Origin of the sequence: Kaistia soli DSM 19436 (assembly GCF_900129325.1) — a bacterium.
Lineage (GTDB): Bacteria > Pseudomonadota > Alphaproteobacteria > Rhizobiales > Kaistiaceae > Kaistia > Kaistia soli.
In genome coordinates, this window is the sequence record NZ_FQUP01000001.1 from 1627271 (window position 1) to 1742613 (window position 115343).

A 115343-nucleotide genomic window follows, 5' to 3' on the forward strand; every position below is an offset into this window, starting at 1 on the left:
ATCATGGTCGTAGACAAGGTTCTGAACACGATCGTTCCCGGCCGCGCTCAGCGTGAGCAGAAAAAGGCCGACGAGCGTAAGCTTGATCTGGAGCTCAACGAGACGTTCCCGACCAGCGATCCGCTCGCTTCGACGCAGCCGGGGGCTGGGGTGACTGGCGCGGAAGTGAAGCCTTCGCAGCTTTCCCCATCGCAAATCGCATCCGGCCGCAAATAGCGACATCGTCGTCATCAAGAAAAATGCCCGGGCTGGTCCCGGGCATTTGCGTCGTCTGGCAATGGCCATCAGCGGCTTGCGATTTCGTCGCGGCCTTCGCCAAAATCCTCATCGTCGAAGTCGATCGTCGCGTGCCGCTCGCCGCCGGGGTCCGGCAAAGGCTGAGAATCTTGGTTCTCGTCGGCGACATCTTCCGCCTGCTGCTGGCGGATGTTCTCGTCATCGTTCGAAAAGCCGCCCTGCTGGCGCTCATCGGTATTCGCATAGGGCTTGGGGTCGTGTTCGATCATGCGACGTCCTCCGTCCTGATGGCGTGACGGAGGCAAACGTCACCTCGCTGGAACGGTTCCGTAGTCCGCTGGGCTCACGGCATCGCGAAGATGGGTTTCAGCGCTTCGTATGTGGCGCGATATCGGGCGTAGCCCCGATCATAGACGTCCCGGTTGGCGTCGATCGGCGTGATCAGATCGCCTTGGCGGGCAAGGGCACTGACGCCTGCCCAGTCGGTTGCAAGGCCGCTGCCGATCGCAGCGACCCACGCGGCGCCGACTGACGAGCCATAGGGGTTCTCGAGCAGGCGCACCGGCAGGCCGACAATGTCGGCGACGATCTGCATCCAGATCCGGCTCTTGGTGCCGCCATCCGAGGCGAACACTCGTGCGGGCTGATGACCCATCTCCTGCAGCACATCTAGATGGTGTCGGAACCCATAGGCGATAGCTTCGAGCAGCGAACGCCAGATATGACCGCGGCCATGGCTGAGGCTGAGGCCGGTGAAGGTGCCGCGCGCCAGCGGATCATGGATCGGCGTCTTTTCGCCGAGGAAATAGGGCAGGCAGAGTACCCCGTCACTGCCGGCCGGAACGCTGGCGGCGAGCGCGTCGAGGGCGACATGCGGACGCTCCTCGCCATTGGTTGTTCCGATGAGACCGGCGAGCCAATTGAGCGCCGAGCCCGAGGCCGCCATGCAGCCGTTCGGCGCATAGACGCCGGGCACGAGGTGATAATCAAGATAGAGACGCGGATCGGGTGTTGCCGTTGCCGCGGCGACGACAATATCGCCGGCGCCTCCGAATTTGAGCAGAACGTCACCGGGCTCAGCGATGCCGGCGGCGAGCGCCGAGGCGATGTGGTCGGCGGCGCCGCCGAAGACGGGCAGTCCTTCGGGGAGCCCGGTCAAGGCCGCGGCTTCAGCCGATACGGTGCCCATCCGCTCATGCGTCACCGTTCGGTCAGGAACGGCGCTGCGGGGAATGCCAGCAAGGCTCACGAGATCGTCGGCGATGCGGTGATCGGCGAGGTCGGTGAACCCGGCCTCAAGCGCCCAGTTCTGCTCGACGGCGCGGCGGCCGGTCAGGCGGAAGTTGATATAGTCATAGGAACCGAACACCGTGGCGATGCGGGCGAACACATCGGCCTCATGCCGCGCGATCCACCGCAGTTTGGCCGCGACCAGTTGCTGGTTCACACCATTGCCAGCGCGCGCCAGGAACGCGGCCTCATCGAGTTCGGCCTTCAGGGCGTCGACTTCGGCGCTGACGCGGCCGTCGCTCTGCTGGATGCTCGGGCGAAGCACCGCGCCGTCCACGTCGAGCAGCACCACGGCCGGCAGCATGCCCGTTACGCAGAGGCCGGCGAGGCTGGCTGGACCGCCCGGCAATGCCGCGACGATCTCCCGGAGAATGGCGACGCAATTCGCCCACCACTCGGCCGGATCCTCCTCTGCCCAGCCCGGAAAGGGCGAAGAGAGGGTTACCGGCTTTGAGGCGACATGCAGGATCTCGCCCGGCGGCCGCACCGCGATGCCGATGGTCGAGGTCGTGCCGATATCGAGGCCGATGACGGTGTCCGGGCGGGCCGAGGTCATGATGCGGGTCAGACGATCGCGTCGACGACGTCCATGAAGCGCTTGACGCGATCCGCGTCGACGGCGTTCCAGGTGTCGCCATCGACCTTGAAATGCGTGCCGACAATGACGCCGTCGGCATAGGTCATGACCTCGCGGACATTCTCCAGTCGAACGCCGGTGTTGGCGAAGATCGGGACATTCTTGACGGCTTCGGAGACGGCGCGAAGATCGGACGTCTCGGCCGGCTGGCCGGTGATCGGGCCGGAAACGAGGATTGCGTCGGCGAGCGATGAAAAGACGGCGCTCTTGGCGCGCAGCGCGATCGGCCGATGATCGAGGCTCGCGGCGAATTCTGCATTGATGTTGAAGAGCAGCTTCAGGTCCGGACGGCCAAGGTCGCGGCGAAGACGCAGCGCCTCGGCGGCATTCGGCTGCCAGAGGCCCATATCCGAGGCGAACAGCCCCGTGAAGATCTCGCGCGCGAAGGAGGCGCCGGTCGCGCAGGCAATCGCCACCGAGGCCGAGGGATCCCAGAGATAGTTGACGCCGAAGGGTACCTTCATCATCGGCTTCAGGGCCTGGATGACGGCGGTCATCGCCGCGATCGTTGCCGAGCTTGCCTTGAAGACATAGGGCCGGTCGTTCTCGTTGCCGAACATCACCGAATGGATACCGCCAGCCTGCAGTTTCTCGAGATCGCTTGCGGCGTTCTCGATCAGCTTCTCGACGCCGCCATCGGCATCATAGAGCGGCGTGCCGGGCAGGGCGCCGATATGGACCATGCCGACCACGACCTTGCGACGTGCGCCGAAGAAATCAAAAACCATTCCGTTAATCCCCTTGGCGGGGGCCGATCCTGCCGGCCGCCGCTTCATGTCAGAACTGAAAAAACTATCCTGCGATGCGCTCGGCGACGGCACCGGCCACGATCACCTGGACCTCCGCCGCCTCGAGCGCCCTTGCCAGGTGGTTCGGGGGCGGCGCGTCGGTGACAAGCACGTCCGCGCCCGCGATGTCGCAGACGCGCGCCAGCGAACGATGGTCGAATTTCGAGGAATCGCAGAGAATGACGATCTGGTCGGCGCGAGCGATGAAGGCGCGCTTCACCTCGCTGTCCTCGACCGAATAGTCAAAAAAGCCGGCTTCGATCAGGCCTGATACACCTATGAAGACGCGGTCGAGGTTGTAATTGGCGAGTTCGCCGACGGCGCGCGAGCCGACCACAGACTGTTCGGGATTGCGGACCTCGCCGCCGAGCACATAGACCGGGCTCTTGGATGCAGAGAGAACCATGGCGGCGCGCAGGCTGTTGGTAAAGACGCGAAGGTCAGCCCGCTCCACGATCGCCTCGGCGAGCGTCAGGGTCGATGTGCCAACATCAAGGCCGATAGTCTCGCTGGGCCCGATCAGCGATGCGGCGGCATGGGCGATCGCCGTCTTCTCGCGGGCATTGCGATGACGCCGACGCTTGAAGGCCGGCTCCTCCAGATCGAACACCTCGCGCGGGCTGGTGGCGGCCGAAACGGCGCCGCCATGGGTGCGTGCGAGCAGACCGCGCTCCTCCAGGACGACCAGATCGCGACGGATCGTCATCTCGGAGACGTTGAGATTGGACGCAATCTGCGACACGGAGACGAAACCGTCCATCTCGACCACATCAAGGATCAGCGACTGGCGCGCACCAGCCGGCATGCGTCCAAAACCGACGGCTGGGTCATAGCTGGGGAGGTCGTCCGTATGCATTCCAGGGCGCCCTTAGAATCTGCCGCGGCGAGGTAGTTGCCACGTTCAGACTGTAACAGGTTCGAACATAACCGAACATGAACCGGAAGTTCGGCGTTGTAAAGTGTTCGGTTTTGCGCTTCCTTAGCGCCTTCAAAATCCGAGCCGTGAGGAGCTGACAAGGTATGGCGGGCATATTCGACTTGACGGGCCGCAAGGCCCTTGTCACCGGTGGCGCCAAGGGTATCGGCGCTGCGATTGTCCGCGCCCTCGACCGGGCCGGCGCGACGGTCGCGATCGCCGACCTCGACGTGATGGCAGCGCAGACGGTCATCGCCGAGCTCAGCAATGGCGGCTTCGCGGTTGAGATCGACGTCACCAAGCGCGCCTCGGTCGAGCATGCGATGGGCCAGGCGATCGAAGGCCTCGGCGGCCTCGATATCCTCTGCGCCAATGCGGGCGTCTCGACCATGCGTCCGGCAGTGGATATCACCGACGAGGAATGGGACTTCAATTTCGACGTCAACGCCCGCGGCGTCTTCCTCACAAACCAGATCGCGACGCGCTATTTCCTTGCCGAGAAGAAGCCGGCGGTGATCGTGAATACCGCTTCGCTGGCCGCCAAGGTCGGCGCCCCGCTGCTCGCCCATTACTCGGCCTCGAAGTTTGCCGTTTTCGGCTGGACGCAGGCGCTGGCGCGCGAACTCGCTCCGAAGGGCATCCGCGTCAACTGCGTCTGCCCCGGCTTCGTGAAGACCTCGATGCAGGAGCGCGAGATCGTATGGGAAGCCGAGCTGCGCGGCATGACGCCGGAGGCCGTGCGGGCGGAATATGTGTCGCTGACGCCACTCGGCCGCATCGAAGAGCCCGAGGATGTGGCCGACGTCGTGGTTTTCCTTGCATCTGACGCGTCACGGTTCATGACCGGGCAGGGCATCAACATCACCGGCGGCTTCCGTATGGATTAACGCCGGCGACGTGGGCGCCCGCCCGTCGTCGCAACAGGCGCTGGTTCAATGCAGAAATGGACTGAGTTCGGATCTGTCTGGCGACGCCGGACTGCCACGACTGGCGGGGCCGTACTGATCGGCCTCGTTGCACTCGCATTCGCTGCGTCTGCCGATGCGGCGCAGGAAGCCTTTCACTGGATCCTCGACCGATTTCCGCTCGCGCCGCTTCTGCTGACGCCAGCGGCCTATGGTTTGATCGTCTGGACGACGCGGCGCTTCGCGCCGGAAGCGCGCGGCTCCGGCATCCCGCAGGTCATCGCTGGATCGCACAACGCTGCATCCGAAGCAAATGCGCGGCTGACGTCGCTGAGGACGGCCGCCTTCAAGTTCGTTTTGACCGTCCTCGCGCTCTTTGCCGGCGGCTCCGTCGGGCGCGAGGGACCGACCGTCCAGATCAGCGCCGCAATCATGGAAGCGACGCATCGCCTGTTCCGTGTGCCGCTGACGGCTGCAGTCACCATCGCCGGCGGCGCGGCGGGCGTCTCGGCAGCCTTCAACACGCCGCTTGCAGGCGTCGCATTCGCGATCGAGGAACTCGCTTCGGCCTATGAGCAGCGCCTCGCGCTTCTCGTGATGGCGGCCGTCATGATCTCAGGCCTCGTCAGCCTCGGGATCGCCGGCGACTATCTCTATTTCGGCGCAGTCCATGATGCGCTGACGATCAAGGCCGCCATCATGATCGCCCCGGTCGCGGGCGTTCTCGGCGGCCTGTCGGGCGGCGTGTTCTCCCGGATCATGCTCTGGTTTACGGCGAGCGACTGGAGCCCGGTCGCGAAGCTCCGCCAGCGCCCGATTCTGTGGGCCGTGCTGGCGGGTCTCATCATCGCGCTGATCGGCGTCTTCGGAGCGGGCCTCACCTGGGGGACTGGCTATGGCGTCTCTCGCAACATCATCGAGGGTGGCACCGAGCCGCTCTGGTTCGGCCCGGCCAAGATGGCGACCACGCTGTTGACGGCGCTTTCCGGCATTCCCGGCGGCATCTTCGCGCCCTCGCTCGCCGCCGGAACGGGACTGGGGCAGATGCTTTCGGCGATCTTCCCCGACCAGCCGGTTGGGGCTGTCGTCCTTTTGGGGATGATCGCCTATTTCGTCGGCGTCGTGCGGGCGCCGCTGACAGCCGTGCTCATCGTTTCCGAGATGACCGACAGCCACAAGCTGATCCTCCCGCTCTTTGCGGCTGCGATCATCGCTGATGGAGTCTCGGCCCTGATCTGCAAGGAGCGGCTCTATCACGGCCTCTCGCGCGGCTTCCGCGACAAGCCGGAGGCGCCGCCCACAACGGCCGCGTGACACGTCGTCAGGCTTGCCTTCGTGCTTTCCAGCCCGTCCTATGCTGCGACCTAGAATGGTGAGCGGAGGAAGCGATGACGAGGGTCGTGATCATCGGCGGCAGCGGGCATGTCGGCACCTATCTGGTGCCGCGGCTGGTCGAGGCCGGCTATCATGTTGTGAATGTCAGCCGCGGACAGCGGCAGCCCTATACGCCGCACCATGCCTGGGCGGCGGTCGAGCAGGTCGTGATCGACCGCGAATCGGCCGAAGGCGACGACACGTTCGGCGGCGCCATCTTCGATCTGAAGCCCGACATCCTCATCGACATGACCTGCTTCACGCTGGCGAGCGCGAAGGAGATCGTCGAGGCCGTGAAGGGAGAGGTCGAGCATTTCCTGCACACTGGAACGATCTGGGTGCATGGCCCGAGTGTCACCGTTCCGACGACGGAGATGCAGCCGCGCCGGCCTTTCGGCGACTACGGCATCCAGAAGGCCGCCATCGAGGCGTATCTGCTGCACGAAGCGCGGCGCAACGGCTTTCCAGCTACGATCGTCCATCCCGGCCATATCGTCGGCCGCGGCTGGGAACCGCTCAATCCAGAAGGCCATTTCGACCCGGCTGTCTTCACCCGCCTCGCCAAGGGCGAGGAAGTCCTCATTCCCAATTTCGGCATGGAGACGGTCCACCATGTTCACGCCGACGACGTGGCGCAGATGTTCATGCGCGCGATCGCCAGGCGGAGTTCCGCCATCGGCGAGGCTTTCCATACCGTTTCGCCGGCCGCAGTGACGCTACGCGGCTATGCCGAGGCGATGGCCGCCTGGTTCGGTCGGGAGCCGAACCTTGCCTTGCTGCCCTGGCCGGAATGGAAGACTCGGCAGAGCGATCGCGACGCCCAGGCGACATGGGACCATATCGCCCACAGCCCGAACTGCTCGATCGAGAAGGCGAGAACGATGCTGGGCTATGAGCCGCGATACACTTCACTCGAGGCCGTGCAGGAATCAGTTGCCTGGCTGATCGATAAGGGCGTCGTCGGCCTCGGCTGACGGGAGCCGCGGGGGTGGCGGTGTTCGAAGCGATCTCAGGCTGGTTCGAGCGCGTCGATCCCGGAACTCATCGCCGGGTCAAGGGCCTTCGGCTTGTGACGGCCTTCGGCCTCGCCGCCATGATGGGGACGTTGCATGCAGTCGCTTCAGGCGTCGCGAATGGCGGCACGCTCAGCTTTCTGGCGGGCGGCTTCGCACTCTGGGCGAGCGTTTCGGAAGCGCGAATCCAGCGGCGCGACTCGACCCGCGATCTGCTGCTGCTCTGCCTCGCTGCCGGTATCGGCGCCGTCGTCATGCTGTCCTTTGCCGCCGAGCTCACGGGACCCGGCCGGCCCGGCTCCGAGATCATTCTGGCATCCGGAGCCTTCTGCGTCGGCTATCTCAAGCGCTTCGGCGTGCTTGGCGCCGGTATCGGCTCGCAGATCTTTATCGGCCAGTTGCTCGCCTATGGTGCGGGACTGACGCATGCGGATTTCGGCACGGTCGTTGTTGCCGTGGCGATCGCTGCCGTCGCCGCGGTGGTCCCGCGCCTTCTGAGCGGTCCGGCCGAGCATCCGGCCGCCGCGCAAGAAGCGCCCGCCATCGCCAGGGGGCCGCTCAGATCACCGGCGGAACTCGTAATGGGATGTCAGGCCGCCGTGGCGACGCTTGTCATCGTCGCACTTGATGACCGGTTCGGTCTTGAGGAAGCGAGCTGGGCGATCACCGCTTGCACCTATGTCATCGCCAGCACGACCTCTGGCACGCTCGATCGTGTCCGACGGCGCATCTTCGGGACTTTGATCGGCGTGCCCCTTGGCATCGCCTGCCTCCCGCTCGCCATCGACGCCCCGCTTCTCGTCTGGTCCGCTGCCGCGATCGCGATGATCATCTATGCCATGGCGCTGCCAAATCGCTACGACGTCGCGTGCGGCGCCTATGCGTTCACGCTCGTCGTCACGCTCGCCGCGGCCGGCGAGCATTCGACATGGCTTTTCGCCGCACGCATCTGGGAGACGGTGGTGGGGGGCGGGCTCGGACTTGCCGCAGCGCTCATTCTCCTGCCGCTGCATGCGCCCAAGTCGCCCGGTTAGAGCGTTTCCGAGCGAAGTGGGCACCGGTTCACGTGAAGGAAACGCGACAAGACAATTGATCTAGGCAACTCGCCCTTTTGCATTCGGCCGGAATTCCGTCAGGAAATACAGAAGTCCGACGGCCGGGAAGGCGATGCCGGCGGCGACGATCGCCGGCCACCCGCCCCATTCATGCAGCGGACTGGCCACCGCCGAGCCGAGCGCGCCGCCGATGAAGAAGGTGGCGATGTAGAGGCCGTTGAGGCGATTGCGGATCTCGGGAGCCAGCATGTAGAGCGCGCGCTGACCGAAGACGGTGTTCGCCTGGATGAAGAAATCGAGCAGAATCGCCGCCACGACCATCAGCGCGATAGACAACAGATGGCCCGCAAGCCCCGCAAGGGCGAAGGCCGTGATGGTGAGGACGATGGCGGCGCCGGTTCCGGCTCGCGTATAGCCGCGATCGGCAAGACGGCCGGCGATCGGTGCAGAGAGGGCGCCGGCTGCGCCCGCGAGCGCGAAGAGGGCGATCTGCGACTGCGAATAATTGAAATCGGCGCCGTGCAGCTCAAGCGGCACGGCCGTCCAGAACAGGCTGAAATCGGCGAACAGGAAGAACTGATAGATGCCGCGCCGCCGCAGCAGCGGCGTCGTCCTCCAGATCGTGTAGAGCGAGGCAAGCAGCGCGCCATAGCTCTGTCCGCCATCCGGCCGTCGCCGTGGCAGGAAGCGCATCAGCAGGGCGCAGAGCAGGATCATCGCTGCGGCCGAAACGCCGAAAACGCCGCGCCAGCCGATGTAATCGGACAGGAATCCGGCGATCGGACGGGCCAGCAGGATGCCGACCATCAGGCCGCTCATCACATTGCCGACGGTACGGCCGCGCGATGCCTGATCGGTCATGCTGGCCGCCATCGGCACCAGCATCTGGATGACGCTGGAGGAAAAGCCGATGAACAGCGCTGCCGCCAGGAAGGGCAGGGCGCTCGGTGCGAACGCCGTCAGCACCAGCGCCACTGCGGTCACCGCGACCGCGATGGTGATCAGGCGCTTGTTCTCGATGATGTCGCCAAGCGGCACCAGGAGGACAAGCCCGAAGCCATAGCCGATCTGCGTCAGCGTCACGACCAGGCTCGCAACATGCGGCGACAGGCCGACATCCGGCCCGATCAGCGCGATCAGCGGCTGCGCGTAATAGAGATTGGCCGCGATCGCGCCGCATGAGAACGCGAGCAGGAAGGTGATGGCGGGTGTGATCGTCGGCTGCGGAGCCGCTGCGGCTGGAGAGCTTGACGTCATGAGGACTGCCTTGGGACGCGGCGCGAGGCGCCGGCGGGGCAGAAGACATGCCAGTTTTCGCCGCGAAATCCAACAGCGCGCTGATCGCCTACCGCAGGCTGTCCCTTCACTATCCGGCGATCACCTTGCCATGTTTCAGCACGGTCCGGCCGCCGGAGACCCCGGCGACTGCCTCCGGCACCGAGCCTGCGGGAATGAGCACGAGATCGGCGCGGCAGCCGGGGGCGAGGCCATAGCCTTCGAGACCGAGAACGGTCGCAGGAATGGTCGTCACCATGGCGAAGGCGTGGGCGACGTCTTCGTCGGCGTTGAAGTCCTGCCGGTAGCCGATGATCATCGCGCGCTGCAGGAGATCGCCATTGCCATAGGGCGACCAGGCATCACGGATATTATCGGAGCCCGCGAAGACGGTGACGCCCGCCGCCTTGAGGCGCTTTACCGGCGGCATCGAAACCGGGCCCGGGCCGTTGGTCATGATCGCGACGCCGGCCGATGCCAGCGCTTGGGCGGTGCGGCCGAACTCGACATCGTCGATGGAGCCAAGCGCAAAGGCATGGCTGACGGCGACCTTGCCTTCGAGGCCGGCGGCCTTGGTGCGGCCCGCGATCTGGCGCAGTTCGAATGCACCGAGGGGACCCGGATCATGTAGGTGGATATCGAGGCCGACACCGTGTTTCTCGGCGATGGAGAAGATCGCATCGAGATGCCCGGTGACGTCATTGTCGATGCCGGCCGGATCGAGCCCGCCGACGAGGTCGGCGCCTTCCTCCAGCGCCGCATCGAGAAGAGCGGCCGTGCCCGAATCAGTGATCACGCCGCTCTGCGGGAAGGCGACGATCTGGATGTCGACGAGATGCGCGTAGCGCTCCTTCAGCACCATCAGCGCATGAAGCCCCTTGAGACCGATCTCCGTGTCGATATCGACATGGCTGCGAATCGAACCGGTGCCGAAGGCGGCGATCTGTTCGATCAGCCGGCCGCCGCGTTCCTCGACCGGAAGCGCTACGGTGCGGCGCAGCTGCTTTTCGGCGGCAATGCGCAACGCGACCGTGTTGCCAGGAATATGCGGGATGAAGGGCAGGCCGAGCAGCGTCTTGTCGAGATGGATATGGCCCTCGACGAAGGAGGGCGAGACGAGCTTGCCGGCAGCCTCGATGCGGCGTGCGCCTTGGGGCAATTCGCCTGCCGGCGTAACGGCCGAGATGGTCGCCCCGCTGATCGCGACGTCGACAAGGCTTCCGTCCGGTGCTGTCGCGCCGGCGATGACGAGATCGGCTTGCATGGGGCTTCCGTCAGGCGATGAGGTTGACACGGCGCGCGGCGACGACGCGGTAGAGCGGGTCGCCATAGATTTTCTCCTCCTCGCGGGCCGAGAAGACCAGGCTGATGTCGTGCTCGTCGTCTGAGGCGATCGCCGCGGCGGCGATCTCGTCCCAGGACGGCGCGGGCAACCGGCGCCAGGCTTCGACCTCTTCAGCCGAGGGCAGTGACGGGAAGCCGATCTTCGGGACCAGCGAGGCGATGATCTGCCAGAAGTGTCGGATGATGCGCGGGCGATCGGCGGCGGGCAGGTGAGGCGAGACCAGGCGCACCCAGTGCGTCCCGGTCACCGCATGCAGCGCAGAGAAATCCATCGTCGCCGCGAACAGCGCCAGCGACGTCGACGCCATGCGGGCGAGGCAATCGGAGCGGATCTCCAGCAGGTCGACCACCGGCGCGAAGCCGGGCGCTTCGCCTGCCGCACGGATCGTATGCCAGAGCAGATCGGTCTCGGGCTCGAGCGCGTGCATGTCGGGAATGGCCGAAGCCGCTGCGAGAACGGCGCCCGGATCGTCGGTCGAGGGCGCGGCGCCGGTGGCCTGCGGCATCTTCAGATAGGTGGCGCACCAATAGCCGATGGCCGTGCCGACTTCGTTCGGGTCCATACGCAGCACGCCATAGGCGAGGCGCATCAGGCAATGCAGGGCGCTCGCCCCGATGCCGGGGATCAGCGTCGGCACGTAAGCGTGGATCGCGTCGTCGATACCGAGACGGCGGACTTCGGCCATCATCAGATCGCGGTAGTCGGCCTCGCGGCTGCGGTCGCCGAGATGATCGAGCCAGTTTTCCCTGGCGATCGGCGCGACGCGCGGCGGCATCGGCACCAGACCCTTCACGCGGCGATACATCGCGAGCCATTCCGCGAGGCGTGCGTCGTCAGAGCCGAGCCGGTTCATCGCGACCAGGATCATCGGCACATGGTTGGCGAGCAGATAGGGAAACTCCACGCTGTCGGCGCGAGCGTCGGCGAGGAGGTCGTCGAGCCTGTCATGCGGCAGGGCGGAAGCAAGGGTCACGATATCTCTCCTAACCTTGGACGGGAGCGGCGCGGCCGGTGTCGTCGGCGCGGAAATGCTCTTCGTCATAAGCCATCAGATCGGCATAGTGCGCATCGGCATCGGCCAGGAACAGGCCCCGCGTCAGCGCCGCGACCATGCGCGGCACGCCATATTTGAGCCCAGTGATGCCGTTGCAGATCGGGCCGAGGCTGGGCACCGCGCCATTGTTGAAGACATGGATATGCGCGAGCCATGGCGCCATGCCGGGTTCCTTCTCGGTGAACTCGAAATCGCTGCCGAGATAGGGATAGCGCGAAAGTGCGGCGTCCTCCTCGCCGGCCGGCGGCGTGAAGCGATCGGCCCAAAGCGCGATCTCATCCGCGAACGGCGCCAGTTCAGGTCGCAGTGACAGGTCGATGTCGTAACCTGTGCCGAGCAAGAGGTGATCGAATTCGAACGTCCCGCGCGGCGTATCGAGCTGGACGCGGCCGTTCTCCATGCGCGCCGCGAGCGGCGGGCAGCCGAGCTCGGTGCGGAAGTTCGGGAAGGCATGCGCGGCACGGTACATCTCCTGCGTCGGCGGCACCTTCAATTCGAAGAAGCGGCGCATGAAGCGCCAGCGGCGTTCCGCGTCAAGATCAGCAAAATGGCCGAGGAAGCCCGGGAAATTGCTCCAGGCGAGCACTTCCGTCTTCGGCAGCTCGCTGGCCCGCGCGAACAGCGAAACCGCGTTGGCGCCATTGCGCAGCGCCGCCACCGCCCAGTCAAAGGCCGAGGAGGCGGCGCCGACGACGCCGATATCGAGGCCCTGGAGACCCGTCGTATCGACCGTCTCGCCGCTATGCGTCCAGCGTTCGCGCGGCAGCGTCTTCACGAAATCCGGGACGGCTAGGCCGCCTGCACCTTCGATGCCGGTCGCCAACACCAGCTTGCGCGCATAAAGCCTGCTGCTGCCCGCGGCGGTCTCGATGTCGAGCGCTAGGTAGTCCTCGACCGGACTGATAGCCTTCAGCACCGTGCCATTGCGCACATCGAGCGCGGCCATGCGGCGATACCAGGTGAGATAGGCCATCCAATCCGCACGGTCGATCTTGCCGACTGCCTGCCAGGCATCCTCCCCGTGAATAGCATCATGCCATGCGCGATAGGTGAGGCTCGGCACGCCGAGATCGGGCCCCGAGAGATGCTTCGGCGAACGCAACGTGTCCATGCGGGCGCAGGAGAGCCACGGCCCCTCGCGACCTTCGGCGCTTCGGTCGATCAGCACGACATCGCCAATGCCCTGCCGCTTCAGCCCGAAGCCGATGGAAAGGCCGGAAAGCCCTGCGCCCACGATGACGACGTTGTGCAATGGCGCGCCGTCAGGCCCGCTGCGCCGTGGCAGCCAGGGGCGAGGCGAAGCCTCGATTCGCTCAAGGTCGCGGGCAATCAACTGTTCGAGTTCATCGAGACGTGAAGAGGCACTCATGCGTCGATCCGCGCGAGGCGGCTCCGGATATCGAGGGCAGTGAAGGGATGGTTGCCGATCTCGTGGTCGGCGTAAAGGCGGTTGATGCCCGCCGATTGGTCGACACTCGGGCTTGATGCGCAATTAGGCAGAAGCCACAATGGCCCGAACGCTGCAGGCGCTTCTCCGCAGGAAAATCTGCGGGGCGGAACCGAGCCACGCGCATCCGATGCTACCGGGACGCGAAGATTCGAACAGGGTCGATAACTTTGGATGAACATGGATAGCGAAGGTGCTTCGTTAGTGTTCGAAGCGCCGTTATTCGGGACTTGTTCGGACCTGATGTGCATTTGTGTGAGATTCGGAAATAAATGACGTTTCTTGAGCGCGATTTTGTTTGATGTATACTCCGTTTCCGCTCCCTTGTCACAACGGAAGAGAGTCACGACAATGATCAAGACATCTGCACTCAAGCTCGGTGTTGCCGCGTTCGCGCTGGCTTCAGCCGTGGCGACGGCGGGGGCGGCCGACAAGCCGCTGGCCGGGACGACCCTGACCATCGCGTCCCAGAACGACCAGTTCGCGTCGGTCATCGCCAAGCTGGCGCCCGAGTTCGAGGAGAAGACCGGCGCCACGGTCAAGGTTGACATCCTCGATTACGGCTCGCTTTTGACCAAGACCCAGGCGGATTTCGTCGGTCACACCAAGTCCTACGATCTCATCACGATGGATATCGTCTGGGCGGGGCAATACGCTGAGAATGGCTATACGGTTGATCTCAATGATCTGATGAAGCGCGATGCCGCAGAGCTTCAGATCGACGATATCTATCCCGCGACGCTGAAATATATCGGCCAGTACAATGGCAAGCAGGTCGCGTTCCCCTTTGCCGGCTATGCGGCAGTCCTCGCCTATCGCAAGGATCTGCTCGACGCCGCCGGCCTCAAGGTTCCGGAAACGGCCGAGGACTTCGTCGCGACGGCGCTCAAGCTCACCGATCCCTCGAAGAAGATTTACGGCTTCGTCGCCAACGGCCAGAAGGGCCCGGCGGTGGCGCAGGACTGGCTGCAGTACAACGCGCAGCTCGGCGGCTCGGTGCTCGACGCCAGCGGCAAGCCAGCGCTCAATTCGGACGCCAACATCGCCAGCCTCAAGGTCTACAAGGAGCTGTTCGACAAGGCGGCGCCTCCCGGCGCGGTCGACTATGATTGGGGCGGCCGCGAGGAGAGCTTCCGCCAGGGTCTCGCTGCGATGATGGAAACATGGTCGGTCGGCGCGCCCGGCTATTACGATCCGACAATGTCGAAGGTCGTCGATACGGTCGGCATCACCTACACGCCGGTCGCCAAGGGAATGGAACCCAAATACGGCCTCGGCGGCTGGGGCATGGCCATCAATGCCGATATCGACAAAGAGAAGCAGGAAGCCGCCTGGACCTTCATCAAGTGGCTGACCAGCCCTGAGGTCCAGAAGGAAATGAACATGAACGGCGCCGGCAGCTATATCCGCAAGTCGACGCTGGCCGATCCGGACCTCAACAAGAAGTATCCCTTCCTGCCGATCATCGCCAAGTCGTTTGACAATGCCGATGGCGATTATCGTCCGCGGATTCCGCAGTATCCGGAGATCCAGGATCTGCTCGGAACGGCTGTGAACGCAGTTCTCGTCGGCGGCGTCGATCCGAAGACCGCGCTCGACGATGCGCAGGCTCAGGCGGTGAAGCTGTTCTGATCGCGTCTTGGTCATGATCGTCCCGCTGCCTTAGCGGGACCCCAGCTGCGGCTTCCAACGGCCGCAGCTTCCTTTCCGGACCTTCGAGGAAACGCTTCGTGTCGATCGCTACGACCGCCATCCCGTCGCCCCGGCAGCCAAGCCGTCGGAAGTCGCTGCGTTTCGACGATCGGCGCCAGCTATTCCTGCTCGCCCTTGCCTTGCCGGCGGTCGTCTACATCGCTGCCGTCGCGATCTGGCCGCTGGTCCAGGGCATCGGATATTCGTTCTTCGACTACAACCTGCTGCGACGCGGCGGTGCCAAGACCTTTGTCGGGCTCGACAACTACGTCCAGGTCCTGACCGACGGCACCGGCCAGCGCGCGCTCATCAACACCTTCGTGTTCACGATCGGCGCCGTGTTCTTCGAGTTCATCCTCGGGCTCGGGCTTGCGATGCTGCTGTGGCGCGATGGTCGCTTCAACCGCATCTGTCTCGCCTTCCTGCTGATTCCCGTAACGATCACGCCGCTGGTCGTAGGCCTGATCTTCCGTGCGCTTCTCGCGGTCGACTACGGCTATATCGGCTATTATCTCGCCGAATGGGGCATCACCTCGCCCCGCGGTCTGCTGGCTGGCACGACCACGGCGCTGCCGACGCTGATCTTCATCGATATCTGGGAATGGACGCCGCTGGTGGCGCTGATCCTGCTCGCGGGCCTCAAGGCGCTGCCGGGCGACATTCTCGAAGCCGCCTTCGCCGACGGCGCGACGTCATGGCAGCGATTCCGCCTCGTCATTCTGCCGCTGCTGCTGCCGACCGTGTTCCTGGCGCTGGTGCTGCGGATGATGGACGCCTTCCGCGTCTTCGATTCGATTTTCGTCACCACCGGCGGCGGTCCGGGTGACGCCACGACCTCGCTGATGGTCTATGGCGTCAAGCAGGGCCTGCAATTCTTCAACATCGGCTATGCGTCGGCGATCGCCAACATCTCGATCCTGTGCATCGCCCTGATGGCGGCGGCCTTCACTCTTCTGATCCGCCGCGCCGACGTGAAGGCCAATGAACAATGACCACGATGACCACCACCGCGACCCTGCCGCGGCTCGCCGCGCCCGCCCGCCGCGTGACAGCTCTGCAGAAGCGCATCCGCATCGAGCGGACCGCGCTCGTGCTCATCATAGCCGTCTACATGATCCCCGTGCTCTGGCTCGTCGCGACCGCTTACAAGCCGCCGAAAGACATGTTCTCTTCGCCGCCGAGCTTCCTGTTCGAGCCGACGCTGCATAATTTCCGACGCGTCTTTGAGGTTTTCGACGTCTGGTCGCTGCTGCAGTCGAGCATCATCATCTCGCTCGGCTCGGCGGTGCTCTCGCTGCTGCTCGGCGTCCCGGCCGGCTATGCGCTTGCCCGGGCGCGGTCGCGTTATGCGATCTGGGTCGCCTATCTCTTCCTCGCCATCCGCACCGTGCCGATCATCGCGACGCTGCTGCCGTTCTACCTGATGATGCGCGACATCGGCCTGCTCGGAACGTGGTGGGCGGTCATCCTGATCAACACGACGCTCAACTGCGCCTTCGTGACGTGGATGATGTTCTCCTATTTCCGCTCGCTGCCACGCGACATGGAAGAAGCGGCGCTCACCGACGGCTGCACGCTGTTTGGCGCGTTCTATCGCGTCGCGCTGCCGACCGTGGTTCCGGGCATCATCGCCTCGGCGCTATTCTGCGTGATGTTTTCGTGGAACGACTTCCTGGTCGCGATGTTCCTGACCAATTCGGATTCAAAGCCGCTCTCGGTCGCGCTTTTGGCTGCCTTCGGCACCAAGGACATCACCTGGGGCACGCTCGGCGCACTCGCGCATTTCTCGACGGTGCCGATCATGCTGATGGCGCTGTTCATGAACCGCTATTTCGTACAGGGCCTGACAAAGGGCGTGCATTGAGGCCGTAGACGGCCGCGCTTCTGTCGCGGCCGCTTAAGGCTTTGCCTTGTCCGGGTTTCATGCCGTCTTGACGTTGCCGCGTGGCACTGGCTGATCGGCCCGCGCCTTTGCGGGCTGAATCTGCGGCCTTGTGGACCTGGTCGTCCGCTCGGCGTAGGCGAGCGATAGCATGAAGGCTGCGAAGACAGCGACGATGGCGAGTGAGGCGATGAGGTTGATGACAGGCACGGTTCGGTCTCCCCGATTGCGATGGGGAGATCGTTGCGTCACCGTCATCCGGTCGCTTTGACCCGGATCAAACCGGCTGGGGATTTCCCGTAGCGCCGAGCGTCAATCCGGTCTCGCGGTGGTAGGCGGCACCGAAGCTCGCGACCTTGGAGTCCTGCCAGGAAGGGGCGAGGAAGGTGATGCCTTGCGGCAGCCCGTCGGGCCTGAAGCCGTTCGGTACGGCCATGCCGCACATGCCCATCAGGTTGACGAAGTTCGTATAGATCCCGAGCTGCGCGTTGAGGCGGATCGGATCTGCGAGGATCTCGGCCTTGGTATAGATTGTCGGCGTCGTCGGCACGACCAAGACGTCGATCTCGTCCCAAGAGGCTCTGGTGTCGCGCTTCAGCGCGGCTACCTTATGGATCGCCGCGAAGACGTCCTTGGCGGTATGATCGCTGCTGGTGTCGAGGATCGACAGCGTGACCGGATGAATGTGGTCGCGATATTTGGCGACGACATTATCCATCGAGATCGCGCGCTCGGCGATGAACGGGCCGCCATAGAGCAGCTTCTGTGTTTCCTCGAACGGCGTGAAGTCGACCTCGACCTTCGTGCCGCCCATCGCTTCGAGCCGCGCGACCGCCGCCGCGAAGAGCTTTGCGGCTTCCTCGTCGCCGAAGAACCTCAGCGCCGCGCAGGCGGGGACGCCGAAGCGGAATTGCAACGGGATCGGGCCGATGCCGAGATTGACCGTATCCGCTTCAGGCTTCGAAAATTCGTAGCTCGCATCATAGCCGCCCATGCGGCGTCCGACCGTCACCGCGTCCTCGGTCGTCAGCGCGAAGACGGTCATCGTCTCGGCCGATTTGAGGCTGCCGCCGCCGGAGACGGAGGAATTGGAGATGAAGCCTGGCGTGGGCTTGAGGCCGACGATGTTGTTGAAGGCGGCGGGCACACGGCCGGAGCCGGCGGCGTCGTTGGCGACGGAGAAGGACACGAGGCTGGCCGCGACTGAAACGCCCGAGCCCGACGACGAGCCGCCGGAGATATAGTCCTCGCCGAAGACCGACGAGCAGGCGCCATAGGGCGTGCGCACGCCGACAAGGCCCACGCCGAACTGATCCATATTGACCTTGCCGAGGCAGAGCGCGCCCGACTCGATCAGTCGGTTGATCGCCTGGCCGGTCGTCTCCGGCACATAAGTCATCTCCGGCAGCGCATTGGTCGTCGGCATGCCCGGGACGTCATTGCAGTCCTTGACCGAATAGGGAATCCCCCAGAGCGGATCGTCGGTCGGGCCGGTTGCTTCGAGGGCGGCTGCCTGCTGCAGCAGCGCTTCGCGCGTGGCGAGGTGGATCCAGACATGGTCGTCGCCGCGCGCGGCGATGCGGTCATAGAGCGCGTCGATGACGGCGGTCGGCTTCAGCGCACCGCTGCGATAGAGGCGGGCGAGCGTCTTGATGTCGAGCGAGCCCGTGGCGGGCGACCAGGCGGCAGTCATCGGGAATCCAATCGGGTCAAAGCGTGATGGCGGCGATCGGCGCGGTCGTTCCGAAGAGGCCGGTGCCGAAGCGGGTGATGTTGAGGACGGCGGTCTTGGCGCCCGGCAGGTCGGTCGCCGTGCCGTCTTCCAGCAGCAGGCATTCGAAGCCGCCATCATTGGCGGCCCGCATTGTCGCGTGCACGGCGCCTTCGGTGCGAAGGCCGGCAATCACGAGATTGGCGATCCCTTGCCGCTGCAGCAGGAAGGCAAGATCTGAGCCGAGAAAGATGTTGTCGCCGGCATGGTCGATGACCGGCTCCCCGTCCTTGGGGGCGAGCGTCTCGACGATGGCCCATCCTTCCGCGCCTCGCGCAAGGATGCGATCGACCGGACGTACAGCATTGCGCAAGGCAGCGGCGCGCGGCAGGCCGACAATAGGATCGAAGCCGCGCCTCCCATGCAATACAGTGCCGCCGGCAGCGCGCCACGCGGCAAGCAAAGGCGCAACGGCAGCGACGACTGGCTCCGCACCGATTTCGGAAACCGGTTCGGCCTGGAAGTCGATCAGGAACAGCGCCGTATCGGCCATCGACCACGCGCCGGTGAAGGGCCAGGCGTAGGGCTCGGATGCAACGGGCGAGTAGGTGGTCATGCGGCTGCTCCCGCCTTGGAGGCTCCGGCGATCAGCGCGATCAGGGCCTCGGATGACGACACCGCGCCCCAGCGGCCGCCATAAGCCGCGAGCAGATCGACCATGCCCTGGTGATTTGCCGTCTCGACGGCCGCCGTGCCATCGACCACCAGCACGCAGTCATAGCCAAGATCCGCACCGTCGCGGATCGTCGATTGCACGCAGCAATCGGAGGTGACGCCGCAGACGATCAGCGCCTCGATGCCGCGCGCGCGCAGGATCTGGTCGAATTCGGTGGCATGAAATGAGCTCTTCCCCGGCTTGTCGACGACGATCTCGCCAGGAAGGGGATAGAGCTCGGCGATGATGTCGTGGCCGGGGTCGCCGCGCGTCAGGGCGCGACCCTGGTTGCTCTCATCGCCAATGCCGACGCCGTGCAGCCGGCTGCGCCAGCGCTTCACCGGATTGAGGTCCGAGAGGTCGGGGCGATGACCTTCGCGGGTGTGGATGATGGTCATGCCCGCGACGCGGGCTGCCTCTAGCAATTCGGCGATCGGACTGATGGGCTTCCGTGTGTTTTCGATGCTCTGGCCGAGCCGGTCGATCCAGCCGCCCGGACCGCAGAAATCGGTCTGCATGTCGATGACAACAAGGGCGGTTCGGTCGAGATCGAGCGGGCCGGTGACCGGCCAGGTGACATCGCTGTGCATCGGATCCTTCTGAACGGTTGGTGTCAGTGCGTGATGGCGAGTTCGGTGGCGGCGTCGAAAACATGGATGCGCGCCGGTTCGACCGTCAGCCCGATGCGGGCGCCGCCCTTGATGCCGAGCGTCCCGTCGAGAACGGCGCGAAGCCGGGTGCGGGCGCTGGTCATCTCGTCGCCGCTCTCGTCCTCGATGCCGCTGGCGACGACCGCGCCGGCGTCGAGGTCGACATGGACGAGCAGGCTGGCGCCGAGATCCTCGACAAAGGCGACGGTGCCACAGATGCGCCCGGGCGCGCTTGGCTCGTCCGGTGCGACTTGGAACGCCTCAGGCCGGATGCCGGCGATCACCGGCTTGCCTTGGTGGTCGGTGAGGGCAGGGCGCGCGGCGAGGGCCGGCGCGTCGAGCGGGATGGTCAATTCACCGAGCAGCAGCGCGGGGCTGCCGCCGCTTGTGCCGATCTGGCCGGCGAGCATGTTCATCGGCGGCGAGCCGATGAAGCCGGCGACGAACAGGTTGGCGGGGGCGTCGTAAAGCTTGCGCGGTTCAGCGAGCTGCTGCAGCACGCCCTTGTTCATGACGGCGACCCGGTCGCCCATCGTCATCGCTTCGACCTGGTCATGCGTCACATAGATCGTCGTGACGCCGGTCATCTTCTGCAGTCGGGCGATCTCGGCGCGCATCTGGCCGCGCAGGCGTGCGTCGAGATTGGAAAGCGGCTCGTCCATCAGATACGCCTTGGGCGAGCGCACCAGCGCCCGGCCCATCGCGACGCGCTGCCGCTGGCCTCCGGACAGCTTGCCGGGCTTGCGGGCAAGATAGTCGCCGAGCTCGAGCAATTGGGCGGTCTCGGCCACCTTGCGGTCGATCTCGGCCTTGTCGGTACCGCGCACCTTCAGCCCGAAAGCGATGTTCTCGGCAACGGTCAGGTGCGGATAGAGCGCGTAGGACTGGAACACCATCGCGATGTTGCGATCTCGCGGCGCAAGGTCGTTGGCAATGACGCCGTCGATGAGCAGCTCGCCATCGGAAATCTCTTCGAGGCCGGCGATCATTCTGAGCGCCGTCGACTTGCCGCAGCCCGACGGGCCGACGAGCACGAGGAACTCGCCATCGGCGATGGTCAACTCGAGCGCGTTCACGGCCAGCTGGCCGTCGTCGTAACGCTTGGTAACGCGATCGAATACGATCTCAGCCATGGGATCCTTGCCCTCCGTCAATTCACAAAATGCCACATCGGCCGACGTCGTGTCAAAGTCCCAAAATGCTGGATTATCTACCAGATTTCGTGGGCTTGATCGTCAGTCAGCGGCGATTATGTTCGAATTTGTGCGGATTTGACGGCGGTTGCCAGCTGGGCGACGAGGGCTTCGGAGGTCTCCTCGCGGACGGTCTGGCGAGCAAAGCCGAGTGTCACCGCCCCGGACGCAGCTAGGCGACTGGGCGCGCGGCAGGAGGCGTGGATCTCGCGAGCCCCCGTCGCCAAAAGGATCTCGGTAGCATTTTCGGGTCGCACACCCGAGCCGGGCATGACTGAAATTCGCCCATCTGCCTGTTTGACAAGCGCAGCAACGGTGGCAAGGGCCTGGTCGACCTTCATCGCTCCGCCCGACGTCAGGATACGCTCGAAGCCAAGTTCGATGGCGCTTTCGAGCGCTTCGGCCGGATCGGGCACAAGGTCGAATGCGCGGTGCAAGGTCATGCCCAGCCCCTGCGAATGGGTGGTCAACCGGCTGAGCGCCTCGTTGTCGAGGCGGCCGCGCGGCTCCGAGGCACCCAGTACGACACCGGCAAGCCCCGCCGCCCTCACAGCGTCGATGTCGCGGCGCATCTGGTCAAGGTCGCCGGGGGAGAGGACGAAGTCGCCCTCGCGGGGCCGGATCATCGCGTAAACGGGCAGAGGCGTCTTCGCCGCCAGCGCGATGAGGCCCGGGGAAGGCGTCAGCCCGCCGAGCGCTAGCGCGCTGCACAGCTCGATGCGGTCAGCACCGCCGGCGATGGCCGCCGCCAGACCTTCGGCGCTGTCGACACAAATTTCGAGCGTGACAGTCATTCCGTGTCCGCTGCCTCAGCAGCCAGCATGGCCGCGCCGATCAATCCGCTTGCGCCGCGCGTCAGGCCTGGGACCACGAGCGGCCGCTCGTAGCGGGCGAGAACCTTGCTGCGCAGCGACTGGTCGATGCGCGCAAGGAGCGCCACATCCGAGGACAGTCCTCCCCCGCAGGGGATGAGCGAAGGGCCGAGCGTGTTGACGATCATCGAGAGCGGGCCGGTGATCAGCTCGACAAACACATCGATGGTCGCCGTGGCGTCCGTGTCGCCTGCGTGCCAGGCGCTCGTGATTTGGTGGCTGCTTAGCTGCCGGCCGGCGAGGGCTGCATGGATGCGCTCCATGCCGCGCGCCGAGCCATAGGTGTCGACACAGCCGAGCTGGCCGCAGCCGCAGGCGACGAGCGGAATGCCACGTGCTTGGACGGCGTCGGCGAGGACGGGACCATGTCCCCATTCGCCCGTCACGCCATGGGCGCCGCGTACCAGGCGCCCGTTGACGACCAGGCCGCCGCCGACACCTGTGCCGAAGATAGCCGCAAAGACGACCGGCAGGCCGCGGCCGGCACCGACAATGGCCTCGGCGAGCGCAAAGCAATCGGCATCATTGCCGACAGTTACCGTGACTCCGAGATGCTCGGCCAGTTCGGCGGCGATGCGGTGACCCGTGATGGCCGGTATATTGGCGGCGTTGGCGATACCCGTGGCAGGATCGACCGTGCCGGCGATCGAAATGCCGATCCGGTCCGCGCCGCCGGAAGCGTCGACGAGCGAAGCAAGGGCATCCGCGAAGTCCCGCCAGCTGGTATGCGGTGTCGGCAGGGTCGAGCGGGCGGCGATCGAGCCGTCAGGCGCGACGCGCGCGATCTCGATCTTGCTGCCGCCGATATCGAAGGCCGCCGTCCGGATCGCCGCTGCCTGCTGCGTCGCCGCTGCCGTCATGGTGCCTCGCCGAGTGCAGGAAAGCTCTGCCGCACGCCGCCGATATAGACGCCGCGCACGCCAAGATCGTCGGCGAGATGCACGAAATCGGCTCTCGCGCCGGGCGCGATGCGACCATGCGTGCGATCGATGCCCAGGAACATCGCCGGATAGAGCGACGCCATGCGCAATGCCTCGTCGCGCGGAGTGCCAACCGTGTCGATCATGAAGCGGAGCGCGGTGATCATGTCGAGATCGGAGCCGGCCAACGTGCCATCGTCAAGGGTCAGCTTGCCGCCGCCGCGCGTGATCGTGCGGCCATTCAGCGTGATCGAGGGGAGGTCGGAGCCGACCGTCGACATCGCGTCGGTGACGAGATAGAGGCGCGCCGGGGCAGCCTTGGCGCGCAGCGCCGTGTCGATGGCGCCGGGATGGACATGAAAACCGTCAGCGATCAGCCCACACCAGACGTCGCCCGCTTCCAGCGCCGCGCCGACGAGGCCGGGGCCGCGATGGCCGAGCTGGCTCATGGCGTTGAAGAGATGCGTGATTCCGCGCGCCCCGGCCGAAAAGGCGGCGCGCCCCATCTCGTAGGAGGCATCGCTGTGGCCGATCGAGACCGTGATGCCGGCGGCTGCAAGACGTGCGATCTGGGCCGGCGGAACGGTCTCAGCCGCGACCGTCGTGATCACGTGCTCGATGCCGGTCGCGACGAGCCGTTCGAGATCGGCTGCCTCCATCGGCCTGATCAGCTTCGGATCATGCGCGCCCTTGCGCGCGATCGAGAGGTGCGGACCCTCGATATGCATGCCGAGGCAACCCGGAACGCCGGCCGAGATCGCGTCGCGGACCGCAGCGATCGCAGCGTCCGTGACATCAGGCGTGTCGGTGATGAGCGTCGGCAAGAGCGACGTCGTGCCGAAGCGGGCATGAGCGGCGCAGATCGTGCGCACGCCCTCGACGGTCGTCACCTCATTGAGCAGCGCACCGCCGCCGCCATTCACTTGGAGATCGACGAAGCCCGGCGCCAAAAGTCCGCCATCGAGTTCGATCCGTTCCGCACGTTCGGGCAGGTGTCCGGGCTCGGCGAGGCCGACCACATGGCCGTCCGCGACCAGCACCGCGACATCGCCGAGCCGGCGCGTCCCGTCAAAGACCTCGGCGCCGTAATAGGCCGTCAGCCTCGTCATGATTGTCTTCCTCTGTCGATAGCGCGCTTCAGACGGTCTCGGTGACCTTCTTCAGGTGCCGTGGCTGATCGGGATTGTAGCCGCGCGCGACGGCGACCGCCTCGACGAATCGATAGAAGGAGAGGCCGATCGAGATCGGGTCGGTGAGGGCGTGGCCCGTCGGCGCGATCGGCAGGCGCGGGCCGGCAATTTCGGCGGCCGTCGCAGTGAAGATTTGGGCGCCGCGCGCATGCAGCGCGTCCGCCATCGCGATGAGGCTCGGCGCCGCCGCGTCATCCGGGATGAAGGCGAGCAGCGGGAAGAATTCATCCACCAGCGAGACCGGGCCATGCTGCAGCTCGGCGCCGGAATAAGCTTCGGCATGCAGGATGGCGGTTTCCTTGAGCTTCAGCGCCGCCTCGAGCGCGATGGCGAAGCCAGGCCCGCGGCCGATCGTGTAGAGCGATTTCGCGGCCACCACGGTATCGAAGGCGGGGCTCCAGTCGGCTTCCAGCGCCTTTTCGAGCGTGTCGGGCAGGCGGTCGAGCGCGGCCTTCAACCCGGCATCATCGCGCCAGGCCGCGATGACGGCGAGCGCACCCACGACGGCTGTCATGAACGACTTTGTCGCGGCGACGCTCCGTTCGGGGCCGGCGCGCAGCGGGATGAACACGTCCGCCCGGGTCGCCAGCGGCGCATCCTCGACATTCACCAGCGACAGCGTCGTCGCGCCGGCTGCCTTCACGGCATCCATCAGGGCGAGGATGTCTGGGCTCTTGCCAGATTGTGAGACGGCGAGCGCGGCGGCACCGGAAAGTCGCAGCGGCGCGGCATAGATCGAGGCGATCGAGGGGCCGAGGGAGGCCACCGGCGTTCCGGCCGTGATTTCGCAGGCATATTTGAAGAAGGTCGCCGCATGGTCCGACGAGCCGCGCGCGACGGTAACGACGACCTTGGGATCGAGCGCCTTCAACCGTGCGCCCGCCTCGGCGATCGCGTCGCGGGATTCGCTCAGCAAGCGGCGGACGGCGGCCGGCGCCTCGTCGATCTCGGCGCGCATCAAAGTGGTGCTCATCGTCTCATCCTTCCATGGTCGGGCCGGCTGCTTCAAAGCCGTCAGCTTGTGAGGCGAGGCTCAGCTCGGCGACGAAGTCGCAAGCATCGCCGCGATAATGCGAGCGCGTGAATTCGATCACGCTGCCGTCAGGCAAATAGGCGATGCGCTCGATGGCGACCGCAGCAGCGCCCGGCATGACGCCGAGCAGCGCAGCCTCAGCTGCGCCGAGCGAAATGGCGGCGAGGCGTTGCACAGCGCGCACAGGATGCATGCCGGCGGCCGCCAGCGCGTCATAGAGCGATGCGTCGACCCGCAACGGATCGGGAATGGCGCTGGCCGGCACGACCGCCGCCTCGATGGCGACCGGATCGCCGTCGACGAGACGAAGTCGCGAGAGGCGTGTCACGCGCGCTCCGGTCGGGAGACCAAGGATCGTCGCTTCCTCGGCGCTTGGCCGGTCTGTCGAGCGGTCAAGCCAGCGGGTACCAGGCACGCGTCCACTCGAGCGCATGTCCTCGGTGAATGAGGTGAGGCGAGAGAGCGGCTGCTCGATCCGATCCGCGCTCCTTGAAACGAATGTGCCCGAGCCGTGGCGCTGGCGCAGAACGCCCTCGTCGACGAGCCCGCGCAGAGCCTTGCGGACGGTGACCCTGGAGACGCCGAGATTGGTTGCGAGATCCCGCTCTGCCGGCAGGGCATCGTTCGGCCGCAGCCGCCCGTCGGCAATGCCGGAGCGGATCATCGATTGAAGGCGTAGATAAAGCGGCCCGTCATCAGCTTCGGAAAGACTGCCCGCCTTGAAAAGCGAGGCGGTCATGACGAGGACACCGCGACATGCGGCTCGTCGCCGAAATCACCGGAAATGGGAAATGAGATTCGGCTCGCTGACATGATGCACTTCAGAGCCGGCCATGCGCGCCGACAACGACGATAATACCAAAATAACGCCACTCGTCGAGAGGCGTCGTGTTCGGGGGGTGACGAACGCTCCGATCTTTGCAGAATGGAGACGGCGACCGGCGGGAGGACGACGGCGCGCTTTTGGCGGCATTGATCGCGGCCACACCGTTCAGTTCTGGAGAGACGCGCGCCGACGCGGTCTCGCTTGTGAGGATCCATGACCGCCAAGCCGCTCCGCGTTTTCGTCGCCGGTCTCGGACAGATGGGCCAGAGCCATGCGCTCGCCTATCATGCCGAGCCCGACTTTGAGATTGTTGGCCTCTACAACCGCTCGCCTGTGGAATTGAAGGACGAGCTCAGGGGCTATCCGAGGGTCGTCTCGTTCGAGGACGGCCTCGCGCTCAAGCCCGATCTCGTCTCGATCAATACCTATTCCGACAGCCATGCGCCGCTCGCGATTCGCGCGATGGAGGCGGGAGCGCATGTCTTCGTAGAGAAGCCGCTGGCCCCGACCGCCGAGGAAGCGCAGCGCGTGGTGGAAACGGCAAAGAGGACCGGCCGCAAGCTCGTGGTGGGATACATCCTCCGCCACCATCCATCCTGGCAGCTCTTCATCGAGAAGGCGCGATCCTTCGGCCCGCCCTATGTCATGCGGATGAACCTGAACCAGCAGTCATCAGGCCATGCCTGGCACATCCACAAGCAACTGATGAAGACGACTTCGCCGCTCGTCGATTGCGGTGTGCACTATGTCGACGTCATGTGCCTCATCACGGGTGCGCGGCCCGTCGAAGTGCGTGGCATGGGCGTGCGACTTTCGGACGAGATCGCACCAGACCAGGTCAACTACGGCCATCTGCAGGTCATCTTCGAGGATGGTTCGGTCGGCTGGTACGAGGCCGGTTGGGGCCCGATGATCTCGGAAACTGCCTTCTTCGTGAAGGACGTGATGAGCCCGCGTGGCGCCGTCTCGATCGTCATGGACGAAGGCGCGAAATCGGACGATATCGACACCCATTCGAAGACGGCGCGTATCCGCGTCCACCATGCCGAGACAGGACCCGACGGCCGCTTCGTCCGCGCTGACGACATGGTCTCGACGGAGGACGAACCGGGTCATCAGGGGCTCTGCGACCGCGAGCAGGCCTTCGTGCTGAAAGCGATCCGCGAGGACCTCGATCTTTCAGACCATATGCGCGATGCAGTCACCTCGCTCGAAATCGTGCTGGCCGCCGATCTTTCGATGCGCGAAGGCCGCAGCGTGAAGCTCTGAGCAAAGCCCTTCGCTTCCTGCCAGCGCCCGCTTGCCGGGCCTTGCGTGCGGCGAGGGGAAGGTGCCACTCTCGCCGCCGCAAATCGGACCCTCACGGCATATGAAGACCATTCTCATCATCGGCGGCGGCCATGCCGGCGCCCAGGCAGCGGCGAGCCTCAGGGCGGACGGATTTGACGGGCGCCTCGCGCTGATTTCGTCCGAGACCGAAATTCCCTATCACCGGCCGCCCCTTTCCAAGGCCTTCGTGAAGACGCCCGATGAAGACCTTCAGGAACTGCGGCCGGCGCTCTTCTATGAGAAGAACGGTATCGATCTCGAACTCGGCCGGACGGTCGTCGCGATCGAGCGCGATGCCGGGCGCGTCAAGCTCGATGACGGACATCTCGATTTCGACGCGCTAGTGCTGGCGACGGGTGCGCGCGTGCGCGTGCCGCCGGTTCCCGGCATCGAACTTGGCAATGTCTTCATGCTCCGCACCGCCAAGGACGCAAGGCGGCTCAGGGAGCGGTTCGCGCTGGCGAGGGATGTCGTCGTGGTCGGCGGCGGGTTTATCGGGCTTGAATTGGCTGCGACTGCACGGCTGCTCGGAAAGACGGTGACGGTGATCGAAGCGGCGCCGCGATTGATGGGCCGGGTCGTCGCGCCGCAGATCTCGTCCTTCTTTCTCGATATGCATCGGGGTCTCGGCACGACGGTGCGGCTCGAGACGCCGGTCGCAGCCATCATCGGCGAAGACGGCGTCGCCGTCGCCGTCGAGACATTGGCTGGCGAACGCATTGCCGCCGACACAGTCATCGTCGGCGTCGGCGTGGTGCCGAATATCGAGCTGGCCGCGGAGGCTGGCCTTAGTGTCGGCAATGGCGTCATCGTCGACGAAGCCATGCGGACGTCCGATCCGCGCATCGTTGCCGCTGGCGACGCCGTGTCGTTCCATCACTGGGCGCTCGGCCGGGCCGTACGGCTCGAAAGCGTGCAGAACGCCGTCGATCAGGCGAAGACGGCGAGCGCCACGCTGATGGGCAAAGCCGAGCCCTACAATGCGGTCCCGTGGTTCTGGTCGGACCAGGGCGACTACAAGCTGCAGATGGTCGGGCTTTCCAATGATGCCGACCGAAGCGTCACACGCGGACGCCCCGAGAACGGCAGCTTCTCAGTGTTCCACTATCGCGGCGAAGCGCTCGTCGCGATCGATTCCGTCAATCGCGCGAGCGATCACATGCTAGGGCGCCGGCTGCTGGCGATGGGCATTTCGCCTGATCCCGCGACCGTTTCCGATGAGGCTTTCGAACTCAAGAGCCTGATCGCGCGGGCCGGGTGAGCCCGCGTCGCATGCCGTGCGGCGCCGTTTTCGTTGCTCCGCAGCAACGCATCGACTAGAAGAGCGCCAAACCAATCCCCACATCCTGCCCCTCACCGGCGAGCGGGCATCCGGAGCATTCCATGGCGCGGCAGTTCATCTATTTCATGCAGGGACTGACCAAGTCCTATATGGGCGGCAAGAAGGTCCTCGAGAACGTCCATCTCTCTTTCTATCCGGACGCCAAGATCGGCGTGCTCGGTCCGAACGGCTCGGGTAAGTCGACCCTGCTGAAGATCATGGCCGGCATGGACAAGGACTATTCCGGCGAGGCCTGGGTGGCGCAGGGCGCGACCGTCGGCTACCTCGCGCAGGAGCCGAAGATCGATCCGACCAAGACGGTGTTCGAGAATGTCATGGAAGGTGTCGCCAAGAAGAAGGCGATCGTCGACCGCTACAACGAACTGATGATGAACTACTCCGACGAGACCGCGGAGGAGGGCGCCAAGCTTCAGGACATCATCGACGCGCAGAACCTCTGGGATCTGGAAAGCCAGGTCGAGATGGCGATGGACGCGCTCCGCTGCCCGCCGAGCGACGCCTCGGTCGAGAGCCTCTCGGGTGGTGAGAAGCGCCGAATCGCGCTTTGCCGCCTGCTGCTCGAACAGCCGGACCTGCTGCTTCTCGACGAACCGACGAACCATCTCGACGCCGAATCGATCAACTGGCTCGAGGGGCATCTGCGCGACTATCCGGGCGCGATCCTGATCGTCACCCACGATCGCTACTTCCTCGACAACGTCACCGGCTGGATCCTCGAACTCGATCGCGGCCGTTCGATCCCATACGAAGGCAACTACTCCGCCTATCTGGAGAAGAAGGCCAAGCGCATGGAGCAGGAGGGTCGTGAGGACATGACCCACATGAAGGCGATCGAGCGCGAGCGCCTGTGGATCCAGCAGTCCCCGAAGGCCCGCCAGTCGAAGTCGAAGGCGCGCATCAAGGCCTATGACGAGTTGGTGGAGCGCGCAGAGGGCAAGACGCTGCAGACCGCGCAGATCGTCATTCCCGTCGGCGAGCGCCTCGGCGACAAGGTCATCGAGGTGGAGAACCTGTCGAAGTCCTATGGCGATCGGCTGCTGATCGACAATCTGTCCTTCAAGCTGCCGCCCGGCGGCATTGTCGGCGTGATCGGTCCGAACGGCGCCGGCAAGTCGACCTTGTTCAAGATGATCACCGGCGAGGAAAAGCCGGATGCTGGCTCGATCTCGCTCGGCGACACGGTTCATCTCGGCTACGTCAACCAGGGCCGAGACGATCTCGGCTCCAACAAGACGGTCTGGGAGGAAATCTCCGGCGGCGCCGAGGTGTTCTATCTCGGCAAGAAGGAAGTCAACACGCGTGCATATGCTGGCGCGTTCAACTTCAAGGGCGGCGACCAGCAGCAGAAGGTCGGAACGCTCTCCGGCGGCCAGCGCAACCGCGTCCATCTCGCCAAGCTGCTGAAGGACGCCAACAACGTCATCCTGCTCGACGAACCGACCAACGACCTCGACACCGAGACGCTGGCGGCGCTGGAAGAGGCGCTGGAGGATTTTGCGGGCTGCGCGGTGATCATCAGCCATGATCGCATGTTCCTCGACCGCCTCGCGACCCACATCCTCGCCTTCGAGGGTGACAGCCATGTCGAGTGGTTCGAGGGCAACTTCGCGGACTACGAAGAAGACAAGAAGCGCCGCCTTGGTCCCGATTCGGTCATGCCGAAGCGCATCAAGTACAAGCGCCTGACGCGCTGAGCGGCATATGATCGGGCGATGCACGGCTTCGCCGCGCACCGCCCGCCGCCCCACCGGCCCGGCCGGTTCAGCTTGTGCGCCGCTTTCGGCGCAAAATTATCGACGGACGGTCCTGCCTGGGTCTTAGGGGCAGGGGCAGAACCGTCCGCCCTTCCTCAGCCCCGACAAGGCAGAGGGTCTCGCAGGCCGCAGCCGAGCCGGCGCGGCCATTATTCTGTCGCGCTGAGAGCCGTCGCGCAGTCCAGGGTGCTACGCCTGTTCTTGCTCGGCTCGTCCGCAGCGTTGGCGCCTTGGGGTGGCAGGCGCCTTCCTCATGCTGCATCATGGCTTGCCGGGCCGCTCTAGTCTGTGACCACCATCACAAGATACGCGTATGAACGACGGTCGGTTTCAGAGGTAATATGAGCGGCACGATCGTGGCAGCGAATGTATTCAACGCGGTCGTCGATGCGGTCTTTGTCGCTGACGGCGCAGGTTTCGAAACTCGCTCTGTCGAGGCGCTCACGCTCGATTTCGAGGGGATCGTCGGCGATCGCCACGCGGGCACGACGCGAAGGAGCGGCGGTCGCGAACCGTGGTATCCGCGCCGCACGGAAATCCGCAACGAGCGTCAGGTGTCAATCGTCGCGCGCGACGAGCTCGCTGAGGCCGCATCTGCCATGGGCATCGCCGCGCTCGAGCCGGAATGGATCGGCGCCAATCTCGTACTAGGCGGATTGGAGCACCTCTCGTGGGTGCCGCCCCGCAGCCGGCTGCTCTTTGCTGGCGGCGCGACGATTGCGATCGATGGCCAGAACGCGCCGTGCCGGCTGGCGGGCGCCGCCATCGCACGGCATATTCTGGGCCGCGAGGACCTGACGCTGCTGTTTCCCAAGGCTGCAAAGCATCTGCGCGGCCTTGTCGGCTGGGTCGAGAAGCCGGGCGTGATCCGCGTCGGCGAAACGGTGTCCGTGCGCGTGCCCGTCCAGCGACTCTATTCCTGACCGGCAACCCGTGATCGGCCGCGACTGCCATTAATCCGTCCAACGTGCGTGCTAGGCATGGTCAGACTTCGAAAGAGAGAAATCATGGCCTGGTCGGCGGAGCAGTATCTGAAATTCGAGGATGAGCGGACGCGTCCCGCACGCGATCTTCTGGCGCAGGTGCCGCTCTCGCAGCCGCAGAGCGTCATCGATCTTGGTTGCGGGCCGGGCAATTCGACGGAATTGCTGGTCGAGCGATTTTCCGGGGCGGAAGTGGCGGGCCTCGATTCGGACGAAAATATGCTGACTGCGGCGCGCCAGCGGCTGCCGCAATGCCGGTTCATGGCCGCGGATATCGGTGCATGGATGCCGGAGACGCCCGTTGATCTGCTCTTCGCCAACGCTGTCTTCCAATGGGTGCCCGATCATCTGGCGGTGCTGAACCGGTTGATGGATGCGATTACGCCGGGCGGGGTCCTTGCCGTGCAGATGCCCGATAATCTCGCCGAGCCGAGCCATCTCGCCATGGATGCATCGGCGCATAGTGGTCTGTTCGCCGAGATCTTCGCTGGCCGGGCGATCCGCCGGCCGCCGCTGCCTGACCCGCGTGCCTATTTCGAGCAGCTCGGCCCTAAGTCCGCCCGGATCGATCTTTGGCACTCGATCTACCAGCACAAGCTCGCCGACCCCGCCGCGATCGTCGAATGGGTCAAGGGAACGGGGCTCCGGCCCTATCTCGACGTGCTGCCACCGAACCTTCGCGAGGCCTTCCTCGCCGATTATCTTGCGCGCATCACGGCCGCCTATCCGCCGCTTGCCGATGGCAGCGTTCTGCTGCGCTTTCCGCGGCTCTTCATCGTGGCGGTAAAGGATTGAGCGGCACGGCCGGTGTCTCAAAGCCGATCCGGCCGTCATGCATGAAGAAGGCACGCGAGAAGAGCGTGACATCGAGCGGGTTGGGCAGGCGTATGTCGCCCATGCCGGGTACCGGGCGGACGGCTGAATCGAATGTGCGATCGATCTGCGAAAGGAAGCAGAATGCGATGCCGCTCGTCCGGGCAAAGTCGCGAAGCGCCGCGACCTGATCAAAAAGCGGAGGCTTGCGGCGCTGCTGGTCGAGGATCTGCAGATAATCGATGACGGCGACACTGCCGCGCGGAGCGCTGAGGAGATGGCCGATGATCGTCGCGGCGCTGATCTCGTCGGAACTGACGATCTCGATCCCCGTCCAGAGATCCGCGTCGTCGGGGGCAAGCCGCCTGATGCGTGCCCTTGCTTCTGCCTCGGTACATTCGAGGGTGAAGAAGAAGGCGCGCCGGTTGGCACGTGCCGCCTTAAGCAGGATTTCGAGCCCGAGCAGCGTCTTGCCGTGCCCCGGCCGTGCGCCGAGCAGGACGACCTCGCCCTCTGCGAGGTCCGGCGCCATGGCACGGCGCGGCGCTTCCGCGACGGACCGGGCGTGCAGCAGGCTCCATGTGGCAAAGCCTTCGTCGCGGGCTATGCGATCGAGCGCCGCATGAAGAGGCAATGATTCGCGGCGCGCGAGAAGACGGGCGCGGCGCTTCAGTCGGGAAAGCGGGGCAGGCGACTTCATGAACGAATCTCCGTTGCGAGCCGGAAACGCAACCCCTCCTCATGCGACTGCTCGAACAGGCGATTCGATGATGTCGATGCCCCGTATTGCGATACTTCCCCGATCGGAGGGGGGAGGCGCGGGCCAAGCCTTGCGCAGAATCTATCGCGCGGCGCGTGCGGCTGCAAGCGCTCAGGCCGGTACGGTTCCGGCCCGCATCGCCTCGATGACCAGGTCGCCAAGTGCTTCGAAATCGACACGGCGTGGCGATGATCGGCGCCAGACGAGCCCGATCTCGCGCTGTGGCTCGGGATCGGCGAAACGGGAGAGCGCGATGCGTGTGTCCTTCGCCTCGACATCGACGCAGATCTCCGGCAGCAGCGTCACGCCATAGCCGTTGGCGACCATCTGCATGATCGTCGCGAGGCTCGCCGAGCCGAAGCTCGCCTGCAGCTCGGATTTCTGGATCCGGCAATAGGTCAAAGCCTGATCGCGCAGGCAGTGGCCCTCTTCAAGCAGCAAGAGCCGATCGGGCGGAATCGCGTCCGGGCTCGCCGGCGCCGCCGTATCGGCGTCTCCGCCGGCGCGCCGTGCCAGAAGGAAGCGATCGACGAAGAGCGGTCGGCTTTCGAGGCTGGGGTCGCCCGATGGCAGCGCCATCAGCAGCACATCGAGCCGGCCCTGTGCCAGTTCCTGCCGCAACTGGTCCGTACGTGTCTCGCGCAGATGCAGTTCCAGCCCCGGATAGGCTTCGTGCACGAGGGGCAGTACTTTCGGCAGCACATAGGGAGCGACGGAGGGAATGACGCCGAGCTTCAGCGTCCCAGATAGCACGCCGCCGCCATGGCTGGCGAAGTCCGTCAGGTCGCGGACGTCGCCCAGAATGCGCGTGGCGCGGCGGGCGATCTCCTCGCCTTTCGGCGTCAGTGCAAGCCGCCTTGCCCCGCGCTCGACCAGCGGCAGCACAAGCATCGCCTCCATTTCCTGGATCTGCTGTGAGAGTGCCGGCTGCGAGATGCCGCATTCCTCCGCGGCGCGCCCGAAATGCAGATGACGCGCGAGGGCCTCGAAGTAGCGCAATTGGCGAAGTGTGATCATCGGTAGCGGGCTGAGACATCGAGCATGGCCGATAAGCTAAACTTATCGCTCGCTCCATTCAATATGATTGGAACCGATCCAAGCTGCGTGGCATGGTGTGCCCATGATGACGGCGGCGGTGAGCCGATCTGGATTAAATGGAGTGCGCCATGACTGAAAAAACGACACCCGATCAATTGACGACCACGGCCGGCGCGCCGATCGCAGATAACCAGAATTCGCTTTCGGCCGGCGAGCGCGGGCCGCTGCTGCTCGAGGATTACCAGCTGATCGAAAAGCTCGCGCACCAGAATCGCGAGCGCATTCCCGAGCGCGTCGTGCATGCTAAAGGCTGGGGCGCGCATGGGACGCTGACCGTCACCCACGACATCACGCGCTATACGAAAGCCAAGATCTTCGGCGAGGTCGGCAAGAAGACCGACCTGATCGCCCGGTTCTCGACCGTCGCGGGCGAGACGGGCGCCGCCGACGCCGAGCGCGACGTGCGCGGTTTCGCGGTGAAGTTCTACACCGAGGAAGGCAATTGGGACCTCGTCGGCAACAATACGCCGGTGTTCTTCGTCCGCGATCCTCTGAAATTCCCCGACTTCATCCACACGCAGAAGCGTCATCCGAAGAGCAATCTCCGCTCGCCGACGGCGATGTGGGATTTCTGGTCGCTCTCACCGGAGAGCCTGCATCAGGTGACGATCCTGTTCTCGGATCGTGGCCTGCCGCAGAACGTGCGCCATATGCACGGCTTCGGCTCGCACACCTTCTCGTTCATCAATGCCGCGAACGAGCGATTCTGGATCAAGTTCCACTTCAAGTCGCTGCAAGGCATCAAGAACTGGACCAATGGCGAAGCGGCGGGTGTCGTCGGCCATACGCGCGAGTCGACGCAGGAGGATCTGTTCGGCTCCATCGAGCGCGGCGATTTCCCGCGCTGGCGTTTTGCCGTGCAGATCATGCCTGAGGCCGACGCCGACAAGACGAGCTACAATCCCTTCGACCTCACCAAGGTGTGGCCGCATGGCGATTATCCGCTGATCGATGTCGGTATCATGGAGCTCAACCGCAACGCGGACAATTACTTCGCCGAGATCGAGCAGGCCGCGTTCTCGCCGTCCAATATCGTGCCGGGCATCGGCTTCTCGCCGGACAAGATGCTGCAGGCGCGCATCTTCTCTTATGCCGACGCCCATCGCTATCGCCTCGGCACGCATTACGAGGCGCTGCCGGTGAACCATCCGAAGGTTCCCGTACACAATTATCACAAGGACGGGCAGATGCGCTTCTTCCCGCCGGGTACGCCTGCGGATGCCTATTACGAGCCGAATTCCTTCTCGGGTCCGAAACAGGACGAGCGTTTCCGCGAGCCGCCGCTGAAGATCAATGGCGACGCCGATCGCTACAACCACCGGGTCGGAAACGACGACTATACGCAGGCCGGCAATCTGTTCCGTCTGATGTCGGACGAGCAGAAACAGCAGCTCTTCGGCAATGTCGCCGCGGCGATGCAGACTGTTCCGGTCGAGATCATCAACCGGCAGCTGGTGCATTTCTATCGCGCCGATCCTGATTACGGCATCGGCGTTGCCAAGGCGCTCGGCCTGCCGACCGATGGACTGGCGGTCGCCGCCGAATAGGTTGAGGGCGGCGCATTTGGCGATTGACCCTGTCACGATCGAAGCCCCTGCGCCCAAGCGCGGGGGCTTCTTCGTTTTGCGCTGTCGTCGCTAAAGAGATTGCCCCGCGGTACCGGTCAGGGTTTTCATCACCCGGCGTTCGTGCCGAGGCAGACTTTCATGCATCTTGATATTTCCGAACTGACCGAGCCCTTTCCGGCGTTCCGCGTTGCCGTTGTCCTTTTCGAGGGTCTCGCGATTGGCCACGGCCGGCCGGCTTCTCTCGAAGCGGCAATCGCGGCGCGCGAGGCGGAAGCGCGGACGCTGTGGCAAGGAAAGGAGCTCTCCGAAATCCCGGCCATCGCCGCATGGCGGCAGGCTTATCGCGCCTTCGGCATCAAGAAGACGAGCTACCGCTCTTCGGTCGAACGTTTAATGAAGAATGTCCTTGCCGAGCGCGCCCTGCCGGTCATCAATCCGTTCGTCGATGCCTATAACGCCGTCTCGCTGACGCATGTCTTGCCGATCGGCGCCGATGATCTCGACCGGATTACAGGCGACATCGCGTTTCGGTATGCGCGGCCAGGCGATAGCTTCCTCGACATGGCTGGCGGGGATAATGGCGCTGAGGGGTCGGTCGAAGACCCGCCCAAACCGGGCGAAGTCGTCTATGCCGATGCCGAAAAGGTCCTCTGCCGACGTTGGAACTGGCGTCAGGATGCGCGCTCGCTGGTGTCGGGGCAGACACGGCGGGCTGTTGTGACCATTCAGGCGACCGGCGTCGGCAGCGTGGAGGCCGCCGCCGCCGACCTAATTTCGCTGATCGCTGCACATTGCGGCGGCACGGCGTGTTTTGTCATCGCCGATCGGGCGCATCCACGGGCCGAAATCGCCGGCTAGGCGGCTTCAGCCCCTTTACTCATATAAAGATATCTTTATATCTTGTTGGCTTGGTGCCGGGACCACCGGCCTGCCGACGGAGACGACGCGTGACGAGTGCCTCGCAGACGCTCGATTCGGAAACGCTGGTGACCGCGCTGAAGGCGGCCGGCGAACCGACGCGCCTGCGTATTCTGGCGCTGCTCAGCGAGAGCGAGTTGACGGTCAAGGATATGACCTCGATCCTTGGCCAGTCGCAGCCGCGCATTTCGCGGCATCTGAAGCTGCTGGCTGATGCCAATCTCATCATGCGCTATCCCGAAGGCGCCTGGGTCTACTACCGGATCGCCGAGGGCGGCGCCGAGCGCCGGCTTGCCGACGATCTCGTCGGGCTTTGCGATCCTGGCGATCCCGCTGTAGCACGCGACCGCGATTGGCTCGCCAACGTCAAGCGCGAGCATGCCGCCGAGGCGCTCCGCTACTTTGCGCAGAACGCGGCCGCCTGGGACCAAATCCGTTCGCTGCATCTGCCGGATGCTGCCGTCGAGACGGCGATGGTCGCGCTGCTTGGCGATCGGCCTGTCGATCGCTTCCTCGATCTCGGTACCGGGACCGGACGGTTGCTCGAAGTCTTTTCGGGCATCTATCGCACCGGGATTGGCATCGATGCGTCGACGGCCATGCTCTCGGTTGCGCGGGCCAATCTCGACAAGGCGGGCCTATCGCATGCGCAGGTCCGTCTTGGCGAGATCATGAAGTTGCCGATGCCGCGTGACAGCTTCGATCTCGTTGCGATCCATCAGGTGCTGCATTATCTCGACGATCCGGCCGAGGCGCTCGCCGAAGCTGCGCGGGTCCTGCGTCCCGGCGGTCGGCTGCTGATCGTCGACTTCGCGCCGCACAGCCTGGAGTTTCTGCGCGAGAAGCATGCCCATCGCCGGCTCGGATTCTCGCATGAGACGATGCTCGGCTGGACGCGGCAACTCGGGCTTGAGATGGACAAGGTGCTCGATCTCGGCGCGGGCGCCGGGGCCGATAAATTGACAGTGACGCTCTGGCTGCTGCGCGATCCGCGCTTCAACATCGCCGGGGCGGATCGAGGGTTGGAGACCGCATGATGACAGACGCGACCGCGCGGGCGAGCCGCAGCAGCCGGAGCCCGAGCGACCTCAGTGTGTCGTTCGAGTTCTTCCCGCCAAAGACGGAGGCGATGGAGGAGACTTTGTGGCGCTCCATCGAACGGCTGGCCCCGCTGGCACCGGATTTCGTCTCGGTGACCTATGGCGCCGGCGGATCGACCCGTGAGCGTACGCACGCCACCGTCGCGCGAATCCTGTCCGAGACTGGGCTGAAGCCTGCCGCGCATCTGACCTGCGTCGGCGCCACCAAGGGCGAAGTCGATGCGGTCGTCGACAGCTATGCCGAGGCTGGCGTTCGCCACATCGTGGCGCTGCGCGGTGATCCGGTGGAGGGAATCGGCACGGCCTACCGGGCGCATCCCGGCGGCTATGACCGCGCCGCCGATCTCGTCGAGGCGATTCGCTCGCATCATCCCGAGATCGAGGTTTCCGTCTCGGCCTATGCCGAACGTCATCCGGAAAGCCCGGACTGGTCGACGGAGATCGACAATCTGAAGCGGAAGGTCGATGCGGGCGCGACCCGTGCGATCACGCAGTTCTTCTTCGACAACGATCTCTATTCGGCGTTCCTCGACCGCGTGGCAGCGGCCGGCATCTCAATTCCGATCGTTCCTGGCATCGTGCCGGTCCTCAATTTCTCGCAGACCGCGAAATTCGCCCAGAAGGCCGGCGCCAGCGTTCCGGATTGGTTCGCCGCGCGGTTCGAGGGGCTCGAGGAAGATCAGGCGACACGCCAGCTCGTGGCGGCGGCTGTCTGCGCCGAGCAGGTGCTCGATCTGGTTGATCGCGGCGTCTCGGACTTCCATTTCTACACGATGAACCGGGCTGACCTCGTCTATGCGATCTGCCATCTGCTCGGCATGCGGCCTGTGAAGCCCGCTGCTCCCGACGCGGCGGCGGCGTGACGGCATCGACGAGACAAGACCCACGCTAAGAGGACCAGGACCGATGAGCCAGGCGACTGATTTCGGCAATCCGACGCTCGCTGCCGCAGCGCAGAAGCGCATTCTCGTTCTCGACGGCGCCATGGGCACCATGATCCAGCGTCTCAAGCTCACCGAGGCGGACTTCCGCGGCGAGCGTTTCAAGGACTGGCCGCGCGATCTCAAGGGCAACAACGATCTTCTGATCCTGACCCGGCCGGATGCAGTCGAAGCGATCCACAGACAGTATTTCGAGGCCGGTGCCGACATCGTCGAGACGAACACGTTCTCGTCGACCTCGATCGCTCAGGCCGATTACGGCATGGAGTCGCTCGCCTATGAGCTCAACCTCGAAGGCGCGCGCGTCGCGCGTCGCGCGGCCGATGCCGTCGCGCGGGAAACAGGCATTCCGCGCTATGTCGCCGGTGCCATCGGCCCGACCAATCGCACTGCCTCGATCTCGCCGGATGTGAACAATCCCGGCTACCGGGCCGTCACCTTCGACGATCTCCGCAATGCCTATGCCGAGGCGGCGCGGGGGCTGGTCGATGGCGGCGCCGACCTCATTTTGATCGAGACGATCTTCGATACGCTGAACGCCAAGGCGGCGGTGGCCGCCGTCGAGGACGTGTTCGAAGAAAAGGGTGTCAAGCTGCCGATCATGATCTCTGGCACGATCACAGATCTCTCCGGCCGCACGCTTTCAGGCCAGACGCCGACCGCCTTCTGGTATTCGCTGCGCCATGCAGAGCCGTTCTCGATCGGCCTCAACTGCGCGCTCGGTGCTCGTGAGATGCGGGCGCATATCGACGAGATCGGGCGTGTTGCCGATACCTTCGTCTGCGCCTATCCGAATGCCGGCCTGCCGAATGAATTCGGCGAGTATGACGAGAGCCCCGAAGCGATGGCGAAGCTGGTCGGAGAGTTCGCGCGCTCCGGCCTCGTCAATGTCGTCGGCGGCTGCTGCGGCACCACGCCCGATCATATCCGGGCGATCGCCGGTGCCGTGAAGGATGTCGCGCCGCGCGCCATTCCCGCGGTCGCGCCGCAGTTGCGCCTGTCGGGGCTCGAACCGTTCGTCAGCGCGGCCTGAGCTCCGCCGGCGGGTGTCGCGGCTCCATGAAGCGCGTATAGAATGACTGATCAAGAGATGATGGCCGCAACTTCCGGGATGATCCAATGACCACCGCCACGGCGTCCTTCATCAATATCGGCGAACGCACGAACGTCACGGGTTCCGCCAAATTCCGGAAGTTGATCACGGCCGGCGACTACAATGCCGCGCTCGATGTCGCGCGCGAGCAGGTCGCCAATGGCGCGCAGATCCTTGATATAAACATGGATGAGGGCCTGCTCGATTCCGAGCTGGCGATGGTCACATTCCTGAACCTGCTCGCCGCCGAGCCGGACATCGCCCGCGTTCCGGTGATGATCGACTCGTCGAAATGGTCGGTGATCGAGGCCGGCCTCAAATGCGTCCAGGGCAAGCCGATCGTCAATTCGATCTCGATGAAGGAAGGCGAGGGGCCTTTCCGCGAGCAGGCGCGGAAGCTGCGCCGCTATGGCGCCGCAGTCGTCGTGATGGCGTTCGATGAGAAGGGCCAGGCCGACACGTTCCAGCGCAAGACCGAAATCTGTGCGCGGGCCTACCGGATTTTGACGGAAGAGATCGGTTATCCGCCGGAAGATATCGTTTTTGATCCGAACGTGTTCGCGATCGCGACCGGCATCGAGGAGCACGACAATTACGGCGTCGACTTCATCGAGGCGACGCGCTGGATCCGGCAGAATCTGCCGCATGCGCATGTCTCGGGCGGCGTCTCCAACCTCTCCTTCTCGTTCCGCGGCAATGAGACGGTGCGCGCGGCGATGCATTCGGTGTTTCTCTATCATGCCATCGCCGCCGGGATGGATATGGGCATCGTCAATGCCGGCGCTCTGCCGGTTTATGACGATATCGATCCGGAGCTGCGCGAGCGGTGCGAGGATGTCGTCCTCAACCGGCGCAAGGATGCGACCGAGCGCATGCTCGAGATCGCCGAGCGCTTCAAGGGGGGCGCCTCGCAGAAGAAGGAAGCGGACCTCTCCTGGCGCGAATGGCCAGTCGACAAGCGGCTTGAACATGCGCTGGTGGCCGGGCTCACCGATTTCATCGAGATCGATACCGAGGAGGCGCGCGCCCGCTCTACCCGACCGCTCGACGTGATCGAGGGGCCGCTGATGGCCGGCATGAATGTCGTCGGCGATCTCTTCGGTGCTGGCAAAATGTTCCTGCCACAGGTGGTCAAGTCGGCCCGCGTCATGAAGCAGGCCGTTGCCTATCTCATGCCGTTCATGGAGGAGGAGAAGCGCCGGCTCGGCACCACGGGTACCTCATCGGCCGGCAAGATCCTGCTCGCCACCGTCAAGGGCGACGTGCACGACATCGGCAAGAACATCGTCGGCGTCGTGCTCCAGTGCAATAATTTCGAGGTCATCGATCTCGGCGTCATGGTGCCGTCGGCGCGGATCCTGGCCGTCGCCAGGGAGCAGAATGTCGACGTCATCGGCCTTTCCGGCCTGATCACGCCATCCCTCGACGAGATGTGCCATGTCGCTGCCGAAATGGAGCGCGAGGGCCTCGACCTGCCGCTCCTGATCGGCGGGGCGACCACGTCGCGCGTGCACACCGCGGTCAAGATCCATCCGAACTATGCGCGCGGCCAGGCGGTGCATGTGCTCGACGCGAGCCGCGCCGTCAGCGTCGCCTCCAGCATGATCGGCCGCGACAAGGCGAATTATGTGGCGGACATCCAGACCGAATATGCCCGCATCGCCGAGGCACATCAGCGCGGGCAGGATGCGAAGCGCCGTATCACGCTCGCGACGGCCAGGGCCGATGCGCTGAAGCTCGACTGGTCGAGCTATCGCCCGGTGCGGCCGAGCTTCCTCGGCCCGCGGCTCTTCCGCGATTATCCGATCGCCGAACTGGTGCCCTATATCGACTGGACACCCTTCTTCGCCACCTGGGAGATGAAGGGCACTTACCCGCAGATCCTTGAGGACGAGAAGGTCGGTCCAGCGGCGCGCGCGCTTTACGACGATGCGCAGGCGATGCTCGCCAAGATGGTGGCGGAGAAGTGGATCAGCGCCAATGGCGTCATCGGCTTCTGGCCGGCCAATGCCGTCGGCGACGACATCGCGCTCTATGCCGACGAGACACGGACGAGCGAGGCGGCGCGGCTCTTTACGCTGCGGCAGCAGATCGCGCGCTCGACCGACAAGCGCCGCCATGTCGCGCTGTCGGATTTCGTCGCGCCCGCCGGATCGGGCGTTGCCGACTATGTCGGCGGTTTCGCCGTCACCGCCGGGATCGGCGAGGAAGCGGTCGCGGAGCGTTTTGCCCGCGCCAATGACGACTATTCGAAGATCCTGAGCCAGGCGCTGACCGATCGCCTCGCCGAAGCCTTCGCCGAGCGCATGCACCAGCGGGTGCGCCGCGAATTCTGGGGGTATGCGCCGGATGAGGCGCTGGGTCCAACGGAGCTGATCCGCGAGACCTATGCCGGCATTCGCCCGGCACCCGGCTATCCCGCTCAGCCCGACCACACCGAGAAGCGGACGCTGTTCGATCTGCTCGATGTCGAGGCGACCGCCGGCATCACGCTGACCGAGAGCTACGCGATGTGGCCCGGCTCGTCGGTCTCCGGGTTTTATTTCAGCCACCCCGAGAGCTTCTATTTCGGCGTCGGGCGCGTCGAGGCCGATCAGGTGGCGGATTATGCCGCGCGCAAGGGCTGGACGATCACCGAGGCCGAGCGCTGGCTGGCGCCGATCCTCAACTATGATCCAGTGCGGGTCGAAGCGGCGGAGTAGATCGTGTCGCCATACTTCTCGCGGGCAGGGTTCTCCCGCGGCTTTTTCGAGGGCATCGGCCTGTTGCCGGGCATGATCGCCTTCGGGATCGTCTTCGGCGTGCTGGCGGATGGCGTCGGACTTTCGATCACGGGCGCCTCCGCGATGAGCTTCTTCGTCTTCGCAGGGACAGCGCAGCTGCTGGCCCTGCATGCCTGGGGCGCGCCCGACCTGCTGGTTGCCGTCGTGGTGTCGGTCATTGCGATGAACGCGCGCTATGTGCTGTTTGGCGCGGCCATTCAGCCCTGGATGCGAGGCCTGCCGCCCTGGATCGCCTATGCCTCGCTGTTTCTGCTGGTCGATCCGAACTGGGCAGCGGCGATGCGCGAGCGCGACGCGGGCCGGCACGACATCGCCGTCTTCGTCGGCATGGGCGTCGCCTTCATGATTGGCTGGATTGTCGGCACGGCCGCAGGCGCCGGCTTCGGTCCCCTGCTGGGTGATCCGCGCCGGCTCGGTCTCGATTTCTTCCTGCCGGCCTTCTTCCTGTCGCTTGCCTGCGGCTTCTGGAAGGGCAGGGGCGATCTTCTTCCGTTCGCTATCGGTGCCGCGGTGGCGCTCGTCTTTGAGCGCTTCGTCGGTGGCTCCTGGCATGTCCTGGCCGGCGGGCTTGCCGGCAGCCTGACGGCGGCCTTTCTGCCGCGAAAGGCTGCGACGTGAGTGTCGATCCCACCACGACTTCGGGGCTGGCCGTCATCATTCTCGCGATGGCGGTGGCGGCCTATCTGACGCGGATCTCCGGCTTCTTTCTGATGCGGTTCGTAGCGGTGACGCCGCGCGTCGAGGCCTGGCTGAAGGCGCTGCCGCTCGCGATCATGGGCTCGATCCTGGCACCAATCGCTGCGCATGGCGGACCGGCCGAGTATGCGGGCTTTGCAGCGACGATCGCGATGTTCCTATGGCGCCGGAACGATATCCTCGCCGCCTTTGCCGGCATGGCGGCTGTCGCCGTCATGCGGCTATCGTTCGGGTTCTAGCTGCGAGGACCTTCGGCGCGCATACGTCTCACCGCGCTGCTCGGCGCGTGGTCTCAGACGAGATGCTATGCGTGGGCCTTGGCTTGGCCGTTGCCCGACTAAAGCGCCCCGATGACGATCGCTGCAATGAACAGGAACGCGGCGCTGAGGGCAACGAACTGGATCGGACGAGCGAGGCTCATGGACATCTCCCGGGTCTCTCTTTCCGTGTCTCCAAAACGCCATAAAGATTAACCGATCCCTCCGCCTGGACAAGGGGTAGCTGCGGCCTCCTACGCCTTTTCGCGATGTTTTCATTCCGAAATTAATCGAAGGGACGAAACGAATTTGCTGGAGAGGGCCATCAAGGCCCGAGGAGCCCGCCTCGATCTCGCCACGAATCGTCGCAAATCACCGCCGAAGTTTAGTGGATCCCGCAATCGTTCCTTATGAGTTGGATGCGAGACTTCGAGCCATCACGAATTGGCTTCTGAGGTGATCATGTTGGAGCATTTGACGCGGCTGGCACACGACCGCGCCCCGGCGCGGCGCGCCGAGCTCCTGGTGGCGATCATCGATCTGTACCGCGCCGCCGGCGCGCGGGCAGAGGGTTCTCTGGGCCCGCTCTTTGGGGATATTGTGCGGCAATTGCTGCCGGGGTTGCCGGGGCCGCAGCAGGCCGGCGTCGCTACGCGCCTCGCGGAACTCGCGACCCTTCCTCATGCCCTGGCGCTCGAGCTCGCAGTTTCGGGCGGTTTCATTGGCGAGGCCATGTTGCGCGGTGCCAGCGTGCTCACCGACGATGATCTCCTGGACCTTGCTGGCCGGGTTGACGAAGAGGGCCTGATGGCGATCGCGGCACGCGTGCCGCTTTCCGAGCGCATGTCGGACGCGCTTGTGGCTCTGGGTGGGGCGCGTCTCTGCCGGGCTGTCGCCGCGAACCGGTCGGCGCGATTGTCGCCGCAGTGCCTCGCCCGGATCGTTGCTTCATGCGGTGCCGGCAGCGCCGCCGATCTGCGCCCGCCAGCTGATATCGTCGCGTTTCCGGCGGTTCAGGGCGCGGAGCGTCGGCGGTTTGGCGAGCCGATGGGCGCCGTCATTCCCTGGCCCAAGGCGACGCTGCAGCGACCGGCCACGGCAGCCTCTCCGGTTGCGGCTGCCATCGCCGCGATCGCGTCGAGCGACCGTATGCTTGAAGTCGCCATGCTGCTTGCCGCGCATGCTGGATTGCCGCCCGACTTGGTGAGTCGCCTGATCGCGCGTCCGGACCCGTCGCTGCTGGCCGTGCTCTGCCGCGCCGCATCCGTGCCGCCTTCGACGTTTTCCGTGATTGCCCGCATCCGCGGCCGCCGCTTCGGTCATCCGCTTTCAGAGACGATGGCCGTCGAGGCAGCCTATGCCGAACTGACCGAGGCCGAAGCCCGGGCGACGCTCGGCAGCATGAAGGCGCTGCAGAGAAAAGCGTAAGGCCGGATCTAGACCAGCGTTCAGTGCTGCCTGAGGCAGCAGCCGGGCCTTCTTTGTTCCTCCGGCCTGTCATTGCCGGGTCAAGCCCGGCGATGACAAGCTGATGGGCCGGCGTGCGTCGGCTCAGGAATCCGGAACGGCCGGGCAGGCGAAGACGAACATGGCCGGGACAAGCCCGGCCATGATGGTGAGCGCTTTTCGCGCGAAGTGGCAGATCAGGTGATGGAACCGACGACGCCTTCGATCAGGTAGTCGGTGCCCCAGAGGCTCGGGTCATAGAGTTCGATCGTCGTTGGGCTGATCAGCTTGCCGGTGTTCGACTTGATCGGGCCGATGAAATAGGGCTTGCCGGCCTTGAGGTCGGCGATCGCCGCGAGGGCCGCCGCCTTGGCGGGCTCGGTCGCTCCGGGGCCGAAGGCCGTGCTCGCCACCATGTCGCGGTCATAGCCGCCATAGTTCTCGTTCGGCAGCTTTTCACCCTTGGCCAACAGGTTGGCATAGGCCGTGTAGACGGTGCCCCATTTCAGCTCGGCGCCGGTGATGAAGCCCTTCGGCGCCAGCGACGACTGGTCGGCATTGTGGCCGCAGCTCATGATGCCGCGCTTTTCGGCCGTCTCGACGATGACCTTCGGGCTGTCGACATGGCAGGCGATGATATCGCAGCCAGCATCGGCAAGCGCGTTGGCGGCCTCGGCCTCGCGCACCGGCAGCGACCATTCGCCGGTGATGATCAGCCGAACTTCGGCGTTCGGATTGACCTTGCGCACGCCCGTCGTGAAGGCATTGACGTTGCGCAGCACAAGCGCGATCGGCTTGGCGGCGATGAAGCCGATCTTGTTCGACTTGGTCGACAGGCCGGCAGCGATGCCGTTCACATAGTGCGCCTGATCGAGATAGCAGAAATAGCCGCCGAGATTCATCGGGTGCTTTTTCGGATCCCAGAGCGACGTCGGATGACGGAACTCGACATCGGGATATTTCTTGGCGGCGGCGATCATGAAGGGATCGAAATAGCCGAACGAGGTCGGGAACAGGAGGCTCGCGCCGTCGAGTTCGATCATCGATTCCATGGTCTTCGAGACGGCGTCGGTCTCGGGGACGTTTTCCTCCTCGACCACCGTGACGCCCGGAATGGACTTCAGCGCCTGCGCGCCGACGGCATGGGCCTGATTCCAGCCGAAATCATCACGCGGCCCAACATAGATCAGGCCGATCGTCAGCTTGTCGGCCGCCTTGGCCCGGAAGGGCAGGGCGGAGGCGGAAAGGCCGAGCGCGCCGATGGCCGCGCCCTTGAGCAGGGTTCGTCTCGAAACTGTGGTCATGGCAGGTCCCTCTTGATCTCTCTGGCTTGGCGTCGTGGATGGCGGTTGCCGGAAGGTCGGCCGCGCGCTTCTGCGGCGCGTCGGCTGAAGCGGTTCGGCGGATCGTTCCCGGTCCGCCGATGGGTTGAACTGCGACGCGTCAGACGCTCGCAATGGGGGCGAGCGGCAGATAGCGCGCCAGGATCTCGCCAATATCGGGCTCGGCCGGAGCCTCGCCACCGACGCCGCGCCGCTCGACCAGCGCGACATGATGCTCCATCGACGTCGCCGCGCGTGCCGCATCCCCGGCCGCCAGCGCCTCGATGATGGCGCGATGCTCCTCGATCGCGCATTCCGACTGATGCGGCCGGCCGAACACCGAAAGGATCAGCGAGCAGCGCGAGACCACTTCGGCCACGTAGCGGGCAAGTAGCGGATTGCCGCTCATGCCGGCGAGCTTGACGTGAAACTCGGCTGCGAGGCGTATCGTCGCCTTGCTGTCGCCGCCATGGGCCGCCTGCTGCTCCTCCGAGAGATGTGCCGCAAGGCTCGTGGCGAAACCGTCATTCCATTTCTCGGCGACAAGCCGCGCCACCTCGCGCTCCAGGCATCGGCGCACCTCGAAAACCGAGCGCGCTTCCTCGAGGCTTGGCCGGGCCACCGTCGCCGTCCGCTTCACCTGCATGTCCACGAGGCCATCGGCGGCCAGGCGTTGCAGGGCAGCCCGCACGATGGTGCGGCTGACGCCGAACTGCGCGCCGATGCTGTCCTCTGGCAGCTTGGTCCCCGGCGGCAGCGCCTGGTCGACAATCGCCTGCTGCAGCACGGCATAGACCCGGCCGCCGCGACCCGACGATGCTGTGCTGCCGTTGCGCTGCACTCTCGATTCTCAATCACTCATTGCGGAGCTCATTTCTAGTATACTGAAATTCTCTGTTCAAGTATCCGCGATGCTGAAAGAAATCTCAGTATTTGCTTGGGATTTGGGCAGATTGATTTGGTTTTCGGCAGCGAGCGATAGCTTGGATCGCCTGACTGGCGTTATCAGTCGCGCAATCAAGTATACAAGACTGGGTGGTAGCGCCTGCGCCGATGCGTTGGTTGACCGTTCATTAAGGCGTTCGCTCGCATTGTCCTGATATGTCGAGTGGTGTTGCGTTGCGTATCGGGTCGGTGATTGCCCTCATCTCGCTTGCGGGATGCGCGCTCAACTTCTTCGACGAGCGCGAAGCCTGGCGCGACCAGACCGAGCGCGCCTGCTACCAGCAGAAGCTGGTGGTGCCGAGCTATTTCCAGGAGCCGTCGCGCGAGATCGACGGACGCGGCGCTTGCGGCATCGAGCAGCCGCTGCGCGTGAACGCATTCGAGTCGGGTGTAGTCTCCGTCGGTGGCTCCGAAGTCGTGCTTGGCTGCATGATGACCTACACGATGGAGAAATGGATCCGGAACGCCGTCCAGCCGGCGGCGCAGCAGCGCTTCGGCATGCCGGTCACCGAGATCCTGACCATGGGCACCTATTCGTGCCGCTCCCGCAACAATCGCCATGGCGACAAGCTCTCCGAGCATGCCTTCGCCAACGCCTTCGACGTCGCCGGCTTCCGCCTTGCCGACGGCCGCACGATCCGCGTCAAGAGCGACTGGCGCAACGGCGACCCGGTCTCGCAGGCCTTCCTGCGGCAGACGCTCATTTCCGCCTGTGACTATTTCACGACCGTGCTCGGGCCGGGCTCCAACCGGTTGCACGAGGACCATATCCACATCGACCTCGCGCATCACAACGCCGCCGGGACGTCGCGCTACTGCCGGCCGAAACTCGAGATGCCACCGCCGACCTTCGACCCGAACGCGCCGATGGTCAGCCTGCCGCCCGCGCCCGGCACAGCGCCAGCGGCCTCGATGGAACAGCGCACCTTCACCTATCGCTGGGATGACCAGCTCGGAACGCCCGACGCAACCGTGACGGGTACGGCGAATTCCGCGGCGGTGGCGCCCGCCGTCCCGGCCGACGACGGCGCGCCCGTGCGCCTGCCGCCTGCCAGCGTGCCGCTCTCCTACGCCGAGTGACGCCGGCACCTGGTCCGGCGTCCGAAATCGCTCAGTGAATGGCGTCACAGACAGTCCGTGGCGGCTCCCCTAAACGGGCGCCATCAACCACGGGGAACCATGATGAACGCCATCAGCAAGATCTATGTCGATGAGAGCCGCTACAACCTGTACACGATGCCGCATAAGGCGCTGCGCTATGCGCAGATGCAGATCTCGATCCGGCTCGGAGCGATCGACGGCGAGGATGACGCGGCCGTACGCGCGCTTGTCGGCGACATGCGCGCCCTGATCGGCGCCGGCCGCGGCCATCTGCATCACGAGAACGCCCACATCCACGAGGTCATCGAGGCGCATCGGGCCGGTGCGACGGACCAGCTCGCCGACGATCATGAGCATCACGAGCGCGATTTCGACGAGCTCGAGGCGATGCTGGACGCGATCGAGGCGGCTCCGGCGGCGAGCCGCCCCGCGCTGCTGCGCGCGCTCTATCTCCGCTACTCGCTGTTCATCGCGGCTGACCTTCAGCACATGGTGGAGGAGGAGACCGAGACGCTTGCGTTGCTGCACACCCTCTTTGGCGATGATGAACTCAGGGCGATCGAGCAGCGGATCGTCGCGTCGATCGATGCGGACACCATGATGGGCTTCCTGCGGCTGATGATGCCGTCGATGAACCATGGCGAGCGGATGGAAATGCTCAGCGGCATGCGCGCCGGCATGCCGGCCGCCATCTTCTCGGCGGTGTTCGATGGCGTGGTGCGGCCGTCGCTCGGCGAGGCCGAGTTCCGCCGCCTCGCCGCCGATCTCCGCCTCGCGGCCTAGGGTCCCTACGCGTGACCTCAACTTGTGTTGTGTCTTCGGGGGCGATCGGCTGCGCGACGCGTTATGGGGGCAGAGGACGGTTCGCCATGTGGTAGAGCACGATGCCCTACCACGGCCCTCTCTCCGGACCGTGCCGAGATGCAAGCGGAGATCGCCATGCGCGCCATTGCCTATTCCAAGTCGCTGCCCGTTGAAGACCCAGAGGCGTTTATCGAGATCGTGCGCGATCAGCCTGAGCCCGGGCCGCGTGACCTAATCGTCAAGATCGAGGCGGTCTCGGTAAACCCTGTCGATTGCAAGGTTCGTAAATCGGGCGATCCCGAAGGCGAGCCGCGCGTCCTCGGCTTCGACGCTGCGGGCACGGTGGTTTCGGTTGGCACCGAGGCCCAGCTCTTCAAGCCTGGCGATGCGGTTTTCTATGCCGGCTCAATCATGCGGCCCGGAGCCAATTCCGAGTTCCACGCCGTGGACGAGCGGATCGTCGGCACCAAACCGGCAAGCTTGGATTTTGCCGCTGCCGCCGCACTGCCTCTGACGGCGCTGACGGCTTGGGAATTGCTGTTTGACCGGATTGGCGTCGTGCCTGGCATTGCCACCGACTCCCGCACGCTGCTGATCGTCTCTGGTGCCGGCGGTGTCGGCTCGATCGCCATCCAGCTCGCCCGAGCCCTGACCGGGCTCACGGTGATCGCGACGGCGTCACGGCCGGAGTCGGCGGAATGGGTGAAGAGCCTCGGCGCTCATCACGTCGTCGACCATGCGCAGCCGCTCGGCCCCCAGCTCGCCGCTCTCGGGCACCCCGGCGTCGACATCGTGCTGGCCTTCGGGGGGACCAAGCAGCACGCGGCCGCGATCGCTGGCCTGGTCGCTCCGGAAGGCCATATCGGCCTGATCGAAGGCGCGGATGGATTTGGGGCGGCCGAGTTCGGGACGATGTTCCAGAAATCGGTCGGCCTGCATCTCGAACTGATGTTCACACGCTCCCGCTTCGAAACGCGCGATATCGAGAAGCAACACGCGATCCTTGATGCCGTGTCCGGGCTCGTCGACGAGGGCAAGATTCGAACGACGCTCACCAAGACGCTCGGGCCGATCAGCGCCGCCAATCTGCGCGAGGCGCACCGTTCGGTCGAGAGCGGCCGGATGATCGGCAAGGTGGTCGTCGCCGGCTGGTGAGAACGTCGAATCGGGTCTCGGCCCTAGAGCTCTCGTATGATGCGAGGCGCTTTGCGGATCGACGCGAGGTCAAGTTCCAGTTCGACCTCGCGCGATGGAATCCAGGCCCCCACAGTGAAGCCTCCAAACGCCAACACCGACAAGGTCGATGTATTTCCAATAAAGGGAGTTCTGAATACATCTGGGACGAAAGTGTCGTGCAGAAAGAACTCGACATATTCGCCCGCCTTTAAGGATTCGGTTGTCGGATCGCCTTTGACGAAGAGATTGACCCGAACCCATTCTGGCGAACTGAATGAGCTGAATGTGGCGCTCAAACTAAAGCCTCCGGAGCTTTGCGCGCCGCCGAAACGTCCCTTATTCGGATCTTGCTGGTCTATAACCGGAAGGTTCGCGGCTGGCGCCGGCAGAGCTGGTGTCTTCACGTCAACGTGCCCGGAAAACCCTTCGACCAAGAGTTCGATCGACCCAATTCGCTTCTCCAAAGCGTTGAGTCCGGAGCTTACGTCTTGAGCGAATTCGACGTTGACACCACCCGCGCTGAGCGACCGTATGAAGGGCCCGAGTTCCGCTAGCAAAAGCAGCGCGATCGCGATCGCAATCAACGAGACAATGCCGGTCGAAATATCCGTCGTTGTCGATCCATTACTTAGCAAAACCTGCAGCACGACGGCTGCACCCAGCAAGAGATAGGAGATTACACGTAGGGTCCTCGTATTCTCACGGGTCATTGGTTACAGCCTCTATGAGTGACGTAGTTACCCTATATCAAATTGGTTGCATCTAATCCACAAATGCTCTCTATGGTAGATGGTTCGATCAGCTGGGCTCGCCATATCCCCCGCCGGTCGGCGTGGTGACGATCACTGCTTCGCCGGGCTTCAGCACGGTCTGGTCGCAGCCATTCAGCGGCTCGATGCTGCCGTCCTGGCGGCGGACCTCGGTCTTGCCGAGCTGGCCGGGGTCGCCGCCGAACAGTCCGTGCGGGTGAATCTTCCGGTGGGAGGCGAGGATCGCGAGCTGCATTTCTTCCAGGAAACGCAGCGTGCGACGGGTGCCGCCGCCGGCCGACCAGCGGCCGCGCCCGCCGGAGCCCTCGCGGATGTGAAAATCCTCGAGCAGCACCGGGAAACGGAATTCGAGCACTTCAGGATCGGTGAGACGAGAGTTGGTCATGTGGACATGGACGCCATCCGTACCGTCGAAGCCACTGCCGTCGTTGAAGACGCCGGCCGGCGCGCCGGAGCAGAGCGTCTCGTAATACTGGTAGGTGGCGTTGCCGAAGGTCAGGTTGTTCATCGAGCCCTGCGAGGAGGAGAGCGCGCCGAGCGCGCCGAACAGGGCATTGGTGACGTGCTGGCTCGTCTCGACATTGCCGGCGACGACTGCCGCGGGATAGCGGGGCGCCAGCATCGATCCTTCCGGGATGATGATCCGGATCGGCCTCAGGCAGCCGGCATTCATCGGGATGTCGCCCTCGACCATGACGCGGAAGGCATAGAGCACGGCGGCGCGCGTCACCGGCTCCGGCGCGTTGAAGTTCGTCGCCTGCTGCGGGCTCGTCCCGGTGAAATCGACCGTGGCTTCGCGCTTCTCGCGGTCGACGGTGATCTTGACCTTGATCACGGCGCCCTGGTCGGTCTCGACGGTGAAATCCGAATCCTTCAGCGCGCCGAGCACGCGGCGGACGCTCTCGGCGGCGTTGTCCTGGACATGGCCCATATAGGCGGTGACGGTCTCAAGACCGAAATGGCCGACCATGCGGGCGAGTTCCTGCACGCCCTTCTCATTGGCGGCGATCTGTGCCTTCAAGTCGGCGACGTTCTGGACGACGTTGCGGACCGGAAAAGGGTGGCTTGTCAGGAGTTCGACGAGCTCTGCCTCGCGGAAATGGCCGCGATCGACGAGCTTCAGATTGTCGATCAGCACGCCTTCCTCGTCGACGGTGGTGGCCAGTGGCGTCATCGAGCCGGGCGCCGATCCACCGACATCGGCATGATGGCCGCGGCTGGCGACGAAGAAGAGGATGGTCTCGCCGTCGTCCGCGAAGACCGGCGTCACGACGGTGATGTCAGGGAGATGCGTGCCGCCATTATAAGGTGCGTTGAGGGCGTAGACGTCGCCGGGGCGCATCATGCCCTCGTTCTGCGCGATGATCGTTTCCACCGAGCGATCCATCGAGCCGAGATGAACCGGCATATGCGGCGCGTTGGCGACGAGGCGACCGGCGCTGTCGAAGACAGCGCAGGAGAAATCGAGCCGCTCCTTGATGTTGACCGAATAGGCGGTGTTCTGGAGCGTGACGCCCATCTGCTCGGCGATCGACATGAAGAGGTTGTTGAACACCTCCAGCATGACCGGGTCCGCCTCGGTGCCAATCGCCCGCCGGCGGGTCAGCGCTGCGACACGCGTCAGTACGACATGGCCATGGCCGGTGATGGCCGCCTGCCAGCCCGGCTCGACGACGATGGTCTGATGCGGCTCGATCAGCAGGGCGGGGCCGGCGATGACGGCGCCGCGTGGCAGGTCGGCGCGGAGATGGATGCCCGCCTCGTGATCCGAGCCCGCCGAATGGATGGTGATCATCTCGACCGGTTCGGGGTGCGAGGCCGGCGCCTCTTCCAGCGGTTCGGCGATCCGCGCGCCGCCGCCGACCGCCTCGACCTCGAGGCTTTCCACGACAATCGCCTTGCCCTCGAAGACGAAGCCGAATTGCCGCCGGTGCGCCGCCTCAAAGGCGGCGATGATGGCGGCGCGGGCGAGCCATGCGGCGGGTCCGGTGGCGTCCTTTCGCATCACCTCGATCGGGATCGGCGTGTCGGTGCCGTCGTAGCGAAGATGCGCGCGGGCAAAAACCGTGATCGCGGAATCGGTTACGCCCTGTCCTGAAAGTTCGGCGACAACCTCGTCTTCAAGTGTTGATTCAAGGGCTTGAAGTTCCGATTCCGCGGCATCGTCCAAGTGCTTGACCAGCGCGCGGCTGCGATGAGCCCGGATGTCGGCGAGGCCCATGCCATAGGCCGAGAGAATGCCCGAGAACGGATGGATCAGGACGGTCGTCATGCCGAGACTGTCAGCCACCATGCAGGCATGCTGGCCGCCGGCACCGCCGAAGCAGTTGAGCACATAGGCCGTTACGTCATGGCCGCGCTGGACCGAGATCTTCTTGATCGCGTTCGCCATGTTCTCGACGGCGATGTGCAGGAAACCGTCGGCAATCTCTTCGGGCCTGCGCCGGTCGCCGATCTCGGCGGCAAGCGCCTCGAACTTCTCCCGGACGATCGCCGCATCGAGCGGCTGGTCACGCCCCGGACCAAAGATGCGCGGAAAATAATCCGGCCGGAGCTTGCCAGTCATGACGTTGGCGTCTGTGACCGCGAGCGGCCCGCCCCGGCGATAACAGGCCGGGCCGGGATTGGCGCCGGCCGAATCGGGACCGACGCGGAAGCGCCCGGCTTCATAATGCAGGATGGAGCCGCCACCGGCCGCGACCGTGTGGATGCGCATCATCGGCGCGCGCATGCGCACGCCGGCCACCTCGGTCTCGAAGGAGCGTTCGAGCTCGCCGTCATAATGCGACACGTCCGTGGAGGTGCCGCCCATGTCGAAGCCGATCACCTGCGAGAACCCGGCTTCCGCAGCTGTTTCCACGGCAGCAACAACCCCGCCGGCCGGGCCGGAGAGGATCGCATCCTTGCCCTGGAAGAGTTCGGCGGCGGTGAGTCCGCCCGATGACATCATGAACATCAGCCGGGTTGCGGGTGCGTCGCTCGTCGCGCCTTCCGAAAGCGCGCCGGCAACCTCATCGACATAGCGGCGCAGGATCGGCGAGAGATAGGCGTCGACGACGGTGGTGTCGCCGCGGCCGACCAGCTTCATCAGCGGCGAAACCTCGTGGGAGACCGAAACCTGCGTGAAGCCGGCAGCGCGCGCGATGCGGGCGGCAAACTGTTCGTGCTGGGGGTAGCGCCAGGCATGCATGAAGACGATCGCCACGGCGCGGATGCCGTCGGCGTGAGCCGCCGCCAGCGCCGCTTCGATCTCGTCGGTCCTGGGCACGGCCTCAACGGTTCCATCGACCCGCACGCGCTCCGTGATCTCCGCGACCCGTTCATAGAGTAATTCGGGCTTGACGATCTTCTTGGCGAAGATGTCGGGGCGCGCCTGATATCCGATCCGAAGCGCATCGCGGAAGCCGCGCGTGATCAGCAGCAGCGTGCGATCGCCCTTGCGCTCGAGCAGCGCATTGGTCGCAACCGTGGTTCCCATCTTCACGGCGCCGACGAGACCCGTCGGGATCGGTGCGCCTCGATCGAGGCCGAGCAGATCGCGGATGCCCTGGATGGCCGCATCACGATAGGCGCCCGGATTTTCCGACAGCAACTTGTGCGCGACGATGCCGCCATCCGGCCGCCGTCCGACAATATCGGTAAAGGTGCCGCCCCGGTCGATCCAGAAATCCCAGTTGCTTGCGGTTCCCGCCGTCATCGCCACCCTCATGCGCACTGCCCGATCGTTCATCCAAGAACCACGCACCCGGCCGTCGCTGCAAGTCGGACGCGTTGCGGCAGAGCCGTGTCGGGTGGTCTCGCATCGGCGCGTGCGATGCATTATGTTGGCGCGCCATGAGCATCTGGCGCCGCCTCGGCGATATCATTCACCGGATTCCCGGTTCCTGCGTCCTGATCGACCATGTCGTCGAGGCCGTCCGTTCGACCTTCGGCACCTCGGCCGAGCGGCGTCATGCCGCCTTTTCGATTTCGATGATCGCGTTGTCGGCCAAGATGGCCAAGGCCGATGGCGTCGTCACGGGCGACGAGGTCAACGCTTTCAAGCAACTCTTCGAAATCCCGGACGGCGAGAAGCGCAATGTCGCTCGCCTGTTCAACCTCGCCAAGCAGGATGTGGCCGGGTTCGAGGCGTATGCGCGCAAGATATCCGGGCTGTTCGCCGAGGGTGCCGAGATCTTCGAAGATATCGTCGACGGCCTGTTTCACATCGCCAAGGCCGACGGCATGGTCCATGAGGCGGAACTCGAATTCATCGCCCGCGTCGCCCGGGTGTTCGGGCTCACCGAGCCGGCTTTCGCGCGCATCAGCAGCCGCCATGTCGTGCCGGAGGAGGGGGATCCCTATCTCATCCTCGGCATCGACCGCGCCGCTACCAACGAGGACGTCAAGCGGCACTATCGCCGGATCGTCGCGGAGACCCATCCCGACAAGCTGATGGCGCGCGGCGTTCCGGCCGAATTCATTGCGATCGCCACGGCAAAGCTCGCCGCGCTCAACGGCGCCTATGACCGGATCCGGCAGGAACGGGCGTTTGCATGATCGGATATAGCGACCCGGCCGCCATCTGGCGGCCGTCGCCGAATTTTGGCGTGCGGGCAGAGGGCACCGAAACGGACCTGCTCATCCTGCACTATACCGACATGGGGACGGCAGAGGCGGCGATCGACTGGCTCTGCGATCCCGTCTCGCAGGTGTCGTGCCACTATGTCGTGGCCGAGGACGGCAAGATCACGCAGCTCGTCTCCGAGGCCGACCGCGCCTGGCATGCGGGCGTCTCGTCCTGGCATGGCGAGGGCGACGTCAACTCGCGGTCGATCGGCATCGAAATCGCCAATGCCGGCCACGACCATGGCTATCCCGATTTTCCTACGCCCCAGATCGACGCGGTCATCCACCTTTGCCGCGACATCATCGCGCGCCACCCGATCAAGCCGCAGGGTGTCCTTGCCCATTCCGACGTGGCGCCGGCGCGCAAGCGCGATCCCGGCGAGAAGTTTCCCTGGCCGCGGCTTGCCGACGCCGGGGTCGGGCATCTTGTCGCGCCCGAGCCGTTGTCGGGAGGCCGCCTGCTGCAGCGCGGCGATGTCGGCTTCTCTGTTGGGGCACTGCAGGCCATCCTGATGCTCTACGGCTATGGCATCGACGTCACGGGCGAGTATGACGACGGCACGGAGCAGGTGATCGCGGCCTTTCAGCGCCATTTCCGCCCCGAACGGGTGGACGGCATCGCCGATGCGTCCACCGTCGCGACGCTGCATAAACTCTCCCGCGCGCTGGCGCCTCCGAACATGCGGACGACGGCTCTGGCGAAGGGTCGGTAACGGTTCCCTCGATCACGGGATCGTGAACACGGCCCTATCCGTGACGTCTCATTGCCTCATTTCGGGACAGTTCCGCCGCGATTGGCAGGGGCATTGTCAACGATGTGAGTGCTCCTCCCGTATGAAGACGTTCTGCGTAACCGGTCTCGCCGCGGCTCTCTCCCTTGCCACGGTTGCGACTGCGCCTTCCGCCGCCTTCGCCGGTTCAGCCCGGCTGCTTCCTTCCAATTCCGTCCGCATCGCGGCTGCCGATCGCAGCGATGGGCGTTTCGACAGCCTCATCGCCAGCTATGCCAGCGCCAATGGCGTCCCGCTTTCGCTGGCCCACGCCGTCGTGACGGTCGAGAGCAACTACAATCCGAAGATGCGCGGCCGGGCCGGCGAAATCGGCCTGATGCAGGTGAAGCTCGGCACGGCGCGCGCCATGGGCTATCGCGGCTCGGCGAAAGAGCTCTACGAGCCCGCCACCAATATCCGCTACGGCATGATGTATCTCGGCGAGGCCCGAAAGCTGGCCGACGGCGATCTCTGCGGCACCATCCTCAAATATAATGGTGGCCATGGCGCGAAGCGCATGAGCCGCGGGCCTCTCGCCTATTGCGGCAAGGTGCGCCAGCTCATCGCCATGAATTGAGCCAGCTTGCAGCCTGGCTTCGGAGGCGGCGGGGTTGACCCGCTGCCCCATCCCCCATAGGTGCTGGCCTGCCAGCTGGCTGGACGGCCGCTCCTGCAAGATCGAAAGGTCGCAGGAGAGGAAAGTCCGGGCTCCATGGAAACACGGTGCCGGATAACGTCCGGCGGGGGCGACCCCAGGGAAAGTGCCACAGAGAGCAGACCGCCCGGGAAGCCTTACGAGGCAGTCCGGGTAAGGGTGAAAGGGTGGGGTAAGAGCCCACCGCGGGCCCAGCAATGGGAACGGCATGGCAAACCCCACCGGGAGCAAGACCGAATAGGGGCGGCACGGGCGCAAGCCCAGTCTGTTTCCCGACCCGCCGCCCGGGTTGGTTGCGTGAGGCGTCCGGCAACGGGCGTCCAAGATGAATGGTCGTCACGCGGTGGTTCGCCACCGCCCTACAGAACCCGGCTTATAGGCCAGCTGGCGCTGCCTTTCGCTGAAGATCCCGACGATGAGCGGGGCCATCGCGGCGCTGTCGCGAGGTCCGGGCCGCAGCGCGACGGCCGGTTCACCGGCGCTTTTGCGCTGCTGAGCGGACGCCTTGGGCCTGATGCATGCTGCAGTCTGCGCATGGGCAGAATTCCCACGGTTCGCCCACCCGCCCATCACGGCGTCCGCTCCATCTCCTCCGACTTGTCCACCGGCGGTCTCTCGATCGAGCGCTCGGACCCGTGCGTGCCGAAACGCAGGCAGCGCAAGGATTTGCAACGGAAAATTAAGCTTAACGACTTCATGGTTTTCCACGGCCGCAGCCTGGCCGTGGAGAGCGATTCCATTGACGCCCATGTCCTCCCATGGTATCCCAAATCGTCCCGGTACGAAGGGGTCGCCTTCGGCATTCACAGCCGTGCTTTCGACCTCATTCGCGTCCCGGGCGAGCGTTTCCAGTTCGCGTCCGTGGGTTTTCATCCGTGCTCGGCAGCGGGCCGCGGAACGGGACGTCGCGTGTTGCATCCGGAGCGGTCAGAGGGGCAATGGACGAGTTCGTTTCCACCTTCACCAACCGGCTGGATTCGAAGGGACGCGTGTCGATTCCGGCGCCGTTCCGCTCCGTGCTGATGCGTGACGGTTTCGAGGGGCTCTATTGTTGTCCGACGCTGGATCAAAATGCCGTGGATGCAGGGGGCAATCGGCTCCGGGAGCAGATCCGCGCCATGCTGGCGCTGTTCGAGCCGTTCTCGGAAGATCACGAGCTGCTCTCGACCACGCTGATCGGCGAGAGCGAAATCCTGAGGGTCGATACGGAGGGGCGCGTCGCGCTGCCGGAAGCTATCAAGGCGCATGCCGGGATCGGCGATACGGTCACCTTCGTCGGCCAGGGCTACAAATTCCAGATCTGGGAGCCGGAGCGCTTCCTTGCCTATCGCGCGGAAGCCAAGAACCGGGTGCGCGAACTGCGCCGCCGGCTCGGTGGCCGGCGCGAGGCAGGGGGCACGGAATGAGCGATGCCTCAGGCGCCACGCCGCGCCACATCCCGGTCATGCTCGCCCCCGTGCTCGCCGCGCTCGGAGCCCAGCCGGGCGAAACCTTCATCGACGGCACGTTCGGCCTCGGCGGCTATACACGCGCGCTGCTCGACGCCGGCGCCAATGTCGTCGCCATCGACCGTGATCCGACGGCGATCGCCGGCGGGGCAGGGCTGGTTACGGAAGCCGCCGGCCGGCTGACCCTCGTGGAGGGGCGCTTCAGCGAACTCGATGCCATCGCGAACGACGCCGGTTTCGCCTCGGTCGATGGCGTCGTGCTCGATATCGGCGTCTCCTCGATGCAGATCGACGAAGCGGAGCGCGGTTTCTCGTTCCGTTTCGACGGGCCGCTCGACATGCGCATGGCGCGGAGTGGTCCGAGCGCCGCCGACATCGTCAACACAATGCCGCCGCGCGAGCTTGCCCGCATCCTGTCCGTGCTCGGCGAGGAGCGGCGCGCTGGCGCCGTGGCCCGCGCCATATCCGAGGATCGTGTCGCGACGCCGTTCGTCTCGACGGCGCAGCTCGCCGGGCTCATCGAGCGCGTGGTGGGCCGCAAGCACACCGACACGATTCATCCGGCGACGCGCAGCTTCCAGGCGCTGCGCATCTATGTGAACGAAGAACTCGACGAGCTCGGCGCTGCGCTCGCGGCAGCCGAGCGGATCCTGAAGCCTGGCGGCCGTCTCGTGGTGGTCTCGTTCCATTCGCTGGAGGACCGCATCGTCAAGCGCTTCCTCGGCGATCGCTCCGAGGAGCGGGCCGGCGGCTCGCGCCACATGCCGGAGCGCAGCATCGCCGCGCCCACCTTCCGCCTCGCCGCGAAGGGTCCCCAGGTCGCCGATGATGCCGAGATCGCGTCGAACCCGCGCTCCCGGTCCGCCAAGCTCCGTGCCGCCATCCGCACCGATGCGCCGGCGCGTCCTTTCGACCCGGCAGCCGCGGGTGTTCCGTCGCTGCCAATCTTCAAGGCGGAGCGAGCGTGATGAAGCGCGGCTGGAGCTTCTTCTGGGTCGGTCTGATGATCGCGGTCGCGGTCATCACCTATGCAATGAAGGACAGCGCCGGCCGGGCCGCCGACCATGTGATGGATCTGCGCGCCGGCATCGCCCGCGAGAAGCAGCAGCTCAATCTGCTGCGGGCCGAATGGGGCGTGCTGGATCAGCCGTCGCGGCTGCAGTCGCTGGTCGAGCGCTACAACAGCTATCTCGAACTGAAGTCGCTGGACGTGCGCCAGCTCGCGACGATCGCCGATGTGCCGGCCCGCCCGGCGGATGCGATGGAAACCGGCGCCGACGCTGTGCCAAACGCGATCATGCGCAGCGCCGAGACGGCGCGCAAATCGGCCGCCGCCAAGACCGATTCGATCGAGACCGGCAGCATCGAGGCGCCGACACGACCGAAGGTGGTCAAGCCGCCGGCGCCCGTGCGCCGCGTCGCGCCGCCTGCGCCAAAAGCCGCTGCGCCCGCGCTTCCTGCCCAGCCTGAGACGGGATATCTCGAATGACGATGACCCTTACCGATCGTCCGGATGTGTTCAGCCGCCCCGCCGGCGCCGAACCACGCGGCGAGCCGGCCGCCGTCGTCGCGAAGCGGAAGCAGGACCAAACTCGGAACCGGGTCCTGCTGGCGATTCTCGCCTTCGGGCTTGTCTACGGCATCATCAGCGCCCGTCTCGTCATGCTCGGCCTCACCGATCCGGCCGATGCCGTGGCGCGCGGCAGCGCCGCCTCGGCTGTGGCCACGGCCCGTCCGGACATCGTCGATCGCAATGGCGAGATTCTCGCGACCGACATCCGCACTGCCTCGCTCTTCGCCGAGCCGAACAAGATCGTCGACCCCGACGAGGCGACGGAGCTGATAACGAGCGTCCTGCAGGATCTCGACGCGACGGCGCTGCGCAAGAAGCTGTCGACCAAGGCCGGCTTCGTTTGGGTCAAGCGCGAGATCACGCCGACACAACAGGCGCAGATCCACGATCTCGGTATCCCCGGTGTCGGCTTCCTTAACGAGAACAAGCGCTTCTATCCGGGCGGCCCGGCAGCCGCCCATATTGTCGGCCTGGTCAATATCGACAACCAGGGCATTGCGGGTCTCGAGCGCACGGTAGACGAGCGCGGCCTCAGCGACCTGCACAATGCCGGCTTCGCGATGAAGACCAACAGCCAGCAGCCGGTCCAGCTCTCGATCGACCTGCGCGTCCAGCATGTCCTGCGCGATGAACTCGTCAGCGCGATGCAGAAGTATCAGTCGGTCGCGGCCATGGGCGTCATGATCAACGCCAAGACCGGCGAGGTCGTCGCACTCGCGTCGATGCCAGATTTCGATCCTAATGCGCCTGTCGATGCCAACAAGCCCGACCGCCTTAACCGGCTGACCGCCGGCACCTACGAGCTCGGCTCGGTGTTCAAGAGCTTCACCTTCGCGATGGCGCTCGATAGCGGCAAGGTCAAGATGACCGACAGCTTCGATGCGCGGTCGCCGATTCGCGTCGGACGCCAGGCAATCCATGATTCGCATCCGCAGGCGCGCTTCCTGACCGTGCCGGAAGTGTTCCAGTATTCGTCGAATATCGGCACCGCCAAAATGGCGATGGCCATCGGCAGCCAGACGCAGCAGGAGTACATTCGCCGCTTCGGGCTGATGACCAAGCTGAAGACCGAATTGCCCGAGGTGGCGTCGCCGCAGGTGCCGAAGCGCTGGAGCGACGTCACGACCATGACCGTGGCCTTCGGCCACGGCATCGCGATCACCCCGATGCAGGCGGCGATGGCCGACTGCGCGCTCGTCAATGGCGGCTATCTGTTTCCTCCGACCTTCTTCCCCCGGACGCGTGAGGATGCGCTGGCGCAGGCGACCCGCGTCGTCTCGCAGCGGACGAGCGACGAGATGCGCTGGCTGTTCCGCTTCAACGGCGTCAAGGGCTCCGGCCGTCATGCCGATGTTCCCGGCTATGTCGTCGGCGGCAAGACGGGCACGGCCGAGAAGGTTGCCAACGGCCGCTATGTCGAGGGCCATTATCTCAATTCGTTCCTCGCGGTCTTCCCCATGGACGACCCGCAATATGTCCTGATGATCTCGGTTGACGATCCGAAGCCCGAGAAGCCGGGCATGCCGGCGCTCGCGGCGTGGAACGCGGCCTATGTCGCGGGCAATGTCGTCCGTCGGTCCGCTGCCTTCCTCGGAGTCCAGCCGCGGACCGAACAGGAAAGCAACCCGGACGCCATGCTTGTGTCGTATTGAGCGCCGATGGAGCCGCCCGTTCGGCTCCGTCTACTAGAAGGAACGCTCCGCATGCGACGTAATCCGGTGATGCGCCTTGGCGATCTCGCCTCGACCGAAATTCCGCTCGCGCCCGATGCCGCTGCCGTCGAGATCACCGGCCTCACGGCCGACAGCCGCGCCGTTCAGCCTGGTTTCCTCTTCGCGGCGCTGAAGGGCGTCGCGGCAGACGGCGTGCGCTTCGCACCCGAAGCCGTGAAGCGCGGCGCCCTCGCGCTGCTCTGCGCGACCGATTCCTCGCTTGCCGAGGATCCCGGCGTTCCGGTGCTCCGTGCCGAGGATCCGCGCATTGCGCTCGCCCATTTTGCCGCCCGCTTCTATCCGCGCCAGCCGGAAAAGCTGGTCGCCGTCACCGGCACTGCCGGCAAGACCTCTGTCGCAGTCTTCGCGCGGCAGATCTTCGCGGCAGCCGGCTTCGGCGGCGCTTCGATCGGCACCATCGGCGTCGTCGCGCCCTGGGGCGCGGAATATGGCAGCCTGACCACGCCAGATCCTGTCGAACTGCACGCGACGTTGGACCGTCTTGCGCGCGAGGGCGTCACCCATGCGGCGCTCGAAGCATCCAGCCATGGTCTTGACCAGCATCGGCTCGACGGCGTTCGGCTCGTCGCCGCCGGCTTCACCAATCTCGGCCGCGACCACATGGATTATCATCCGACCGTCGAGGACTATTTCGCCGCGAAGATGCGGCTGTTCGCCGAGATCCTGCCCGAGGGCGCGACGGCGGTCATCGACGCCGACGGGCCCTATGCCGAGAGCGTCGCGACCATCGCGCGCGACCGCCAGCAGCAGGTGGTGAGCGTCGGCGCGGCCGGGGAGGGGATTCGCCTTATCTCCATGACGCCGGCCGATCTGCATCAGGTTCTCAAGCTCGATGTGTTCGGCGAGAGCATGGAAGTCGACCTGCCGCTGGCCGGCGGTTTCCAGGCCTCGAACGCGCTCGTCGCGGCCGGCCTTGCCGTCGCCGCCGGTATCGCTCCAGCCGCAGCCATCGCTGCGCTGGCGGACCTCGAAGGCGCTCCGGGCCGGCTCGAAAAGGTCGGCATCACCCCAAGCGGTGGCGCCGTCTTCGTCGATTACGCTCACAAGCCCGACGCGCTCGATCATGCACTTGCGGCGCTGCGCCCGATGACCCGCGGCCGGCTGATCGTCGTTTTCGGCGCGGGCGGCGATCGCGACGCTGGCAAGCGGCCGCTGATGGGCGAGGTCGCCAGCCGCCGCGCCGATGTCGTTATCGTCACGGACGACAATCCCCGCTCGGAGGATCCGGCTGCCATTCGCGCGGCCATCCTGGCCGCTGCGCCGGGAGCGATCGAGATTGGCGACCGGCGCCGGGCGATCGCCGAGGCCGTCTCCATGCTACGCGAGGGCGATGTTCTTTGCGTAGCCGGCAAGGGTCATGAGGCCGGCCAGATCGTGAAGGGCGTGGTGCATCCGTTCTCGGATCATGAGGCGGTCAGTGACGCCATCGCTCGCGGGGTAGCCGCATGACAGAGCCGCTCTGGACGTTCGAGGCTCTCGTCGCCGCGATGCGCGGCCGGCCGACCTCGACTGCCGCCCCGGCAATCTCCGGCATCTCGATCGACAGCCGCACGGTGAAGCCGGGGGATGCCTTCTTCGCGATCCGCGGCGATCGTTTCGACGGCCATGATTTCGTCGGCAAGGCTGCGGCGCAGGGCGCGGCGGTCGCCGTCATTGCCGAGGATCGCCTTTCGGCGCTCGGACGGCTGACAATCCCGCTGGTCGTGGTCGGTGACGTCCTCGCCGCGCTGGAATCGCTCGGCCGGGCTGCGCGTGCGCGTTCGGTGGCCGGTATCGCGGCGGTTACCGGCAGCGTCGGCAAGACGACGACCAAGGAAATGCTGGCGCGCGCGCTCGCCGCCACCGGGCCGACGCATTTCTCGCCGGCCTCGTTCAACAATCATTGGGGCGTGCCGCTGACGCTGGCACGCATGCCCGCCGATGCCGCCTATGCGGTGTTCGAGATCGGCATGAACCATCCGGGCGAGATCGTCCCGCTGGTCCAGCAGGTGCGGCCGCATGTCGGCATCATCACGACGATCGAGCCTGTTCATGTCGAGTTCTTTCCGGACGGCATCGAGGGCATTACGCGCGCCAAGGCCGAGATCTTCGCGGGGATCGAGCGCGGTGGGGTGGCGATCCTCAATCGCGACAATCCGCAGTTCGAACCGCTTGCGCTGATGGCGATCGATTCCGGTGTCGAGCGGGTGCTCGGCTTCGGCGAGAACGGCGATGCGGAAGCGCGGCTGACCGCTATCGATCTTCTGCCCGACCATTCCAGCGTCAAGGCCGATATTCTTGGCCGCGAGGTGCGCTTCACGATTGGTGCACCGGGGCGCCACCTCGTCCAGAACGCGCTCGCGGTGCTGCTCGCGGTTCACATCCTCGGCGGCGACCTCGATCTCGCGGCCGATTCGCTGAGCGGCATGGCGGCACCCGCCGGCCGTGGCGCGCAGCATGTGCTGTCGCTGGGCGAGGGCGAGGCCCTGCTGATCGACGAGAGCTACAACGCCAATCCGACATCCATGCGTGCCGCGATCGCCGTTCTCGCCGCCTCGAAGCCCGCCCCGGGGGGCAAGCGGATCGCCGTGCTCGGCGACATGCTGGAGCTCGGCGAGCGCTCGGGGGAGATGCATGCCGGCCTCGTCGAGCCGTTGACCGCGGCGGGCATCGACCGCGTCTATTGCGCGGGCCGGCTGATGCAGGCGCTGTGGAGCGTCTTGCCGAGCGATATGCAAGGCCAGTATGCGGAGACTGCAGAAGAACTCGACGTGATTCTCGGCGATGCCATTGCGGGCGGCGACGTGATCATGGTCAAAGGCTCCAAGGGCAGCCGGATGACGCCCCTCGTCGAGCGATTGACGACCCGCTTTGCCAAGCCCGAGCCAGATAATGCCGGGCAAGATCCTGAGATTGAAGGACTCGCCTGATGCTGTATTTCCTGGGGGATCTATCGGCGCAGTTCTCGGCCTTCAACGTCTTTCGCTACATTACCTTCCGCGTCGGCGGCGCCACGATGACGGCGTTGATCGTCGTGTTCCTGTTCGGGCCAACGATCATTCGTGCGCTGCGCATGAAACAGGGCAGGGGCCAGCCGATCCGTGAAGACGGGCCGCAGAGCCACCTTCTGACCAAGAAGGGCACGCCGACCATGGGCGGGCTGATGATCCTGTTCGGGCTCATCGTCTCGACCCTGCTCTGGGCCAATCTCACCAGCTTCTATGTCTGGGTCGTGCTCGGCGTCACAGTCGGCTTCGGTCTGATCGGCTTCTATGACGACTATCTGAAGGTGACGAAGCAGAGCCATAAGGGCTTTTCGGGCCGCTCGCGTCTTCTCGTCGAATTCGTGATCGCGGCCATCGGCTGCTACGTGCTCTCGCGCCTCGCCGGCGGGCCGCTCGCCGATGCGCTGACATTCCCCTTCGTGAAGTCGTGGGTGCTCAATCTCGGCTGGTTCTTCATCCCGTTCGGGGCGTTCGTGATCGTCGGCGCCGGCAATGCCGTGAACCTCACCGACGGTCTCGACGGCCTTGCCATCGTGCCGGTCATGGTCGCCGCGGCAAGCTTCGGCGTCATGGCCTATCTTTCGGGCAATGCCATCTTCGCGGAATATCTGCAGATCCACTTCGTGCCAGGGACAGGCGAACTCGCCGTGCTCTGCGGCGCGATGTTCGGCGCCGGGCTCGGCTTCCTCTGGTTCAACGCGCCGCCGGCTGCGATCTTCATGGGCGATACCGGCTCGCTGGCGCTTGGCGGCATGCTGGGCTCCATCGCGGTCGCCACCAAGCACGAGATCGTTCTGGCCATCATCGGCGGCCTTTTCGTGCTCGAGGCGGTCTCGGTCATCATCCAGGTCGCGTCATTCAAGCTGACCGGCAAGCGCGTGTTCAAGATGGCGCCGATCCATCACCATTTCGAACAGCTCGGCTGGACCGAACCGCAGGTCGTCATCCGCTTCTGGATCATCGCCGTCGTGCTGGCGCTTGTCGGCCTCTCCAGCCTGAAGCTGAGGTAGGCGATGATCCCGGTCACCGTTTTTGCGGGACGAAAGGTCGCCGTCTTCGGGCTTGGCGGCAGCGGGCTCGTGACGGCGAAGGCGCTGGCGGCCGGAGGCGCGCTGGTCGCGGCTTTCGACGATAATGCGGATTCCGTCGCCAATGCGGCGGCGTCGGGCGTCACCACCCTCGATCTGCGCAGCGCCGATCTTTCCGAGTTCGCCGCGCTGGTTCTGGCGCCTGGCGTGCCGCTGACCCATCCCGAGCCGCACTGGATCGTGACGAAGGCCAAGGCCGCCGGCGTCGAGATCATCGGCGATATCGAGCTTTTCTGCCGCGAGCGCCGGGCCGTCGCGCCCGATGCGACGCTGATCGCCATCACCGGTACCAATGGTAAGTCGACGACGACGGCGCTGATCGCGCATCTCTTCGTCACCGCCGGGCGCGATGTCCAGCTTGGTGGCAATATCGGCACAGCGATCCTCTCGCTTGAGCCGATCACCAGCGATCGCGTCTATGTCGTCGAGTGTTCGTCGTTCCAGATCGACCTCGCCCCGACCATCGATCCAACGGTCGGCATCCTGCTCAACGTCACCGAGGATCATCTCGACCGGCATGGCAGCATGGAGCGCTATGCCGCAATCAAGGCACGTCTGGTCGACGGCGCCGAAACGGCGGTGGTCGGCGTCGATGACGACTGGAGTGCCTCGATCGCGGCGGAAATCGATCGGCGTGGCAAACCGCTGGAGCGCATTTCCGTGCGCCGTCCAGTCGTCGATGGCTTCTATGTCGACAGGACGGATATCCTCAAGGCGGAGGATGCGTCGGCGCGCGAGGTTGCCGATCTTGCCGGCATCGGTTCGCTGCGCGGTGCGCACAATGCGCAGAACGCAGCCGCGGCCGTTGCGGCGGCCAGCGTGCTCGGCGTCTCCGATGACGTGATCCAGGAAGGCCTTTCGAGCTTCCCGGGCCTTGCGCACCGGATGGAAGAGGTGACGCGGATCGGCCGGGTGCTGTTCGTCAACGATTCCAAGGCCACCAATGCCGACGCTGCCGAAAAGGCGCTCGCGAGCTTCGACCGGATCTTCTGGATCCTCGGCGGCAAGGCGAAGACCGGCGGCATCGACAGCCTCGCGCCCTATTTCGGCAAGATCGCCAAGGCCTATCTGATCGGCGCTGCCTCGGAGGCCTTTGCCGCGACGCTCGAGGGCAAGGTGCCCACCGTCATCGCCGGCACGATGGACCGCGCGGTCGCGCTGGCGGCGGACGATGCCGCGCGCGACACGGAGGCCGAGCCGGTCGTGCTGCTGTCGCCGGCCTGCGCCTCGTTCGACCAGTATCGCAATTTCGAAAAGCGCGGCGATCATTTCCGCGAACTCGTCCTCGCCCGCGCCGGGGCGGACGCCATTGAGGAGGTCAGGTGATGGTCAGCAGGGCCGATCGCGGCATCTTCGCCGAGTGGTGGTGGACGGTCGACAAGTACCTGCTGTTCTCGATGCTCGCGCTGATGATCATGGGCGTCGTGCTGTCGCTTGCCGGCAGCCCCCCGGTCGCCGAGCGCATCGGCCTCGACAGCTTCCACTTCACGACGCGCCACGTCCTGTTCCTGATCCCGACCGTCGCCATCATGCTCGCGACGTCGATGTTGTCGCCGCAGAAGGCGCGTCGCGCGGCATTGATCGTGTTCGCGATCGCGATCGTGCTGATGTTCGTGACGCTCTTCATCGGCCAGGAGGTCAAGGGCGCGCGGCGCTGGATCAACATCGTCGGGTTTTCGCTGCAGCCGTCCGAGTTCATGAAGCCGGCCTTCGTCATTCTCTCGGCCTGGCTGTTCACCGAGAATTCGCGCCGCAGCGACATCCCCGGCAATATCTTCGCCATCTTGCTGCTCACCATCGTGGTGGCCCTGCTGGTCGCCCAGCCCGATCTCGGCCAGACCATGCTGGTGGTCATCGCCTGGTCGGCGGTGTTCTTCATGGCCGGTCTTTCCTGGTACTGGATCGCCGCGCTCGCCGGTCTCGGCGCCGGCGGTGTTCTGGCGGCCTATACGGTCTTCCCGCACTTCGCCGGCCGCATCAACCGCTTCCTCGATCCCGGCACCGGCGACACGTTCCAGGTCGATACGGCGATGCAGTCGATCCTCGGCGGCGGCTGGTTCGGGCGCGGCCCGGGCGAGGGTGTCGTCAAGCGCATCCTGCCGGACAGCCATACCGACTTCATCTTCGCCGTCGCGGCCGAGGAATACGGCATCCTGCTCTGCATCGGGCTTGTGCTCGTCTTTGCCTTCATCGTCGTGCGCGGGCTCAGCCACAGCCTGAAGAACGAAGACCCGTTCATCCGCCTTGGTTCGGCCGGCCTCATCGTCATGTTCGGCGTGCAGTCGGTCATCAACATGTCGGTCAATCTCAATCTGGTGCCGGCCAAGGGCATGACGCTGCCCTTCATCTCCTATGGCGGTTCCTCGATGCTGGCGCTGGCCTTCCAGATGGGCCTCGTGCTTGCTCTGACGCGCCGCCGGTTCGAGCCGATCCGCCTTACCGCCGGGTTCGGGCGCTATGGCAATCCCGCCAAGGCCGGGGCGGCCTGAGCCGTGGCCGGGACGATCCTCCTTTCGGCCGGCGGTACCGGCGGCCATCTTTTCCCAGCCGAGGCGCTGGCGCATGTGCTGATCGCGCGCGGCTGGACCATCCATCTCGCGACCGATCATCGTGCTGAGACCTATGGCCAGAACTTTCCGGCCGCCGAGACGCATATCATCCGCTCGGCGACACCCTCGGTGAAGTCGCCCGTCACGATCGCGCGGGCGCTCTGGAGCCTCTATGGCGGCTATCGCCAGTCGAAGAGCATGCTTCGCCGCGTCAGACCGGCCGCCGCGATCGGCTTCGGTGGCTATCCGACCGTGCCGCCGCTGCTGGCCGCCGCGCATCTTCGGATTCCGACCATCGTCCACGACGCCAATGCCGTGCTCGGCCGGGCCAACCGGCTGTTGGCACCGCGCGTCAGCGTGCTTGCGACGTCCTTTGCCGAGGTCGGCTATGCCGAAGGGCTCAGGACGCGGGTCGTGCAGACGGGCAATCCGGTGCGCGAAGCCGTCATCGAAGCGAGCAGGATTCCGTTTGATCCGCCGAAGGGCGGTGCGCCGCTGCGTCTTGTCGTGTTCGGAGGCAGCCAAGGGGCGCGCTTCTTCTCCGACGTCATGCCTGAGGCGCTGGCGAAGCTCGACCCCGCCGATCGCGCCCGCCTCGCCATCGTGCAGCAATGCCGCCCCGAGGATATCGAGCGCGTGCGGGCTGCCTATGCGGCGCTCGGCGTCGCGGCCGAACTGGCGCCCTTCTTTCGCGACCTGCCGGCGCGGATTGCCGCCAGCCACCTTGTGCTTTGCCGGTCCGGCGCGTCGACCGTCAGCGAGCTTTCCGTCATCGGCCGGCCGGGCATCATGGTGCCGCTGCCGCATGCGATCGACCAGGACCAGAGCGTCAACGCCGCCGTGCTGGCAAAGGCCGGCGGCGGCTGGGTCGTGCCGCAGGCGCAATTGACCGCCGAAAGGCTCGCACAGGATTTCAGCGGTTTCCTCGCCGCACCGGATCACCTCGTGGCCGCGGCGGCCGCGGCGCGTTCGGTTGGCCGGCCGGATGCGGCCATGCGCCTCGCCGATCTCGTCGAGGAGGTCGCCAGGACAAAAGGAATGTCTTCATGAAAATGCCCCGGGACATCGGTCCCGTTCATTTCGTCGGCATCGGCGGCATCGGCATGAGCGGCATCGCCGAGGTGCTGGTCAATCTCGGCTATCGTGTGCAGGGCTCGGATTCCGCCGAGAATGCCAATGTCCAGCGCCTCAAGGCGAAGGGCGTCACGATCACGATCGGCCATGACGCGGCCAATCTCGGCGATGCGCGCGTCGTCGTTGTTTCCTCGGCGATCAAGGCTAGCAATCCGGAGCTGAAGGCGGCGCGCGAGCGGCTGTTGCCGGTGGTGCGCCGGGCCGAGATGCTGGCCGAGCTGATGCGCCTCAAGAGCGCCATCGCGATCGCCGGGACGCATGGCAAGACGACGACCACGTCCATGGTGGCGGCACTGCTCGATGCCGGCGGCTTCGATCCGACCGTGATCAATGGCGGCATCATCAACGCCTATGGCACCAATGCCCGCATTGGCGCCAGCGACTGGGTGGTGGTCGAGGCCGACGAGAGCGACGGCACCTTCGTCAAGCTGCCAGCCGATGTGGCGCTCGTTACCAATATCGATCCCGAGCATCTCGATCATTACGGCTCGTTCGAGAAGGTGCGCGAGGCGTTCAAGCAGTTCATCGAGAACATTCCGTTCTACGGTTTTGCAGTGATGTGCCTCGATCATCCCGAGGTGCAGAAGCTGATCGGGCGGATCGAGGACCGGCGCATCATCACCTATGGCGCCAATCCGCAGGCCGACATCCGTTATCGCGACCTGCGCACCGAAGGCTCGACCTCGCGCTTCACCGTGGAGATTCGCGACCGCGCCAGCGGCGCGATGACCGAGATCCCGGGTCTCGTGATGCCGATGCCTGGCGAGCACAATGTTCAGAATGCCACCGGTGCCGTCGCCATCGCGCATCAGCTCGGCATCTCCGACGAGGCGATCCGTAAGGGGCTCGCCAGCTTCTCGGGCGTCAAGCGCCGCTTCACCCATACCGGAAGCTGGAAGGGCGTCGAAATTTTCGACGACTACGGCCACCATCCCGTCGAGATCGCCGCCGTGCTCAAGGCGGCGCGCGCGGCGGCGCATCAGGCGCACGTCATCGCCGTGGTCCAGCCGCACCGCTATTCGCGGCTGCATGATCTCTTTGACGGCTTCTGCACGTGCTTCAACGATGCCGACACGGTCATCGTCGCACCTGTCTACGCGGCCGGCGAGGCGCCGATCGAGGGGATCGATCGCGATCATCTCGTCGACGGGCTCCGCGTGCGCGGACATCGCGATGCGCGGCCGCTCGAGGGGCCCGAACAGCTCGCGGCAATGATCGGCGGGATCGCCAAGCCCGGAGACTATGTCGTCTGTCTCGGCGCCGGCTCGATCACCAACTGGGCCTATGCACTGCCCGGCGAACTCGAAAAGCTCGGCTGATGAGCTTCCCGGTCCTTGATCTCGACCTCGCGGGCATCCGTGGCCGTGTCACGCCCAATTTCAGGCTCGATACCGTCACGTGGTTCCGCGTGGGTGGGCTCGCGCAGATGCTGTTCCAGCCGGCGGATGAGGCCGACCTTCAGTTGTTCCTGCAACAGTTGCCGGCCGAGGTGCCGGTGCTGGTCATCGGCGTCGGCTCGAACCTGCTTGTCCGTGATGGCGGTATTCCGGGTGTCGTGATTCGTCTCTCGGCCAAAGGTTTCGGGGGCATGGAGCGGCTTTCCGGCGACCGCATCCGGGTTGGGACCGCTCTGCCCGACAAGCGCGTCGCGGCATTCGCGCTGGACGAGGGCCTCGCCGGCTTCGCTTTCTATCACGGCATTCCCGGCGCCATCGGTGGCGCGCTCCGCATGAATGCCGGCGCCAATGGCGGCGAGACGCGCGAGCGGCTGGTCGAGGTCACCGCTCTCGACCGCAGCGGCACCCGCCATGTGCTCAGCAACGCCGATATGGGCTTCACCTACCGCCATACCGACGCTGCCGAAGACCTCATCTTCACCGAGGCGATCTATCAGGGCGAGCCGGCCAACCGCGGCGTCATCGAGGCCGCGATGGCCGAGGTCGAGGCACATCGCGAACGCGCTCAACCGATCCGTGAAAAGACGGGCGGCTCGACCTTCAAGAACCCGCCCGGCCACTCGGCCTGGAAGCTCGTCGATGGTGCCGGCTGCCGTGGCCTCAAAATCGGCGGCGCGCAGGTTTCCGAGATGCATTGCAACTTCCTGATCAACACCGGCGACGCCACGGCTCATGATCTCGAATTGTTGGGCGAGACGGTTCGCGCCCGCGTGCTTGCAGCGAGCGGCGTCCGTCTCGACTGGGAAATCAAGCGCCTCGGATTGCCGGGCGCCGGTGGGGCCGTGGAGCCGTTTCTCGGCGCTTAGCGTCCTTCGCCGGCCAGGTGGCCCTGAGTCGTTTTGACTCAGTGCGCGGCGGCAGCTGGTTAACGATCGATTACCTCTTCCCTGACATAGTGCCCCGATCGATTCGAAAGGGGTTAACTGTCTTGGCGAAGCACGTCGCCGTCCTGATGGGCGGATGGTCGAGCGAAAGACCGGTTTCGCTCAATTCCGGCAAGGGTTGCGCCGATGCGCTCGAGGTTGCCGGCTACCGGGTCACGCGGGTCGACGTCCAGCGCGATGTGGCCGAGGTGCTGGCGCGCCTGAAGCCTGACGTCGCTTTCAACGCGCTGCACGGTCCATTCGGCGAGGATGGCTGCATCCAGGGCGTCCTCGAGATTCTCAAGATCCCCTACACCCATTCCGGCGTGCTCGCCTCGGCGCTGGCCATGAACAAGGCGCGCGCCAAGGACGTCATGGCAGCCGCCGGCATACCGATCGCCGAATCCGTCCTCATGCACCGGCTTGAGGTCGCCAAGGCGCATCCGATGACGCCGCCTTATGTCGTGAAGCCCGTGGCGGAGGGGTCGAGTTTCGGCGTCCTGATCGTTCGCGAGGGCGCTCTTCACCCGCCTCAGCAACTCTTTGCTGAGGATTGGGCTTTCGGCGACACGGTCATGGTGGAGCGTTTTATCGGCGGGCGCGAGCTCACTTGCGGCGTCATGGGCGACGAAGCCCTTGATATCATTGAGCTCGTGACGGCCGATGGTGGCTGGTACGACTACGACGCCAAATATTCCGACAACGGTGCACGACACGTAATTCCTGCGCCGCTTTTACCAGATGTTTACCAAAGTATACGGAATCTGTCGGTGCGGGCTCATCGGGCTCTCGGGTGTCGCGGCATCAGCCGGGCGGACTTCCGATACGACGATCGACCTGACGGCACGGGGCGGCTGGTTTGCCTTGAAGTGAACACCCAGCCGGGCATGACGGCGACGTCGCTGGTCCCGGATATGGCAAGGCATGCCGGAATGAGTTTTCCGGAACTGGTGAGCTGGATGGTGGAGGACGCGTCGTGTGGCAGGTAGGCGGGGGCGAGGCGGAAGAGCAGGGAGCGCGCGGGTCGGTCGACGCCGCCGCGCCGTCAGCTCTGCGGATGCCGTCCTGGCTGCATCGGCGGATGAAGTCACTGGCGCGTTACGAGCGCCGCCTGCCGCCGCATATCGGGCTTGAACTCACGGCGCTCCTGTTCATCGCGACGGGCATTGCCGGCGTCATGTCGGCTGGCCGCACCGATGAACTCGTCACCTCGTTGTCGAACGCCAGCGGACTGGTCGTCGAATCAGTGAAGATCACCGGCCAGATGGAGACCTCCGAGGTCGCGGTGCTGCAGAAGCTGCAGCTTCCGCCAGACGCCTCGCTGCCCGCGATCGATGTTGCCTCGGCGCGTGAGCGCATCGAGAGCCTGCCCTGGGTGCAGACCGCCTCGCTGCGCAAGGTCTATCCCTCGACGCTGAAGATCACGATCGACGAGCGCCAGCCTTATGTGCTGTGGCAGCACGACCAGCAGCTTTCCGTTCTCGACGAGACCGGCCGTGTCATCGGCGATGCCAGCGATGCGCATCGCAGCCTCGTCCGCGTCGTCGGCGCCGGTGCCGAGACGCGTGCCCCCGAGGCGCTGGCGCTGGCCGATACGGTTCCGGCCATCCGCGCCCGGCTCAAGGCCGCCGTCCTCATCGGGCAGCGGCGCTGGAATTTCGTGCTCGACAACGGCGTGACGCTGATGCTGCCGCAGGATGATCCGAAGGCCGCGCTCGCGCGCATTGCCGGCTTCGACCAGAGCAACAACCTGCTCGGCCGCGATATCGTCAGCGTCGACCTGCGCCTCGGCGACCGGATGTTCGTACGCCTGACGCCCGAAGCCGCCACGAAGCGCGAAGCCGAACTCAAGGAGCAGGCGAAGCTTGCGAAGCGCAAAGGGGCGAGCACCTGATGGCCCTGTTCGTCACCTCCGAAAGCCGCTTGAAGCCGCTGTCGCCCAAGAAGGCGACCATCGTCTCGATTCTCGATGTCGGCTCGTCCAAGGTCTGCTGCCTGATCGCGAAGCTTAAGCCTCGCGAGCTTGGCGACGTGCTGCCCGGCCGTACCCATGCGGTCGAGGTGCTTGGCATCGGTCACCAGCGTTCGCGCGGCATCAAGTCGGGCGTCGTTGTCGACCTCGACAAGGCCGAGCAGGCGATCCGTCTCGCGGTCGACGCCGCCGAGCGCATGGCCGGCGTCACCGTCGAATCGCTGATCGTGAACGTCTCCTGCGGCCGTCTTTCGAGCGAAGTCTATTCGGCGAGTGTCACGCTCGCCGGCCATGAAGTGGTCGAGAACGACATCAAGCGGGTCCTGGCCGCCGGCCGCGAGCACACCGTCACGCCGGAGCGCGCGCCGATCCATTCGCTGCCGATCGGCTATGCCATCGACGGCAATGGCGGCATCCGCGATCCGCGCGGCATGCTCGGCGAGCGCCTCGGTGTCGACATGCACATCGTCACCGGCGAATCCGCGCCGCTGCGCAATCTCGAGCTCTGCATCTCGCGCTGCCATCTCCAGGTCGAGGCGATGGTCGCGACTCCCTATGCGAGCGGCCTTTCGGCGCTTGTCGACGACGAGACGGAACTCGGCGTCGCCTGTGTCGATCTCGGCGGCGGCACCACCACGATCTCGGTGTTCATGGACGGCCAGTTCGTCCACGCCGATGCGATCGCCATCGGCGGCCAGCACGTCACCACCGACATCGCGCGCGGTCTTTCGACCCGGATCGAGGATGCCGAGCGGCTGAAGACCATGCATGGCAGCGCGCTGCCGTCGGTCTCGGACGAGCGCGACATGCTTTCGGTTCTGCCGATCAGCGACGACGACCGCGATGTTCCGAACCAGATTCCGCGGGCCGCGCTGACGCGAATCATCCGCGCCCGCATCGAAGAGGTGCTGGAGCTGGTCCGCGACCGGCTCAACCGTTCCGGCTTCCAGACCATGGTCGGACGCCGGATCGTGCTCACCGGCGGCGGCAGCCAGCTTGCGGGCATCAACGAGGCGGCGCGGCGCATTCTAGCGCGCAATGTCCGGCTCGGCCGTCCCCTCGGCGTGACGGGTCTGCCCGAAGCGGCCAGGGGGCCCGCGTTCTCTGCGGCTGTCGGCCTTTTGATCTACCCGCAAGTCGCCCAGATCGAGCAGGTCTCGGCGATGCGCGGCCATCGCATGCCAATGACCGGGACGGGCGGTTATCTCTCCCGGGTCGGTCACTGGTTCCGGGAAAGTTTCTGATTGCCGAAAGGCGGGGCGCACAGGGCGAGGCGCCTCAATTGAACGAAGCCAGGCCGGTCTACGCCACCGGCTCAGGGGTCAAGACGACGAGGTCTCCATGACGATCAACCTGAAGATGCCGGACATTACTGAGCTTAAGCCCAAGATCACGGTCTTCGGCGTTGGTGGCGCAGGTGGCAACGCCGTCAACAACATGATCCGTTCCGGGCTGGAGGGCGTGGAGTTTGTCTGCGCCAACACCGACAGCCAGGCGCTCATGTCGGCGCGCGCCGAGCGGCTCATCCAGATGGGTACGGCGGTTACCGAGGGTCTCGGTGCCGGCTCGATGCCCGAAATCGGCCGCGCGGCCGCCGAGGAAGTGCTGGACGAGATCAACGATCATCTCGCCGGCTCGCACATGGTGTTCGTCACCGCGGGAATGGGCGGCGGCACCGGCACCGGCGCTGCGCCCGTCATCGCCCGCACGGCCCGTTCGCACGGGATCCTGACGGTCGGCGTCGTGACGAAGCCGTTCCAGTTCGAAGGTGCCCGCCGCATGCGCGTTGCCGAGGCCGGCATCCGCGAGCTGCAGGAATGCGTCGACACGCTGATCGTCATTCCGAACCAGAACCTGTTCCGTATCGCCAATGAGAAGACGACCTTCGCGGACGCCTTCGCCATGGCCGACCAGGTCCTGTATTCGGGCGTCGCCTGCATCACCGACCTGATGGTCAAAGAAGGCCTGATCAATCTCGACTTCGCCGACGTCCGTTCGGTGATGCGCGAGATGGGCAAGGCGATGATGGGTACGGGCGAAGCCTCCGGCGAGCGCCGCGCCATCCTCGCGGCCGAGGCTGCGATCGCCAATCCGCTGCTCGACGAGACGTCGATGCACGGTGCGCGCGGTCTGCTGATCTCGATCACCGGCGGCAAGGACCTGACGCTGTTCGAAGTTGACGAAGCCGCCACCCGCATCCGCGAGGAAGTGGATCCGGACGCCAACATCATCCTCGGCGCCACCTTCGAGGAAAGCCTCGAAGGAGTCATCCGCGTCTCGGTCGTCGCCACCGGCATCGACAGCGAAGTCCGCGAGGACGTCACGCCGACCGAAGTGCGCATGGCCGAGCTCAACCAGCGCATGAAGGCTGCCGCTCAGGCCGCCGTTCAGCCGCCGGCTGGCCGTACGCCGCAGGTGAACACCGAACTGCGCGCACCCGCTCCGCAGCAGATCGTCCGTCAGCCGGCGCAGTCCTATGCCCCGGCCCAGCCGGTCGCCCGCGATCCGGGCGTCACCATCGCCCCGCTGCAGCAGCCGCAGGCGTCGGTGTCCTATGACGAGGCCGAACTCGACCACGAGTTCGACATGGTCCCGGCTCCGGCCGATGCGCATGACCACCATCCGCAGCAGACCTTCATCCCGCCGGCGGCCGAGGCTCCGGCCTCAAGCCGCATGCCGCGGGTCGAGGACTTCCCGGTCGTCGCCCAGCGCGAGATGCATGCTGCTCGCAATGAGGAGCCGCAGGAAGAGGATCGCGGCCCGATGGGTCTGCTCCGCCGGCTGGCCCATCTCGGCCGTCGCGAGGAGGAAGCCCAGCCGCCGCAGCCGCAGCGGACTGCGTCGGTCCAGCAGGCCCCGGCCCGGGCGCCTCAGCAGGCTCCGCGCCAGCAGGCTCCGGCTCCCCCGGCGCCACGTCCCCAGCAGGCGCCCCGCCAGGCCGCGCCCGCTCAGGACGGTTATCGCCAGCGCCAGCAGGCGGAACTCGATCCGCATGGCCGTGTGATGCCGCGTGAGCAGCGTCATGAGGATGACCAGCTCGAGATCCCGGCTTTCCTGCGCCGGCAAGCGAACTGAGCGACTGCAGCATTTCGACCCTCGGCCCGGCGGTTTACCGCCGGGCCTTTTCGCAGGCGCGGCAAGGCTCTCCCCGGCCCAAAGTCGCGTAACATACGGTTAGAAACCGTGATTTGTGGTGGAAGGGGGCGAGCCGTATCTTCAGCCTACGAATTGCTGCTCTGCAGCGCGATTCCCGCCGGAAAGACAAGCCGGCTTCATTCGCGAGCGAGCGGCCAGGTAGCTGAAGCGTGACAGGGACGCCGCGTAACTGGCGGTCCCCAGGGGTTCAATCGATGGCAAAGCGTATGAGCACACCGCAGACGACGTTGCGTGATCGCGTCGTCGTATCGGGTATCGGTGTGCATAGCGGCCAGCCGGTCTCGATGGCGCTCAACCCTGCGCCCGCCGACAGCGGCATCACATTCCAGCGCACCGACGGCGATGCTTCCGAGGCGGTGACGATCCGCGCCTCGATCGACAATCTCTCGGCCACCGATTCCTGCACGACGATCGCCCAAATGGGGCTTTCGATCGCCACGATCGAACATCTGCTTGCGACCTTCAACGGTCTTGGCGTCGATAATGTGGCGGTCGAGATCGATGGCGCCGAGGTGCCGATGATGGATGGCAGCGCCAGCGCTTTCGTCGCGCTGCTCGACCAGACCGAGATCGTTCAGCTTGCCGCCCGCCGCCGCTTCATCAAGGTCCTGAAGCCGATCCGCCTCGATCAGGGCCCGGCCTTTGCCGAGCTTCTGCCTTTCGATGGCCGTCGCTTCGAGATCGACATCGACTTCGATTCGCCCCTGATCGGCCGCCAGGCTTTCGTTACCGACCTGACCCCGGCGACGTTCCGCCGCGATCTCGCGCGTGCCCGGACCTTCGGTTTCCTGCGCGACGTGCAGACCTACTGGTCGCGCGGCCTCGCGCTCGGCTCCTCGCTCGACAACACGGTCGTGCTTGGCGATGACCGCGTGCTCAACCCTGAAGGGCTGCGCTTCGCGGACGAGTTCGTGCGCCACAAGGCGCTCGATGCGGTCGGCGACCTGGCGCTTGCCGGTGCGCCGATCATCGGTGCCTATCGCTCCTATCGCGGCGGCCATCGGCTCAACGCCCGCATCGTCGAAGCGCTGCTGGCTGATTCGTCGGCCTGGTCCTTCGTCGATGGCACGGCTGCGCCGCGCCGCGAGCCGGTTCGCGCGGAAGTTCCCGTCCGCCTCGCGGCCGCAGCGCTCGGTCCCGAAAAGTCCTGACGCGCCCTGCGGTCCGCGCGGTTGCGTGGCCAAGCTGCGGGCTCGCCGGATGATCCCCCTGCCTTGAAAATGCGCCAATGCGCTGGCACGGCTGGTGACATACTGATGTCGTTTCGGCTAGAGAAGCGGCAGTGCTTTGACCCGTCGATAGAGGCGAGGCCGGTTCCGCTGGCTCGTATTCCTGCATGACAAATATCGATGCGACCCTTCCTTCCGCCGCTGCGAAGCTGGGGCGGAAGGGGACGATCGCCATTCGTGTCGTCCTGCTCTGCTCGCTGGTGGCGCTGGCCGGCTGCCTCGGCAAGGAAGACGACTCCGACCAGCCGGACATCCCGGCCGGCGAGCTCTACAATCAGGGCCTCAAGCTGATGTCGGAAGGCAAGCTTCGCGCTGCCGCAACGCGCTTCGGCGAGGTCGACAAGCAGCAGCCTTATACCGAATGGGCGCGCAAGGCCTTGATCATGCAGGCCTTCACCTATTATCGGCAGGGCAAGTATGACGACACGATCGAGGCCGCCAAGCGCTATGTCGCGCTTTATCCGGCGAGCCCGGACGCAGCTTACGCGCAGTACATGATCGGTCAGTCCTACTTCAAGCAGATCCCGGACGTGACGCGCGACCAGGAATCGACGCAGCGCGCCATCGCCGCGATGCAGGAAGTCGTCGATCGCTATCCGAATTCCGAATATGTCGACGACGCGCAGAAGGCGATCATCGTTGCCCGCGACCAGCTCGCCGGCAAGGAAATGCAGATCGGTCGCTATTACCTGGAGCGCCGCGAATATCCCGCCGCCATCAACCGCTTCAAGTCGGTGGTGATACAGTACGGCAATACGCGCCAGGTCGAAGAGGCGCTCTATCGCCTGACCTCGGCCTATTACGCGATGGGCATTGTCGGCGAGGCGCAGACGGCTGCGGCCGTGCTTGGCCACAACTTCCCGGATTCGCCCTGGTACAAGGATGCTTACAGCCTGTTGCAGACGGGCGGCGTGTCTCCTTCGGAGAACAGGAGCTCCTGGATCAGCAAGGCGTTCCAGACGGTAACCGGCCTCGGCAAGACCTGAGGAGGAAGGGTCTAGCCTGCCGATGCTCGCCGCGCTGTCCATCCGCGACATTGTCCTGATCGACAGGCTCGAGATCGATTTTGCCCCGGGCATGACGGTGCTGACTGGCGAGACCGGCGCGGGCAAGTCGATCCTGCTCGATGCGTTGGCGCTTGCGCTCGGCGGGCGGGGCGATGGTGCGCTGGTTCGCCACGGCGCCGCGCAGGGACAGGTGAGCGCGGTGTTCGACCTGCCGGCCGATCATCCGGCGCGGCAGTTTCTGACCGACAACGCCATCGACCATGACGGCGATCTGATCCTCCGCCGCGTCCAGACGGCCGATGGCCGCACGCGCGCCTATGTCAACGACCAACCGGTCAGCGTCGCGCTGCTGCACGATGTCGGCGCGCGCCTGGTCGAGATTCATGGGCAGCATGACGACCGTGCGCTGATCGATCCGGCCGTCCACCGGCAGCTCATCGATGCGTTTGGCGGGCTTGAGGCGGAAGCTGGAGAGGTTGCTGCCGCTTGGCGCGGCTGGCGCGCTGCCGAGAGCGAGGTGGCGCTGCTGCGGCGGCGGATCGCCTCCGCGCGCAGCGAGGGCGATTATCTCCGCGCCGCCGTCGACGAATTGCAGCGCCTCGCGCCCCAGGCCGGCGAGGAGACGGAACTTGCGGCCACGCGTCACCGCATGATGCAGATCGAGAAGATCGCGACCGATCTCAGCGACGCGCATGAAACGATTGCAGGCCATGCCTCGCCCGTGCCGACGCTGGCGAGCCTCGCGCGGCGGCTGGAGCGCAAGCGCGATCAGGCCGGCGGGCTGCTCGACGGCGTCGTCGAGGCGATCGACCAGGCCATCGATGCGCTGGAGGATGCCGAGGGCCTTCTCGACGCCTCAATCCGTGCCAGCAATTTCGATCCGAAGGAATTGGAGCGCACCGAGGAGCGACTGTTCGCGCTGCGCGCTGCCGCCCGCAAGCACGATGTGCCGGTCGAGGGGCTCGCGGGGCTGCGCACTCGCATGGAGGCCGACCTCGCTGCGCTCGATTCGGGCGAGGAGCGGCTTGCGGCGCTCGAAACCGCCGCCGAGCAGGCGCGGCATGGTTTCGATATCCGCGCCGCCGCGCTTTCAGCCCGCAGGCGCGCCGCCGCCGATGCGCTGGAACTGCGCGTCGCCGAGGAATTGCCGGCGCTGAAGCTCGAGCGCGCCGCCTTCATCGTCGCCATCGAAAGCGACGGCGAGGAGCGTTCGGAAAGCGGCATCGATGCCGTCTCCTTCGTCGTTCGCACCAATCCCGGCACGCGGCCGGGCCCGTTGATGAAGGTCGCGTCCGGTGGCGAGCTGTCCCGTTTTCTGCTTGCCATCAAGGTGGCGCTCGCCGATCGCGGCTCGGCACCGACGCTCGTCTTCGACGAGATCGACACCGGCGTCGGCGGCGCTGTCGCCGAGGCGATCGGGCGCCGCCTGGCGCGGCTCGCCGAGCGGGTGCAGGTGCTTTCGGTGACGCATGCGCCGCAGGTTGCCGCGCGGGCCTACAGCCACCTGCTGATCGCCAAGACGGTTGTCGTTTCGGGTGGTCAGCCAGCTGGCGAGGAGCGGGTCGCGACCGGTGTCACGCCGCTGAAGGGCGACGAGCGGCAGGAGGAAATCGCCCGCATGCTCGCCGGCAGCGTCATTACCAATGAAGCGCGTGCCGCTGCGGCGCAGCTGATCGGCGGGGCCGCCTGAGCGACGTCAGCGGCGGCGATAGACATTGGCTCGGGCCTTCACCGTCTCCATGCGCGCTCCATCCGGGAAATAAGGCTCCAGCGCGGCCATCAGGTCGGCGCGGCAGGCGTCTAGCCGATCGCCGAGCACCGCCGGTGACGTCGAGGAGCGGGTCAGTAGCCGCTCGAACAGGTCCTCGGGCGAGATCGGCGACGTGAATACATGCTCGATCGCCTCCGTCTCTACAAAGGGCGTGCCGTCGAACCAGCTGGCATAGACAGCGTCCCATCCGGTGGTCTTGCGCGATGAATAAGCGAGATTGACTGCCTCGAATGCCTGGTGCCACGGGTTGCGCTCGTCCTTCACCGGCGATGCGCCGCAGATCAGGATCACGCCGTTCGCGGCGAGGATCCGGTCCAGCACCGGCGCGGTCGTCGCTTTGTCCATCCAGTGCAAGGCACGGCCGATGGTGATGAGATCGAAGCGGCCGATGTCGGCGGCGAGATCTTCGGTCCGTCCGGCAATCAGCGGCAGCTCGATAGCCGCCGCCGCCGCGTCTTCGCGCGCTGCGGCGAGCATGTTCGGCTCAGGATCGACGCCGAGGATCGACCCGACATAGGGATGAAAGCCGAGCGCGAGCACGCCTGGGCCGGTGCCGAGATCGATCAGGGCCTCATGGCCGTCCAGCGCCAGCCGTTCCGCGATCAACGCGAAGAAGCCCGCCGGATAAGGCTCGCGGAAGCGCCTGTAGGTCTCCGCAGTCGACGCAAATCGTCCCATCTTGCCTTCCCCCGCTGTGCCATCGGCCGGCTCTCATAGGGCCCGATGCGGTCCTCAACGTGTCAGCGGCGCGGCTCCAGTCGCGCTTGCGCAGATTTGCCGCAGTCTTGACGATCCCGATCGGCGTGATTGGCCGTACCGCACGTTGACCCCTATCCGGGATCGACGTATTTTTTCATAAGGGAACATTATTTGATCGGGAAATGTGACGGCGGTCACCGCAACGCCACAAAACCCGGATTATGAGTGATCCCGCAGCCCGCGCTCCGGTCGTTCGTTGTTGTTTGCCGCCGCGCGCTGTTCTTCGTGCCGGACCTCCCGCCCGCACGTTCATACCTTAGAGAATTGCAATGTCCGCCATATCAACGGTGCCCGCGTCCCGCGCGGTGTCCGAGCCGTCTTTCTTCGAATTCGTGCTGATCATCGCCTTCATGATGGCGCTCGGCTCGATGTCGATCGATAATTTGCTGCCGGCCTTCGACCCGATCCGGGCCGACTACGGCCTCGCCTCGACCAACGAGGTGCAGCTCATCCTGACCGTCTATATGATCGGCTTCGCGATCATGCAGCTCTTCTATGGGCCGATCTCCGACATCATCGGGCGACGGCCGACATTGATGATCGGTCTCGTCATCTTCGCGATCGGCAGCTTCATCGCGCTGTTCTCCACCAGCTTCGAGATGCTGCTTGCCGCGCGGATGATCCAGGGCATGGGCGCCGCGGCGACGCGCATCCTCTCGGTCGCCATCGTGCGGGATCGTTTCCAGGGCCGCGAGATGGCGCGCGTGATGTCGCTCACCATGATGGTCTTCATCATCGTGCCGATCTTCGCGCCTTCGATCGGCAGCCTGTTCCTGCTATTCGGCACATGGCACACGATCTTCGTATCGATGTTGGTACTGGCCGTGCTGCTGGCCCTCTGGTTCGGCCGCCGCATGCCCGAGACGCTGCATCCCGAATATCGCATGCCGTTTTCCGTGAAGCGGATCACCGATGGCGCGCGGCGCTGCCTGTCGCAGCGGACGACGGTCGGCTATGCCACGGCCATGGGCCTGATGTTCGGCGCGCTGATGGGGTATCTTGGCTCGACGCAGCAGATCTTCGAGACCGAGGTCTACGGCCTCGGGCCGATCTTCCCGGTCGTGTTCGGCTCCCTTGCAGCGGTGATGGGCATTGCGTCCTTCATCAATGCGCGGCTCGTGCGTCGGCTCGGCATGCGCCGGCTGTCGCATTTCGGCATCTGCGGCTATGTGCTGTTCTCGGCCGCGATGGTCGCCGTCGCGCTCATCTATGGCGGCAAGCCGCCGCTGATGGTGTTTGCGGTCACGCTCGCCGGCTGCCAGTTCCTGTTCAGCCTGACGATGCCGAACTTCAACACCATGGCGATGGAGCCGCTCGGCGACATTGCCGGCACGGCCTCCTCGCTGATCGGTTTTTACACGACCATCCTCGGAACGCTGGTCGGCCTTGCGATCAGCCAGAGCTTCGATGGTTCGGTGCTGCCGCTGGCGATCGGCTTCCTCGCCGCCGGCATCTGCGCTTTCGTGACGGTCGTCGTCACGGAGCGCGGCAAGCTGTTCCAGCCGCACCATGCCGATCCGCTGCCCTCCGCCGAGGCCTTTGGTCACTGACCAAGGCCGTCACGCATTCCCCGGCCGCTGCGTCCTGCCGCGGCCGGGATCGAACTGAAACGGCACCACGCCGCGCAGATTCTCGTCGATGAGGATCGGCCGTGCGGCCGGTGGCTCGGCCCGCTGCGCGCAATCGGTCCGCTCGCAGAGCCGGCAATTGGTGCCGATGCGCGCTGCCGCGCCGCCCTCGCCATCGGCATAGACGATCCGTCCCGCATATTTCATCTCGCAGACAAGCCCGATCGCGAAGCGGGCCTCGCGCGCCGGGAAGGGCTGCCGCGCGCCGCTGACCGAGGCGGCAATCGAAAAGAAGGCGGTGCCGTCGGGCATCTCCAGTCGCTGTGTCAGGATGGCGCCGGGGCTGCGGAATGTCTCATGCAGGTTCCAGAGCGGGCAGGTGCCGCCATAGCGCGAGAGATGGAAGCGGCCCGAGGCATGGCGCTTCGAGACATTGCCGGCATCGTCGACGCGGATCATGAAGAACGGCACGCCGCGCGCACCCGCGCGCTGCAACGTCGTCAGGCGGTGGCACACCTGCTCGAGGCTGGCATTGAAGCGCTGCGCCAATACCGTGACGTCATAGCGGCAGGCCTCGGCGGCAGCAAAAAAGCGGCCATAGGGCATCATCACCGCGCCGGCGAAGGAGTTGGCGAGGAAGATGCGGAACATGCGCCGCGCCGTCGCGTCGGTCAGCGCCGTTTCGTCGACAAGCGCATCGATCAGCGCGGCATGTTCGATGGTCGCCAGCTGGAACGCCGCCTGGAAGACCCGGCCTGATGGCGACACCATCTCCGAAAGCTGCAATTGCCGGCGGTGGCGGTCGAAACGGCGCAAGGCGCCGGCCATCACATCGGCCGGAAGGATGCGCAGGCGAACGCTATGACGGGCCTGCAGGCGCGCAGCGAGCGCGCCGAGGAGATCGGGCCCGGCTTCGGCAAGCTCAGTCGCAAGGGCCTCGGCGGTCTCGTCGAGCGCCGGAAAATAGTTCCGGGCCGCTTCAATGGCATTGCGCACCGCCTCGACCGGATCGAAGGGGCGGCTCTCGGCGCCTGCGGTGGCATCAGGATCGCGCTGCGTCTGCTGATAGGCCTGGTAGAGCCGGCGGATCGCATCGGCGACCGACGGGCAGGTCTCGACGAGATCGCGCAATTCCTGCTGCGGCACGGCGAGATCGCGAAACAGCGGATCGCTCATCGCCGCCTGGAGCTCGGTGAGGCTCCGATCATCCTCCGAGGCTGCGAGGGCGCCGATATCGAGGTAGTAGACCTCGGCGAGGCGGATCAGCACCTGCGCCGAAACAGGGCGCTGGTTGCGCTCCATCAGGTTGGCATAGCTTGGCGATATGCCAAGGTCCTCCGCCAGCCGGGTCTGGCTGAGCCCGAGATCGCGGCGGAGGCGGCGCAGTTTGCCGCCGATGAACAATTTCCGTCCTGTGTCATTTGTCATTATTTTACAGCTTTACATGTCTGACCGTCACAGGGTGACACCGCAACCCGATTGATCCAGAAAGCCTTTGTCTTTCAGGATTTTGATCGGCACATTGCTGTTGTCGTCGTCGTTGCAGAAGCAATCGCAGACGATGCCACGACCTGTCAATGGAGCCGATCATGTCACGGGATTTCGAAGCCTTCCTCGCCAGCCGGCCCAAGGGCCGTTTCGACGGCATCCGCCGCCCCTATGGCGCGGCCGACGTGGCAAGGCTCGCCGGCTCCGTGGCCATCAGCCATACGCTGGCGGAGCGCGGCGCGGCCCGGCTCTGGCGGCAGCTCACTGAGACGCCGTATGTCCACGCCCTTGGCGCTGTTACCGGCAACCAGGCGATGCAGATGGTCAAGGCCGGGCTGCAGGCGATCTATCTTTCAGGCTGGCAGGTCGCTGCCGACGCCAATACGGCGGGCGCGATGTATCCCGACCAGAGCCTGTATCCGGCCAATGCCGGTCCGGAGCTCTGCCGCCGCATCAACAAGACGCTGCAGCGGGCCGACCAGATCGAGCGCGGGGAGGGCGCGGCATCGCGCGACTGGTTCGTGCCGATCGTCGCCGACGCCGAGGCGGGGTTCGGCGGGCCGCTCAACGCTTTCGAGATTATGAAGGCCTATATCGAGGCCGGTGCAGCGGCGGTTCACTTCGAGGACCAGCTCGCCTCGGAAAAGAAGTGCGGCCATCTCGGCGGCAAGGTGCTCATCCCGACGGCGCAGCACGAGCGCAACCTGATCGCCGCCCGGCTCGCCGCAGACGTGATGGGGGTTGCGACGCTCGTTGTCGCTCGCACGGATGCGGAATCGGCGCGGCTGATCACCTCCGACATCGATCCGCGCGACCGACCCTTCATCGAGGAAGGTGCGCGGACGCCGGAGGGCTTCCATCGGCTCAAGGAGGGCACCGGGCTCGATCATTGCATCGCGCGCGGCCTCGCCTTCGCGCCCTATGCCGATCTCCTGTGGTGGGAAACCTCGCATCCGGATCTCGGTGACGCGCGCGCCTTTGCCGAGGCAATTCACGCGCGCTATCCCGGCAAGATGCTCGCCTATAACTGCTCGCCCTCGTTCAACTGGCGACAGAAGCTTGACGCCGAGACGATCGCGACGTTCCAGCGCGAACTCGGCGCCATGGGCTACAAGTTCCAGTTCGTGACGCTCGCCGGGTTCCACGCGCTGAACCATTCGATGTTCACGCTCGCATCGGGCTATCGCGATCGCGGCATGGGCGCCTACAGCGCGTTGCAACAGGCCGAATTCGCCTCCGAGGCGGATGGCTACACCGCGACGCGCCACCAGCGCGAGGTCGGCACCGGCTATTTCGACCAAGTGTCGCTCGCGATCACCGGCGGCCTTTCCTCGACCACCGCCATGGCGGAATCGACCGAGGCCGAACAGTTCCTGACAGCCGCTGAATGAGAGGGAGATGAGATCATGCAACCATCACGTTTCTGGATCGTCGGCGGCGAATATGTCTCGACGGCATTCGACACGCTGATCGAGGGCAGCGAGCGTGTCGTCGGTCCCTTCGGCGAACGGCGCAAGGCAGAGGACGCCTGGCGCCGGCTCTCCGAGGACAACCGCAGTCAATGCTGCGTCCGCTTCACCATCGCGGCGGAGCGCTAGCGGTACCGGCACGGCCTTCCGCTCGCGCGCCGAGCGGGAGGTTGCAGGCGCTGTTGCCACCGGGCGGGGGAACAGCGCCGATGCTTGTGACGCCCGCACTTTGGTCGTCTAGAGGAATACCACTTTGATTGACTCGCCTGGCAGTTGTCGCAATGGTCGGCGGCCCGGAAGGCAGGCCACCGACGAGTTGTAGTCATGACAGGAACACAGGACCGCCGATCGGATGTATTGGGCGGTCGCGATCGCGAGAGCGGAGTAGCGCCGGCGCCGGCTCCCGTGGACCAAAAGGATTTGCAGCGGGTCGAATTGCTTTCCGGCGAGATCGACGCGGCGAAGGCAGACCTCGCAAAGACAAGGCGGGACTTGGCCGCCATGGCTGAGGCCGTCAATGCGCGGCAGGCGAGGGAACGCGAACTCACCGAGCAGTTCAACGAGCGGACGCACGAACTGCTGCGGGCTCGAAAGCGGCCTTTTCGGAACCTTGGCGTCTATCTGGCCTTCAAAGCGCTGAAGGCGCTGTCTTCCAGCGGATCGCCCCTTCCAGCGCGGATGAAATCACGCTTTCGGCGTAGCGCCGCCAGGCGCGATCCGAAACGATATCTGCCCGAAATCGAGCCGGCGATCGCGGCGCTGCCCGACCTTGTCGAACCGGGTTTCGTCCTGCCAGGACTCGTGCCTTATCGGGACGATCGGCCCGTCGTCGTCATCGTGAGCCATGAGGCCAGCCGCTCGGGTGCGCCGATCCTCGCCCTCAATCTCGCGAGGACCTTTGCCGAGCGCTACAATGTCGTTGTGGTCAGCCTGCGCGCCGGCGAGGTCCTTGTCGATTTCCAGGAGACTTGCACGGAGGTTCGTATCGCCGCCCAGCCGTTCGACAGCGCCGATCAATACGGCCCCATGTTGGATGAGATCGGCGCGGCAGCCCAGCCGCTCTTCGCGGTCGTGAACTGCATCGAGTCCCGGCATATGCTCCGCGCCTTGCGGGAGCGCGGGATTCCGACGGTTGGCCTCTTTCATGAGTTCGCTTCGAACATTCTGCCGAAGACGGCTTTCGCCGAAGCGTTTCGGGAGGCGGACCAGATCGTGTTCTCGACCGAACTCACGATCGAGAATGCGCTGGAACAGACCTCCTTCGTGCGGACCGAGCGTTTCCATGTGCTGCCCCAGGGGCGGTGCGAACTGCCGGGGCGCGGGGAATCCGAAGCTTCGCGCCAGAAGGAGCGCGCGCGCCTTGATGCCGTGCTGCAGCCGAACGGTCCCGACGCCGGCGAGTTTCTCGTGCTCGGGGCCGGCTATGTGCAGATGCGCAAGGGCGTCGACCTCTTCATCAACGTCGCGCGGCGCGTTCTTTCCACCCCAGAGGGGCGTTCCGCCCGCTTTGTCTGGATCGGCCCAAAATACGATCCTGAGCGTGACGCCGGCTACTCCGTCTATATCGAGGATCAGATCACCCGCGCGGGCCTGTCTGATCGCATGACGATGGTGCCCGAAACCTCGGAAATCGATCATGCCTATGCGCTGTCGCGCGTGCTCCTTTTGACCAGCCGGCTCGATCCGCTGCCCAATGTGGCGATCGACGCGATGTCCGAGGGCCTGCCGGTCATCTGCTTCGAAAAGACGACCGGGATCGCGGATCTTTTGAAGGAGGCGGGTCTCGGACCGGCCTGCGTCGCCGACTATCTCGATACCGAGCAGGCGGCATCGAGGTTGCTCGACCTCATGCGCAGTCCCGAGCGCTATCGCGAGGTCGCCGATCGAACCAGGGACTATGCCGCCAAGAGGTTTGACGCCAGGGCATACGCGCTTCAGATCGAGGACCTGGCGCTCTCGGCACGGGCGGCTGCCGAGGGTCTGGAGAGCGATCTCGCCGTGATCGCGGCCTCCGGGCAATTCGATCCCGCTTTCATGCTTCCCGAATGGAAGCGCTCCGCGTCGCCGAGCGAGGCCGCCCACTACTACCTGACAGAGAACAAGCGCCAGCCAGAGCCGCGCCGGCCGGAACCCGGGTTCAATCCGCTCGTCTTCGCGGAGGCCATCGCGGCCGAGACTGCACGGCCGCGAGATGCTTATGCCGAGTTCCTGCGCCGAGACTGTCCCGCAGGTCCCTGGTCGCGGCGGGTCATTCGCGAATCCGATCCGGCCACCGATGACAGTGCCTCGCCTGCCATCAGGACGGCGTTGCACATCCATGCCTATTATCCCGATGTCGTCGCGACTATCGCCGGACGCCTCGCGGTCAACGCCAGCCGGCCCGACCTCTTCGTCAGCGCGGCCGACCAAGCGAGCCTCGATCAGGCGGTCGAGCGATTGCAGGCGCATGGCGGCCGGATCGCCGAGGCGCGGGTCACCGCTAATCGCGGCCGGGATCTCGGCCCTTTATTAACCGCGTTCGGTCCGGCCCTCGTGCGCGACTACGAGCTCATAGGCCATGTCCACACCAAGAAGAGCGTATCAATCGCCGACCGCGCCATGATCGAACGCTGGGTGAACTTCCTGTACGAGAATATGCTCGGCGGCGATCAGGGCGGCGCGATGATGGACCGTGTCATCACTGCCTTCGCTCGTGACCCGCGGCTCGGCTTGGTTTTCCCGTCCGATCCCAATATTCTTGCATGGTCTGCCAATGAAGCCGATGCGCACAGTCTTGCTGCGAGGCTTGGACTAGACATCATCCCGCGACATTTCGACTTTCCGGTCGGATCAATGTTCTGGACGCGTGCCGAAGCCATTGAACCTTTCGTCAGGCTCGGACTTAACTGGAGCGATTACCCGCTTGAGCCTGCGCCTCGTGATGGCACTCTCCTGCACGCGATCGAGAGGCTGTTCGGCATTGTCGCCGAGCGTCGCGGACTGAATGTCGCAGTCACGCATGTGACCGGCGTCACGAGGTAGGGAACAGCAACCGGGGCAGGATGGCGGCAGAGCCGGGACTCGCCTTGTCCCTGGCTGGGCGAGACGGGATATCGTGCCGATGGCCAGCAGGTCAGAAGGCTCGCGAGACGAGATCAGAACGGTTGGCTATATCCCTGTCGATGGTTTGGGATGGCCTCTGGAACAGAGGTGATGTGTTTTGCGCCCGCGGCGGGCGACGTGGGGACGATGCCGCCTAAGTGACTTGGTCCGTCCGGTCACTTGTGACAACTGAGCTGACCGCCAGCATCCCGAGGGATGATGTTGGAGATTGCGCGGACCTGGGACAGGGGAGGATTTGCACAGTGGTGTCGTATAGACGGGGTCGGATAACCTGTTCGAGTCGGAAAGCCTTATCTGGAGCTTCGGGCCCCGCCGAATCATTGTCCGCCGCATGGCAGGACCATTCGCCCTTGTCAGCGCTCTCCTCCGCGGGACGCCGCTAGCATGTCGTCCGCCGCAAAGCTGCTTACGGTAACGCGTCCATCGTTGCCGCCCTTCGACGATATGGTTGGCTTGCTCCGCGAGATTTGGGACAGCGGAATCCTGACCAATGGCGGCCCGTTCCATGAGCGTCTGGAGGCGGCGCTCGGCGAATATCTCGGCGTCCAGCATGTCTCGCTGTTCAGCAATGGCACGATCGGCCTGATTACTGCGTTGCAGGCGCTCGAGGTCGAGGGCGAGGTCATCACGACGCCCTTTTCCTTTGTCGCGACTGCACATGCGCTGCTTTGGAAGCGCCTCACGCCGCGCTTTGTCGACATTGATCCGCGTACGATGAATCTGGACCCCGAACGGATCCGGGCGGCCATCACGCCTTCGACCGCCGCGATCATGCCTGTCCACTGCTACGGACGGCCGTGCGATGTCGACGCCATCGAGTCCATTGCGCGCGAATATGGGCTGAAGGTGATCTATGACGCCGCTCATGCCTTCGGAGTGCGTTTGTCGGACGACAACCTCTTCGCTCACGGCGATCTGTCTGTCCTCAGCTTCCACGCCACCAAGGTGTTCAACACGTTCGAGGGCGGCGCCATCATCTCTCCCGACGCCGCTATGAAGCGGAGGGTCGATCAGCTCAAGAATTTCGGATTTGTCGACGATGTCACCGTGGTTGCGGCGGGCATCAACGGCAAGATGAATGAGTTCAGTTCCGCGCTGGGCCTGCTGCAGCTGCGCGATATCGATGCGATGATCGCGCGACGTGGCGAAATCGACGCCTACTACAGGGATCGCCTTAATGGGGTACCCGGCATCGAACTGACGGGGGCGGGCAATGCGGCGCGACCCAACCATTCCTACTTCCCGATCCTGGTCGGCCCGGAATTTCCACTGACGCGCGATGAGCTTTATCAGCGTCTGCGGGCCAATGGGGTGTTCGCACGCCGCTATTTCTACCCTTTGATCAGCACGTTCGGCATGTACAACGAGCTTCCTTCGGCGGCCCAATCCAACCTGCCCGAAGCGACGCGCATCGCCTCGCAAGTGATCTGCCTGCCGATCTATCCGATGCTGGAAGAGCACGAGATCGACCGCGTCATTGCCGTGATCACCGAGGCCTCGCTATCGTGAGACCGATGACGGGCCTGGCTCAGACCAGCACGGCAAGCGACGTCGCAATGGCTTCTGCGAGCGTCGGGAGCGTCCGAACCCGAAAATGACGAATTGACATCCCGGATGCCCGCATATCGTTCGAAGGCGTATGTCGACAGTCTCTCCGAATTCGGCGAGGCGGCGGCGCTGCCCGGCAGTGGCGGCTGGTTCCTTCGCAGGTCGATCGCAGGCCACGATCTCCATGACGGCATGACCTATCCCATCCTCGCCTGCGAAGATTGGTCGGCGCTCGCGGATGACATCGAAGGGTGGCGCGGCAGGCTTGTTAGTTTTGCGACTGTTCCCGATCCCTTGGGACAGTATGCGATGGCAGATCTCGAGCGGGCCTTCCCAGATCGTCTCGTGCCTTTCAAGCATCACCATGTTGCCGACCTATCTTTTCCGACCGATCGGATCGTCTCGTCCCATCACGCTCGTCAGGTCGGCAAGGCCTTCCGGAAGGGTGTCGAGGTGGAGGCCTATTCGGATCCTCGCGTCATGCTCGATATTTGGCTCGGCCTGTTCGACCATGCGATCGAGAAGTTCGATATTGGCGGCATTCGGAAGTTCTCCCGCTTTGCTTTCGAGCGCCAGCTGGCCCTTCCGGGAGCCATCATGTCAGTCGCCCGGCAAAATGGAACGCCTGTCGCGGCGCATTTTCTACTGGTTGGGGATGGCGTCGTGTATGCCCATGCCGCCGCTGCCAGCCCCGCGGCCTACAAGCTTGGCGCTGCCTATGCTCTTTACTACCACGACCTCAAGTATTTCGCGGACAAGGCCCAATGGATAGATTGGGGCGGCGAACCGGGGATGGCGCAGGAAGGGAATCTCAGTTCGTTCAAAGCGGGCTGGTCGACGGGTATCCGCCAATCCTATTTCTGCGGCCGCATCCTGGATCGAGAGCGTTATGCGGCTCTCGCCAGCGCGTCGGGAACGCCGGCCACGTCCTATTTTCCAGCTTACCGAGTGGGAGAGTTTGACTAGGACCCCAGTTGGGTTCCCTCGTTCGGGGTGGGGCCTTCCGCTGCGAAAGCTGGATGACAAGGAATGCCGCCGGTCGGCGCGACGGGAGACGTGCGGTGCAGGCAACGGCGTGAACGAGGGGATTGCGCCGCCGGATTTCTTGAGCGGTCGTCGCTCCGACGGTACGATCTTCTAGGACGATCTATAACGCCAAGGTTCTGTATTGGCAGGGCTGGTGGCTGGGAGGTATCTGTGGATTTCAAGAAATATTGGTCTGTCTTTCCTACGCAGTTTGTCGAAACCGATTTCGCCAAGCAGGTTCAGTATACGATTAAGGGCGAGCCGATCGGCAAATCCTACATCGACGATATTGCCGCCAGCATCGTCGAGAACCTGGCGATCAGCCCCGAAGATCGGGTGCTCGACCTGTGTTGCGGGAACGGCATGTTCACGATCGAGCTCGCCGAAAAATGCAAGCACATCGTCGGCGTAGATTTCTCGGACTCATTGGTGAATGTCGGGAAAAAGCATAATATCCGCGATAATGTCCAGTATATTGAAAGTGACGCAGTCGAATATATACGTGAATTCGCCGCGTCGGGGCAGACGTACGACAAGATTCTCGTCAATGGCGCCTTCCAGTATTTCAACAAACAGCAGGGACGGGCGCTTATCGAAGGCATGGCGCAGGCTCTTGAGCCAGGGGGCAGAATCCTTCTCTGCGGCGTCCCCGATGCCCGCCGAAAGTCCGGGCTTTACGATACGCCATCCAAGATGCTGCGACACTACTGGCGAATGCTGGTCGGCCGGGAACGGATTGGCGTGTGGTGGACCGAGAAGTCCATCCGGTCCATCAGCGAGCAGTCAAAGCTCAACTGCGTTTTCAAGGACAGTCGAGGCCAGACGAGCTCCCCCTACCGCTTTGATGCGATTCTGACGGGGAAGGCTCTGGCAAATCGGACAAGCAGCTGATCCTGCCACGCCAAGTGGCTGCGCGGGCCCCGAGCGGCTTTTGAGTCGGCACTTTTCATGCGCCGCGGACTAGCGGCAAGGTGGCTCCGCCGGCCCGCGCACCGATTTCGGCTGGTTTTGTTCCTAAATCCACTGCAGGTGGACGATGAACGCAACCAGCCCGGCGATCACCAGGCCGAGGCCGATGGCAATTCGCTTTTCGCGGCGGCGTATCCGACGGACGCGAGTCGTTGAAGCGTGCACCGCCGCTTGAAGGTCCTGACCACGGGCCTCGGCAAGTTCTGCCTGAGTTTCTGCGAACTCGGTCTTGCGGTGCGCGGTCTCGAGCGCGTCTTGCAATTGTCGTCCATGGGCCTCTGCGGCGTGGGCCCGAGCTTCTGATCGGCGAAGCTTTTCGATCGCCTCCGAATGCCTGGCCATGAGATCGGCATGCCTGGCCGTGAGATCGGCATGCCTGGCCATGACATCGGCAATGGCCGCCTGGGAACTGGCCATCTGGGTTGCGAGGTTGCCCGCGTGACGCCACGCCTCGTCCCGCCCGGCCTCCGCCGTATGCAGTTGGCTTGCCACGACGTCGACACGCCATTGGGCCTCAGAGCGCTTCGCTTCCGCTTCGTTGATGCGCGTTTGCATCTCAATAAGGCGAATCCGGGTCGCTTTTACTGAAGCCGCAGCCTGCGGTGAGCTCAGCTCCGCGTCGCCGGACGCGGCCGTCTGCTCTTCGGTCGGCTCTTTCAGAACGGTCGAGAGCACGTGTCGGGCGGTGTCACGCCGACTTTTTTCGAATAGAGCAGCATAGCTGGGACCGAGATGCGCCTCGATCTCGATCTGCATGCACAGCCCCAGCAGGATTTGCTCTGATAGCGGCCGTGTCGCCCAATAGGATTCCCCATGGATGCGATAGCGGGCCACGAGTCCGTCGATGTGATCGATGAAACCGGACCTCGCCGCCAGCAAATAAAGGGGCCAGTCGCCGGCCGGCATGTCCCTGACCCAATCGGGCACCTCCGGCAGCGCCGAGTGCCGTATCATGACTGAGCAGGTTCCGAGGAAATTACCCGTGGTCAGATCGGCGATCGTTCCTCGATGCCCGAGTCCTTTCATGACGCGGATGACCTCACCGTCATCGGTGACGCGCTCGACGTCGTGATAGGTGATCGCGCTATCTGGATGCGCCTCCATGAAGTCGAATTGCGCCTGCAGCTTGTCCGGCGAGACCCAGTAGTCGTCACCGTCCAGAAGAGTGATATAGCGCCCGCGCGCGGCTCGCATCGCACGTAGGACCACCTCGATGCTGCGCAGATTGTCCTCGGAGCGCATGAGGCGGATGCGGCCGGGATCACGCTCCACGTAACTCTTGACGATCTCCCCGGTGCTGTCCGTCGACCTGTCTTCTGAGATGATGACTTCGAACGGAAAGTCGGTCTGCTGCGACAGGACGCTATCCAGAGCCTGCTCGATGTAGCGCTCGTGATTATATGTCACGATGATTGCGGAAATGGCGGGCTCGACGGCGTCGATCGTCTTGACAGTCGGTACCTCTGCGCCGGCTTCGTCGCCGCGGCTTACTGCTGCAATCCTGCTCTCCGCACCATCATTCTCGACCAGTTCGTCGATTTCAGCCGCATCGCTCCCGGTTTCTGATGTCACGTTCTCTTCCATCCCAGCATCAACCGCCTCGATCCTCCGACCCCGCCAGTCACATAGAGCACTTCGCAATCGAAGGGAATCCTGTGAGACCATGTGCTTTCAACTTGATGTCCTTGCTTTTGACGCCCTTGCTCTAGAAACTTGGGGCTGCGGTACACATTCCCGTTGCGAGAAATTCTGCGCGTCGCTGATGCGTTGTTTGCAGCAGTTGAAATGGCCTGCGGCCTCGCGGCTTGGCGTGTTGATCAATTCCCGATATGAGGCAGCGGCGGCGCAAAGGACGAGACCGTCAAATACGGTCGGTCCGCCTCGAACGGAGTAGGGTTTCCGGATGCGGTGTTTGGTTCTGGGCGGAGACGGGTTTCTCGGATCGCATCTGGTGGAGAGCCTTGCCGCCGCCGGTCACGCTGTGCGGAGTTTTCGTCGGTCATCTGCGGCCGGCCATTCTCCACTCACGAGTCTCCACGGGAACCCGCCCGGTACGATTGAGATTTTCAGTGGCGACTTCCTGTCGAAGGACGATCTGAAACGGGCGCTCGAAGATGTCGACGTCTGCTATCACCTCATCTCGACGACGATCGCCAGCACCTCCAATGCGGATCCGACGTTCGACGTCGGAACCAACGTGCTGGGCACGCTGCGCCTCCTCGAAACGGCGGTAGCGGCCGGTACCAAGAGAATCGTGTTCGCTTCGTCCGGCGGCACGGTCTACGGCGTCCCACGTTCGGTTCCGATCACCGAAGACCATCCCACGGATCCCATCTCGTCCTACGGCATCACCAAGCTCGCCATCGAGAAGTACCTCCATCTCTATCATTCTCTGCACGGGCTTGATTATGTCGTGCTGCGTCTCGCCAATCCCTATGGCGAGAGGCAGCGGCTGCTAGCCCAGCAAGGGGCCGTCGCGGTGTTTCTTGGGCGTGTGTTACGGGGCGAGGAGATCGTTATCTGGGGCGACGGAGAGGCCGTCAGAGACTTCGTGTATGTCGGCGATGTTATCGATGCGTTTGTCGCTGCGGCGGAGCCGCTCAGGACGGACGAGCGCGTGCTGAACATCGGATCGGGGTGCGGCTGCAGCCTCAATATGATCCTCGATGCGATCGAGGCCGTGACAGGCCGGACGACCCTTCGTCGCTACACGCCCGGCCGGGTCTTCGACGTTCCGGTGAACGTACTCGATATTGCCGCTGCCCGGCGCTCGCTCGGCTGGGCACCACAGGTCGACCTCAAGGAAGGACTGCGTCGCTTCACAGCCTGGATCGAGCAAAGCGGGACCCTCTGACGACCGGAGCGACGCTCTTGGGGCGCTGCCGGTCTGTTCACCGTCCCGCCTGCCAACCGAAGTTCACCGCCGATACTCGCGAACATAAGTTGTTGCGTAATCGTAGCCGGCTTTCTTCGTTGCAAAGGGCAGCATCCGTTCCAGCACATGCAGCAGCGTGCCGTCGATCGGCACGGGCTCCAGCGGATAATCGTCCCATTTCAAGCCGAGATCGAACAATGGCGCGAGCGCGGCCGGCCGCGCCCAGAACATGGTGCCGATCGGGAAATCGAAGTGATTGCGTAGCTTGATGCCCATCCGGGCGGCAATGTCTTCGGCAATGCCCCGGTTATCGTTCCAATCCCAGAGATAAGGATCTTCTGCGAATACGAGACCGAGCTGCGGATCGGACTCGAACGCGCGAGCGATCTCATCCATCATCGGGAACTCGCCTCCGACCAGATGCTCCCACAAGAAGGTTCGCCACACCTCGCCCATGGACGTGGCACTATGAAGGCTACGCTTGCCGTGAAAGTGGCCGATCAGATCATAGGAGAAGATCTTTTCACGCGGAAACGCGCTGAGGAACGGACCGATATCGCGACCCTGGTTGGGAACAACGATGACGGTCCCGGTTACGTCTAGCGTCGCCAAGGAACGCTCGAGTTCATCTTGCCGCTCATCGCTGGTGGTCGTGATCAGTAGGTCGCAGCGGGTCCGGCTCCGAGACAATCGCTCGACAAATTCCGGCAGGAGTTCTGGATAGTGGAAATGGCCATGGACTGCGACCTTCAGACGGCTTGCCGCACGCGCGGTGTCTGCTTGCGGCGTGATGACTTTGTGGCGCCATGGGCCATTTGGAGCGCCTGAGCGCAGATAGTGAGCCAGCGGATCTTCACCGGTATCCTCCCGGTAGTCAGCATTCTCGGCCGCATAGATGAGAGGGTGGAATCCCTCGACAGGACGCCGGACGAAGTGGCCGGAAAGCGGCTCACCGCGCGGCACGGCGTTGCGGGACGCTCGCAGATAGTTGCGGAGGGCTTCCTTTTCGCCGAGTTGCACCAAGGCGCCTGTCTGATAGAGCGTGCTGTTGAAAATTCCGGCGGCCTCGATGGTCTCAAAGTCGAGCCGCGCCTGCCGATGCATTCGCAATGAATGTTGCGCCAGCTGGTCCAGGGCCCGGACATAGCCTTGCATGTCAAACGTGCTCTCGCCGATCTCGCGCATGGCCGCTGACAGGGTCTTACGCAGCTCGTCATCGGTTGCGAGATCGATCAGTCTATCTGCGAGCGCCCCCGAGTCGAGATAGGGCACGACCAACTGCCGTGTGTCGGGGCGTTTCAGCAAGATTTCCGCCATACCACTGGCGTTCTCGAAGCAGAGGACGGGAATCCCCTGCAATGCACAGTCGATGGAGACATTTGGCAGAGGGTCGAGGCGCGACGACAGGACCATGACGTCGGTGCGGGCGTATAGAGGCTCCATGTCGCTGAACGCGCCAAGGAAGCTGAACCGGTCACCGAGACCGCTCCGTTCCACTTGTGCCTCGATGAAGTCGACATAGGGCTGATCGTAGGTGTAGGCCTCGCCCGCCCATGCGAACTTGACCTTGAGGTCAGGCCGGCGTCTCGCCACGTCTGCTGCTGCAGCGATGAAGGAATCGACACCCTTGCGCATCGAGATCATGCCCATCCCGACGATGAAAAGGGTTCCATCGCGGGGAGGCAGCGCACTCACATCTCCATGCTCGGGGAGATTTGGCCGCTTGAGAATCTGAGGATTCGGTGCCGGAGCGCCAGTTCCTCCCTCCGGGAGCTCGGAACTACCCTGCGGGAGAATAGCGTAGCGACGCGGCAGAATTTTGCCGTGATCGGAGAGTGCCGCGTCTGCCACAACCTGCGCCGGAAAGACGATCTGCGAGGCGTGCTCGAAAAGGGCGCTCAGCCGGCCCACGGGACGATAATAGCTCGAAAATTCGTGGACCAGCGCGACTACCGGAACGCCGTTGCGCTCGAATTCGGGAACGACGCCGCGGGTCTCAACGCTGTTGGCGATCACATATTCGGGCCTGTAGTGCCTGATCAGCTCTTTCGCCAGCTCATCATATTCGGCCTCGTAGGGCTGAAAGCTGTCGGGGAGTTCCACCGTCACGTCTGCGACTTGCTGGAATGCCGTCAAGAGGGCTCCCGGCCGCTGGAGAACAACGACGGCGTTATATCGGTTTTGGATGGCGCGCACGATGTTCCAGGCGAGGATCGGGGCGCCGGTTCGCGAGGCTTCGTGGACCATCACGACCACCGTCGGGCGGCTTGGGTTGACCAATCCCGCGGGGAAACTCATGCGGCTTGTGGCCGGCCCCGCTGAGCGGCCCTCATTCCGGCCGAACAAAATGTAATGGCTCAGCCGGCGCTCTGCGACGTCGGGGTAGAGGCGTGTGTAGAAGGTGGGATCAAACGCAGCCGAAGGCGCCAGACCGCTGGCTTCGCCATGCCTTACGTAATGAGCGATCGGCGACATCCCCATCGCATGGGCGTTCGCCGTGCCAGCATAGAAGGACGTATCAAAAAGGCCGCTGGATTCGATGAGGGCGATATCTCGCTCGTCTTCAGCCCGATTTTGATCCGGACCCGCGAGGAGCGGCGCCTGGAGGCGTGCCATCTCCCACTCAAGCTGGAAGCGGGCCGGCTTGCGCTTCTGCAGCGAATTCTGAAAGCTGCGAAGATTGCGTTTTGGCAGCAGCGGCTTCAGCAGCAGGATCATGCGCAGTCCGAAGCGCTGCAGGCCCTGCCGCATCGGATTCCACGGCTTCGAATAGGCGCGTCGCAACTGCCAGGCGAGGTGGTCGCCAGCCGCGGCCATGGTGGTGATTTCCCGCCGGGCTTCGCGCGTCGCCTGCTTCTCCCGCCAGAGCTCCTGCTCGATCTCCTCGACCCTGCGGAGCACCAACTGGCGCTCCTGCTCCCGGGTCTTGAGCACGTCGGCGAGGCGTTCCGCCTTCAAGCGGGCGTTGGCAATCTCCTGCCTCAGATGGTGGGCGGCGCTTATGGGAAGCTGTCGCAAGCCGATATCGACAGGAATTGGATCGTGGAGACTGGACAGAGGCCGCTCGTTCCCTTCGCCAATTTCGGCTTGGATCTTGCCCTCAAGCCGAGCGTAACGCCGGATGTCGTCGGCCATCAGCTGCCATCCAAGCGAGCGAGCGAAGTGCTGGAAGAGCGCCAACTTGCTTAGCGAGACGCCCTTGGCGGGCTCGGCACAATCGAACAGGGCATCAAGACTGTCGAACAGCGAGCGATAGACGAGGTGACCAATTTCGATCGGCTCGGCCATCCGCCATTCCTGATTGAAGAACCGGGGCGTTGCCCCATCTTCCGCAACTAAATTGCGAGGAATGGCGTCGATGAGGCTTCCCGAGATAGTGGTGTTCGCATCGGGAAGAGGCGATTCTGTTAAGCCCGCTTCGGAGAGGAGGGCGTCGAACCAGCGCCGAGCCCAGCCTGTCCAGTCATCAAGGGTCCAGCCCGGCCGCGATAGCAGCGCCGCGAGTTCGGCGTGCCAGCTCGGCGCAGCCTCGAAAGGCTCATCCGCGGCGTGCAGCGAGATGGCGGCGGACACCGTTGCAGCAGCCTTCGGCGCAAGATGGCGCCGCTCGACCATCAGGGCGCCGTCGCGCCAGACGAAACGGAGTTCTTTCGCGAAGGCGGGTGGCCGCGGCGCGCCGTAGTGCACCGCGAGCACCTCGTGTTCCGGCAGTTCGGCATCCGAACTCACGACGAGGAAGGAATCCGTCAGATCCGGCCAGAGGCCGTTGCGGAAAGCCAGTTTCCAGGCGTGGCCATGCGAAAGAGCGACGGGCCTGCGTCCTTGCGGATCGGCACGGACTGCCGCCGCGATCAAGGCCGACAGGTCTACGTCGTGCCGCAGCAGACGGTCGGAGAGCAGCGAGACCGGAAGCTTGCGGTCTGGCAGCGGAAACCACCACTGCTGGCTCGGCAGGCCGTGCTTTGCCAGACGAAGCGAAAGTTCGGCCCGTCCGAACGTCGCCAGACCGTCTGTTGGAAGGAGGTCATCGATAGGATTTTCGGCCGAGCCGGAGAGATATTTTAGCCCGAGCTGATTCTCGACCGCGATGATGAAGATGCCGCCGGGCCTCAGGAAGCTTCGCGCGCGCGCCATCAGCGCAGCCACTGGATCGGCCTCCTCGGCGCCGAAGAACAGGCGCGTGGACCCTATAAGGTCGATCAGAGTTACCACGTCGAACTGCTGCCCCTTCGGCAGCGAAGCGAAGTCGTCGGCGACGACGCTGACGTTCGGAAGGTCGGCACACCGTGCGGCTGCGGCCGCGGCGCGGCGCCTGCGCTTCTCGACAGCGACGACGCTGGCGCCTGTCTCGCCGAGGTAGCGGGTTAGGCTCCCGCTACCTGCGCCGATCTCGAGGATATCTCCCTGCAAAAGATGGCGGAGCGGGCGCAGGAGGTTGGCGCGCCTTGCACTGAAATCTTCGCTGACGGGGCCGTCCGGGTCCGCTTTCTGAAGTTCGAGCGACAAGGACGAACGATCGAAGCTTTCGTGCATGATCCTGGCGACGCGGTCGTCTGCATCGTCACCATCGGTGACATGGGAATGAAGCTCCTTTCCCCGATGCCAAAGATTGAGTGTTGCGTTGAAGCGATAATATTCGCCAAGCCATACGTTGTTCTTATTCATTCTCTGATTGTCTTGTCGATCGCCGAGAGGTGGTTCCAAACAATCTGGCCGGGAGGCGAACGAGAGGATCGCGCGGGCGTCACGTGCGCAAACTCTCGGATAACATTGTCAGGTCTTGCCCGACGTTTCTATTATGAAGCGCGATGTCGTGTCCATTGCTTGCCATCGAGAGTGGTGGGCTGGTGCGACAATTACTCACGTGAAAGACGCCCGGCGCCCGCGTTCGCGGTACCAGCGAAGGCAAAAAGTGGTGCGGACCGCCGAGCCTCTTGAGGCTCTGTCGATCGATCGGCCCCGATGAGTGGCGGCCGCTCGTGCCAGTTGTCGGCGAAGAGAGCCAGCCGGTATGTGATACCCGCTGGCGTTCCCGATCAGGGCGGCGTCAGGACACCGAGCCTCTCGCCCTCGTAGACCGATGAGCGCAGGGGGCGCCACCACCAGTCGTTCTCGATGTACCAGGCGACCGTCTTCGCGATGCCGCTTTCGAATGTCTCGCGGGCACGCCATCCGAGCTCCGTCTCAAGTTTGGAGGCGTCGATCGCGTAGCGCGCGTCATGGCCGGGCCGGTCGACGACGTATTTGATCAGTTGCTCATGCGGGGCGTCCTTCGGCCTCCAATCGTCCATCAATGCGCAGACATGCTTCACAACGTCGATGTTGCGGCGCTCGTTGCGTCCGCCGACATTGTACTTCTCGCCGAGGCGCCCCTTTGTCGCGATGAGATGCAGCGCCCTTGCGTGGTCCTCGACGAAAAGCCAGTCGCGAATGTTCAGGCCCTGCCCGTAGACCGGCAGCGGCTTGCCTTCGAGCGCGTTCAGGATGATCAGCGGGATCAGCTTTTCGGGAAAGTGATAGGGCCCGTAATTGTTCGAGCAGTTCGACACAACCACGGGCAGACCATAGGTGCGATGCCAGGCGATCGCCAAGTGGTCGCTCGCCGCCTTGGACGCGGAATAGGGCGAGGAGGGGTCGTAGGGCGTCGTCTCTTTGAACAGCCCCTCGTCACCAAGCGACCCATAAACTTCATCAGTCGAAACGTGGAGGAACCGGAACTGCTCCTTCGCGCCGGCCGGCAAGCCCATCCAATACTGACGCGCCGCTTCCAGAAGCGTGTAGGTGCCGACGATATTGGTTGAAATGAAGTCTCCGGCGCCGGTGATCGAGCGGTCGACATGGCTTTCAGCGGCGAGATGCATGATGCAGTCGGGCTGGAAGCCAGCGATGGCCTCTGAAAGCGGGCCGCGATCGCAGATATCGATCTGGGCAAAGCGATAGTTGGGCGCGTTCGCGATCGTCTTCAGCGAAGTGAGCGTCCCGGCATAGGTCAATTTGTCGATGACCAGCACGTCGGCGCCGACTTCGCCCACGAGATGGCGAACCAATGCCGAACCGATGAATCCGGCGCCGCCGGTTACAATGATTTTCATGTTTCGATCCACCAAAGCGATAGCCTGACATCCCCCGCGCGGCCGCGCGTGGTCAGGCTTCCGCAAGCTTGAGCAGGTACTTCCCATAGGCGGTTTTCGAGAACTGCTTGCCGAACACAATCAGTTCGTCGCGGGAGATGAAGCCGTTGAGATAGGCGATCTCTTCGATGCAGGCGATGTGCGTGCCGGTCCGGTGCTGCATGGTGCGCACGAATTGGCTCGCCTCGAGGAGGCTGTCATGGGTCCCAGTGTCGAGCCAGGCAAAGCCTCGCGACATGCGCTCGACGAAGAGCGCACCCGCTTCCATATACACACGATTGAGATCGGTGATCTCATATTCGCCGCGCGGTGAGGGTTTGAGCCTCTGCGCATGGCCGACAACGGCATTGTCGTAGAAATAAAGCCCGGTCACCGCGAAGGGCGACTTCGGCAGGGGGGGCTTTTCCTCGATGCTGAGTGCCTTGCCGGTCGTGTCGAGCTCGATGACGCCGTAGCGTTCCGGATCATCGACCTCGTAGGCGAAGACGGTCGCTCCGGTCGGACGCGCCTTGGCCCGATCCAAGAGTTCCAGCATGCCGGCACCGAAGAAGATGTTGTCGCCGAGAATGAGCGCGACGTTGTCGTCGCCTATGAAGTCAGCGCCAAGCGTGAAGGCCTGTGCCAGGCCGTCCGGGCTCGGCTGCATCACATAGGAAAATGAAACGCCCCATTTAGAGCCGTCGCCAAACAGGCGCTTGTAGCTGTCCAGATACTCCGGCGAGGAGATGATCAGGATCTCTCTTATCCCTGCCAGCATCAGAACCGACAGCGGATAATAGATCATAGGCTTGTCATAGACCGGAATGAGCTGCTTGTTCACCGCCAGGGTGGCGGGATGAAGCCGCGTTCCGGAACCGCCTGCGAGGACGATGCCTTTCACGACGATAATCCTTTTCTTTTCATTCTTGCCTCCGCAGATCGTGAAGGACCTCGCGAAGAGCGTCTGTGAAAGGTCGCGCGATCAATCCGTAGTCGTGCGCGAGCTTCGCGCCGCCGAGGACCGAATTGGCCGGGCGACGCGCCGGAGTCGGATAGTCATGGGTCGCGATGGCCTCGACCTCGGGCACCTGCAGCCCGGCTTCGGCCTCGCGGCTGAAGATCTCCCGCGCAAAGCCACACCAGGTCGTCGCGCCATCATTCACGAAATGATAGGTGCCGACCGGGGCTGCGGGGTCTTCGATCATTCTCAGCGCGATCGCAGCAAGTACGTCGGCTAGATCGTGCGCGCTGGTTGGGCAGCCATGCTGATCGTCGACAACGCGCAGCCGGTCGCGGGTCGCGCCCAACCGCAGCATGGTCTTGACGAAATTCGTGCCATCGGCGGAGAACACCCAGGACGTCCGGACGATCGCGGACCGGGGATTGCCAGTGCGGATGGCTTGCTCGCCGCTCTCCTTTGAAGCGCCGTAGACGCCGAGGGGCCGCACGGCGTCCTCTTCGAGATAGGCGCCCACCTTCGTGCCGTCGAAGACGTAGTCCGTCGATACGTGGACCATCGGAATGCCGGCGCGAGCCGTGGCGGTTGACAGTGCGACGGGGCCGATCGCATTGACCGTCCAGGCCGCGAGGCTATCGCTCTCGGCCTTGTCGACTGCCGTATAGGCGGCCGCATTGATGACGGCGGCATAGCCGCCTTTTTCGACATAGTCGGCGATGCGACCGGGTGCAGCGAGGTCAAGTTCAGCGCGTGTCGGCAGGTCCAGCGAAACACCGTGCGGCCATGTCCGGCGCGCAAGAGCCGCGCCGACCTGTCCGGTTCCGCCGGTAACGAGGATGCGCATCCTGCTAGCCTCAGACTTCGATCATTTGCATGGGCCGCCCGTCGCCGGCGAAGGGGCTCTCGAACCCCGCGAGGCGCGGCAGGCGCCCATCCTTGTCGCTCAGCAAGGGCGCCGCGTCGGCCGGCAATGGCCAGGCGATGCCGATTTCGGGATCGTTCCAGGCGAGCCCGGCATCACAGTCCGGGGCGTAGAAGTTGGAGACCTTGTAGGTCACTTCCGTGTCGGGCTCCATCGTGAAGAAACCATGCGCGTAGCCCACGGGAATGAAGAGTTCGTGGCCGTTATCGGCGCTGAGTTCCGCACCGATCCACTGGCCGAAAGTCGGCGAACCCTTGCGAATGTCTACGGCGACGTCGAAGATCCGGCCGCGGACGCAACGAACGAGCTTATCCTGGCCGAAGGGTGGTGTCTGGAAGTGAAGGCCGCGCAGCGTGCCGATCCGGACGGAGAGGGAATGATTGTCCTGAACGAAGCGACAACTGATCCCAAAGCTTTCGAACTTCTTCTCGTTGTAAACCTCACTGAACCAGCCGCGATCATCACCAAATCGCTTCGGTTTCACGAGAACTATCGTAGAGTTCATCTTTTACTCGAAATCCCCGCCTAGCGCATGAGCGCGTCGCAACATGCCGGAAAGTCCCAGGCCTGTCGAGGCCCCGACTGGTCGTCGCGCCCGTCGATCGTTGCCGCTAGACCCTTGATGCAACGTCGTCAGCGCGGCATAGCTCCTTGCTCAGGAGGAGCCGCCCATGTCGTCCGATCCGTCATCCGCTATCCCTGTCGACCAGTTCGCCGAGGCAGAGGCGGCCAGCGAGCATCAGCGCCTGACAGCCGCCATTCGCGAGGCGGATGTCCATTATCACCAGGAAGACGCGCCGACGATCAGCGACGCGGAATATGACGCGCTGCGCAACCGGCTGAACGCGATCGAGGCGCGCTTCCCGGGCCTCACCTCCGAGGCGAGCGTCGCGGTCGGCGCGGCGCCTTCTGCGAAATTCGCCAAGGTCCACCATGTCGTACCGATGCTCTCGCTCGACAACGCCTTCAAGGACGCCGACGTCGCCGAGTTCATCGACCGCGCCAAACGCTTTCTTCGCCATGACGGACCGCTGGCGTTTACGGCCGAGCCGAAGATCGATGGGCTTTCATTGTCGCTTCGTTATGAGGCCGGTCAGCTGGTGACCGCGGCAACCCGCGGCGACGGTTTCGAAGGCGAAAATGTCACGGCGAATGCCCGCACCATCGCCGATATCCCCCAATCCCTGCCTCAGGGCGTTCCCGAAGTCGTCGAGATCCGCGGCGAATGCTACATGGCGCACGCTGATTTCGAGGCGATCAATGCGCGCGCAGCCGAGGGAGGAGCGCGTCTATTCGCTAATCCGCGGAATGCCGCTGCTGGTTCGCTGCGCCAGCTGGACCCGAGGGTCACGGCGGCGCGGCCGCTCAAGTTCTTTGCCTATGCCTGGGGAGAAATGAGCGCGATGCCGGCCAAGACGCAGATGGGCATGGTCGAGGCCTTCAAAGCTTGGGGCCTGCCGACCAATCCGCGCATGGAGCTCTGCAAGAGTGCGGAGGAGGCGCTCGCCTTCTATCATGGCATCGAGGAGGAGCGGGCGCGCCTCGGCTATGACATCGACGGTGTCGTCTACAAGGTCGATGACCTTGCCCTGCAGGCGCGGCTCGGCTTTGTCTCGCGCAGTCCGCGCTGGGCGATCGCGCATAAATTTGCCGCCGAGCGCGCCTTCACGGTTCTGAACGATATCGACATCCAGGTTGGCAGGACTGGCGCGCTGACGCCGGTGGCGAAGCTCGAGCCCGTAACGGTCGGCGGCGTCGTGGTTTCCAATGCCACGTTGCACAACGAGGACTTCATCAAGGGAATCGGCTCGAACGGATTACCGATTGCCGGCCGAAGCCTTGACGGCGAGGGCAGGCCCGTCGATATCCGTATTGGCGACACGGTCGTCGTGCTGCGCGCCGGCGACGTTATACCGCGCGTCGATGATGTCGTGGTGGACAAGCGTCCCGCGGGGGCGGTTCCGTTCGAATTCCCCACGATATGCCCGGTCTGCGGCAGTCATGCGGTGCGGGAGGAGGGCGAATCCGTCCGCCGCTGCACCGGTGGCCTGATCTGCGCCGCCCAAGCGGTCGAGCGCATCCGGCACTTCGTCTCGCGTCTCGCCTTCGACATCGAAGGGCTCGGCGATGAAATGGTTCAGCTGTTCTTCGAGGAAGGCGTGATCCGCAATCCGGCCGACATCTTCAAGCTGCATGAACGGCGCGAGGCGGCGCGCGAGGCGCTGCTCAAGCACAGGATCCGCCAGTCCGAGGCCCGCCGGCAAGGTGCGGAGGGGCCGAGCAAGGCGATCGACGACGATAAACGCTCCTTCGAGGGGCTTGATAAGCTGATCCGGGCGATCGACGAGCGGCGCTCGATCCCGCTCGATCGCTTCATCTATGCGCTCGGTATCCGCAATATCGGCGAATCCACTTCGAAGGCGCTGGCAAAGCGCTATGTCAGCGTCGATCGGTTTCGGCAGGCAGTCTCCGAGGCGGGCGCGGCGCGGCCTGGCGCGGCCTGGCTTGAACTCACCGATATCGACGGCATCGGTCCTGGATCGCGCGACAAGCTGCTGAAGATCGAGCTGCCGCCTTCATTTGAGGGATTGCCTGATCTCGATGCACGTACGGCGATCGGCCAGGCGAAGCTTTCGTCGAAGGCGCATCAAAGCCTGATAGCGGCTTATGGAAATGCGCAGGCGGCCCTGGCGCGGATTGCCGAGGCCAAGAACGGCGTTCCAGGCGAAGCGTTCAGCGAGTTGGCTGGGCTGTCCGATGTCGGCAGCGTGGCGGCCACGGACCTGATCGATTTCTTCGCCGAGCCGCATAACATCGAGGTTGTCGATGTTCTCGTTGAGGAAGTGCGTGTCGCCGATGTCGCGGCACCGCGTGGCGGTGGAACGCTCGACGGTCAGATCGTCGTCTTCACGGGCACGCTCGAAAAGACGACCCGAAATGAAGCCAAGGCGATCGCCGAGCGGCTGGGGGCAAAGGTATCGAGCTCCGTCTCCTCGAAGACGAGTTTCGTGGTCGCCGGTAGCGAGGCGGGCTCGAAGCTTGCCGATGCGACGCGGCTCGGAGTGAGGGTTCTTTCAGAAGATGAATGGCTTGCATTGATCGCATAAGCCTATGCAAAAAGAGCCCCGCCTGAGGCGGGGCTCGATCGCTGCGCAAAGATGCGCGCGCTGCCAGACTACGGCGCAGTGGTCGACGGGGCTGCCGGGGCCATCGGCGTGGCCGGGTCCGTCGGGGTGACCGGATCAGCCGGGGCGGTCGAGCCCGTGGCTTCGGCTGGCGTCGCATCCGGCACCTTGAACTCGGGAGCTGCGGTCAGCTCGTCCTTGGTGGTGTTCAGGCGGTACTTCCAGCTGTTGCCGTCAGCGACGCGCTCAAGGGCACTCGGATTTACGGCGACATTCTTCTCACCAATTCCGAGGAAGCCACCGACACCGATGACGACCGCCTTGACCTGACCGTCCTTGGTAGCAATCAGGTCGTTGACGTCGCCGAGGTTTTCATCGCCGACGCCATAGATCGTCGAACCGATCAGCCGCGAGGCGACCCAATCGTCAGCGGCCGGCGCAGCGACAAAACGGTCGAGCGGGGCTGTCGGGGTAACCGGCGTGACAGTATCGCCGGTTGCAGCCGGCGGGGTCGTGGGGGCCGGGGTCGCATCCTGCGCGAAGGCAGGTGCAGCCGCCAGAAGTCCGGCAATAGCCGTGGCCGCGAAGAGCTTCGTCATGATTAACTCCGTGATTTTATGTGACTATCAGAGCGTTTGCTCAGTCATCCAACGGAGTTATGCCGCTCGCGTTCCCTGCGGCCGCCGAAAAAATAGCGCTGCCGTGATGGGGCGGCGCAGGTCGTGTCATACGCTCAGGGGTTGCGTCGCCAGCTTCAGGAAGACGAGCGCATTCCCCTCGAGCTGCGGGGCGAGCGCGTCGTGGACGCGAGCGTGATAGGCGTCGAGCCAGGCTCTTTCGGGTGCCGTCATCAGCGCTGGATCGATCAGATTGCGGTCGATCGGCGCCAGCGTCAGCGTCTCGAAGGAGAGCATCGGCCGGTCGCCGCCGGCGATCTCGGTCGGAGGTTCGACGACGATCAGGTTCTCGATGCGGATGCCATAGGCGCCCGTCTTGTAGTAGCCGGGCTCGTTGGAGAGGATCATGCCGGGCTCGAGCGCGACGTTGCCGGTCTTCGAAATGCGGGCTGGCCCCTCATGCACCTGCAGGAAGACGCCGACGCCATGGCCGGTGCCGTGATCGTAGTCGAGGCCGGCTTGCCAAAGCGCCAGACGGGCAAGCGTATCGAGCTGTGCGCCCGTGGTCCCCTTTGGGAAGCGAGCGGTCGATAGCGCGATATGCCCCTTCAGCACGCGGGTGAAGCGATCGCGCATCTCATCGGTCGGCCGCCCGACGGCGATGGTGCGGGTGATATCAGTCGTGCCGTCCTGAAACTGGGCGCCGGAATCGACCAGATAGAGCTGCCCGGGTTCGATCGCGCGATCGGTTGCCTCGGTCACGCGGTAATGGACGATGGCGCCGTTCGAGCCGGCACCGGAGATGGTGTCGAACGAAATCTCCATCAAAGGCTCCCCATCGGCAGCCCCGACCTCCGCGCGGAAGGCCTCAAGGCGCTTGGCGGCACTGATCTCGGTGAGGCCGCCCTTTGCTGCTTCGGCGTCGATCCAGGCGAGAAAACGCGTGACCGCAGCCCCGTCGCGCCGATGCGCGCGGCGCATGCCCTCGAGTTCGGCGGCATTTTTCCGTGCCTTGGGCAGCGAGACGGGGTCGCTGCCTTCGACCAGGGCGCCACCCGCGCTGGTCAGCGCATGGGCGAGCGCGTCTGGCGTTGACTGCGGATCGGCGAGGACACGCGCCCCGGCCGCACCTAGCTTGGCGAGATCGCCGGCCAGCGCCGCTTCTTCCTTGATGTCGGCAAGGTCGGCGAGCGCGTCGCGAACGGCGTTCGACAGCTTGCGGCCATCGATATAGAGCGAAGGCGGTCCGTCGCGCCGCAGGATGGCGTAGGACAGCGCCACCGGATTATGCGGAACATCGCCGCCGCGGATGTTGAAGGTCCAGGCGATCGAATCGGTCTGGGCGAGGATTGCGGCATCGACGCCTTTGTCGGCGAGGAGCACACGGAGCCGCTCGATCTTCGCGGTCGCGCTTTCGCCGGCGAGCGCGTCGGGCTGCATCACGACCGCGGCTTGCGGCGGCGCGGGCCGGTCATGCCAGACCCTGTCGATAGGATTCTCTTCAACAGGGATTAACGTGGCGCCGGCTGACTGGGCAGCCGCCTCGAAGCGACGCACCTCGGCGATCGTCATCAAGCGCGGATCATATCCGATGCGGTCCTTCCCACCGAGACGGCTCTTCAGCCATTCGTGCGGCGGCGTCTCGATCAGATGTTCATAAGAGAAGTCCTGGCTGTCGACCTGGTCGCGCACCTGCAGCGTGTAGCGGCCATCGACGAAGATGGCCGCTTCGCCAGAGAGCACGATCGCAGCGCCGGCAGAGCCGGTAAAGCCCGTCAGCCAGGCAAGTCGCTCAGCCGAAGCGGGGATGTATTCGCCCTGATACTCGTCAGCATGGGGAACGATGAAGCCGGTGAGGCCGAGGCGGCTGAGCTCGGCGCGGAGGGCCGTCACGCGCTCACCGATCGGCCCGGAGCGTGTCGGAGCTTCGAAAGTCTGGAACATCATGAGGGCTCGCTGGGGACACTATGGTGAACGAAGCGTAGCGGCGCCGCGCTCCAGCCGCAATTGCGTTGACGGAGATGGTTGCATCGCGTCATCAATGTGTCGGAACTTTGTGCGATGCAAAAACTGCATGTCAGTCATGCCGTTGCGGCGGTTCCTTCGTGCGCTCGCCTCCACTATGTTCCTGCTTGCAACGGGGTGCCCTGGCACTTCACGGAAGGATTGGACACGATGACTGCAGCTTATGGAGAGATCGGCATTGCCCCGGCAGCAAGCCGTGGGCATGGCGTCGTCCGGCGCGCGGTCGCCCGGATGAACCATACTCGCGAGCGCCAGATGCCGCGTTATGTCAATGGCTATCAGCTTTCGCTCGACGATGCGTCGCTCGCGACCTTCGGCTTCGACCGTGAGAGCTTCGAGCGTTCGGCGTTCAGCGCCACGCTCTAGGACGACCGCTCGGCCAACGGCCCGGCATGATTGTTGAAGGCCCCGTCATCGGCGGGGCCTTTTGCTTGTCTCGTACGTCACGCGACACAGTATCAACGCCGCCCAGGCAAGACGCCGCCTTATCGGGCGCGCTCGAGCGTCAGCGTCAGCCAGCCTTCCATCTCGCCGGAGCGGACGAGCTTGAGGCCCTCGGCCTCATAGGCGGCGGTCACGCTCGGTCCCTGGGCGGTGAGCAATCCCGAGAGCACGACCGTGCCACTGGCTGGATCGAGATGGCGAGCGATGTCGCCGGCGAGCGCGATCAGCGGGCCTGCGAGGATATTGGCGATGATCAGCTCGAACGGCGCGTGGGCGGCGAAGACCGGATTGCCGAAACCTTCGGCCGTCTCGGCTTCGATCAGATCGCCGACACCGTTGAGAACGGCGTTCTCCCGGGTGACGCGCGTCGCGACCGCGTCGATGTCGGTGGCCAGCACGCGCTTGCCGAAGGCCTTGGCAATCGCGATCGCCAGCACGCCGGTCCCGGTGCCGAGATCGAGAATAGATCCGAAGTCGCGCGCCGTGCAGATGCGGTCGATCTCGGCGAGGCAACCCGCCGTCGTGCCGTGATGGCCGGTGCCAAAGGCCTCGCCAGCCTCGATTTCGATCGCGATGTCGCCCGGCCGAATTTTCTCGCGGTCATGGCTACCGTGAACGAGGAAGCGACCGGCGCGGACGGGCCGCAACCCCTCCAGCGACTTCGCGACCCAGTCCTCGTCCGGCAGCGGCGCTACGGTGTAATGCGGCACGGAGCCTTTCATCGCGTCAGCGATCAGCGTCGCGAGGACGGTCTCGTCGGGCGCATCCTCGAAATAGATGTCGACAATCCAGCTCTTGTCAGCCTGCTCCGTCGTGGCGGCGGTCGGGAAATCGAGCTCTTCGCTGGCGCCGAGCGCCTCCACGAGGGCCTGCGCCATTTCTTCGGTCGCGACGGGGAGGGAGGCGATCAGGGTCATGCGAATGGGTCTCTCGTGCGGCGCCTTGACTTGCGTGAAGGCCGGACTTCGGATTGGTGAGGCTTCATAGCCTCCGCCGCCGCCGAAGTGAAATCAGAAGAGACCCATGACAGCTGTCGACATCCGCACCGATCCCCCGTTGGCCAACGCGAATCTCGCCGCATTATGGAGCGCAGCCTGGGGCAATACCGGGCCTGCCGATTTTCAGCCCATGCTGACGCACAGCCTCGTCTATCTCGGCGCCTATGACGGCACGCGGCTGGTCGGCTTCGTCCATGTCGCTTTCGATGGCGGCGTGCATGCCTTCCTGCTCGATCCGACCGTGCATCCCGATTGCCGCCGCACCGGCCTCGGAACGCGGCTCGTCACGGAAGCCGCGCGGCTTTCGGCCGAGCGCGGCGCTGAATGGCTGCATGTCGATTACGAACCGCATCTCGCCGGTTTCTATGCCGGCTGCGGCTTTCGCGCGACAGAAGCGGGGCTGTTGCGGCTCACCCCCTAGATACGAAGCTGTCGACGACTTTTTTCGGTCCGGTGGCGAAGTCAACCGTCAGCTTGTTGCCTTCGATCTCCAAGATGGTGCCGTAACCAAATTTCTGGTGAAAGACCCGTTCGCCGCAGGCATAGGCGGAGGAGGGACCGGTCGATTTGGCGATGAGCTCGCCTTCGATCAGGCGCGAAGCGCCGCGCGAGGTCGACTGGGTGCCGGCGGCGCGATTCTTCTGCGCCCGCTGCCAGCCTGGCGTTGAATAGGTGTTGGCGAAGGGGTCGGCGCGGTCGAAGCGGCTGGCGCCATAATTGCCGACGCCGCCGACATTGTATCCGCCATAGCTTGATGTCTGCTCGACGACGTCGACATGCTTGTCCGGCAGTTCGTCGAGGAAGCGCGAGGGCACGGAGGATTGCCAGAGACCGTGGATGCGGCGGTTGGAGGCGAACCAGATCAGCGCGCGCTGCTTGGCGCGCGTGATGCCGACATAGGCGAGGCGCCGCTCCTCCTCGAGGCCGGCGCGGCCGCTTTCGTCGAGCGTGCGCTGGCTCGGGAAGAGCCCTTCTTCCCAGCCCGGTAGGAAGACCGTCTCGAATTCGAGACCCTTTGCGGAATGCAGCGTCATGATCGACACTGCGTCGTTGCTGTCGGCGCTGTCGCGGTCCATCACGAGCGCAATATGCTCAAGGAAGCCTTCGAGCGACTCGAACTCTTCCATCGAGCGGATCAGTTCCTTGAGATTATCGAGCCGCCCGGGAGCATCGGCCGAGCGGTCCTGCTGCCACATCTCGGTGTAGCCGCTCTCGTCGAGGATGATCTCGGCGAGTTCCGTATGCTTGATCACGCCGAGCTTGCCGCGCCAGCGCGCGAAGGCCGCGACGAGATCGCGCAGCGAGGTACGGGCCTTGGCGCCGATCTCGCTCGTTAGCGTCAATTCCTCGGCCGCCTGCAGGATTGGGATCTGGCGGGCGCGCGCATGGTCGTGCAGCAGGCGCACCGTCGTCTCGCCGATGCCGCGGCGCGGCGTATTGACGATGCGCTCGAAGGCGAGGTCGTCGCCGGGCTGCATGACGATGCGCAGATAGGCGAGGGCGTCGCGGATTTCCTGCCGCTCATAGAAGCGTGGGCCGCCGATGACGCGATAGGACAGGCCGAGCTGGATGAAGCGCTCCTCGAACGAGCGCATCTGGAACGAGGCGCGCACCAGGATCGCCATCTCGTTCAGCGCATGGCCGCGGCGCTGCAGAGTCTCGATCTCCTCGCCCACCGCGCGTGCCTCTTCCTCCGAATCCCACGACGATGCGACCTGCACTTTGGCGGCATCTGGGTCGGTGGCGTCGGTGAACAGCGTCTTGCCGAGCCGTCCCTCATTATGGGTGATGAGATGCGAGGCGGCCCCAAGGATATGGCTGGTCGAACGATAATTGCGTTCGAGCCGGATCACCACCGCGCCCGGAAAGTCCTTCTCGAAGCGCAGAATGTTGTCGACCTCGGCGCCGCGCCAGCCATAGATCGACTGGTCATCGTCGCCAACGCAGCAGATATTGCGCCGGCCCTGTGCCAGTAGCCGCAGCCAGAGGTATTGCGCGACATTGGTGTCCTGATACTCGTCGACCAGCATGTACTGGAAACGCTGGTGATACTCGGCGAGGACGTCGGGATGCTCTCGGAAAAGGCGGAGATTCTCGAGAAGCAGATCGCCAAAATCGCAGGCATTCAGGACCTTCATCCGGTCCTGATAGGCCGCGTAGAGCTTCAGCGCCTTGCCACTGGCAAAGCCGCCGCCATCGCCCGGCGGAACATCCTTCGGCGAAAGGCCACGATTCTTCCAGCTGTCGATGAGACCCGCCAGTTGCTTGGCCGGCCAGCGCTTCTCGTCGATGCCCTCCGCCTGGATTACCTGCTTCATCAGGCGAACCTGATCGTCGGCATCGAGAATGGTGAAATTCGGCTTCAAGCCGACCATCTCGGCATGGCGGCGCAGGATGCGCACGCCGATCGAGTGGAACGTTCCGAGCCAGGCCATGCCCTCGACCGCCGGGCCGATCAGGTCGCCGATGCGGTGGCGCATCTCGCGGGCCGCCTTATTGGTGAAAGTCACCGCGAGGATCTGGCTCGGGCGCGCCTTGCCGGTCGCGAGGAGATGGCCAATACGCGTCGTCAGCACGCGCGTCTTGCCCGTTCCGGCGCCGGCCAGCACCAGCACCGGTCCTTCCGTCGTCTCGACGGCAAGACGCTGTTCGGAGTTGAGGCGGACCAGATAATCCGGCTGCGAACGGGCGCCAAGGGCGCGCGCGGCGATGCCGCCCGGCCGCGGCCCGGGAGCCTCGTGGTCGAACGGGTCTGTCATGCGAGGGCCCGCATGCGATTCGGAAACGTGAACATAGCGCGAATATGGAGCGTTGCCGCCGCTCTTTCCAGCAAGAGCACCGCATCAGTGCCATGGTGATGGCGTTCTATGGACCAGGTCGCGTAGAGGAAGGCGCCTGCGGCCGGCTGGCCGGGGCGCCGCAACCTGTGGAGAAGATGACGATGCGTGCAGCGATCCATGAGACATTCGGCGACCCGGCTGAAGTCCTGAAGGCCGGCGAGCGGCCGATGCCAGAGCCCGGCGCCGGCGAGATACGGGTCCGCTTGGTCCTGTCGCCCATCCACAATCATGATCTTTGGACCGTGCGGGGGGACTATGGCTACAAGCCAACTCTTCCGGCCATTGGCGGCACCGAGGCGCTCGGCATCGTCGATGCGCTCGGCGAAGGCGTCTCGGCGCCCCCCATAGGCACGCGCGTCGTGATCGCGGGGGTTAACGGCGTCTGGGCAGAGTATTTCCTGGCGCCGGCTGCGCGGGCCATCCCGCTGCCTGATGCGATCGACGACGCGACGGCCTGCCAATTGATCGCCATGCCGCTCAGCGCCCTGATGCTGCTCGAGGATCTGAGGCTCCAATCCGGCCAGTGGCTCGTGCAAAACGCGGCGAATGGCGCGGTCGGCCGCCTCGTCTCGACCTTCGCCAAGACGCGCGGCCTCAACGTCGTCGGCCTCGTCCGTCGCGCCGCTGGCGTCGCCGAGTTGGCCGATCTCGGCATCGACAACATCGTCTCGACAGCTGAGCCGGGCTGGGAGCGGCGGGTCGCGGCAATCACGGGCGGCGCACCGATCCTTCGGGGCATCGAATCGGTCGGTGGTGAGGCCTCGCGCCAGATGTTGTCGCTGCTGGCGCCTGGCGGACGCCTCATCTCCTTCGGCTCGATGAGCGGCGCACCCCTTCTCGTTCCGTCGGGCGATCTCATTTTCCGCCAGATTACGGTTGAAGGCTTCTGGGGCGCCACACGCTCGGCCGCGACGCCGCGCGAGGACATGGCGCGCATGATCGGCGACCTGATCCGCTTTGCCGCGACAGGCACGCTGCGCCTGGAACTCGACGAAATCTTCACGCTCGAAGAAGTCGGAGAGGCCGCGGCGGCCAGCGACCGGCCGGGACGCAGCGGCAAGATCGCGCTTCGCCCCTGAACATCGTCGCGGGGCCGAGGAAGTCTTTGGCGTCGCTGGATGATTTTGCTAGGTTGCCGCCACCCGCCCTGGGCGGTGATCGGTTGAGGGGAGCATGTTGGCATGAGCGTTTCGGCATTGCGCAGTAAGGGCGGTCTCGCCGATGCGCTTGGCCGTCTGGAGCTGCGCTTCGGCGCCCGCTTCAGCCGTGGCGCGGAACTGCGCCGACAACATGCCAACACCGTCAACTGGCTGCCCAACGAGCCGGCCGATGCCGTCGTCTTCGTCGAGACGACGGAGGAGGTCGCCGAACTGGTGAGGATTTGTGCCGAGCATCGCGTGCCCGTCGTTCCGTTCGGCACCGGCACAGGCCTCGAGGGCCATGTCAACGCGCCGCTCGGTGGCGTGTCCGTCGATCTGTCGCGC

At 64.7% G+C, this 115343-nt stretch carries 94 protein-coding genes, 1 other RNA gene and 2 pseudogenes (2 of these 97 running past the window's edge); 60 read left to right on the forward strand and 37 right to left on the reverse strand.

Annotated elements, in window-relative coordinates; genetic code table 11:
• Positions 1-216: the 3' portion of a hypothetical protein gene (locus BUB39_RS25185; protein WP_139251380.1), read on the forward strand. 165 nt of this gene lie to the left of the window's left edge; 216 of the gene's 381 nt are visible here — the last part of the coding sequence; its start codon lies off the left edge, out of view; it ends in the stop codon at positions 214-216.
• A 68-nt stretch (positions 217-284) separates the two neighbouring features.
• On the opposite strand, the gene BUB39_RS07950 is transcribed toward BUB39_RS25185, so the two are convergent.
• From BUB39_RS07950 to BUB39_RS07965, 4 genes are all read right to left on the reverse strand, one after another.
• Positions 285-506: a hypothetical protein gene (locus BUB39_RS07950; RefSeq protein WP_073052376.1), complete on the reverse strand. Its 222-nt coding sequence runs from the start codon at positions 504-506 to the stop codon at positions 285-287.
• Positions 507-580: 74 nt separating this feature from the next.
• Entirely contained in the window at positions 581-2083 is a 1503-nt protein-coding gene (locus BUB39_RS07955; protein WP_073052377.1) for an FGGY-family carbohydrate kinase, read from the reverse strand.
• Between the two features lie 8 nt (positions 2084-2091).
• The gene (locus BUB39_RS07960) at positions 2092-2892 is read right to left on the reverse strand and encodes a BtpA/SgcQ family protein (protein WP_073052378.1); all 801 of its coding nucleotides are present in this window, start codon (positions 2890-2892) and stop codon (positions 2092-2094) included.
• 64 nt (positions 2893-2956) lie between these two features.
• A complete protein-coding gene (locus tag BUB39_RS07965; protein WP_073052379.1) occupies positions 2957-3808 on the reverse strand; it encodes a DeoR/GlpR family DNA-binding transcription regulator in 852 nt (283 codons plus the stop codon).
• A gap of 164 nt (positions 3809-3972) precedes the next feature.
• Here BUB39_RS07965 and BUB39_RS07970 point away from each other — a divergent pair, with 164 nt between their 5' ends.
• From BUB39_RS07970 to BUB39_RS07985, 4 genes are all read left to right on the forward strand, one after another.
• Complete coding sequence (locus BUB39_RS07970) at positions 3973-4755, forward strand: SDR family NAD(P)-dependent oxidoreductase (protein WP_073052380.1); 783 nt, start codon at positions 3973-3975, stop codon at positions 4753-4755.
• 48 nt (positions 4756-4803) lie between these two features.
• Entirely contained in the window at positions 4804-6087 is a 1284-nt protein-coding gene (locus BUB39_RS07975) for a chloride channel protein (RefSeq protein ID WP_073052381.1), read from the forward strand.
• Positions 6088-6161: 74 nt separating this feature from the next.
• A complete protein-coding gene (locus BUB39_RS07980) occupies positions 6162-7121 on the forward strand; it encodes an NAD-dependent epimerase/dehydratase family protein (RefSeq protein ID WP_073052382.1) in 960 nt (319 codons plus the stop codon).
• A 14-nt stretch (positions 7122-7135) separates the two neighbouring features.
• A complete protein-coding gene (locus BUB39_RS07985) occupies positions 7136-8194 on the forward strand; it encodes an FUSC family protein (protein WP_210187044.1) in 1059 nt (352 codons plus the stop codon).
• 60 nt (positions 8195-8254) lie between these two features.
• Here the strand turns inward: BUB39_RS07985 and BUB39_RS07990 are convergent, their stop codons facing one another.
• The 4 genes from BUB39_RS07990 to BUB39_RS08005 form a co-directional block, all read right to left on the reverse strand.
• The gene (locus BUB39_RS07990) at positions 8255-9472 is read right to left on the reverse strand and encodes an MFS transporter (protein ID WP_073052384.1); all 1218 of its coding nucleotides are present in this window, start codon (positions 9470-9472) and stop codon (positions 8255-8257) included.
• 109 nt (positions 9473-9581) lie between these two features.
• Positions 9582-10754: an amidohydrolase family protein gene (locus BUB39_RS07995; protein ID WP_073052385.1), complete on the reverse strand. Its 1173-nt coding sequence runs from the start codon at positions 10752-10754 to the stop codon at positions 9582-9584.
• A gap of 10 nt (positions 10755-10764) precedes the next feature.
• Positions 10765-11808, reverse strand: a complete 1044-nt coding sequence (locus BUB39_RS08000) for a questin oxidase family protein (protein WP_073052386.1) — start codon at positions 11806-11808, stop codon at positions 10765-10767.
• Positions 11809-11818: 10 nt separating this feature from the next.
• Positions 11819-13258 carry an NAD(P)-binding domain-containing protein gene (locus tag BUB39_RS08005; protein ID WP_073052387.1) on the reverse strand — a complete coding sequence of 480 codons (1440 nt, stop codon included), beginning with the start codon at positions 13256-13258 and terminating at the stop codon, positions 11819-11821.
• Between the two features lie 429 nt (positions 13259-13687).
• On the opposite strand from BUB39_RS08005, the gene BUB39_RS08010 reads away from it, so the two are divergent.
• The 3 genes from BUB39_RS08010 (at position 13688) to BUB39_RS08020 (ending at position 16892) form a co-directional block, all read left to right on the forward strand.
• Positions 13688-14968 (forward strand): extracellular solute-binding protein, encoded by a 1281-nt coding sequence (locus BUB39_RS08010; protein ID WP_073052388.1) that lies wholly within the window; start codon positions 13688-13690, stop codon positions 14966-14968.
• A 104-nt stretch (positions 14969-15072) separates the two neighbouring features.
• Positions 15073-16020: a carbohydrate ABC transporter permease gene (locus BUB39_RS08015; protein WP_084527172.1), complete on the forward strand. Its 948-nt coding sequence runs from the start codon at positions 15073-15075 to the stop codon at positions 16018-16020.
• Between the two features lie 119 nt (positions 16021-16139).
• Positions 16140-16892 (forward strand): carbohydrate ABC transporter permease, encoded by a 753-nt coding sequence (locus BUB39_RS08020; protein WP_244540203.1) that lies wholly within the window; start codon positions 16140-16142, stop codon positions 16890-16892.
• Between the two features lie 57 nt (positions 16893-16949).
• Here the strand turns inward: BUB39_RS08020 and BUB39_RS25445 are convergent, their stop codons facing one another.
• The 10 genes from BUB39_RS25445 to BUB39_RS08065 form a co-directional block, all read right to left on the reverse strand.
• A complete protein-coding gene (locus BUB39_RS25445) occupies positions 16950-17120 on the reverse strand; it encodes a hypothetical protein (RefSeq protein ID WP_175561777.1) in 171 nt (56 codons plus the stop codon).
• A 67-nt stretch (positions 17121-17187) separates the two neighbouring features.
• Entirely contained in the window at positions 17188-18603 is a 1416-nt protein-coding gene (locus BUB39_RS08025) for an allophanate hydrolase (protein WP_073052389.1), read from the reverse strand.
• A 16-nt stretch (positions 18604-18619) separates the two neighbouring features.
• Positions 18620-19237, reverse strand: a complete 618-nt coding sequence (locus BUB39_RS08030; RefSeq protein WP_073052390.1) for a cysteine hydrolase family protein — start codon at positions 19235-19237, stop codon at positions 18620-18622.
• Complete coding sequence (locus BUB39_RS08035) at positions 19234-19926, reverse strand: cysteine hydrolase family protein (protein WP_073052391.1); 693 nt, start codon at positions 19924-19926, stop codon at positions 19234-19236. The genes BUB39_RS08030 and BUB39_RS08035 overlap by 4 nt, the downstream gene beginning before the upstream one ends.
• 23 nt (positions 19927-19949) lie before the next feature.
• Positions 19950-21119 carry an ABC transporter ATP-binding protein gene (locus BUB39_RS08040; RefSeq protein ID WP_073052392.1) on the reverse strand — a complete coding sequence of 390 codons (1170 nt, stop codon included), beginning with the start codon at positions 21117-21119 and terminating at the stop codon, positions 19950-19952.
• Between the two features lie 116 nt (positions 21120-21235).
• A complete protein-coding gene (locus BUB39_RS08045) occupies positions 21236-21973 on the reverse strand; it encodes a copper homeostasis protein CutC (RefSeq protein WP_073052393.1) in 738 nt (245 codons plus the stop codon).
• Positions 21970-22911 carry an ROK family protein gene (locus BUB39_RS08050; RefSeq protein ID WP_073052394.1) on the reverse strand — a complete coding sequence of 314 codons (942 nt, stop codon included), beginning with the start codon at positions 22909-22911 and terminating at the stop codon, positions 21970-21972. The genes BUB39_RS08045 and BUB39_RS08050 overlap by 4 nt, the downstream gene beginning before the upstream one ends.
• Positions 22908-24080 carry an N-acetylglucosamine-6-phosphate deacetylase gene (gene nagA, locus BUB39_RS08055; RefSeq protein WP_073052395.1) on the reverse strand — a complete coding sequence of 391 codons (1173 nt, stop codon included), beginning with the start codon at positions 24078-24080 and terminating at the stop codon, positions 22908-22910. The genes BUB39_RS08050 and nagA overlap by 4 nt, the downstream gene beginning before the upstream one ends.
• 28 nt (positions 24081-24108) lie before the next feature.
• Entirely contained in the window at positions 24109-25134 is a 1026-nt protein-coding gene (locus BUB39_RS08060; protein ID WP_073052396.1) for an SIS domain-containing protein, read from the reverse strand.
• A 4-nt stretch (positions 25135-25138) separates the two neighbouring features.
• Positions 25139-25933 (reverse strand): GntR family transcriptional regulator, encoded by a 795-nt coding sequence (locus BUB39_RS08065; RefSeq protein WP_073052397.1) that lies wholly within the window; start codon positions 25931-25933, stop codon positions 25139-25141.
• 300 nt (positions 25934-26233) lie between these two features.
• On the opposite strand from BUB39_RS08065, the gene BUB39_RS08070 reads away from it, so the two are divergent.
• The 5 genes from BUB39_RS08070 to tam all read left to right on the forward strand — a co-directional run bounded on the left by BUB39_RS08070 (position 26234) and on the right by tam (position 32223).
• Complete coding sequence (locus BUB39_RS08070; protein ID WP_073052398.1) at positions 26234-27289, forward strand: Gfo/Idh/MocA family protein; 1056 nt, start codon at positions 26234-26236, stop codon at positions 27287-27289.
• A gap of 100 nt (positions 27290-27389) precedes the next feature.
• The gene (locus tag BUB39_RS08075) at positions 27390-28610 is read left to right on the forward strand and encodes an NAD(P)/FAD-dependent oxidoreductase (protein ID WP_073052399.1); all 1221 of its coding nucleotides are present in this window, start codon (positions 27390-27392) and stop codon (positions 28608-28610) included.
• A 122-nt stretch (positions 28611-28732) separates the two neighbouring features.
• Positions 28733-30385: an energy-dependent translational throttle protein EttA gene (gene ettA, locus BUB39_RS08080; RefSeq protein ID WP_073052400.1), complete on the forward strand. Its 1653-nt coding sequence runs from the start codon at positions 28733-28735 to the stop codon at positions 30383-30385.
• A 401-nt stretch (positions 30386-30786) separates the two neighbouring features.
• Positions 30787-31368 carry an MOSC domain-containing protein gene (locus tag BUB39_RS08085; protein WP_073052401.1) on the forward strand — a complete coding sequence of 194 codons (582 nt, stop codon included), beginning with the start codon at positions 30787-30789 and terminating at the stop codon, positions 31366-31368.
• An 84-nt stretch (positions 31369-31452) separates the two neighbouring features.
• A complete protein-coding gene (tam, locus tag BUB39_RS08090; RefSeq protein WP_073052402.1) occupies positions 31453-32223 on the forward strand; it encodes a trans-aconitate 2-methyltransferase in 771 nt (256 codons plus the stop codon).
• On the opposite strand, the gene BUB39_RS08095 is transcribed toward tam, so the two are convergent.
• A complete protein-coding gene (locus BUB39_RS08095) occupies positions 32201-32941 on the reverse strand; it encodes a DNA helicase (RefSeq protein ID WP_073052403.1) in 741 nt (246 codons plus the stop codon). The two genes, tam and BUB39_RS08095, sit on opposite strands and share 23 nt — an antisense overlap.
• 171 nt (positions 32942-33112) lie before the next feature.
• Positions 33113-34018 (reverse strand): hydrogen peroxide-inducible genes activator, encoded by a 906-nt coding sequence (locus BUB39_RS08100; RefSeq protein WP_073052404.1) that lies wholly within the window; start codon positions 34016-34018, stop codon positions 33113-33115.
• 149 nt (positions 34019-34167) lie between these two features.
• Here BUB39_RS08100 and BUB39_RS08105 point away from each other — a divergent pair, with 149 nt between their 5' ends.
• The 8 genes and pseudogenes from BUB39_RS08105 to BUB39_RS08145 all read left to right on the forward strand — a co-directional run bounded on the left by BUB39_RS08105 (position 34168) and on the right by BUB39_RS08145 (position 44883).
• On the forward strand, positions 34168-35646 hold the full coding sequence (locus tag BUB39_RS08105; RefSeq protein ID WP_073052405.1) for a catalase: 1479 nt from the start codon (positions 34168-34170) through the stop codon (positions 35644-35646).
• Between the two features lie 159 nt (positions 35647-35805).
• Complete coding sequence (locus BUB39_RS08110; RefSeq protein WP_073052406.1) at positions 35806-36525, forward strand: B3/B4 domain-containing protein; 720 nt, start codon at positions 35806-35808, stop codon at positions 36523-36525.
• An 89-nt stretch (positions 36526-36614) separates the two neighbouring features.
• The gene (locus BUB39_RS08115) at positions 36615-37622 is read left to right on the forward strand and encodes an ArsR/SmtB family transcription factor (protein WP_073052407.1); all 1008 of its coding nucleotides are present in this window, start codon (positions 36615-36617) and stop codon (positions 37620-37622) included.
• Positions 37622-38548, forward strand: coding sequence for a methylenetetrahydrofolate reductase [NAD(P)H] (gene metF / locus BUB39_RS08120; protein WP_073052877.1), 927 nt, complete (start codon positions 37622-37624; stop codon positions 38546-38548). Before BUB39_RS08115 ends, metF begins: the two co-directional genes overlap by 1 nt.
• Positions 38549-38591: 43 nt before the next feature.
• Positions 38592-42421, forward strand: a pseudogene (gene metH, locus BUB39_RS08130) (methionine synthase).
• Between the two features lie 3 nt (positions 42422-42424).
• Complete coding sequence (locus BUB39_RS08135) at positions 42425-43120, forward strand: AzlC family ABC transporter permease (protein WP_073052409.1); 696 nt, start codon at positions 42425-42427, stop codon at positions 43118-43120.
• Entirely contained in the window at positions 43117-43437 is a 321-nt protein-coding gene (locus BUB39_RS08140; protein ID WP_073052410.1) for an AzlD family protein, read from the forward strand. The genes BUB39_RS08135 and BUB39_RS08140 overlap by 4 nt, the downstream gene beginning before the upstream one ends.
• A 480-nt stretch (positions 43438-43917) precedes the next feature.
• The gene (locus BUB39_RS08145; RefSeq protein ID WP_073052411.1) at positions 43918-44883 is read left to right on the forward strand and encodes a DUF2336 domain-containing protein; all 966 of its coding nucleotides are present in this window, start codon (positions 43918-43920) and stop codon (positions 44881-44883) included.
• Positions 44884-45098: 215 nt separating this feature from the next.
• Here BUB39_RS08145 and BUB39_RS08150 read toward each other — a convergent pair whose 3' ends face one another.
• On the reverse strand, positions 45099-46205 hold the full coding sequence (locus BUB39_RS08150) for a BMP family ABC transporter substrate-binding protein (RefSeq protein ID WP_073052412.1): 1107 nt from the start codon (positions 46203-46205) through the stop codon (positions 45099-45101).
• A gap of 139 nt (positions 46206-46344) precedes the next feature.
• Positions 46345-47064 carry a GntR family transcriptional regulator gene (locus BUB39_RS08155; protein ID WP_073052413.1) on the reverse strand — a complete coding sequence of 240 codons (720 nt, stop codon included), beginning with the start codon at positions 47062-47064 and terminating at the stop codon, positions 46345-46347.
• Positions 47065-47324: 260 nt separating this feature from the next.
• On the opposite strand from BUB39_RS08155, the gene BUB39_RS08160 reads away from it, so the two are divergent.
• The 3 genes from BUB39_RS08160 (at position 47325) to BUB39_RS08170 (ending at position 50228) form a co-directional block, all read left to right on the forward strand.
• The gene (locus tag BUB39_RS08160) at positions 47325-48248 is read left to right on the forward strand and encodes an extensin-like domain-containing protein (protein WP_084527003.1); all 924 of its coding nucleotides are present in this window, start codon (positions 47325-47327) and stop codon (positions 48246-48248) included.
• Between the two features lie 102 nt (positions 48249-48350).
• Positions 48351-49052, forward strand: a complete 702-nt coding sequence (locus BUB39_RS08165) for a hemerythrin domain-containing protein (protein WP_084527005.1) — start codon at positions 48351-48353, stop codon at positions 49050-49052.
• A 156-nt stretch (positions 49053-49208) separates the two neighbouring features.
• A complete protein-coding gene (locus BUB39_RS08170) occupies positions 49209-50228 on the forward strand; it encodes a zinc-binding alcohol dehydrogenase family protein (RefSeq protein WP_073052878.1) in 1020 nt (339 codons plus the stop codon).
• Between the two features lie 23 nt (positions 50229-50251).
• Here BUB39_RS08170 and BUB39_RS08175 read toward each other — a convergent pair whose 3' ends face one another.
• Both BUB39_RS08175 and BUB39_RS08180 read right to left on the reverse strand, forming a co-directional pair.
• On the reverse strand, positions 50252-50959 hold the full coding sequence (locus BUB39_RS08175; RefSeq protein ID WP_073052416.1) for a pYEATS domain-containing protein: 708 nt from the start codon (positions 50957-50959) through the stop codon (positions 50252-50254).
• Positions 50960-51047: 88 nt separating this feature from the next.
• The gene (locus tag BUB39_RS08180; RefSeq protein ID WP_139251381.1) at positions 51048-54716 is read right to left on the reverse strand and encodes a hydantoinase B/oxoprolinase family protein; all 3669 of its coding nucleotides are present in this window, start codon (positions 54714-54716) and stop codon (positions 51048-51050) included.
• A 137-nt stretch (positions 54717-54853) separates the two neighbouring features.
• Here BUB39_RS08180 and BUB39_RS08185 point away from each other — a divergent pair, with 137 nt between their 5' ends.
• The 23 genes from BUB39_RS08185 (at position 54854) to recN (ending at position 80935) form a co-directional block, all read left to right on the forward strand.
• Complete coding sequence (locus tag BUB39_RS08185) at positions 54854-55558, forward strand: TerB family tellurite resistance protein (RefSeq protein ID WP_073052418.1); 705 nt, start codon at positions 54854-54856, stop codon at positions 55556-55558.
• Positions 55555-56340: an N-acetylmuramoyl-L-alanine amidase gene (locus BUB39_RS08190; protein ID WP_073052419.1), complete on the forward strand. Its 786-nt coding sequence runs from the start codon at positions 55555-55557 to the stop codon at positions 56338-56340. Before BUB39_RS08185 ends, BUB39_RS08190 begins: the two co-directional genes overlap by 4 nt.
• Before the next feature lie 121 nt (positions 56341-56461).
• The gene (locus BUB39_RS08195; RefSeq protein ID WP_073052420.1) at positions 56462-56974 is read left to right on the forward strand and encodes a lytic transglycosylase domain-containing protein; all 513 of its coding nucleotides are present in this window, start codon (positions 56462-56464) and stop codon (positions 56972-56974) included.
• Between the two features lie 71 nt (positions 56975-57045).
• An RNA gene (rnpB, locus tag BUB39_RS08200) (RNase P RNA component class A) lies at positions 57046-57444 on the forward strand.
• A gap of 546 nt (positions 57445-57990) precedes the next feature.
• Positions 57991-58458: a division/cell wall cluster transcriptional repressor MraZ gene (locus tag BUB39_RS08210; protein WP_073052422.1), complete on the forward strand. Its 468-nt coding sequence runs from the start codon at positions 57991-57993 to the stop codon at positions 58456-58458.
• The gene (gene rsmH, locus BUB39_RS08215) at positions 58455-59468 is read left to right on the forward strand and encodes a 16S rRNA (cytosine(1402)-N(4))-methyltransferase RsmH (RefSeq protein WP_073052423.1); all 1014 of its coding nucleotides are present in this window, start codon (positions 58455-58457) and stop codon (positions 59466-59468) included. The genes BUB39_RS08210 and rsmH overlap by 4 nt, the downstream gene beginning before the upstream one ends.
• Positions 59468-59989, forward strand: coding sequence for a cell division protein FtsL (gene ftsL, locus BUB39_RS08220; RefSeq protein WP_073052424.1), 522 nt, complete (start codon positions 59468-59470; stop codon positions 59987-59989). The genes rsmH and ftsL overlap by 1 nt, the downstream gene beginning before the upstream one ends.
• Positions 59986-61725, forward strand: a complete 1740-nt coding sequence (locus tag BUB39_RS08225) for a peptidoglycan D,D-transpeptidase FtsI family protein (RefSeq protein ID WP_073052425.1) — start codon at positions 59986-59988, stop codon at positions 61723-61725. Before ftsL ends, BUB39_RS08225 begins: the two co-directional genes overlap by 4 nt.
• 69 nt (positions 61726-61794) lie before the next feature.
• Positions 61795-63255, forward strand: a complete 1461-nt coding sequence (locus BUB39_RS08230; protein WP_073052879.1) for a UDP-N-acetylmuramoyl-L-alanyl-D-glutamate--2,6-diaminopimelate ligase — start codon at positions 61795-61797, stop codon at positions 63253-63255.
• Positions 63252-64715: a UDP-N-acetylmuramoylalanyl-D-glutamyl-2,6-diaminopimelate--D-alanyl-D-alanine ligase gene (locus BUB39_RS08235; protein WP_073052426.1), complete on the forward strand. Its 1464-nt coding sequence runs from the start codon at positions 63252-63254 to the stop codon at positions 64713-64715. Before BUB39_RS08230 ends, BUB39_RS08235 begins: the two co-directional genes overlap by 4 nt.
• Positions 64715-65800, forward strand: coding sequence for a phospho-N-acetylmuramoyl-pentapeptide-transferase (gene mraY / locus BUB39_RS08240; protein ID WP_073052427.1), 1086 nt, complete (start codon positions 64715-64717; stop codon positions 65798-65800). The genes BUB39_RS08235 and mraY overlap by 1 nt, the downstream gene beginning before the upstream one ends.
• Positions 65801-65803: 3 nt before the next feature.
• Positions 65804-67204, forward strand: a complete 1401-nt coding sequence (murD, locus tag BUB39_RS08245; protein WP_073052428.1) for a UDP-N-acetylmuramoyl-L-alanine--D-glutamate ligase — start codon at positions 65804-65806, stop codon at positions 67202-67204.
• Positions 67204-68367, forward strand: coding sequence for a putative lipid II flippase FtsW (gene ftsW, locus BUB39_RS08250; RefSeq protein ID WP_073052429.1), 1164 nt, complete (start codon positions 67204-67206; stop codon positions 68365-68367). Before murD ends, ftsW begins: the two co-directional genes overlap by 1 nt.
• A 3-nt stretch (positions 68368-68370) precedes the next feature.
• On the forward strand, positions 68371-69477 hold the full coding sequence (gene murG, locus BUB39_RS08255; RefSeq protein ID WP_073052430.1) for an undecaprenyldiphospho-muramoylpentapeptide beta-N-acetylglucosaminyltransferase: 1107 nt from the start codon (positions 68371-68373) through the stop codon (positions 69475-69477).
• Positions 69474-70880, forward strand: a complete 1407-nt coding sequence (murC, locus tag BUB39_RS08260) for a UDP-N-acetylmuramate--L-alanine ligase (protein WP_073052431.1) — start codon at positions 69474-69476, stop codon at positions 70878-70880. Before murG ends, murC begins: the two co-directional genes overlap by 4 nt.
• Positions 70880-71824 carry a UDP-N-acetylmuramate dehydrogenase gene (gene murB / locus BUB39_RS08265; protein WP_073052432.1) on the forward strand — a complete coding sequence of 315 codons (945 nt, stop codon included), beginning with the start codon at positions 70880-70882 and terminating at the stop codon, positions 71822-71824. Before murC ends, murB begins: the two co-directional genes overlap by 1 nt.
• A 122-nt stretch (positions 71825-71946) precedes the next feature.
• The gene (locus BUB39_RS08270; protein WP_073052433.1) at positions 71947-72870 is read left to right on the forward strand and encodes a D-alanine--D-alanine ligase; all 924 of its coding nucleotides are present in this window, start codon (positions 71947-71949) and stop codon (positions 72868-72870) included.
• Positions 72858-73775, forward strand: coding sequence for a cell division protein FtsQ/DivIB (locus BUB39_RS08275; protein ID WP_084527007.1), 918 nt, complete (start codon positions 72858-72860; stop codon positions 73773-73775). The genes BUB39_RS08270 and BUB39_RS08275 overlap by 13 nt, the downstream gene beginning before the upstream one ends.
• The gene (gene ftsA / locus BUB39_RS08280) at positions 73775-75097 is read left to right on the forward strand and encodes a cell division protein FtsA (RefSeq protein ID WP_073052434.1); all 1323 of its coding nucleotides are present in this window, start codon (positions 73775-73777) and stop codon (positions 75095-75097) included. Before BUB39_RS08275 ends, ftsA begins: the two co-directional genes overlap by 1 nt.
• 97 nt (positions 75098-75194) lie before the next feature.
• Complete coding sequence (ftsZ, locus tag BUB39_RS08285) at positions 75195-76928, forward strand: cell division protein FtsZ (RefSeq protein WP_073052435.1); 1734 nt, start codon at positions 75195-75197, stop codon at positions 76926-76928.
• Between the two features lie 275 nt (positions 76929-77203).
• Complete coding sequence (lpxC, locus tag BUB39_RS08290) at positions 77204-78160, forward strand: UDP-3-O-acyl-N-acetylglucosamine deacetylase (protein WP_073052436.1); 957 nt, start codon at positions 77204-77206, stop codon at positions 78158-78160.
• A gap of 185 nt (positions 78161-78345) precedes the next feature.
• On the forward strand, positions 78346-79224 hold the full coding sequence (locus BUB39_RS08295; RefSeq protein ID WP_073052437.1) for an outer membrane protein assembly factor BamD: 879 nt from the start codon (positions 78346-78348) through the stop codon (positions 79222-79224).
• A gap of 22 nt (positions 79225-79246) precedes the next feature.
• Complete coding sequence (recN, locus tag BUB39_RS08300; protein ID WP_073052438.1) at positions 79247-80935, forward strand: DNA repair protein RecN; 1689 nt, start codon at positions 79247-79249, stop codon at positions 80933-80935.
• A 6-nt stretch (positions 80936-80941) separates the two neighbouring features.
• Here recN and BUB39_RS08305 read toward each other — a convergent pair whose 3' ends face one another.
• Positions 80942-81694: a class I SAM-dependent methyltransferase gene (locus BUB39_RS08305; protein WP_073052439.1), complete on the reverse strand. Its 753-nt coding sequence runs from the start codon at positions 81692-81694 to the stop codon at positions 80942-80944.
• A gap of 350 nt (positions 81695-82044) precedes the next feature.
• Here BUB39_RS08305 and BUB39_RS08310 point away from each other — a divergent pair, with 350 nt between their 5' ends.
• Entirely contained in the window at positions 82045-83325 is a 1281-nt protein-coding gene (locus BUB39_RS08310) for a multidrug effflux MFS transporter (protein WP_073052440.1), read from the forward strand.
• A gap of 9 nt (positions 83326-83334) precedes the next feature.
• Here the strand turns inward: BUB39_RS08310 and BUB39_RS08315 are convergent, their stop codons facing one another.
• Positions 83335-84771: a helix-turn-helix domain-containing protein gene (locus BUB39_RS08315; protein WP_073052441.1), complete on the reverse strand. Its 1437-nt coding sequence runs from the start codon at positions 84769-84771 to the stop codon at positions 83335-83337.
• A 161-nt stretch (positions 84772-84932) separates the two neighbouring features.
• Here BUB39_RS08315 and aceA point away from each other — a divergent pair, with 161 nt between their 5' ends.
• The 6 genes from aceA (at position 84933) to BUB39_RS08345 (ending at position 92867) form a co-directional block, all read left to right on the forward strand.
• Positions 84933-86222 (forward strand): isocitrate lyase, encoded by a 1290-nt coding sequence (gene aceA, locus BUB39_RS08320; RefSeq protein ID WP_073052881.1) that lies wholly within the window; start codon positions 84933-84935, stop codon positions 86220-86222.
• A 15-nt stretch (positions 86223-86237) separates the two neighbouring features.
• Positions 86238-86429, forward strand: coding sequence for a DUF4170 domain-containing protein (locus BUB39_RS08325; protein ID WP_073052442.1), 192 nt, complete (start codon positions 86238-86240; stop codon positions 86427-86429).
• 372 nt (positions 86430-86801) lie between these two features.
• A complete protein-coding gene (locus BUB39_RS08330) occupies positions 86802-89321 on the forward strand; it encodes a rhamnan synthesis F family protein (RefSeq protein ID WP_175561779.1) in 2520 nt (839 codons plus the stop codon).
• A 465-nt stretch (positions 89322-89786) separates the two neighbouring features.
• Positions 89787-90911, forward strand: a complete 1125-nt coding sequence (locus BUB39_RS08335; RefSeq protein WP_073052444.1) for a DegT/DnrJ/EryC1/StrS family aminotransferase — start codon at positions 89787-89789, stop codon at positions 90909-90911.
• A 231-nt stretch (positions 90912-91142) separates the two neighbouring features.
• The gene (locus tag BUB39_RS08340) at positions 91143-91916 is read left to right on the forward strand and encodes a GNAT family N-acetyltransferase (RefSeq protein WP_175561781.1); all 774 of its coding nucleotides are present in this window, start codon (positions 91143-91145) and stop codon (positions 91914-91916) included.
• 231 nt (positions 91917-92147) lie between these two features.
• Complete coding sequence (locus BUB39_RS08345) at positions 92148-92867, forward strand: class I SAM-dependent methyltransferase (RefSeq protein WP_073052446.1); 720 nt, start codon at positions 92148-92150, stop codon at positions 92865-92867.
• Positions 92868-92990: 123 nt separating this feature from the next.
• On the opposite strand, the gene BUB39_RS08350 is transcribed toward BUB39_RS08345, so the two are convergent.
• A complete protein-coding gene (locus BUB39_RS08350; protein ID WP_073052447.1) occupies positions 92991-94529 on the reverse strand; it encodes a glycosyltransferase in 1539 nt (512 codons plus the stop codon).
• 367 nt (positions 94530-94896) lie between these two features.
• Here BUB39_RS08350 and BUB39_RS08355 point away from each other — a divergent pair, with 367 nt between their 5' ends.
• A complete protein-coding gene (locus BUB39_RS08355) occupies positions 94897-95799 on the forward strand; it encodes an NAD-dependent epimerase/dehydratase family protein (RefSeq protein WP_244540176.1) in 903 nt (300 codons plus the stop codon).
• Between the two features lie 63 nt (positions 95800-95862).
• Here BUB39_RS08355 and BUB39_RS08360 read toward each other — a convergent pair whose 3' ends face one another.
• The 6 genes and pseudogenes from BUB39_RS08360 to rfbC all read right to left on the reverse strand — a co-directional run bounded on the left by BUB39_RS08360 (position 95863) and on the right by rfbC (position 104315).
• Positions 95863-99549, reverse strand: coding sequence for a rhamnan synthesis F family protein (locus tag BUB39_RS08360; protein ID WP_244540177.1), 3687 nt, complete (start codon positions 99547-99549; stop codon positions 95863-95865).
• 351 nt (positions 99550-99900) lie between these two features.
• Positions 99901-100485: pseudogene (locus tag BUB39_RS25975) on the reverse strand (class I SAM-dependent methyltransferase); the annotation flags it as partial.
• A 371-nt stretch (positions 100486-100856) separates the two neighbouring features.
• Positions 100857-101912, reverse strand: coding sequence for a dTDP-glucose 4,6-dehydratase (rfbB, locus tag BUB39_RS08365; RefSeq protein WP_073052450.1), 1056 nt, complete (start codon positions 101910-101912; stop codon positions 100857-100859).
• A gap of 52 nt (positions 101913-101964) precedes the next feature.
• Positions 101965-102831 (reverse strand): glucose-1-phosphate thymidylyltransferase RfbA, encoded by an 867-nt coding sequence (rfbA, locus tag BUB39_RS08370; protein WP_073052451.1) that lies wholly within the window; start codon positions 102829-102831, stop codon positions 101965-101967.
• A gap of 19 nt (positions 102832-102850) precedes the next feature.
• Positions 102851-103732 (reverse strand): dTDP-4-dehydrorhamnose reductase, encoded by an 882-nt coding sequence (gene rfbD / locus BUB39_RS08375; protein ID WP_073052452.1) that lies wholly within the window; start codon positions 103730-103732, stop codon positions 102851-102853.
• Between the two features lie 10 nt (positions 103733-103742).
• Entirely contained in the window at positions 103743-104315 is a 573-nt protein-coding gene (gene rfbC / locus BUB39_RS08380; protein WP_073052453.1) for a dTDP-4-dehydrorhamnose 3,5-epimerase, read from the reverse strand.
• A 166-nt stretch (positions 104316-104481) separates the two neighbouring features.
• Between rfbC and ligA the strand changes: the two genes are divergently transcribed.
• The gene (ligA, locus tag BUB39_RS08385) at positions 104482-106917 is read left to right on the forward strand and encodes an NAD-dependent DNA ligase LigA (protein WP_073052454.1); all 2436 of its coding nucleotides are present in this window, start codon (positions 104482-104484) and stop codon (positions 106915-106917) included.
• Between the two features lie 68 nt (positions 106918-106985).
• Here ligA and BUB39_RS08390 read toward each other — a convergent pair whose 3' ends face one another.
• Positions 106986-107534 (reverse strand): PRC-barrel domain-containing protein, encoded by a 549-nt coding sequence (locus tag BUB39_RS08390; RefSeq protein WP_084527015.1) that lies wholly within the window; start codon positions 107532-107534, stop codon positions 106986-106988.
• Positions 107535-107660: 126 nt separating this feature from the next.
• Positions 107661-109496 (reverse strand): aminopeptidase P family protein, encoded by a 1836-nt coding sequence (locus tag BUB39_RS08395; RefSeq protein WP_073052882.1) that lies wholly within the window; start codon positions 109494-109496, stop codon positions 107661-107663.
• Positions 109497-109727: 231 nt separating this feature from the next.
• Between BUB39_RS08395 and BUB39_RS08400 the strand changes: the two genes are divergently transcribed.
• Positions 109728-109943, forward strand: coding sequence for a hypothetical protein (locus BUB39_RS08400; RefSeq protein ID WP_073052456.1), 216 nt, complete (start codon positions 109728-109730; stop codon positions 109941-109943).
• 119 nt (positions 109944-110062) lie between these two features.
• Here the strand turns inward: BUB39_RS08400 and BUB39_RS08405 are convergent, their stop codons facing one another.
• Positions 110063-110938: a 50S ribosomal protein L11 methyltransferase gene (locus BUB39_RS08405; protein WP_073052457.1), complete on the reverse strand. Its 876-nt coding sequence runs from the start codon at positions 110936-110938 to the stop codon at positions 110063-110065.
• A gap of 106 nt (positions 110939-111044) precedes the next feature.
• On the opposite strand from BUB39_RS08405, the gene BUB39_RS08410 reads away from it, so the two are divergent.
• A complete protein-coding gene (locus tag BUB39_RS08410) occupies positions 111045-111440 on the forward strand; it encodes a GNAT family N-acetyltransferase (protein WP_073052458.1) in 396 nt (131 codons plus the stop codon).
• On the opposite strand, the gene BUB39_RS08415 is transcribed toward BUB39_RS08410, so the two are convergent.
• Positions 111430-113778 (reverse strand): ATP-dependent helicase, encoded by a 2349-nt coding sequence (locus BUB39_RS08415; protein ID WP_073052459.1) that lies wholly within the window; start codon positions 113776-113778, stop codon positions 111430-111432. The genes BUB39_RS08410 and BUB39_RS08415 overlap by 11 nt on opposite strands.
• 182 nt (positions 113779-113960) lie before the next feature.
• Here BUB39_RS08415 and BUB39_RS08420 point away from each other — a divergent pair, with 182 nt between their 5' ends.
• On the forward strand, positions 113961-114938 hold the full coding sequence (locus tag BUB39_RS08420; RefSeq protein WP_073052883.1) for a zinc-binding dehydrogenase: 978 nt from the start codon (positions 113961-113963) through the stop codon (positions 114936-114938).
• 102 nt (positions 114939-115040) lie between these two features.
• A protein-coding gene (locus tag BUB39_RS08425; protein ID WP_073052460.1) for an FAD-binding oxidoreductase crosses the window boundary here: on the forward strand, positions 115041-115343 show its start. It continues 1095 nt past the right edge of the window; the window shows 303 of its 1398 coding nt (coding positions 1-303); its start codon is at positions 115041-115043; its stop codon lies off the right edge, out of view.

Bases quoted from the DNA above. Each gene is read 5' to 3' on its own strand.
- BUB39_RS07950 (WP_073052376.1), bottom strand. From the start codon at position 506: ATGATCGAACACGACCCCAAGCCCTATGCGAATACCGATGAGCGCCAG.
- BUB39_RS07955 (WP_073052377.1), bottom strand. From the start codon at position 2,083: ATGACCTCGGCCCGCCCGGACACCGTCATCGGCCTCGATATCGGCACG.
- BUB39_RS07960 (WP_073052378.1), bottom strand. From the start codon at position 2,892: ATGGTTTTTGATTTCTTCGGCGCACGTCGCAAGGTCGTGGTCGGCATG.
- BUB39_RS07965 (WP_073052379.1), bottom strand. From the start codon at position 3,808: ATGCATACGGACGACCTCCCCAGCTATGACCCAGCCGTCGGTTTTGGA.
- BUB39_RS07970 (WP_073052380.1), top strand. From the start codon at position 3,973: ATGGCGGGCATATTCGACTTGACGGGCCGCAAGGCCCTTGTCACCGGT.
- BUB39_RS07975 (WP_073052381.1), top strand. From the start codon at position 4,804: ATGCAGAAATGGACTGAGTTCGGATCTGTCTGGCGACGCCGGACTGCC.
- BUB39_RS07980 (WP_073052382.1), top strand. From the start codon at position 6,162: ATGACGAGGGTCGTGATCATCGGCGGCAGCGGGCATGTCGGCACCTAT.
- BUB39_RS07990 (WP_073052384.1), bottom strand. From the start codon at position 9,472: ATGACGTCAAGCTCTCCAGCCGCAGCGGCTCCGCAGCCGACGATCACA.
- BUB39_RS07995 (WP_073052385.1), bottom strand. From the start codon at position 10,754: ATGCAAGCCGATCTCGTCATCGCCGGCGCGACAGCACCGGACGGAAGC.
- BUB39_RS08005 (WP_073052387.1), bottom strand. From the start codon at position 13,258: ATGAGTGCCTCTTCACGTCTCGATGAACTCGAACAGTTGATTGCCCGC.
- BUB39_RS08010 (WP_073052388.1), top strand. From the start codon at position 13,688: ATGATCAAGACATCTGCACTCAAGCTCGGTGTTGCCGCGTTCGCGCTG.
- BUB39_RS08020 (WP_244540203.1), top strand. From the start codon at position 16,140: ATGATCCCCGTGCTCTGGCTCGTCGCGACCGCTTACAAGCCGCCGAAA.
- BUB39_RS08025 (WP_073052389.1), bottom strand. From the start codon at position 18,603: ATGACTGCCGCCTGGTCGCCCGCCACGGGCTCGCTCGACATCAAGACG.
- BUB39_RS08030 (WP_073052390.1), bottom strand. From the start codon at position 19,237: ATGACCACCTACTCGCCCGTTGCATCCGAGCCCTACGCCTGGCCCTTC.
- BUB39_RS08035 (WP_073052391.1), bottom strand. From the start codon at position 19,926: ATGCACAGCGATGTCACCTGGCCGGTCACCGGCCCGCTCGATCTCGAC.
- BUB39_RS08040 (WP_073052392.1), bottom strand. From the start codon at position 21,119: ATGGCTGAGATCGTATTCGATCGCGTTACCAAGCGTTACGACGACGGC.
- BUB39_RS08045 (WP_073052393.1), bottom strand. From the start codon at position 21,973: ATGACTGTCACGCTCGAAATTTGTGTCGACAGCGCCGAAGGTCTGGCG.
- BUB39_RS08050 (WP_073052394.1), bottom strand. From the start codon at position 22,911: ATGACGGCAGCGGCGACGCAGCAGGCAGCGGCGATCCGGACGGCGGCC.
- nagA (WP_073052395.1), bottom strand. From the start codon at position 24,080: ATGACGAGGCTGACGGCCTATTACGGCGCCGAGGTCTTTGACGGGACG.
- BUB39_RS08060 (WP_073052396.1), bottom strand. From the start codon at position 25,134: ATGAGCACCACTTTGATGCGCGCCGAGATCGACGAGGCGCCGGCCGCC.
- BUB39_RS08065 (WP_073052397.1), bottom strand. From the start codon at position 25,933: ATGACCGCCTCGCTTTTCAAGGCGGGCAGTCTTTCCGAAGCTGATGAC.
- BUB39_RS08070 (WP_073052398.1), top strand. From the start codon at position 26,234: ATGACCGCCAAGCCGCTCCGCGTTTTCGTCGCCGGTCTCGGACAGATG.
- BUB39_RS08075 (WP_073052399.1), top strand. From the start codon at position 27,390: ATGAAGACCATTCTCATCATCGGCGGCGGCCATGCCGGCGCCCAGGCA.
- ettA (WP_073052400.1), top strand. From the start codon at position 28,733: ATGGCGCGGCAGTTCATCTATTTCATGCAGGGACTGACCAAGTCCTAT.
- BUB39_RS08085 (WP_073052401.1), top strand. From the start codon at position 30,787: ATGAGCGGCACGATCGTGGCAGCGAATGTATTCAACGCGGTCGTCGAT.
- tam (WP_073052402.1), top strand. From the start codon at position 31,453: ATGGCCTGGTCGGCGGAGCAGTATCTGAAATTCGAGGATGAGCGGACG.
- BUB39_RS08095 (WP_073052403.1), bottom strand. From the start codon at position 32,941: ATGAAGTCGCCTGCCCCGCTTTCCCGACTGAAGCGCCGCGCCCGTCTT.
- BUB39_RS08100 (WP_073052404.1), bottom strand. From the start codon at position 34,018: ATGATCACACTTCGCCAATTGCGCTACTTCGAGGCCCTCGCGCGTCAT.
- BUB39_RS08105 (WP_073052405.1), top strand. From the start codon at position 34,168: ATGACTGAAAAAACGACACCCGATCAATTGACGACCACGGCCGGCGCG.
- BUB39_RS08110 (WP_073052406.1), top strand. From the start codon at position 35,806: ATGCATCTTGATATTTCCGAACTGACCGAGCCCTTTCCGGCGTTCCGC.
- metF (WP_073052877.1), top strand. From the start codon at position 37,622: ATGACAGACGCGACCGCGCGGGCGAGCCGCAGCAGCCGGAGCCCGAGC.
- BUB39_RS08145 (WP_073052411.1), top strand. From the start codon at position 43,918: ATGTTGGAGCATTTGACGCGGCTGGCACACGACCGCGCCCCGGCGCGG.
- BUB39_RS08150 (WP_073052412.1), bottom strand. From the start codon at position 46,205: ATGACCACAGTTTCGAGACGAACCCTGCTCAAGGGCGCGGCCATCGGC.
- BUB39_RS08160 (WP_084527003.1), top strand. From the start codon at position 47,325: ATGTCGAGTGGTGTTGCGTTGCGTATCGGGTCGGTGATTGCCCTCATC.
- BUB39_RS08165 (WP_084527005.1), top strand. From the start codon at position 48,351: ATGAACGCCATCAGCAAGATCTATGTCGATGAGAGCCGCTACAACCTG.
- BUB39_RS08170 (WP_073052878.1), top strand. From the start codon at position 49,209: ATGCGCGCCATTGCCTATTCCAAGTCGCTGCCCGTTGAAGACCCAGAG.
- BUB39_RS08175 (WP_073052416.1), bottom strand. From the start codon at position 50,959: ATGACCCGTGAGAATACGAGGACCCTACGTGTAATCTCCTATCTCTTG.
- BUB39_RS08180 (WP_139251381.1), bottom strand. From the start codon at position 54,716: ATGACGGCGGGAACCGCAAGCAACTGGGATTTCTGGATCGACCGGGGC.
- BUB39_RS08185 (WP_073052418.1), top strand. From the start codon at position 54,854: ATGAGCATCTGGCGCCGCCTCGGCGATATCATTCACCGGATTCCCGGT.
- BUB39_RS08190 (WP_073052419.1), top strand. From the start codon at position 55,555: ATGATCGGATATAGCGACCCGGCCGCCATCTGGCGGCCGTCGCCGAAT.
- BUB39_RS08195 (WP_073052420.1), top strand. From the start codon at position 56,462: ATGAAGACGTTCTGCGTAACCGGTCTCGCCGCGGCTCTCTCCCTTGCC.
- BUB39_RS08210 (WP_073052422.1), top strand. From the start codon at position 57,991: ATGGACGAGTTCGTTTCCACCTTCACCAACCGGCTGGATTCGAAGGGA.
- rsmH (WP_073052423.1), top strand. From the start codon at position 58,455: ATGAGCGATGCCTCAGGCGCCACGCCGCGCCACATCCCGGTCATGCTC.
- ftsL (WP_073052424.1), top strand. From the start codon at position 59,468: ATGAAGCGCGGCTGGAGCTTCTTCTGGGTCGGTCTGATGATCGCGGTC.
- BUB39_RS08225 (WP_073052425.1), top strand. From the start codon at position 59,986: ATGACGATGACCCTTACCGATCGTCCGGATGTGTTCAGCCGCCCCGCC.
- BUB39_RS08230 (WP_073052879.1), top strand. From the start codon at position 61,795: ATGCGCCTTGGCGATCTCGCCTCGACCGAAATTCCGCTCGCGCCCGAT.
- BUB39_RS08235 (WP_073052426.1), top strand. From the start codon at position 63,252: ATGACAGAGCCGCTCTGGACGTTCGAGGCTCTCGTCGCCGCGATGCGC.
- mraY (WP_073052427.1), top strand. From the start codon at position 64,715: ATGCTGTATTTCCTGGGGGATCTATCGGCGCAGTTCTCGGCCTTCAAC.
- murD (WP_073052428.1), top strand. From the start codon at position 65,804: ATGATCCCGGTCACCGTTTTTGCGGGACGAAAGGTCGCCGTCTTCGGG.
- ftsW (WP_073052429.1), top strand. From the start codon at position 67,204: ATGGTCAGCAGGGCCGATCGCGGCATCTTCGCCGAGTGGTGGTGGACG.
- murC (WP_073052431.1), top strand. From the start codon at position 69,474: ATGAAAATGCCCCGGGACATCGGTCCCGTTCATTTCGTCGGCATCGGC.
- murB (WP_073052432.1), top strand. From the start codon at position 70,880: ATGAGCTTCCCGGTCCTTGATCTCGACCTCGCGGGCATCCGTGGCCGT.
- ftsA (WP_073052434.1), top strand. From the start codon at position 73,775: ATGGCCCTGTTCGTCACCTCCGAAAGCCGCTTGAAGCCGCTGTCGCCC.
- ftsZ (WP_073052435.1), top strand. From the start codon at position 75,195: ATGACGATCAACCTGAAGATGCCGGACATTACTGAGCTTAAGCCCAAG.
- lpxC (WP_073052436.1), top strand. From the start codon at position 77,204: ATGGCAAAGCGTATGAGCACACCGCAGACGACGTTGCGTGATCGCGTC.
- BUB39_RS08295 (WP_073052437.1), top strand. From the start codon at position 78,346: ATGACAAATATCGATGCGACCCTTCCTTCCGCCGCTGCGAAGCTGGGG.
- recN (WP_073052438.1), top strand. From the start codon at position 79,247: ATGCTCGCCGCGCTGTCCATCCGCGACATTGTCCTGATCGACAGGCTC.
- BUB39_RS08305 (WP_073052439.1), bottom strand. From the start codon at position 81,694: ATGGGACGATTTGCGTCGACTGCGGAGACCTACAGGCGCTTCCGCGAG.
- BUB39_RS08310 (WP_073052440.1), top strand. From the start codon at position 82,045: ATGTCCGCCATATCAACGGTGCCCGCGTCCCGCGCGGTGTCCGAGCCG.
- BUB39_RS08315 (WP_073052441.1), bottom strand. From the start codon at position 84,771: ATGACAAATGACACAGGACGGAAATTGTTCATCGGCGGCAAACTGCGC.
- aceA (WP_073052881.1), top strand. From the start codon at position 84,933: ATGTCACGGGATTTCGAAGCCTTCCTCGCCAGCCGGCCCAAGGGCCGT.
- BUB39_RS08325 (WP_073052442.1), top strand. From the start codon at position 86,238: ATGCAACCATCACGTTTCTGGATCGTCGGCGGCGAATATGTCTCGACG.
- BUB39_RS08330 (WP_175561779.1), top strand. From the start codon at position 86,802: ATGGCTGAGGCCGTCAATGCGCGGCAGGCGAGGGAACGCGAACTCACC.
- BUB39_RS08335 (WP_073052444.1), top strand. From the start codon at position 89,787: ATGTCGTCCGCCGCAAAGCTGCTTACGGTAACGCGTCCATCGTTGCCG.
- BUB39_RS08340 (WP_175561781.1), top strand. From the start codon at position 91,143: ATGACCTATCCCATCCTCGCCTGCGAAGATTGGTCGGCGCTCGCGGAT.
- BUB39_RS08350 (WP_073052447.1), bottom strand. From the start codon at position 94,529: ATGGAAGAGAACGTGACATCAGAAACCGGGAGCGATGCGGCTGAAATC.
- rfbB (WP_073052450.1), bottom strand. From the start codon at position 101,912: ATGAAAATCATTGTAACCGGCGGCGCCGGATTCATCGGTTCGGCATTG.
- rfbD (WP_073052452.1), bottom strand. From the start codon at position 103,732: ATGCGCATCCTCGTTACCGGCGGAACCGGACAGGTCGGCGCGGCTCTT.
- rfbC (WP_073052453.1), bottom strand. From the start codon at position 104,315: ATGAACTCTACGATAGTTCTCGTGAAACCGAAGCGATTTGGTGATGAT.
- ligA (WP_073052454.1), top strand. From the start codon at position 104,482: ATGTCGTCCGATCCGTCATCCGCTATCCCTGTCGACCAGTTCGCCGAG.
- BUB39_RS08390 (WP_084527015.1), bottom strand. From the start codon at position 107,534: ATGACGAAGCTCTTCGCGGCCACGGCTATTGCCGGACTTCTGGCGGCT.
- BUB39_RS08395 (WP_073052882.1), bottom strand. From the start codon at position 109,496: ATGTTCCAGACTTTCGAAGCTCCGACACGCTCCGGGCCGATCGGTGAG.
- BUB39_RS08400 (WP_073052456.1), top strand. From the start codon at position 109,728: ATGACTGCAGCTTATGGAGAGATCGGCATTGCCCCGGCAGCAAGCCGT.
- BUB39_RS08405 (WP_073052457.1), bottom strand. From the start codon at position 110,938: ATGACCCTGATCGCCTCCCTCCCCGTCGCGACCGAAGAAATGGCGCAG.
- BUB39_RS08410 (WP_073052458.1), top strand. From the start codon at position 111,045: ATGACAGCTGTCGACATCCGCACCGATCCCCCGTTGGCCAACGCGAAT.
- BUB39_RS08415 (WP_073052459.1), bottom strand. From the start codon at position 113,778: ATGACAGACCCGTTCGACCACGAGGCTCCCGGGCCGCGGCCGGGCGGC.
- BUB39_RS08420 (WP_073052883.1), top strand. From the start codon at position 113,961: ATGCGTGCAGCGATCCATGAGACATTCGGCGACCCGGCTGAAGTCCTG.